Source organism: Streptomyces sp. NPDC001816 (assembly GCF_042892235.1).
GTDB lineage: Bacteria > Actinomycetota > Actinomycetes > Streptomycetales > Streptomycetaceae > Streptomyces.
On the sequence record NZ_JBIATY010000002.1, the window covers coordinates 898,147 to 1,009,102 of the forward strand.

General features: G+C 67.8%; 103 protein-coding genes and 31 pseudogenes (1 of these 134 cut by a window edge). 69 read left to right on the forward strand and 65 right to left on the reverse strand.

The genetic code is table 11. The features are described from left to right. Positions 1–476: 476 nt before the first annotated feature. From ACFYZZ_RS09985 to ACFYZZ_RS09995, 3 genes and pseudogenes are all read right to left on the reverse strand, one after another. Positions 477–1,013, reverse strand: coding sequence for a hypothetical protein (locus ACFYZZ_RS09985; RefSeq protein WP_389173377.1), 537 nt, complete (start codon positions 1,011–1,013; stop codon positions 477–479). 206 nt (positions 1,014–1,219) lie between these two features. Then, positions 1,220–1,405 (reverse strand): annotated as a pseudogene (locus ACFYZZ_RS09990) (transposase); the annotation flags it as partial. Between the two features lie 160 nt (positions 1,406–1,565). Beyond that, a complete protein-coding gene (locus ACFYZZ_RS09995) occupies positions 1,566–1,961 on the reverse strand; it encodes a hypothetical protein (protein ID WP_389173379.1) in 396 nt (131 codons plus the stop codon). A gap of 107 nt (positions 1,962–2,068) precedes the next feature. Here ACFYZZ_RS09995 and ACFYZZ_RS10000 point away from each other — a divergent pair, with 107 nt between their 5' ends. Further along, the gene (locus ACFYZZ_RS10000; RefSeq protein ID WP_389173381.1) at positions 2,069–2,362 is read left to right on the forward strand and encodes a hypothetical protein; all 294 of its coding nucleotides are present in this window, start codon (positions 2,069–2,071) and stop codon (positions 2,360–2,362) included. A gap of 462 nt (positions 2,363–2,824) precedes the next feature. Here ACFYZZ_RS10000 and ligA read toward each other — a convergent pair whose 3' ends face one another. Then, complete coding sequence (ligA, locus tag ACFYZZ_RS10005; RefSeq protein ID WP_389173383.1) at positions 2,825–4,909, reverse strand: NAD-dependent DNA ligase LigA; 2,085 nt, start codon at positions 4,907–4,909, stop codon at positions 2,825–2,827. Between the two features lie 381 nt (positions 4,910–5,290). On the opposite strand from ligA, the gene ACFYZZ_RS10010 reads away from it, so the two are divergent. The 3 genes from ACFYZZ_RS10010 (at position 5,291) to ACFYZZ_RS10020 (ending at position 7,210) form a co-directional block, all read left to right on the forward strand. Then, positions 5,291–5,608 carry a hypothetical protein gene (locus ACFYZZ_RS10010; RefSeq protein WP_389173385.1) on the forward strand — a complete coding sequence of 106 codons (318 nt, stop codon included), beginning with the start codon at positions 5,291–5,293 and terminating at the stop codon, positions 5,606–5,608. 23 nt (positions 5,609–5,631) lie between these two features. Then, entirely contained in the window at positions 5,632–6,339 is a 708-nt protein-coding gene (locus ACFYZZ_RS10015; protein WP_389173387.1) for a hypothetical protein, read from the forward strand. Between the two features lie 277 nt (positions 6,340–6,616). Further along, on the forward strand, positions 6,617–7,210 hold the full coding sequence (locus ACFYZZ_RS10020; protein ID WP_389173389.1) for a GNAT family N-acetyltransferase: 594 nt from the start codon (positions 6,617–6,619) through the stop codon (positions 7,208–7,210). 126 nt (positions 7,211–7,336) lie between these two features. On the opposite strand, the pseudogene ACFYZZ_RS10025 reads toward ACFYZZ_RS10020, so the two are convergent. Next, a pseudogene (locus tag ACFYZZ_RS10025) lies at positions 7,337–7,987 on the reverse strand (transposase). Between the two features lie 531 nt (positions 7,988–8,518). On the opposite strand from ACFYZZ_RS10025, the gene ACFYZZ_RS10030 reads away from it, so the two are divergent. From ACFYZZ_RS10030 to ACFYZZ_RS10040, 3 genes are all read left to right on the forward strand, one after another. After that, positions 8,519–8,956: an Rrf2 family transcriptional regulator gene (locus ACFYZZ_RS10030; protein WP_389173391.1), complete on the forward strand. Its 438-nt coding sequence runs from the start codon at positions 8,519–8,521 to the stop codon at positions 8,954–8,956. 123 nt (positions 8,957–9,079) lie between these two features. Further along, positions 9,080–10,078 (forward strand): zinc-binding alcohol dehydrogenase family protein, encoded by a 999-nt coding sequence (locus tag ACFYZZ_RS10035; RefSeq protein WP_389173393.1) that lies wholly within the window; start codon positions 9,080–9,082, stop codon positions 10,076–10,078. A gap of 32 nt (positions 10,079–10,110) precedes the next feature. Beyond that, positions 10,111–10,593 carry a GNAT family N-acetyltransferase gene (locus tag ACFYZZ_RS10040; RefSeq protein WP_389173395.1) on the forward strand — a complete coding sequence of 161 codons (483 nt, stop codon included), beginning with the start codon at positions 10,111–10,113 and terminating at the stop codon, positions 10,591–10,593. 243 nt (positions 10,594–10,836) lie between these two features. Here the strand turns inward: ACFYZZ_RS10040 and ACFYZZ_RS10045 are convergent, their stop codons facing one another. Beyond that, on the reverse strand, positions 10,837–11,676 hold the full coding sequence (locus ACFYZZ_RS10045) for an SDR family oxidoreductase (protein WP_389173397.1): 840 nt from the start codon (positions 11,674–11,676) through the stop codon (positions 10,837–10,839). A 92-nt stretch (positions 11,677–11,768) separates the two neighbouring features. Here ACFYZZ_RS10045 and ACFYZZ_RS10050 point away from each other — a divergent pair, with 92 nt between their 5' ends. Then, positions 11,769–12,182 (forward strand): winged helix-turn-helix transcriptional regulator, encoded by a 414-nt coding sequence (locus ACFYZZ_RS10050; protein WP_389173399.1) that lies wholly within the window; start codon positions 11,769–11,771, stop codon positions 12,180–12,182. A gap of 46 nt (positions 12,183–12,228) precedes the next feature. On the opposite strand, the pseudogene ACFYZZ_RS10055 reads toward ACFYZZ_RS10050, so the two are convergent. The 5 genes and pseudogenes from ACFYZZ_RS10055 to ACFYZZ_RS10075 all read right to left on the reverse strand — a co-directional run. Further along, positions 12,229–12,414, reverse strand: a pseudogene (locus ACFYZZ_RS10055) (transposase); the annotation flags it as partial. Next, entirely contained in the window at positions 12,384–12,518 is a 135-nt protein-coding gene (locus ACFYZZ_RS10060) for a hypothetical protein (protein WP_389173737.1), read from the reverse strand. The pseudogene ACFYZZ_RS10055 and the gene ACFYZZ_RS10060, both read right to left, overlap by 31 nt. 198 nt (positions 12,519–12,716) lie before the next feature. Then, complete coding sequence (locus ACFYZZ_RS10065; RefSeq protein ID WP_389173401.1) at positions 12,717–13,724, reverse strand: RNA-binding protein; 1,008 nt, start codon at positions 13,722–13,724, stop codon at positions 12,717–12,719. A gap of 131 nt (positions 13,725–13,855) precedes the next feature. Then, positions 13,856–15,115: a cytochrome P450 gene (locus ACFYZZ_RS10070; RefSeq protein ID WP_389173403.1), complete on the reverse strand. Its 1,260-nt coding sequence runs from the start codon at positions 15,113–15,115 to the stop codon at positions 13,856–13,858. A 110-nt stretch (positions 15,116–15,225) separates the two neighbouring features. Continuing rightward, a pseudogene (locus ACFYZZ_RS10075) lies at positions 15,226–15,549 on the reverse strand (transposase family protein); the annotation flags it as partial. Positions 15,550–15,584: 35 nt separating this feature from the next. Here ACFYZZ_RS10075 and ACFYZZ_RS10080 point away from each other — a divergent pair. Beyond that, entirely contained in the window at positions 15,585–16,061 is a 477-nt protein-coding gene (locus ACFYZZ_RS10080; protein WP_389173405.1) for a hypothetical protein, read from the forward strand. Between the two features lie 72 nt (positions 16,062–16,133). Here the strand turns inward: ACFYZZ_RS10080 and ACFYZZ_RS10085 are convergent, their stop codons facing one another. Both ACFYZZ_RS10085 and ACFYZZ_RS10090 read right to left on the reverse strand, forming a co-directional pair. Next, on the reverse strand, positions 16,134–17,009 hold the full coding sequence (locus ACFYZZ_RS10085) for a phytoene/squalene synthase family protein (protein ID WP_389173407.1): 876 nt from the start codon (positions 17,007–17,009) through the stop codon (positions 16,134–16,136). Positions 17,010–17,317: 308 nt separating this feature from the next. Then, on the reverse strand, positions 17,318–17,479 hold the full coding sequence (locus ACFYZZ_RS10090) for a hypothetical protein (protein ID WP_389173409.1): 162 nt from the start codon (positions 17,477–17,479) through the stop codon (positions 17,318–17,320). Between the two features lie 365 nt (positions 17,480–17,844). Here ACFYZZ_RS10090 and ACFYZZ_RS10095 point away from each other — a divergent pair, with 365 nt between their 5' ends. Then, entirely contained in the window at positions 17,845–18,630 is a 786-nt protein-coding gene (locus ACFYZZ_RS10095; RefSeq protein WP_389173410.1) for a hypothetical protein, read from the forward strand. Positions 18,631–18,834: 204 nt separating this feature from the next. Here ACFYZZ_RS10095 and ACFYZZ_RS10100 read toward each other — a convergent pair whose 3' ends face one another. The 4 genes from ACFYZZ_RS10100 to ACFYZZ_RS10115 all read right to left on the reverse strand — a co-directional run bounded on the left by ACFYZZ_RS10100 (position 18,835) and on the right by ACFYZZ_RS10115 (position 21,584). Then, positions 18,835–19,086, reverse strand: coding sequence for a transposase (locus ACFYZZ_RS10100; RefSeq protein ID WP_389173710.1), 252 nt, complete (start codon positions 19,084–19,086; stop codon positions 18,835–18,837). Positions 19,087–19,408: 322 nt separating this feature from the next. Further along, positions 19,409–20,377: a TIGR01777 family oxidoreductase gene (locus ACFYZZ_RS10105; protein ID WP_389173412.1), complete on the reverse strand. Its 969-nt coding sequence runs from the start codon at positions 20,375–20,377 to the stop codon at positions 19,409–19,411. 309 nt (positions 20,378–20,686) lie between these two features. Continuing rightward, entirely contained in the window at positions 20,687–21,226 is a 540-nt protein-coding gene (locus tag ACFYZZ_RS10110) for an IS5 family transposase (RefSeq protein ID WP_389173413.1), read from the reverse strand. Positions 21,227–21,401: 175 nt separating this feature from the next. After that, the gene (locus ACFYZZ_RS10115; protein ID WP_389173415.1) at positions 21,402–21,584 is read right to left on the reverse strand and encodes a hypothetical protein; all 183 of its coding nucleotides are present in this window, start codon (positions 21,582–21,584) and stop codon (positions 21,402–21,404) included. A 135-nt stretch (positions 21,585–21,719) separates the two neighbouring features. On the opposite strand from ACFYZZ_RS10115, the gene ACFYZZ_RS10120 reads away from it, so the two are divergent. Next, positions 21,720–22,019 (forward strand): hypothetical protein, encoded by a 300-nt coding sequence (locus tag ACFYZZ_RS10120; protein ID WP_389173416.1) that lies wholly within the window; start codon positions 21,720–21,722, stop codon positions 22,017–22,019. A 606-nt stretch (positions 22,020–22,625) separates the two neighbouring features. Here ACFYZZ_RS10120 and ACFYZZ_RS10125 read toward each other — a convergent pair. Further along, the gene (locus tag ACFYZZ_RS10125) at positions 22,626–22,991 is read right to left on the reverse strand and encodes a hypothetical protein (protein WP_389173417.1); all 366 of its coding nucleotides are present in this window, start codon (positions 22,989–22,991) and stop codon (positions 22,626–22,628) included. 266 nt (positions 22,992–23,257) lie between these two features. On the opposite strand from ACFYZZ_RS10125, the gene ACFYZZ_RS10130 reads away from it, so the two are divergent. Then, positions 23,258–23,596, forward strand: a complete 339-nt coding sequence (locus ACFYZZ_RS10130; protein WP_389173419.1) for a hypothetical protein — start codon at positions 23,258–23,260, stop codon at positions 23,594–23,596. Here the strand turns inward: ACFYZZ_RS10130 and ACFYZZ_RS10135 are convergent. The 3 genes and pseudogenes from ACFYZZ_RS10135 to ACFYZZ_RS10145 all read right to left on the reverse strand — a co-directional run bounded on the left by ACFYZZ_RS10135 (position 23,593) and on the right by ACFYZZ_RS10145 (position 26,594). Further along, positions 23,593–24,126 carry a GNAT family N-acetyltransferase gene (locus ACFYZZ_RS10135; RefSeq protein WP_389173421.1) on the reverse strand — a complete coding sequence of 178 codons (534 nt, stop codon included), beginning with the start codon at positions 24,124–24,126 and terminating at the stop codon, positions 23,593–23,595. The genes ACFYZZ_RS10130 and ACFYZZ_RS10135 overlap by 4 nt on opposite strands. 548 nt (positions 24,127–24,674) lie before the next feature. Then, positions 24,675–25,745, reverse strand: coding sequence for a hypothetical protein (locus ACFYZZ_RS10140; RefSeq protein WP_389173423.1), 1,071 nt, complete (start codon positions 25,743–25,745; stop codon positions 24,675–24,677). A gap of 226 nt (positions 25,746–25,971) precedes the next feature. Further along, positions 25,972–26,594: pseudogene (locus ACFYZZ_RS10145) on the reverse strand (transposase). A 98-nt stretch (positions 26,595–26,692) separates the two neighbouring features. Between ACFYZZ_RS10145 and ACFYZZ_RS10150 the strand changes: the two are divergent. Then, positions 26,693–27,106, forward strand: a complete 414-nt coding sequence (locus tag ACFYZZ_RS10150) for a hypothetical protein (RefSeq protein ID WP_389173425.1) — start codon at positions 26,693–26,695, stop codon at positions 27,104–27,106. A 102-nt stretch (positions 27,107–27,208) separates the two neighbouring features. Further along, positions 27,209–27,745 carry a hypothetical protein gene (locus ACFYZZ_RS10155; RefSeq protein WP_389173427.1) on the forward strand — a complete coding sequence of 179 codons (537 nt, stop codon included), beginning with the start codon at positions 27,209–27,211 and terminating at the stop codon, positions 27,743–27,745. 276 nt (positions 27,746–28,021) lie between these two features. On the opposite strand, the gene ACFYZZ_RS10160 is transcribed toward ACFYZZ_RS10155, so the two are convergent. Then, on the reverse strand, positions 28,022–28,192 hold the full coding sequence (locus ACFYZZ_RS10160; RefSeq protein WP_386577207.1) for a hypothetical protein: 171 nt from the start codon (positions 28,190–28,192) through the stop codon (positions 28,022–28,024). A gap of 595 nt (positions 28,193–28,787) precedes the next feature. Here ACFYZZ_RS10160 and ACFYZZ_RS10165 point away from each other — a divergent pair. Further along, positions 28,788–28,922 carry a hypothetical protein gene (locus ACFYZZ_RS10165; protein WP_389173428.1) on the forward strand — a complete coding sequence of 45 codons (135 nt, stop codon included), beginning with the start codon at positions 28,788–28,790 and terminating at the stop codon, positions 28,920–28,922. 3 nt (positions 28,923–28,925) lie between these two features. On the opposite strand, the gene ACFYZZ_RS10170 is transcribed toward ACFYZZ_RS10165, so the two are convergent. Next, entirely contained in the window at positions 28,926–29,573 is a 648-nt protein-coding gene (locus ACFYZZ_RS10170; RefSeq protein ID WP_389173430.1) for a hypothetical protein, read from the reverse strand. Positions 29,574–29,703: 130 nt separating this feature from the next. Next, positions 29,704–30,072, reverse strand: a complete 369-nt coding sequence (locus ACFYZZ_RS10175) for a hypothetical protein (protein WP_389173712.1) — start codon at positions 30,070–30,072, stop codon at positions 29,704–29,706. 248 nt (positions 30,073–30,320) lie between these two features. Here ACFYZZ_RS10175 and ACFYZZ_RS10180 point away from each other — a divergent pair, with 248 nt between their 5' ends. Beyond that, on the forward strand, positions 30,321–30,722 hold the full coding sequence (locus tag ACFYZZ_RS10180; RefSeq protein ID WP_389173431.1) for a transposase: 402 nt from the start codon (positions 30,321–30,323) through the stop codon (positions 30,720–30,722). A gap of 919 nt (positions 30,723–31,641) precedes the next feature. Next, positions 31,642–33,285 (forward strand): serine/threonine-protein kinase, encoded by a 1,644-nt coding sequence (locus ACFYZZ_RS10185; RefSeq protein WP_389173433.1) that lies wholly within the window; start codon positions 31,642–31,644, stop codon positions 33,283–33,285. Positions 33,286–33,676: 391 nt separating this feature from the next. Here ACFYZZ_RS10185 and ACFYZZ_RS10190 read toward each other — a convergent pair whose 3' ends face one another. From ACFYZZ_RS10190 to ACFYZZ_RS10205, 4 genes and pseudogenes are all read right to left on the reverse strand, one after another. Continuing rightward, complete coding sequence (locus tag ACFYZZ_RS10190) at positions 33,677–34,219, reverse strand: GNAT family N-acetyltransferase (protein WP_389173435.1); 543 nt, start codon at positions 34,217–34,219, stop codon at positions 33,677–33,679. Between the two features lie 396 nt (positions 34,220–34,615). Beyond that, a pseudogene (locus ACFYZZ_RS10195) lies at positions 34,616–34,938 on the reverse strand (SMI1/KNR4 family protein); the annotation flags it as partial. A 179-nt stretch (positions 34,939–35,117) separates the two neighbouring features. Next, positions 35,118–36,218 (reverse strand): annotated as a pseudogene (locus ACFYZZ_RS10200) (IS481 family transposase). 49 nt (positions 36,219–36,267) lie between these two features. Then, entirely contained in the window at positions 36,268–36,666 is a 399-nt protein-coding gene (locus ACFYZZ_RS10205; RefSeq protein ID WP_389173437.1) for a VOC family protein, read from the reverse strand. A gap of 93 nt (positions 36,667–36,759) precedes the next feature. On the opposite strand from ACFYZZ_RS10205, the gene ACFYZZ_RS10210 reads away from it, so the two are divergent. From ACFYZZ_RS10210 to ACFYZZ_RS10230, 5 genes and pseudogenes are all read left to right on the forward strand, one after another. Further along, positions 36,760–37,749 (forward strand): helix-turn-helix transcriptional regulator, encoded by a 990-nt coding sequence (locus tag ACFYZZ_RS10210; protein ID WP_389173439.1) that lies wholly within the window; start codon positions 36,760–36,762, stop codon positions 37,747–37,749. 118 nt (positions 37,750–37,867) lie between these two features. After that, positions 37,868–38,275 (forward strand): annotated as a pseudogene (locus ACFYZZ_RS10215) (IS5/IS1182 family transposase); the annotation flags it as partial. A 248-nt stretch (positions 38,276–38,523) separates the two neighbouring features. Further along, positions 38,524–38,748: a hypothetical protein gene (locus ACFYZZ_RS10220; RefSeq protein ID WP_389173441.1), complete on the forward strand. Its 225-nt coding sequence runs from the start codon at positions 38,524–38,526 to the stop codon at positions 38,746–38,748. Positions 38,749–39,063: 315 nt separating this feature from the next. Beyond that, on the forward strand, positions 39,064–39,621 hold the full coding sequence (locus ACFYZZ_RS10225; RefSeq protein ID WP_389173443.1) for a DinB family protein: 558 nt from the start codon (positions 39,064–39,066) through the stop codon (positions 39,619–39,621). 598 nt (positions 39,622–40,219) lie between these two features. Continuing rightward, the gene (locus ACFYZZ_RS10230; protein WP_389173445.1) at positions 40,220–40,504 is read left to right on the forward strand and encodes a hypothetical protein; all 285 of its coding nucleotides are present in this window, start codon (positions 40,220–40,222) and stop codon (positions 40,502–40,504) included. Between the two features lie 272 nt (positions 40,505–40,776). Here the strand turns inward: ACFYZZ_RS10230 and ACFYZZ_RS10235 are convergent, their stop codons facing one another. The 4 genes from ACFYZZ_RS10235 to ACFYZZ_RS10250 all read right to left on the reverse strand — a co-directional run bounded on the left by ACFYZZ_RS10235 (position 40,777) and on the right by ACFYZZ_RS10250 (position 45,095). Continuing rightward, the gene (locus ACFYZZ_RS10235) at positions 40,777–41,493 is read right to left on the reverse strand and encodes a transposase (protein ID WP_389173446.1); all 717 of its coding nucleotides are present in this window, start codon (positions 41,491–41,493) and stop codon (positions 40,777–40,779) included. Between the two features lie 154 nt (positions 41,494–41,647). After that, the gene (locus ACFYZZ_RS10240) at positions 41,648–42,451 is read right to left on the reverse strand and encodes a phosphatidate cytidylyltransferase (protein ID WP_389173448.1); all 804 of its coding nucleotides are present in this window, start codon (positions 42,449–42,451) and stop codon (positions 41,648–41,650) included. Further along, the gene (locus ACFYZZ_RS10245) at positions 42,448–44,211 is read right to left on the reverse strand and encodes an aminotransferase class I/II-fold pyridoxal phosphate-dependent enzyme (RefSeq protein WP_389173450.1); all 1,764 of its coding nucleotides are present in this window, start codon (positions 44,209–44,211) and stop codon (positions 42,448–42,450) included. Before ACFYZZ_RS10245 ends, ACFYZZ_RS10240 begins: the two co-directional genes overlap by 4 nt. 419 nt (positions 44,212–44,630) lie before the next feature. After that, positions 44,631–45,095 (reverse strand): hypothetical protein, encoded by a 465-nt coding sequence (locus ACFYZZ_RS10250; protein WP_389173452.1) that lies wholly within the window; start codon positions 45,093–45,095, stop codon positions 44,631–44,633. A gap of 424 nt (positions 45,096–45,519) precedes the next feature. Between ACFYZZ_RS10250 and ACFYZZ_RS10255 the strand changes: the two genes are divergently transcribed. Together ACFYZZ_RS10255 and ACFYZZ_RS10260 are read left to right on the forward strand one after the other, a co-directional pair. After that, a complete protein-coding gene (locus tag ACFYZZ_RS10255; protein WP_389173454.1) occupies positions 45,520–46,194 on the forward strand; it encodes a Type 1 glutamine amidotransferase-like domain-containing protein in 675 nt (224 codons plus the stop codon). 550 nt (positions 46,195–46,744) lie between these two features. Beyond that, a pseudogene (locus ACFYZZ_RS10260) lies at positions 46,745–46,902 on the forward strand (IS5/IS1182 family transposase); the annotation flags it as partial. A 23-nt stretch (positions 46,903–46,925) separates the two neighbouring features. On the opposite strand, the gene ACFYZZ_RS10265 reads toward ACFYZZ_RS10260, so the two are convergent. The 3 genes from ACFYZZ_RS10265 to ACFYZZ_RS10275 form a co-directional block, all read right to left on the reverse strand. Continuing rightward, positions 46,926–48,458 carry a hypothetical protein gene (locus ACFYZZ_RS10265; RefSeq protein ID WP_389173456.1) on the reverse strand — a complete coding sequence of 511 codons (1,533 nt, stop codon included), beginning with the start codon at positions 48,456–48,458 and terminating at the stop codon, positions 46,926–46,928. A 136-nt stretch (positions 48,459–48,594) separates the two neighbouring features. Then, positions 48,595–49,440, reverse strand: a complete 846-nt coding sequence (locus ACFYZZ_RS10270) for an IS5 family transposase (RefSeq protein WP_389173458.1) — start codon at positions 49,438–49,440, stop codon at positions 48,595–48,597. Between the two features lie 315 nt (positions 49,441–49,755). Beyond that, positions 49,756–50,676: a septum formation family protein gene (locus ACFYZZ_RS10275; RefSeq protein WP_389173460.1), complete on the reverse strand. Its 921-nt coding sequence runs from the start codon at positions 50,674–50,676 to the stop codon at positions 49,756–49,758. Between the two features lie 181 nt (positions 50,677–50,857). Between ACFYZZ_RS10275 and ACFYZZ_RS10280 the strand changes: the two genes are divergently transcribed. Both ACFYZZ_RS10280 and ACFYZZ_RS10285 read left to right on the forward strand, forming a co-directional pair. After that, entirely contained in the window at positions 50,858–51,190 is a 333-nt protein-coding gene (locus ACFYZZ_RS10280) for a hypothetical protein (protein ID WP_389173462.1), read from the forward strand. 693 nt (positions 51,191–51,883) lie between these two features. Continuing rightward, on the forward strand, positions 51,884–52,297 hold the full coding sequence (locus ACFYZZ_RS10285; protein WP_389173464.1) for a hypothetical protein: 414 nt from the start codon (positions 51,884–51,886) through the stop codon (positions 52,295–52,297). Between the two features lie 44 nt (positions 52,298–52,341). On the opposite strand, the pseudogene ACFYZZ_RS10290 reads toward ACFYZZ_RS10285, so the two are convergent. Beyond that, positions 52,342–52,788: pseudogene (locus tag ACFYZZ_RS10290) on the reverse strand (IS5/IS1182 family transposase); the annotation flags it as partial. Between the two features lie 33 nt (positions 52,789–52,821). On the opposite strand from ACFYZZ_RS10290, the pseudogene ACFYZZ_RS10295 reads away from it, so the two are divergent. From ACFYZZ_RS10295 to ACFYZZ_RS10330, 8 genes and pseudogenes are all read left to right on the forward strand, one after another. Further along, positions 52,822–53,426, forward strand: a pseudogene (locus tag ACFYZZ_RS10295) (IS5 family transposase); the annotation flags it as partial. 80 nt (positions 53,427–53,506) lie between these two features. Then, positions 53,507–54,115: a cysteine hydrolase family protein gene (locus tag ACFYZZ_RS10300; RefSeq protein WP_389173466.1), complete on the forward strand. Its 609-nt coding sequence runs from the start codon at positions 53,507–53,509 to the stop codon at positions 54,113–54,115. 7 nt (positions 54,116–54,122) lie between these two features. Continuing rightward, a complete protein-coding gene (locus ACFYZZ_RS10305) occupies positions 54,123–55,028 on the forward strand; it encodes a GlxA family transcriptional regulator (protein ID WP_389173467.1) in 906 nt (301 codons plus the stop codon). Positions 55,029–55,503: 475 nt separating this feature from the next. After that, entirely contained in the window at positions 55,504–55,935 is a 432-nt protein-coding gene (locus ACFYZZ_RS10310) for a hypothetical protein (RefSeq protein WP_389173469.1), read from the forward strand. Further along, complete coding sequence (locus ACFYZZ_RS10315; RefSeq protein ID WP_389173471.1) at positions 55,929–56,180, forward strand: helix-turn-helix transcriptional regulator; 252 nt, start codon at positions 55,929–55,931, stop codon at positions 56,178–56,180. The genes ACFYZZ_RS10310 and ACFYZZ_RS10315 overlap by 7 nt, the downstream gene beginning before the upstream one ends. After that, positions 56,177–57,151, forward strand: coding sequence for an NAD(P)-dependent alcohol dehydrogenase (locus tag ACFYZZ_RS10320; RefSeq protein ID WP_389173473.1), 975 nt, complete (start codon positions 56,177–56,179; stop codon positions 57,149–57,151). The genes ACFYZZ_RS10315 and ACFYZZ_RS10320 overlap by 4 nt, the downstream gene beginning before the upstream one ends. A 59-nt stretch (positions 57,152–57,210) precedes the next feature. Continuing rightward, the gene (locus tag ACFYZZ_RS10325) at positions 57,211–57,711 is read left to right on the forward strand and encodes a GNAT family N-acetyltransferase (protein ID WP_389173474.1); all 501 of its coding nucleotides are present in this window, start codon (positions 57,211–57,213) and stop codon (positions 57,709–57,711) included. A 117-nt stretch (positions 57,712–57,828) separates the two neighbouring features. Beyond that, a pseudogene (locus tag ACFYZZ_RS10330) lies at positions 57,829–58,089 on the forward strand (transposase); the annotation flags it as partial. Between the two features lie 551 nt (positions 58,090–58,640). Here the strand turns inward: ACFYZZ_RS10330 and ACFYZZ_RS10335 are convergent. Continuing rightward, a pseudogene (locus ACFYZZ_RS10335) lies at positions 58,641–59,472 on the reverse strand (IS5 family transposase); the annotation flags it as partial. Between the two features lie 211 nt (positions 59,473–59,683). Here ACFYZZ_RS10335 and ACFYZZ_RS10340 point away from each other — a divergent pair. Then, a pseudogene (locus ACFYZZ_RS10340) lies at positions 59,684–59,838 on the forward strand (IS701 family transposase); the annotation flags it as partial. Between the two features lie 122 nt (positions 59,839–59,960). On the opposite strand, the gene ACFYZZ_RS10345 reads toward ACFYZZ_RS10340, so the two are convergent. After that, positions 59,961–60,260: an NIPSNAP family protein gene (locus ACFYZZ_RS10345; RefSeq protein WP_389173476.1), complete on the reverse strand. Its 300-nt coding sequence runs from the start codon at positions 60,258–60,260 to the stop codon at positions 59,961–59,963. A 542-nt stretch (positions 60,261–60,802) separates the two neighbouring features. Here ACFYZZ_RS10345 and ACFYZZ_RS10350 point away from each other — a divergent pair. The 6 genes and pseudogenes from ACFYZZ_RS10350 to ACFYZZ_RS10375 all read left to right on the forward strand — a co-directional run bounded on the left by ACFYZZ_RS10350 (position 60,803) and on the right by ACFYZZ_RS10375 (position 64,801). Then, positions 60,803–61,873: a GlxA family transcriptional regulator gene (locus ACFYZZ_RS10350; RefSeq protein WP_389173478.1), complete on the forward strand. Its 1,071-nt coding sequence runs from the start codon at positions 60,803–60,805 to the stop codon at positions 61,871–61,873. 112 nt (positions 61,874–61,985) lie between these two features. Further along, positions 61,986–62,792 (forward strand): MBL fold metallo-hydrolase, encoded by an 807-nt coding sequence (locus tag ACFYZZ_RS10355; protein WP_389173480.1) that lies wholly within the window; start codon positions 61,986–61,988, stop codon positions 62,790–62,792. 89 nt (positions 62,793–62,881) lie between these two features. Beyond that, positions 62,882–63,211: a DHCW motif cupin fold protein gene (locus ACFYZZ_RS10360; protein ID WP_389173481.1), complete on the forward strand. Its 330-nt coding sequence runs from the start codon at positions 62,882–62,884 to the stop codon at positions 63,209–63,211. A gap of 406 nt (positions 63,212–63,617) precedes the next feature. Continuing rightward, a pseudogene (locus ACFYZZ_RS10365) lies at positions 63,618–63,740 on the forward strand (IS701 family transposase); the annotation flags it as partial. A 321-nt stretch (positions 63,741–64,061) separates the two neighbouring features. Next, a pseudogene (locus ACFYZZ_RS10370) lies at positions 64,062–64,136 on the forward strand (IS5/IS1182 family transposase); the annotation flags it as partial. Positions 64,137–64,261: 125 nt separating this feature from the next. Beyond that, the gene (locus ACFYZZ_RS10375; RefSeq protein WP_389173483.1) at positions 64,262–64,801 is read left to right on the forward strand and encodes a DUF4232 domain-containing protein; all 540 of its coding nucleotides are present in this window, start codon (positions 64,262–64,264) and stop codon (positions 64,799–64,801) included. 262 nt (positions 64,802–65,063) lie between these two features. Here ACFYZZ_RS10375 and ACFYZZ_RS10380 read toward each other — a convergent pair whose 3' ends face one another. Next, on the reverse strand, positions 65,064–65,750 hold the full coding sequence (locus ACFYZZ_RS10380) for an ROK family protein (protein WP_389173485.1): 687 nt from the start codon (positions 65,748–65,750) through the stop codon (positions 65,064–65,066). 139 nt (positions 65,751–65,889) lie between these two features. On the opposite strand from ACFYZZ_RS10380, the gene ACFYZZ_RS10385 reads away from it, so the two are divergent. Continuing rightward, positions 65,890–66,465 carry a carboxymuconolactone decarboxylase family protein gene (locus ACFYZZ_RS10385; protein ID WP_389173486.1) on the forward strand — a complete coding sequence of 192 codons (576 nt, stop codon included), beginning with the start codon at positions 65,890–65,892 and terminating at the stop codon, positions 66,463–66,465. Between the two features lie 801 nt (positions 66,466–67,266). Here ACFYZZ_RS10385 and ACFYZZ_RS10390 read toward each other — a convergent pair. The 4 genes and pseudogenes from ACFYZZ_RS10390 to ACFYZZ_RS10405 all read right to left on the reverse strand — a co-directional run bounded on the left by ACFYZZ_RS10390 (position 67,267) and on the right by ACFYZZ_RS10405 (position 70,264). After that, a pseudogene (locus ACFYZZ_RS10390) lies at positions 67,267–69,265 on the reverse strand (acetoacetate--CoA ligase). After that, on the reverse strand, positions 69,262–69,594 hold the full coding sequence (locus ACFYZZ_RS10395) for a hypothetical protein (RefSeq protein WP_389173488.1): 333 nt from the start codon (positions 69,592–69,594) through the stop codon (positions 69,262–69,264). Before ACFYZZ_RS10395 ends, ACFYZZ_RS10390 begins: the two are co-directional and overlap by 4 nt. Positions 69,595–69,676: 82 nt before the next feature. Next, positions 69,677–69,811: pseudogene (locus ACFYZZ_RS10400) on the reverse strand (fumarylacetoacetase); the annotation flags it as partial. A 141-nt stretch (positions 69,812–69,952) separates the two neighbouring features. Then, positions 69,953–70,264, reverse strand: a complete 312-nt coding sequence (locus ACFYZZ_RS10405) for a hypothetical protein (protein WP_389173490.1) — start codon at positions 70,262–70,264, stop codon at positions 69,953–69,955. Positions 70,265–70,368: 104 nt separating this feature from the next. Here ACFYZZ_RS10405 and ACFYZZ_RS10410 point away from each other — a divergent pair. Beyond that, positions 70,369–71,226: pseudogene (locus ACFYZZ_RS10410) on the forward strand (IS5 family transposase). A gap of 15 nt (positions 71,227–71,241) precedes the next feature. Here the strand turns inward: ACFYZZ_RS10410 and ACFYZZ_RS10415 are convergent. From ACFYZZ_RS10415 to ACFYZZ_RS10435, 5 genes and pseudogenes are all read right to left on the reverse strand, one after another. After that, positions 71,242–71,673: a hypothetical protein gene (locus ACFYZZ_RS10415; RefSeq protein WP_389173492.1), complete on the reverse strand. Its 432-nt coding sequence runs from the start codon at positions 71,671–71,673 to the stop codon at positions 71,242–71,244. 142 nt (positions 71,674–71,815) lie between these two features. Further along, a pseudogene (locus tag ACFYZZ_RS10420) lies at positions 71,816–71,905 on the reverse strand (IS5/IS1182 family transposase); the annotation flags it as partial. Further along, a pseudogene (locus tag ACFYZZ_RS10425) lies at positions 71,899–72,051 on the reverse strand (IS5/IS1182 family transposase); the annotation flags it as partial. The pseudogenes ACFYZZ_RS10420 and ACFYZZ_RS10425, both read right to left, overlap by 7 nt. A 20-nt stretch (positions 72,052–72,071) precedes the next feature. Continuing rightward, a complete protein-coding gene (locus ACFYZZ_RS10430) occupies positions 72,072–72,566 on the reverse strand; it encodes an SDR family oxidoreductase (protein ID WP_389173494.1) in 495 nt (164 codons plus the stop codon). Then, positions 72,563–74,974 carry a CoA transferase gene (locus ACFYZZ_RS10435; protein WP_389173496.1) on the reverse strand — a complete coding sequence of 804 codons (2,412 nt, stop codon included), beginning with the start codon at positions 74,972–74,974 and terminating at the stop codon, positions 72,563–72,565. Before ACFYZZ_RS10435 ends, ACFYZZ_RS10430 begins: the two co-directional genes overlap by 4 nt. Before the next feature lie 470 nt (positions 74,975–75,444). On the opposite strand from ACFYZZ_RS10435, the gene ACFYZZ_RS10440 reads away from it, so the two are divergent. Continuing rightward, positions 75,445–75,756 carry a hypothetical protein gene (locus tag ACFYZZ_RS10440; protein WP_389173739.1) on the forward strand — a complete coding sequence of 104 codons (312 nt, stop codon included), beginning with the start codon at positions 75,445–75,447 and terminating at the stop codon, positions 75,754–75,756. Between the two features lie 166 nt (positions 75,757–75,922). On the opposite strand, the pseudogene ACFYZZ_RS10445 reads toward ACFYZZ_RS10440, so the two are convergent. Further along, positions 75,923–76,389, reverse strand: a pseudogene (locus ACFYZZ_RS10445) (IS4 family transposase); the annotation flags it as partial. Between the two features lie 312 nt (positions 76,390–76,701). On the opposite strand from ACFYZZ_RS10445, the gene ACFYZZ_RS10450 reads away from it, so the two are divergent. The 4 genes and pseudogenes from ACFYZZ_RS10450 (at position 76,702) to ACFYZZ_RS10465 (ending at position 80,031) form a co-directional block, all read left to right on the forward strand. Beyond that, positions 76,702–76,998, forward strand: coding sequence for a hypothetical protein (locus ACFYZZ_RS10450; protein ID WP_389173498.1), 297 nt, complete (start codon positions 76,702–76,704; stop codon positions 76,996–76,998). An 85-nt stretch (positions 76,999–77,083) separates the two neighbouring features. Beyond that, positions 77,084–78,339: pseudogene (locus tag ACFYZZ_RS10455) on the forward strand (IS256 family transposase). Between the two features lie 272 nt (positions 78,340–78,611). Then, positions 78,612–79,217 (forward strand): LysE family translocator, encoded by a 606-nt coding sequence (locus ACFYZZ_RS10460; protein ID WP_389173714.1) that lies wholly within the window; start codon positions 78,612–78,614, stop codon positions 79,215–79,217. 61 nt (positions 79,218–79,278) lie between these two features. Next, positions 79,279–80,031: an SDR family oxidoreductase gene (locus ACFYZZ_RS10465; RefSeq protein ID WP_389173500.1), complete on the forward strand. Its 753-nt coding sequence runs from the start codon at positions 79,279–79,281 to the stop codon at positions 80,029–80,031. 519 nt (positions 80,032–80,550) lie between these two features. Here the strand turns inward: ACFYZZ_RS10465 and ACFYZZ_RS10470 are convergent. Next, on the reverse strand, positions 80,551–80,889 hold the full coding sequence (locus ACFYZZ_RS10470; RefSeq protein ID WP_389173502.1) for a winged helix-turn-helix transcriptional regulator: 339 nt from the start codon (positions 80,887–80,889) through the stop codon (positions 80,551–80,553). Positions 80,890–81,292: 403 nt separating this feature from the next. Between ACFYZZ_RS10470 and ACFYZZ_RS10475 the strand changes: the two genes are divergently transcribed. Continuing rightward, the gene (locus ACFYZZ_RS10475; protein ID WP_389173504.1) at positions 81,293–81,505 is read left to right on the forward strand and encodes a hypothetical protein; all 213 of its coding nucleotides are present in this window, start codon (positions 81,293–81,295) and stop codon (positions 81,503–81,505) included. Between the two features lie 70 nt (positions 81,506–81,575). On the opposite strand, the gene ACFYZZ_RS10480 is transcribed toward ACFYZZ_RS10475, so the two are convergent. Beyond that, positions 81,576–81,953 carry a nuclear transport factor 2 family protein gene (locus ACFYZZ_RS10480; RefSeq protein WP_389173505.1) on the reverse strand — a complete coding sequence of 126 codons (378 nt, stop codon included), beginning with the start codon at positions 81,951–81,953 and terminating at the stop codon, positions 81,576–81,578. Positions 81,954–82,356: 403 nt separating this feature from the next. On the opposite strand from ACFYZZ_RS10480, the gene ACFYZZ_RS10485 reads away from it, so the two are divergent. Then, positions 82,357–82,497, forward strand: coding sequence for a hypothetical protein (locus ACFYZZ_RS10485; protein WP_389173507.1), 141 nt, complete (start codon positions 82,357–82,359; stop codon positions 82,495–82,497). Between the two features lie 81 nt (positions 82,498–82,578). On the opposite strand, the gene ACFYZZ_RS10490 is transcribed toward ACFYZZ_RS10485, so the two are convergent. Continuing rightward, on the reverse strand, positions 82,579–83,661 hold the full coding sequence (locus ACFYZZ_RS10490; RefSeq protein ID WP_389173509.1) for a GlxA family transcriptional regulator: 1,083 nt from the start codon (positions 83,659–83,661) through the stop codon (positions 82,579–82,581). A gap of 129 nt (positions 83,662–83,790) precedes the next feature. On the opposite strand from ACFYZZ_RS10490, the gene ACFYZZ_RS10495 reads away from it, so the two are divergent. From ACFYZZ_RS10495 to ACFYZZ_RS10515, 5 genes and pseudogenes are all read left to right on the forward strand, one after another. Further along, the gene (locus tag ACFYZZ_RS10495; RefSeq protein ID WP_389173511.1) at positions 83,791–84,576 is read left to right on the forward strand and encodes a dienelactone hydrolase family protein; all 786 of its coding nucleotides are present in this window, start codon (positions 83,791–83,793) and stop codon (positions 84,574–84,576) included. Positions 84,577–84,630: 54 nt separating this feature from the next. Then, positions 84,631–85,008, forward strand: a complete 378-nt coding sequence (locus tag ACFYZZ_RS10500; protein ID WP_389173513.1) for a hypothetical protein — start codon at positions 84,631–84,633, stop codon at positions 85,006–85,008. Continuing rightward, entirely contained in the window at positions 85,005–85,979 is a 975-nt protein-coding gene (locus ACFYZZ_RS10505) for an NAD(P)-dependent alcohol dehydrogenase (RefSeq protein ID WP_389173515.1), read from the forward strand. Before ACFYZZ_RS10500 ends, ACFYZZ_RS10505 begins: the two co-directional genes overlap by 4 nt. Positions 85,980–86,501: 522 nt before the next feature. Next, a complete protein-coding gene (locus tag ACFYZZ_RS10510; protein WP_389173517.1) occupies positions 86,502–87,698 on the forward strand; it encodes an NAD(P)/FAD-dependent oxidoreductase in 1,197 nt (398 codons plus the stop codon). Between the two features lie 71 nt (positions 87,699–87,769). Further along, a pseudogene (locus ACFYZZ_RS10515) lies at positions 87,770–87,889 on the forward strand (IS701 family transposase); the annotation flags it as partial. A gap of 246 nt (positions 87,890–88,135) precedes the next feature. Here the strand turns inward: ACFYZZ_RS10515 and ACFYZZ_RS10520 are convergent. Then, entirely contained in the window at positions 88,136–89,125 is a 990-nt protein-coding gene (locus tag ACFYZZ_RS10520; protein WP_389173519.1) for a hypothetical protein, read from the reverse strand. 30 nt (positions 89,126–89,155) lie between these two features. On the opposite strand from ACFYZZ_RS10520, the pseudogene ACFYZZ_RS10525 reads away from it, so the two are divergent. From ACFYZZ_RS10525 to ACFYZZ_RS10540, 4 genes and pseudogenes are all read left to right on the forward strand, one after another. Further along, a pseudogene (locus tag ACFYZZ_RS10525) lies at positions 89,156–89,296 on the forward strand (IS630 family transposase); the annotation flags it as partial. Positions 89,297–89,329: 33 nt separating this feature from the next. Then, complete coding sequence (locus ACFYZZ_RS10530) at positions 89,330–89,635, forward strand: SUMF1/EgtB/PvdO family nonheme iron enzyme (RefSeq protein ID WP_389173716.1); 306 nt, start codon at positions 89,330–89,332, stop codon at positions 89,633–89,635. Positions 89,636–89,904: 269 nt separating this feature from the next. Next, complete coding sequence (locus ACFYZZ_RS10535; protein WP_389173521.1) at positions 89,905–90,612, forward strand: calcium-binding protein; 708 nt, start codon at positions 89,905–89,907, stop codon at positions 90,610–90,612. Between the two features lie 635 nt (positions 90,613–91,247). Beyond that, on the forward strand, positions 91,248–91,556 hold the full coding sequence (locus ACFYZZ_RS10540; RefSeq protein WP_389173523.1) for a hypothetical protein: 309 nt from the start codon (positions 91,248–91,250) through the stop codon (positions 91,554–91,556). Between the two features lie 96 nt (positions 91,557–91,652). Here ACFYZZ_RS10540 and ACFYZZ_RS10545 read toward each other — a convergent pair. From ACFYZZ_RS10545 to ACFYZZ_RS10560, 4 genes and pseudogenes are all read right to left on the reverse strand, one after another. Then, positions 91,653–91,997, reverse strand: a pseudogene (locus ACFYZZ_RS10545) (transposase); the annotation flags it as partial. A 572-nt stretch (positions 91,998–92,569) separates the two neighbouring features. Beyond that, positions 92,570–93,883, reverse strand: a complete 1,314-nt coding sequence (locus ACFYZZ_RS10550; RefSeq protein WP_389173524.1) for a DUF6348 family protein — start codon at positions 93,881–93,883, stop codon at positions 92,570–92,572. A gap of 174 nt (positions 93,884–94,057) precedes the next feature. Beyond that, positions 94,058–94,300, reverse strand: coding sequence for a hypothetical protein (locus ACFYZZ_RS10555; protein WP_389173526.1), 243 nt, complete (start codon positions 94,298–94,300; stop codon positions 94,058–94,060). Between the two features lie 33 nt (positions 94,301–94,333). Beyond that, the gene (locus tag ACFYZZ_RS10560) at positions 94,334–95,236 is read right to left on the reverse strand and encodes a LysR family transcriptional regulator (RefSeq protein ID WP_389173528.1); all 903 of its coding nucleotides are present in this window, start codon (positions 95,234–95,236) and stop codon (positions 94,334–94,336) included. Between the two features lie 188 nt (positions 95,237–95,424). On the opposite strand from ACFYZZ_RS10560, the gene ACFYZZ_RS10565 reads away from it, so the two are divergent. Together ACFYZZ_RS10565 and ACFYZZ_RS10570 are read left to right on the forward strand one after the other, a co-directional pair. After that, positions 95,425–95,718 (forward strand): DUF1330 domain-containing protein, encoded by a 294-nt coding sequence (locus tag ACFYZZ_RS10565; protein ID WP_361619840.1) that lies wholly within the window; start codon positions 95,425–95,427, stop codon positions 95,716–95,718. Positions 95,719–96,248: 530 nt separating this feature from the next. Beyond that, on the forward strand, positions 96,249–96,821 hold the full coding sequence (locus tag ACFYZZ_RS10570; protein ID WP_389173718.1) for a recombinase family protein: 573 nt from the start codon (positions 96,249–96,251) through the stop codon (positions 96,819–96,821). Here ACFYZZ_RS10570 and ACFYZZ_RS10575 read toward each other — a convergent pair. Next, a pseudogene (locus ACFYZZ_RS10575) lies at positions 96,784–96,888 on the reverse strand (IS5/IS1182 family transposase); the annotation flags it as partial. The gene ACFYZZ_RS10570 and the pseudogene ACFYZZ_RS10575 overlap by 38 nt on opposite strands. A 205-nt stretch (positions 96,889–97,093) precedes the next feature. Here ACFYZZ_RS10575 and ACFYZZ_RS10580 point away from each other — a divergent pair. The 3 genes and pseudogenes from ACFYZZ_RS10580 (at position 97,094) to ACFYZZ_RS10590 (ending at position 99,615) form a co-directional block, all read left to right on the forward strand. Further along, positions 97,094–97,561 (forward strand): hypothetical protein, encoded by a 468-nt coding sequence (locus ACFYZZ_RS10580; RefSeq protein WP_389173530.1) that lies wholly within the window; start codon positions 97,094–97,096, stop codon positions 97,559–97,561. Between the two features lie 200 nt (positions 97,562–97,761). Continuing rightward, positions 97,762–98,151 (forward strand): VOC family protein, encoded by a 390-nt coding sequence (locus tag ACFYZZ_RS10585; protein ID WP_389173532.1) that lies wholly within the window; start codon positions 97,762–97,764, stop codon positions 98,149–98,151. Positions 98,152–98,391: 240 nt separating this feature from the next. Further along, positions 98,392–99,615: pseudogene (locus ACFYZZ_RS10590) on the forward strand (IS110 family transposase). A gap of 43 nt (positions 99,616–99,658) precedes the next feature. Here ACFYZZ_RS10590 and ACFYZZ_RS10595 read toward each other — a convergent pair. Next, positions 99,659–100,069, reverse strand: a complete 411-nt coding sequence (locus tag ACFYZZ_RS10595) for a hypothetical protein (protein ID WP_389173534.1) — start codon at positions 100,067–100,069, stop codon at positions 99,659–99,661. A gap of 356 nt (positions 100,070–100,425) precedes the next feature. Between ACFYZZ_RS10595 and ACFYZZ_RS10600 the strand changes: the two genes are divergently transcribed. Beyond that, positions 100,426–100,656 (forward strand): hypothetical protein, encoded by a 231-nt coding sequence (locus tag ACFYZZ_RS10600; RefSeq protein ID WP_389173536.1) that lies wholly within the window; start codon positions 100,426–100,428, stop codon positions 100,654–100,656. A gap of 123 nt (positions 100,657–100,779) precedes the next feature. Here ACFYZZ_RS10600 and ACFYZZ_RS10605 read toward each other — a convergent pair whose 3' ends face one another. From ACFYZZ_RS10605 to istA, 3 genes are all read right to left on the reverse strand, one after another. After that, positions 100,780–101,277, reverse strand: coding sequence for a DUF4265 domain-containing protein (locus ACFYZZ_RS10605; RefSeq protein ID WP_389173537.1), 498 nt, complete (start codon positions 101,275–101,277; stop codon positions 100,780–100,782). 80 nt (positions 101,278–101,357) lie between these two features. Beyond that, entirely contained in the window at positions 101,358–102,113 is a 756-nt protein-coding gene (gene istB, locus ACFYZZ_RS10610; RefSeq protein WP_389173720.1) for an IS21-like element helper ATPase IstB, read from the reverse strand. Between the two features lie 5 nt (positions 102,114–102,118). After that, entirely contained in the window at positions 102,119–103,714 is a 1,596-nt protein-coding gene (gene istA, locus ACFYZZ_RS10615; protein WP_389173539.1) for an IS21 family transposase, read from the reverse strand. A gap of 163 nt (positions 103,715–103,877) precedes the next feature. On the opposite strand from istA, the pseudogene ACFYZZ_RS10620 reads away from it, so the two are divergent. Then, positions 103,878–104,124, forward strand: a pseudogene (locus ACFYZZ_RS10620) (zinc ribbon domain-containing protein); the annotation flags it as partial. 419 nt (positions 104,125–104,543) lie between these two features. Here the strand turns inward: ACFYZZ_RS10620 and ACFYZZ_RS10625 are convergent. Next, on the reverse strand, positions 104,544–105,260 hold the full coding sequence (locus ACFYZZ_RS10625; RefSeq protein WP_389173541.1) for an ANTAR domain-containing protein: 717 nt from the start codon (positions 105,258–105,260) through the stop codon (positions 104,544–104,546). A gap of 119 nt (positions 105,261–105,379) precedes the next feature. Here ACFYZZ_RS10625 and ACFYZZ_RS10630 point away from each other — a divergent pair, with 119 nt between their 5' ends. Further along, positions 105,380–105,730: an ArsR family transcriptional regulator gene (locus ACFYZZ_RS10630; RefSeq protein WP_389173543.1), complete on the forward strand. Its 351-nt coding sequence runs from the start codon at positions 105,380–105,382 to the stop codon at positions 105,728–105,730. 706 nt (positions 105,731–106,436) lie between these two features. On the opposite strand, the pseudogene ACFYZZ_RS10635 reads toward ACFYZZ_RS10630, so the two are convergent. After that, positions 106,437–107,650 (reverse strand): annotated as a pseudogene (locus tag ACFYZZ_RS10635) (PP2C family protein-serine/threonine phosphatase). A gap of 367 nt (positions 107,651–108,017) precedes the next feature. On the opposite strand from ACFYZZ_RS10635, the gene ACFYZZ_RS10640 reads away from it, so the two are divergent. Next, on the forward strand, positions 108,018–108,659 hold the full coding sequence (locus ACFYZZ_RS10640) for a carbonic anhydrase (protein ID WP_389173545.1): 642 nt from the start codon (positions 108,018–108,020) through the stop codon (positions 108,657–108,659). A 67-nt stretch (positions 108,660–108,726) separates the two neighbouring features. Here the strand turns inward: ACFYZZ_RS10640 and ACFYZZ_RS10645 are convergent, their stop codons facing one another. Continuing rightward, entirely contained in the window at positions 108,727–109,701 is a 975-nt protein-coding gene (locus ACFYZZ_RS10645; protein WP_389173547.1) for an L-threonylcarbamoyladenylate synthase, read from the reverse strand. A 301-nt stretch (positions 109,702–110,002) separates the two neighbouring features. On the opposite strand from ACFYZZ_RS10645, the pseudogene ACFYZZ_RS10650 reads away from it, so the two are divergent. After that, positions 110,003–110,956 (forward strand): annotated as a pseudogene (locus ACFYZZ_RS10650) (cbb3-type cytochrome c oxidase subunit I) (it continues 593 nt past the right edge of the window).

Genomic DNA, 110,956 nt, shown 5'->3' on the forward strand with positions numbered 1-110,956 from the left:
GGTCCTGGCGCAGGCCGACGAGCGTGACGCTCTTGGGGAGGGTCCTGCGAAGCAAAGTTCTGCTGGCGCGAGGCGGCGTTGCGCGGGCTGCTGGGGTCGGAAGAGGCTGTGGCGGAGGCCGACGCCGGGCACGAGGCATGCCCGCGGCGCCCGGTAGCAGAACCGTTGAGGCCGCCGAGCAGGCCGCGAGCGCGGCGGGCCGCCGCGATGCCGGAATCCTGCTTGGCCAGCTCCTGGGCGAACTCCACGCTGTCCACAAGTACGTGGGAGCGACGACAGTCCGCCCGTCCGTCCGGCCGAGGCCCGGGCGTCGGTGAGAGTTGCGTAACCGAAGGCGTTGCCTCCCGCTGCACGGAGAGGACGATCAGCCACTGCTGCCGCACCTGAAGCCCTCAGCTCGCCCTCCGCTCATGCGGGGAGGACCTCATTCCGATAGGCAGCACAGGCATCCGCTCAATCTCAACCTCGCGTCGGCATCAAGCGGCAGCATTGCTGATGACCTTCGCCAACTCGTCAGCCGACTCGGCGGTCAGACGGTAGAACCCCTGGAGGCTGATCGAACGCTCGAGGCGGCCATCGACCACGTACTTCAGGCCACGCGTGTGGCCTCGACGGTTCTGCCAGGTGAGCTCCGGCAGAAGGTCCCCGGGTATCGGCACGTCAAGGCGTACGGGCGTTGCGTCGACGTGCACCGCAGCGGCGCCGCAGCCCCCGGCACCGAGCATCGACCAGTCGCCGTGCCCCGGAAACGCGGGATCCTGCCACGACACGGGAACGGCGCCGCAGCAGTCGCGCCGCTCCATGTCGATCACCCGCATCCGGCTCACCACAAACACGACGCGCCGGTTCACGTGCAGCGCGTACACCTCATCCCCGGCACGGGCACCCGACCAGGCAGGTAGGGAGGAATGGACACCGCTGAAAGCGACCGGCGGCCGCTTACCGACGCGACCCCCCTTGCGCAGGGCACGGCACGTGTCATGGGTCCACAAGACGGTGAAGGCATCAGGCATGCCGTGATCCTATGAGCGAGCACTGACAACACTTCGTACTGCGCTCCTGGCGTCCTCACCTCCGTTGATCAACGAGATGACACCGTCCCGGCTCACCTCCGCCGTGAGAACGGCCGATGGCGTGGTCGGCCGTCTCGCCTGCCGGGGCCCCTCTTCGCGGGCCCCGGCGGCATGCTGGTGGGCACGGACGATGGTGGAGTCGACTGCTACGACCCAGTCCAGGTCGCTTCGGTATCGGCCTGGACGAGCAGGGCGGTGAACACCCGCTCCCAGGTGCCGTCGATCGCCCCGTTCCGCAGCCGCGTGTAGACGCCCTTCCAGGTTCCGTACTCGCGCGGTAGTTGCACCCCCTGCGAGCCGGTCTGGAACTTCCACGCGATCGCGTCGATGACCTGCCGTTGATCCCGTCAGCGCCCACCCCACCTGGAGATCTGTCTGGTGGCAACGGCTCGATTCGCGCCCACTGCGCATCGTTAACGCCACGCCCGGACCAACGATCCGATCGCCGGCAGGGGAACAGTCGCACCGCTTCTTCCAGGTCGGCTCGCCAAGTCATGCCAAGAGCCGCCACCCGGGATCTGCCTCAGCGCGGGCCACCTCTGCGTCGTACTCGTTCGCGAAGAAGTCGAATTCCAGCAGCTGGCCCGCTTTGTGAGGAACCTGCCAGCCCGACCACTGGACGACATTCCCCGTTCGCTGCACAACCACGGAGAGAAAGCCGCAGCACCCCCCGGTGCACTCCGGCTCGCCCAACTGCACACGGCGCGGCTCAGACGTCGCCCGCAGCGAGCTGGGGAGCCCGATGGGCAACGCTTCCACTGCCAGAGGCCCACGGCCCCCAGGGCCCACCGCCTGCTCCACCACGTCCTGGCCGTTGACCCAGAAGCGCAGCTGGGCAGGGAAGCGTGGTCCCGGCGGCAGCACCGTGATCTCCAACCGATCGAACATCAGGCCACCCTATGGCCGCCCACTGAACACCCTGACAGTGATCCAAGAGAAACGCCCAAGGTGTCCTGGCCCCCAGCACGGTCGACTGGCGCCCCTGGAACGAGGCCATGGGTGTCATCAACCTCGTCGTCAGCAAAGGCATCGCGGAAGCCGCACACGCCATTGATGAGGAGACCTGGCGGTTTCACATTGCGGTTCGGCGGGGTCTGACTTGCAAGGAGAGTTGGCTGGATCTTCGAGGGCGAGCCGTTGCAGCACAAGGGAACTTCATCGCCGTCGCCCGTCGCCATCTCCCGCCAACCGGGATCCTGGGCGCGCAGGCTGAACTCGCCCAGAAGTGGTGCACCGCTCTCTCCGACTCAGCCGAGCGATGCTCAATGAAGCCGAACAGAGAGAAGTAGGCGGAAGCACCGGACGGAGCCGCGCCTGGCGAGAAGGTGCCGGGGGTCTTGGTGCAGGCGGCGGGCGTTCACGTCGCAGCCGCCGGGGTGCCGAACAGTGCGAGGCCATGGCGAGTACGGAAGCGGCGGGGGCAGATGGCGGTGGCCACAGCGGCAAGGGCGAGTAGGACAGCTTCATGAGGACGAACAGCGTCTTGGAGTGGCCACAGATTCAGACCGCCCTGCTGTTCCGGCCGAGGCCGGGGCAGCAGGGCGGTCTCACCCTCCACGGGAACATCACCGGCCACCGCCGGTGGCGGCGATGGCAACGCGCCGCCGTACGCGGCCTGTCCCCGGGATGCCGCGTGGACTCCGGACAACCTCACGTATCCGGGCCGCAGCGATGCAGCAGACTGGCAACGGCACCTACCTGCACGCTGGACGTGACCTCACTCCCAGTCACATCCACGCCTGCCTGAGGCCTCAGGGGAGGAGGCCGGCAACCAGGGTGGCGAACTCGTCCGGGGTGGCGAGGCGGATGCCGAGTTGCTCGGCCTTGGCGCGCTTGGAACCAGCTCCGTCGCCCGCGACGACGAGGGTGGTCTTCTTGGAGACGCTGGAGGAGGAGCGTCCTCCGGCTCGTTCGATGAGTTCGTTCATTTCGTTGCGGGAGAGTTGTTCCAGGGGGCCTGTCATCGCGCCGGTGACCACCACGGTCATTCCCGCGAGGGGGCCTGGCTCTGTTGGGGCGGCGGCCGAGCCGTCGGGGACGGTGGTGCCGGCTGGGGGAGGGGTGGCGCCGGGCTCGGTCATGTTGACTCCGGCGTTGGCGAGCTTGTCTATGAGCGGTCCCAGTTCCGCAAGCTCTGTGACGATCGAGGGGGCTTTCTCAGTTCCGATGCCGTCGACCTGCTGCATCGCTTCAGGGGTGGCGGTGCGGATGTTGTCCATGGTGGCGAAGTGGCGTGCGATGCGCCGGGACATGGACCGGCCTGTGCCACTGACGCCGAGCGCGCACAGCACCCGTGCCAGCGGCTGCTGCTTGGCCTTTGCGATCGCGGTGAGGAGGTTGTCGGTGCTGGTTTCGCCCATCCTCTCGAGGTCGAGCAGCTGTTCGCGCTTCAGGGTGAACAGGTCGGCGAGATCGGTCACCAGACCCGCGTCGACGAGCTGGACGATGCGGGTGGTGCCCAGTCCCTCGATGTCGAGCTGGTCGCGGCCGGCGGCGTAGGCGAGGGAGGCAACCAGGTGGCAGTTGCGGCCCTGTACGCACCGCCAGCGTTCCTTGCTCTTGTCGATGTCGGACCCGCAGCGTGGACACTGCTCAGGGAACGCGATGGGCTTTTCGCCGCCTGTGCGCAGGTGGGTGACTGGGGCCTCGATGCGGGGGATGACGTCTCCGGCGCGGTGGACCATGACGTGGTCGCCCAGGAGCAGGCCGCGGCGGGTGATGTCGGCGGGGTTGTGCAGGGTGGCGTAGGTGATGGTGGAACCGTCGATCACGACCGGTTCGAGGACCGCGCGCGGCGCGACGATACCGGTGCGGCCGACGTTCCACTCCACCTCCAGCAGGCGGGTGATCTTCTCCACGGCCGGCAGCTTGTAGGCGATCGCCCACCGTGGTGCGCGCGAGCCGGATCCGGCTGCCTGCTGATCGGCGGCGAGGTCGGCCTTGATGACGATGCCGTCGATGCCGAATGGCAGCTCGGCACGCGCAGTGGCGATCTCCTGGATGTGGACCAGGACCTGCTCGGGGGACTCGGCCACGACGTCGGGGACCGCGGTCCGGGCGCTGGTGTGCACGCCGAACTCGGCGGCCAGATGCATCAGGTCGCTGTGTGCGGAGGCATTCAGTCGCTCGGCAAGGGCTGGGTCTGTGTCGGGCAGCGGCAGCAGGCCATAGCCGAAGAACGTCATCGGGACCGTGTAGGCGCGGTCTTTGGCTCGCAGCGTGCCGGCGGCCGCGTTGCGGGGATTGGCGAACGGCTGTCCGCCTTGTGTCGTGCGCACCTCGTTGGCGTGCTCGAACTGGGCATTAGTCATGAGAACTTCGCCGCGCACCTCCACGGTCACCGGCTCGGCCAATGTCTCAGGCAGCCCCTCTATGGTGCCGATCGCGTGCGAGACGTCTTCTCCGGCCGTTCCGTCCCCGCGGGTGATCAGCTGGGTGAGGCGACCGCCGCGGTAACGCGCGGCGATCGCCAGCCCGTCCAGCTTCGGTCCCACGCTGAACCGAGTGACATCACGCCCGATGCGGCGGGCCAAAGACGCCGTCCAAGCGGTGAATTCCTCCGCAGAGAACACGTTGTCGAGGCTGAGCATCGGGACCGTGTGCGGCACATCGCCCTCGACGGCGCCGCCGGCGACCTTCCCTGTGGGGGACTCGGGCAGCACCAGATCCGGATGCTCGGCCTCCCATGCGGCGATCCCCCGGACCAGCCGGTCGTAGGCGTCGTCGTCCAGCGGCGAGGTCCCGCCTGCGTAGTAGGCGGCCGACGCACCCACCGCATCCTCGACGGCCTGTGCGTAGGCGGCGGCGTCCACGATCACTGCTGCAGAAGTTGTCATGTCCGGCATCTTGCCGCCCACCACTGACAATGGGCCCGGCTGCGCCGGGTCACCCGCCTGAGGTCTTGTTCGAGTTGGGCGTGATCTCGCACGCTACGAGGCCGCAGCTCCCGCGTCGAGGCGGACCTCGGGTCCGTTGAAGCCGAAGTTTCACGTTGACGGACAGCAGGCTCCGGTCGCCCGCACGCCCAAGGACACCGTGTACAGCAGCTCGAGCGAATATCGCGTGTGCATTGGCGCCCCGGGCTCGACCGACTTGCCCGCTGTGTAACCAACTTCGGCGTCAGGTCGGCCGACCGCCTACCGCTCGGAAGGGTCGGCACGCATGGGTGGGCGCTGCGTGACGGCGAGTGGACCGTCATTCAGGACGGACTGGGCGAGTTGACCGGCGAGTCGGTCGGTGTCGGTACCAAGCTGCGCCGCGACTCCAGACTGGGAAACCGCTTCGCGGTGCCGGCGAGCGAGTTCGCCTTCACCACCCGCCTCGACTTCCGGTCACCGGAATCCGCCGGGTTCGAACTGACACGTCTCCGTGGAGTCCGTGCACGATGCACCGCCACAATCCACGATGACCGTGTCAACAGGCTGCTCATCCTGGCCTGCGTCGTGAACTTCGCCGAGCACCACACCCAGGAAAAGGCCTCTTGGAACCACTACGAAATGACTTCAAAACCGCGTTGGGGCTTGGACGGTGGGTAGCGGCCGCATGCGAGGATGCAGCTGTGCTGGATGAGATCGACGCGGTGGACTGGGCTTCCATACCGGGCCATCCCGACTGGTATGAACCTGATCGTGCCGCCCGTGGTCTGCGTGCCCTGGCCGAGGCAGCGAACCTGGTACAGGCGGCGAAGGCCGGCTCGCGGCTCGGCGGCGGTGGAATTGTTCATGGCCACAGTGCCGCTGTGTTCCCAGCGGCTGTGGTTGCGGCCCCGCTTCTTCTGGACATCGCCCAGCAGGGTCACCCGGCGGCAAAGGACGCCGCGTTGGGGCTGCTTGATGAGGCTCTGTCGTGCTATCCGCATGCCGGGTACACGCGGGTGGTGGCTCCTGACGGCACTGCGGTTCCCATCTGCTGTGCCATCGCCCACCATCTGCGAGCCCGCGCCGATTTCCTTGTCGGGCTGGGCCAGAAGGGCAAGTCATTGCTGGCCGACGCGGCCGCGCACTGGCGCTTCGAGATCCGTGAGTGCGTCGCCGACAGCAGTGACACGGCAGCCTTCGGCACCTTGGTCGGCTGTCTCCCCGACGGCGTGCATGCTGCGGAAATGCATCGCGAGGGTGTCATCACCGTGCTGAGTGAACTCACCCTCGAATACCCGCCCGCGGAGGGCTCTCTCGAAGCATGCCTGCGGGTGATCGCCCGGCATCCGGGCGAACTGCCCCCAGGCGCCCTGCTGTTTCCGGCGGAGTGCGGGGATCGCGTGCATTGACTGGCTCCAGTGCATTAAGAGGATGTTAAGTCCGTTTCTCATAGTGGACTGGTCCGGGTTGGGCGAGGAGGCCTCGGCGCCCGAGACGGCTGCGGGTGACGTTCATGTCTGGGCCATCGGTGGGCAGGCCGAGTAGTCGTGTCGTTCGCAGACCCTGAATGCCTGGTCGGGGTGCTGGTTGAAGGCATGCACGATCTGCTGGTAGGCGGTGCCTTGGTCATGGGGGCCGGACCGGGATCGGATATCCGGTGTTCTGGCCGCCCCGTGAGGACACAAGATGATGCGCGTGACTTTGGCCACCCCCGTACTGCACACCGCTCGCCTGCGACTGCGCCCCTTCACCGACGCCGACGCGGACCCCCTCTTCGCGCTGCACAGCAGTGCCTACGTGCTGCGCTATTGGGATTCCCCGCCGTGGACCGAACGGGCTCGCGCCGAGCGGTTCATCACGATGTGCCGGAAGATGGCGGACGAAGGCACCGGGGCGCGGGTGGCCATCGACCGTGCCTCTGACGGGGCCTTCGTCGGCTGGTGCGGTCTGACCGGATGGAACCCGGACTACCGCAGCGCGTCGTTGGGCTACTGCCTCGGCGATGCGATGTGGGGCCACGGCTTCGCGACGGAGGCCGCGCACGCTTTGCTGCGATGGGCGTTCGACACATTGGACCTGAATCGCGTGCAGGCCGAGACCGATACGCGCAACGTGGCATCTGCCCGGGTCCTCGAGAAGATCGGATTCGTGCGTGAAGGGACGTTGCGGGAGGACTGCGTCGTGAACGGCGAGGTTTCCGACTCTTGGGTGTTCGGGTTGATCAAGCGAGAGTGGCGGCCGTCGGTTGTGCCGATTCCAGCCCGCGAAGAGCGGCGTTAAGTCTGTTTCTGGTAGAGGCCGCGCCCGGGTTGAGTGAGGAAGCCTTGACGGGTGAGGCGTCCGAGACGGCTACGGGTGACGTTCATGGCCGGGGCATGGGTGGGCATGCCGAGGAGTTCGTGTAGATCACTGCGGTCGTGGCGCGGCAAGACGCCTCCAGCAGGTCAGGGCCCAACCGAGGGTGAGGAAGCTTCATGGTTGTCGTCGCGGAACTCCGAGCGGGTCCGCAGGCGGCGGAACCAGTGGAGGTGGGCGAAGGCGCGCTCGACGACCCAGCGTTGGGTGCCCAGCCCGGAGCCATGCTCGATGCCGCGTCGTGCGATCACGGGCTTCACACCGAGGTCCCAGACAAGGCGGCGGTACCTGTCGTGGTCGTAGCCGCTGTCGGCGAGAACGAAGTCCGGGCGGCGCCGGGGGCGCCCGCGCTTACCGTGTACCGAGGGCACCGCTTCGAGCGCTGCCCTACCTGCTCCGATCGACAGGGCTTCGTCACGCCTTGGATCTCCCCTCTAGCGCCCGGAAGTGCGAGCCGTCGACCGCCGCCCGGGAGAAGTCCAGAGCGTTCGCGCTGCGGAGCCTCGCGAGGAGGGGCTCGTGGAGCCGGGGCCACTCGCCAGCCCGGAACAGGCTCGGAGACCCAGCCGTACTGCGCCCCACGGGGGTCGGCGTCCAGGCGGATGATGTCGTTGTCAGCGAGCAGGCTTGTTCTGCACCGCAGGAGGGCCGACGGTCTGGTCTGTGCATCGAGGATCGATCCGGCGTTGGCCCTCGGGGCATGATGCGTCCTGGGAATCCTCGTGAGATTGAACGGAGTTCTGGACACGGTCATGGTCGGAACCTGGGACACTCTCGGGGGAGACTCATGGCCGTCATCACCGGCATCCTGCACGCCATCGACGCCATCGACGCCGTCCGCCGCGACGACGGCACCATCGTCCCGTCCCGCGGAGCCTGGGCGCCGCAGCAACACGTCGACCAAGCCCGTAAGGACGGAACTCGGATCACCATGAAGGGCCTGGCCTGGCTGCTGCGGCCGGTATCTCCACCGACTTCATCTACCCACACCCGACGTACGCCACCAGGTGGAGGCTCTGCCTCGCGCGCGAAGGTGCGGGGCGGGAGTGGCGACCAGCAGTGTCCCGGACGCCGATGCAGCCTCCGGCACGCTGGTCCGACGACTGAGCCAGGAACTGGCTGACGCCGAATGCTGCTCTGAGGGCGCTTCGTTGTTCTTTCGATGAGCACCACCCGAACCCCCGGCCGAAGCTCTGCTGTAACTGTTATGGTTACAGCGAGGGGGTGAAGGACGTGAGCGCGAACAGCAGGATGACGGTTGCCGTCCATGTGCTGACCTGGATGGCCCTGGTGCACGGCCGCGGGCGCGATGTGGTCACCTCGGACCAGATCGCCACGAGCGTGGCCACCAACCCCGTCGTGATCCGGCGCAGCCTCGCCGATCTACGGAAGGCGGGCCTGGTGACGGTCCGTCACGGCGCGGGGGCTGGCTGGACGTTGGGTCGCGACCCGGAGTCCATTGCGCTTCTCGACGTCTACGGCGCGGTGCACGACGAGCCCCTGTTCGCGCTGCATCGCGGCGAACCGAACCAGGCATGCCCCGTCGGCCGCGGCATCCAGCCCGCGCTGCGCCGCGTCTACGTCGACGCGGAGGAGGCCGTCCGGCGGGAACTCGCGGGGGTCTCGATCGCGGACGTCCTGCGGGACACGCTGGCCACCCGCTCCGGCTGAACCGCCGAGCGGTGCCGGGCGGGGCTCGCCCTTGCGTGAAGTTGTAACAGAACCTGTTTCATTGACTTGGATCATCAAGGGTCGCCGGACGGCCCGTGATCCGACATACGGAGGTGGAACGCCATGCGGGCGATCGAGTACCGGCGCCACGGCGGCTACGACGAACTGCGGCTCGTGGACCGTCCCGCCGAACCGGCCACGGGCGGCCGGGCGTCGATCCGGCTCTCCTACGCCGAAGTGAGTCCGGCCGACAACACCATCAGGGCAGGCCGGATGGACCCCTCCCTGCACCAGACGCCGCCCCATATACCCGGCGGCGGCGCGGTGGGGCGGATCACCGACCCCGGCGCGACCGGCCTGCCCAAGGGCGCGCGCGTCGTGGTCGGCGGCGGCGGGCTCGGCTGGCGCACCGACGGCACCTGGCGCGAGCAACTGACCGCGGACGCCAACCAGTTGATACCAATCCCCGCTGGGGTGAGCGACGAGGCCGCCTGCGCGCTGTTCGCCGGTGCCGGATACAGCACCGCCTACCTCGTCCTGACCCGACTTGCCGGGCTGAAGGCCGGCGGTACCGTCCTGGCGCCAGGCATCGGTGGCTCCGTCGGCATGGGCACCGTGGAGGTGGCCCGCGAACTCGGCGCATCCCTGGCCGTCTCCACCGCAAGCCGCACCGACAAAGCCGAAGCCGCCCGTGCCGCCGGCCACGAGCACGTCATCGACCTGTCCCGCGAATCCCTGACCGACGGCGTCGCGCGCATCACCGACGGCAGGGGCGTGGACGTCGTGGTCGACGGCGTCGCCGGTCCGCTCCTCGGTCCCTGTATCGCCTCTCTCGCTCACGGCGGCGTCTACGTCGGCGTCGGATACGCAGGCGGCGTCGAAGGCACGGTGAACATCACCGATCTGATGTGGAAGAACGCCACCGCCTACGGCTACACGTTCACGATGACCCCGCCGGACGTGGCACGCGCCGCCCGCGTGACCCTGCTGGAATGGCTGCGCGCGGGCCGCATCACCCCCGCCATCGCCCGCGTGTTCCCACTGGAACAGGCGGCCGAAGCGCAGCGTCATCTGATCGAGGACCGGCCCTTCGGCCGCGTCCTGCTCACCATGGCCCGCTGAACCGGGCCGAAACAGCAAGGGGGAGCTACGACATGCAGCCTCGCAAGGCCTCCACAGCAGATATACCGGAACTGATCCGGCTGCGCGCCGTCGCGCTGGAGAGCCTGAGCACCGATCCCGGACCGGCCGACGCACCGTGGCGGCAGATCGCCCGCGACTGGTTCGACGAGCGCATCAACCGCCGCGACGACTGCGTCTGCCTCGTCGTCGGCGGCGACCCCGGCGAGCCTCTCCTCGCCTGCGGCATGGCCTGGGTCACCTACCATCTGCCCGGTTCGCGCTGGCCGGACGGGCGCCGCGGCTACCTCGACGGCATCGTGACCGACGCCCCGGCCCGCGGCCGCGGCCACGCACGCCGCATCGTCGACGAACTGGTCGGCTGGCTCCACGAGGCGGACCTCCACTACATCCAACTGCACGCCAGCAAGGCCGGGAAGCCGGTCTACGAAGCCGCAGGCTTCGTCACCGGCCACTACCCGGGCATGGACCTGATCACGGCACCGCCGGCCAGCTGACCCCTGATGGGCCGCGCAAGGCGCACGCGGAAGCCAGTCGGTCTTCGAGCCTGCCCTCGGTGTGCCTGGCGGCGTCTTGCCGCTGACGCTGTCACCAGTGCAATTAGCTCCGTTCACCATCGCGACGCCAGACCTGCGCGGCCCAGCACCTCGCGCGCCGACGACAGCGGCAGTACGGAGGTGGGCAGCCTCATGCGGCCGCAGCCGCACGAGGCTGCCCGGGTGCTTCAGCTGAGTTGTGCCTCAGCGGAAAACGGCGATGTTGCGGGCGACCCAGTCGTTGAAGGGGCGCGGGGCGCGGCCGAGGACTCGTTCCACGTCCGGACTGATCCGCAGTTCGGCCGGGTTCGGGGCGGAGATGATGTCCAGGGTGTCGTCGGCGAGTTCCACCGGCACGAACTTGGTCATCGTGGCCTTGGCCTCGTCGCGGGTGAGTTCGTGGAACCGTACAGGCGAGCCGAGCGCGGCGGCGATCGCCTCCGCCTGCTGACGCGGCGTGATCACCTCCGGCCCGGTCAGCTCGTACACCCCGCCGGTGTGCCGGTCGTCCAGCAGGCAGGCCGCCGCGACCTCGGCGATGTCCGCAGGGTCGATGACCGGCACCCCTACGTCGCCGAAGGGTGCGGCGACCGTCCCTTGCGTGCGGACGGACTCCGCCCAGGCCAAGGCGTTGGAGGCGAAACCGCCGGGTCGCAGGACGGTCCAGTCCAGGCCGGACTCCCGCAACGCGTCCTCCACCGCCCGCATCGCGACCCGCGACGGGCCGAGCGGCCTGGTCGCCACGCCCTGCGAAGACAGCAGGACGATCCGGCGGACCCCACTGGCTGCGGCCAGGCCGATGATGTCGGCCGGCCTGGCTTCGGGGGCGTGCAGGTCGCCGGACAGCAGGAGGAACAGCGCCTTCGCCCCGTCCAACGCGGGTGTGAGGCTTGTCAGCTCGGCCAGGTCGGCCGCCACATGCCGGACTCCGTCCGGCATCGCCACCGCGTGCCGCGACACCGCCGTCACCTGCTCGCCCGCGTCGGCCAGGGCCTGCGTCAAAGGCCGGCCCACATTCCCGGTAGCCCCGGTCACCACGATCATGTTCAGCTCCTAGTTCGTTGTGCACTGCGGCAATTGACGCTAGGAGGCGGGCTTACTTTTCGTAAGAACATACCCAGAGGTAAGCTCCGGACATGAGGGAAGGCACGCAGCTGACGCAGGCCGAGGCGGGCCATCGATATGAGGTGTTTCACACCGACTGCCCCGCGCGTGACGTGGTCGATCACGTGACCAGCAGGTGGGGTATCTGGGTGCTGATCTCCTTGCGGAACAACGATCTTCGGTTCTACGAGTTGCGCGACAGCATCCAGGGCATCAGCGAGAAGATGCTCGCTCAGACCCTGCGCGCGCTGGTCCAGGACGGCTTGGTCTGGCGGGAGGTAGAGCCTACGTCGCCGCCCCAGGTCACCTACGGGCTGTCCGACTTCGGTCAGGACGTCAGCGAGCCGCTGACGGACTTGTTCAACCGGATCACACAGCGGCTACCGTCGCGTGGCCCGGATAGTGCGGTAGTGGTGGGCCTCGAAGGCGAATCCAGCGTGGTCTAGTGACCTACGTTGGCGCGTGGCAGTAACCGGCGAGGCTGTCGAGGACCTGCTTGAGCTTCTCGCAGGTCAGCTCCACGAACCACCGCTCGACCAAGTTCAGCCAGGACGAGCCGGTCGGGGTGAAATGCAGGTGGAACCTCGGGTGGGCTGGCAGCCACTTGCGGATCGGCTCGGTCTTGTGGGTGCCGTAGTTGTCCACGATCAGGTGCACATCCAGGCCGACCGGGATCTCCCGGCGTCGACCTTGTCCACGAAGAACGGGTCGGTGGACGGCTTGAACGACTCGGCGCGGTGGGGCTTGAGACCGAAGAAAGCCCGGGCCCATGTCACAGGCATGGAACGGCCCTGAAGGAGCCCACTTCGCTCGCAATCAGGACCGTGCACGAGGGCTTCAACAAGGCGCGCAACGACGCCACTGGAATCACCGGAGACGACCGGCCCCCTCGGCCTCGGTCGTGGCACCCGGCAGATGCCCTGGCCAAAGGGACGGTATCCGACGCTCGGCGCGGGGCCCCATCGACCTGGTCGGAGGGCTCACCCTTTGGGTTGACGGAGTGCCCAGTCTCGGTCGCTTGGCGTCGGCTCGGTTCGCCAACGAGCTCGTAGGACGCCGTCGTTGTCGGGCATGACAGCGGTGCACAGAGGCACACGTTCACCGGCATATACAGGCAGGAGTGCGGCAGCGCGGGCACTGGATATCCGGGCGGTCAGTTCCGGGAACTCCTCCTCGTCGGCGATGGCGCTGTGGATGAGGCCGTCGTCGTACTGCCACAGAGCTTCGACGAGGCCATCGGCGGGGAAGGCTCTCAGGACGGCGTCGATGTCGGTGGACAGGGGTGGCCAGACAGCGAGACGGGCCCGGGGAGCCAGTCCAACGCGAACCAGGCCGATGGCGTCGCTGGTGAGGTGGTGCCATCGTGAGACGCCTTCGAGATACATCTCTTCCAGGATTCCTGCGCGGCCGGTGGCGACTGCCCTGTGCAGATCTGCCCAGAAGTCATCATCTCCGGGCCGCTGGATGTCTTGCTCTTCCTCCTCGGAACTGAATGCGTACGGGGAGGCGTCCAGGCGTTCTGGGAACAGCCCGAGTTCGCGGGTGCGGGCCAGCGCTTCCTCGCAAGGCCGGCTACTGCTGACGTAGAGGTACTGGTCCCACCCCACGTGGACCGCGAACGTGTCCTCCGCCTCCAGTCGGCACCAGGCACCGCTGTCGCGCAGCATGACCCGCACCAGCTCCAGCGCGATATCGAGCAGCACCTGTGCCCCGTCGTGGAAACCGGCCTGGCCGGCTCGGAAGAGCCCGTCCAGTCCGAAACCGTCTGCCGGAGGCTCGACACCGAAGAACGCGAGGGAGGGAACCTGCGGTTCGCGTACGACCAGGTGATCGATGCCGGTGTCCGCGGCGAATGCCGCGACCGCCTGAAGATAGGCCGCCTCGATCTCGCCGTGGTCGCTGACAGTGTCCTCAGGACCGGTGTAGTGGCCATGTTCGTCGCGGTCAGCGGGGTCGTACTTGGTGACGCGGTACACGTAGGTCAGCACGGCCCCATACTTCCGCACACGCTCGACACCACACCGAGTCCCTCAGCGGTGGAGTGGGGTGTCGTCATGCCCTTCAGCGTGGGGCCTGGTGAGCCGAGGTCAGATCCGGGAATCCGGCGCTACGCCGCGCCTCAGCGTCGGACCGGGCGGACCGGGAGCGCTTCGACGCTGTTGCCGATGAAGCTGCGCTGGCGGGGCAGTTCGGCCTCGGGGACAGCGAGGTCGAGGTCCGGGAAGCGGGCGAAGAGCCGTTCCAGGGCGATCGTGGCCTCGAGGCGGGCGAGCGGGGCACCCACGCAATAGTGCACACCCTGGCCGAAGGAGAGGTGCCGGGCCGCGCCGGGCCGGGTGACGTCGAAGCGGTCGGCGTCCGGGCCGTGGACGGCCTCGTCGCGCCCGGCGGCGGTGTAGCCGGCGAGGACCGGGGTGCCCTGCGGGATCACGGTGCCGCCGAGGGCCAGGTCGCGGGTGGGGTAACGGAAGGGGAACCAGCTGACTGGTCCGTCCCAGCGCAGCGTCTCGTCCACCACGTCCGACCAGGTGGCCTTGCCATCCAGGACCAGCGCCAGCTGGTCGCGGTGGGTGCACAGTGCCCGTACGGCATTGCTGATCAGGTTGAGGGTGGTCTCGTGGCCGGCGGCCAGCATCAGGCGCATCGTGCCGATGAGTTCGGCCTCGCTGAGCCGGTCGCCGCCGTCCTCGCGGGCGGCTATCAGGGCGCTGGTCAGGTCGTCGCCGGGGGCGGCCCGGCGGTCGGCCGCGATCGTGCCGAGCAGCTCGACGAGCTCGCGTACGGCGGCCATCACCTCTGCCGGGGTGGTGTCGGTGGCGATGATCACCGTGTAGGTGAGGTCGTGGAGCCTGCCGTGGTGCTCGGGGTCCACGCCGAGCAGCTCGCAGATGACGCTCAGCGGGAGCGGGAGCGCGAAGTGGGTGCGGAGGTCCGCGATGCCGTCCGGGTCCTCGGCGGCGGCTCGGCCCAGATCGTCGAGGAGGCCGGCAGTCAGCTCCTCGATGCGCGGCCGCAGCCGCTCCACCTGGCGGGCGGTGAAGGCGCTGCCTACGAGGGAGCGCAGCCGGCGGTGGTCGGCGCCGTCGGCGGTGTGCATGCCCTGGGCGTTGGCGAAGACCCGTAGCGGCCAGTCCGCGGGGATCGTGCCGTCGTTCAGGGCCGGGCAGTGGTGGGCGTCCTTGGCCACGTCGGGGTGGGAGAGGAACTCCTTGAGCGCGTCGTGCCCCAGGACGACCGCTGCGGGCACCCCGCCGGGCAGAACGATGTCCGCAACGGGCCCCAGGGCCCGCAGGTCGGCATTCAGGGCGTGCGGGCAGCCGCCGGCGGGGTCGACGACGTGGACGGGCGCGGGAGCGGGGGTGGGGTTGGGGGAGGACAAGCTGGGACTCCTGACCGTATGGACGAATACCGGGCCAACAGTGCGGTGTCGAGGGCCGGTTGTACAAGTCCGTCCCGCCGACGCCGCGGCCGGGGGCCCGCTCTCGGGGCGTCCACGATGAGCACGGCCTCCTTTGCGAACCGCTTGCGAGGCCGGAGCGCGAGCTTGGGGCCGAGATAGTTGATGATCCGGTCGGCCGCAGACTTGGAGATGCCCAACAGCGGGGCGAGCTGGCGCATCGTCAAGTTCGTGCGCCAGTAGGCCGCGACGAGCAGCACCCGGTCCTGCAGCGGCAGGAGCCATGGACGCCCGCGCCGTGTCTCGTTCGCGCTCTCGCGACGCACCACTGTCACCAACTTGCCGAAAAAGCGCGGGCTCAGCCCGGTGAACGGGGCTATCCAGGACGGCTCGGACGCCGTGATCACACCAGCCACAGCGTGATCGTCCCAAAGATCGACCACATGGCACGATGACCACCATGTCAGGTCAGGTCTGGGTGTCACTCATATCGTTGGGCGGCGTTGTCCTCGGCGGCATGCTGTCCTACCTCGTCCAGCACAGGACTCAACTGTCAGCGGAACGCGCCGAACAGCAACGGCAGCAGAACACCCTGTCGGAGGCTCGGCGCGCGGAACGACTGGCGCTGCTGGAGCGGTTCATCGAGGTGGCGGCCGAGGCCGAACGCTCCGCGTTCAGCCGGCCTTCCGAGTTCGACGACACCCACCCCTGGTACCTCAAGACCCAGGATGCCATGAACAGGCTATGGGTTGCCGAGCGGCTCATCCGCATCCAGTTCCCTCTGGCGGTGCATGACGCGGCACGTGCGTACTTCCTCGACCTCAACCGGACGGTATGGCAAGGCCTACCCGACGGCGAGAGCGTACGGGACTACCTGGAGGACAACCGGCTGGCGTTCCTCGACACGGCCCGAGCAGTCATGGGGTAGCCCACCGCCGAGCCCTGAAGATCTTTACGGGACAGTCCTTCGTGCGCAGAGCAACGCACAGCTTCCAAGCCTTCAGCGCTGATGCTTCCTGAACGCCCGGTATTCCTGCCAGAGGATCTCCAGAGTCGTTGAAGTGGCTGGGCTCGCCCCGTTCTTGAGGACAGAGCCGCCGACGGCCTTCACTGCCTGAAGGCGCAATGTCTGGACGGCGATCAGGGCGCGCAGGAACGGGCGATACTGCGGCTCCACGAGTGAGGGCAGCTCCCGTGCCTGCGAGAACACGTGATCAGCAAGAGCCGCTTGGGCGTTCACCACCCTCTCCATCGCAGGTACGCACGCCTCGGGGTGTTCGCGAAGATCTTCAACGTCCAGACCATGACGCATTAGCTCGTCCCGGGGAACGCCGATGTGCCCTTCCTGCAGGTCCTCGGGCAAGTCGGCCAGGAAGTCGGTGCGCTGCATCGCCTCGATGAGTTGGCGGCACCCCCTCTCGAACGCCTCGTACTGTTCAGCCCCTGGGAGCGGGCCGATGAGGCAGGCCGTGAGCATCAGGGCCGGCATCGAGTAGCAGTCCACGTATGTCTGCAACTCGGCCTCGCTCTCGAAACCGCGCCAGGCGGCCTCGACGGGAGTTCCGTCCAAGAAGTCGCGCACGCGCTCGGCCATCTGCGGATGGCGCCGCACTGTGTCTTCCAAGGCCCGGAGCGTGTCCTGCTCGGTTATCGCGCCGTCCAGGACTGCCTTCACCTCACCGTTCCAGGAGCGAAGGGCCTCGTGGCGAGCACTGAGGTCTCCGAGGTCGATTCGGCGGTCCGTTTCGTGCATGAAGGCGACTGCGGCCAGGACGTATGGGCGGAGTTCGGCGGGAAGCAGTAGGCGAGTCGCAAGGTACTCCTCGCGGCGGTACCTCCGTACGAGCTTGCGCTGGACGTCGTAGGCCCGCCGCATGCGCTGATCGCTGACGCCGGCCTGGGTCAGGGCGGCGGACCATCGGGACACAGAACGATCTCCTCGCGTCATGGCTAGTTCCTGGCTCATGCGGCGGCGGTCAGTGGTCAGGCGCAGGGGTCGTGCGCATCAGGCGCGGGGAGGTCCGCGTTGCCTCGCTGACCGGGGCTGATTCCTTGAGGCCCAGGATGTTCTGGATCTCGGGCCGGCGGTGAGCCCAGGCAGGTTGCCTTCTCTGGGCGGTGCCCTGCCAGTGCCAGCGGGTACGACAGGGAGGCGTTCTTGCACTTCGCCGTTTCGTACTTGTCCTACGGCCTTTGATGGTGTGTCCAGCCGCACACCCCGGTGGTGTGGTGGATGCAGTGGTGGGCCGTGTTGGTGGACAGGAGTGTCGCCGAAGCGGTCGCTGCGCTGAAGAAGACGTCGGCCAGGGCGACAGCGAGGGCCGGGACAGCAAGACGTGCGCGCATGGGAATCCCCCCTCTGATGTGGAGCAAGTGCAGCGGGAGTTTATAGCTGTTTGAGCCAAGAGCGATGCCAGATCGATTGGTGCCTGGGGCGAGGCCTGTGTGTGAGCCAAGGTGCACGCCGTGATGGTCACGCGACCGCGGATTTGTCGGCCGGGGACCGGAGTTTGGGTATCAGGTCGGGGTGGTCCCGGCGGGGGCGAGCCGGACGGCGATGGCTGGCGACAGTCTGGCCGTCGAGCCGAGGGACTGCTCCAGTGCGGGCACGAAGTCGCCGGTCGAGCCGGGTTCAATTTCCTGCGAATGGCGTCGTGCTCATGCATGACGCCGCACACGAGGCTGACTCCAGGACGCTATAGCCTCCACCTGTGCCCAACAGCCGCAGCCAGAGCGACGAACCTCACCTCGCAGAAATCCCCCACCATCAAGAGCTTTTGGACGGTACGGATTGGTCTTCCCTCGAGACCCCGTCTGGGACGGGCGAACGCCTGCCGGCGGCGCTGGCACGCCTCCTGGACACCGACCCGGTCGTCAGGGCGGCCGCCATGGTTGACGCGCTCCGGGCGGTGATCCACCAGAACACCATCTACGAAGCCACCGTGCCCGTTGCCCTGTACGTTGCGGCCATCCTCAACCACCCGGCCACCGAAAGGGGCGACTTCGGCCAGGACACCGCCCCGGCATTGCATTACCCCACCCGCGCGGCACTGCTGGAGTGGCTCAGCAACACCGCTTACGACGCCAACGACGAGTGCGTCGCCATCGGCGAACGCATCTGGGGCGACGGCTATCTCGACGAATACCCGGAGATGTGCTCGTTTCGGGACCTGCGCCCGGCGATCTACTCTGCCGTCCACCCGCTCCTCGGTCACGTCACCGCGAATGTACGCGAGGCGGCCCTCGTCGCCGCCATCCCCCTGGTAGAGCATCCTGTCCTTGCTCCACAGCGAGGTGAACTGGCCGACCATGCCCGCTCTCTGCTGACCACCAGCACCGACCGCCGCAAACGCGACCGAGTCCTGGGGGCAATGGAGGCGTGGGGCCACGACATAAGCGGCCTGGAAAACGCCGACGACGTTGCTGCCCGCGAATTCCATGGGCGGCGGATCGCCGAGCACTGGACGGGCGGCTACGTCGAAGACCCGCCGTTTTGACTCGGGTCCCGCAGTGTATCCGGGCGTCACCGCGTCACCCGGAGTGCGCGTACCACAGAGACTGAGCCAGAACCAACTCGGTCCCGCAGTGGTGATGACCTTGAACGGGGTGCCCTTGCCGTCGCAGATCAGACGATGCTCACTGCCCGTCTTCCCGCGGTCGACCGGCGAGCGACGGTCCAGCCCCGGCACCCCGCACTTTCTTCACGCGGATGTGAGAGCTTCCACGCAGGCCCGCGACCAGTCCAACTCGCTGGCAGAGTGCAGTTCAATAAGCAGGATCTGGTGCAGACGCTCGAACACACCCACTTCGTGCCACCGGCCCAGCCGATGCCAACAGGTCTGCCCTGAGCCGAACCCCAGCTCCAGAGGCAGCAGTTGCCAGCTGACGTCGTTGTAGAGCACGTACAAGATGCCCTGCAGGCACAGTTGGTTCTCCAGCGGTATCCGCGCCAGGTGCCTTCTCCGGCCTCGGCGGCAGCAGCGGCTCGATCAGCGCCCACAACCGTCGTCCACGATTCACGGTCGATGACTCACACCCTCCAGAACGGCCGAATCATCAAGCCGGTCACGCCCCGGGGCGGCGTCGTTCAGTGGGTCTGTCCGGCTTGATGACGTGATGGCGAGGGTGGTCAGGGGGCGGGTGGCGTTGCGCGCGTGGTGGGGGAGGGGGCGGCGATACTCCGGTGTCCTGCTATGCGGAGGGCTCCGATGGCGAGGTTTGCGCAGCTGGCCACGGCCCGAGGGGGCCGTCAGATCGGCCGGCGTCCCGGATCGTTCACCGGCGTGCCGGAGAACCGCCCCCGACCCGTTTGCGCACCCGACGCACCAGGTCGTCGGCGGCCTGCGGCCACTGAGGATACTGGAAGTCGAAGCCTGCCTGGGTCAGTCGGCCCGGGACGACGCGGCGGCTCTTCAGCAGCAGTTCGGTGTCGGAACGCAGAGCGAACGCGCCGACCTCGGCCATCCACTTGGTCGCAGGGAGGCCTACCGGCATACCCCACGCGGAGCGCAGAGTGCGCATGAATGCGCGCTGCGGCAAGGGATGGGGAGCCGCCAGGTTCACCGGCCCGGTAATGTCCTCCCGGTCCATCAGGAACTCCACCGCGCGCACGAAGTCGTGTTCGTGGATCCACGACACGTACTGCGCTCCGCCGGCGACCGGGCCGCCGAGACCCAAGCGGGCCAGTCCCAGCAGGACGGCGAAGACCCCGCCGGGGTCCGGGCTCATCATCATGGCCGAGCGCAGGGCGACCTTGCGGGTGGCCGGCGTTTCGGCCTGCTGCTGAGCCTCCTCCCAGGCCTTGGCGATATCGACGCTGTACGCCCAATAGTCCGGCACGCCCGCTTCGGTGCCGCCGATCACGCCGGTGGCCTCGTCGTTGGGGGCGTCGAAGCGGTGCGCGTACACCGTGCCGGTGCTCATCTGCAGCCAGACCCGGGGCGGTCGGGCAGCGCCCGCGATCGCGGCGCCCACGACCCGGGTGGAGTCGACCCGGGAGCCCATCATGTCCTGCAGATTGGCCGCCGTGTATCGGCAACTCACAGTGCGTCCGGCCAGATTGATCACGACATCGCTGCCGTCGACCGCCGCCGCCCACGGCCCCAGGGTCCTACCGTCCCATAGGACCTCGTCCTCGCGCTTGGGATGTCTGGAGAGAATCACGACCTCGTGGCCGGCGGCGTCGAGTGCGCGCTTCAAGACCGCGCCGACCTGTCCGGTCCCCCCAGGAATCACGATCTTCATCGGCTACCCCTCCTTCGTCTCGGGGCGAGCCTAGCCCAAAGAGTTGAACGCGTTCAAAATTGAGAGGTGTGATCCGTGATACCCAGCCGGCCACGCCGGGTGGCGCATGACGCTGGACGTCAGCCGACCTGTCTGATCAGGGCGCGTCGTCCGGGAATCGGCGTGCGGGGCCCTGGGCGGCCCGTTCAGTGGGTGTGTCTGGTTTGATCGCGTGATGGCGAGGGTGGTCAGGTGGCGGGTGGCGTTGCGCGCGTGGTGGCGGAGGGCGGCGGCGATACTCCGGTGTTCTGCCAGGACCTGTCCGGGCGATCACGTGCGGAGCCAGATGACGATGGCTGCGACGGTGACAGCGCCGAGCAAGACGAAGCCGCGCCTGTCGTAGCGGGTGGAGACTGCTCGTGTGTGCTTGAGTGGGTTGACCGCTCGCTCGACGGTGTTGCGCTTCTTGTGCCGCTCTTCGTCGAAGCCGGGTGGTCGTCCGCAGCCTGAGCTTTTGCGTAGGCGGGCGCCCTGGCTATCTGTCTTCTCCGGAACGGCGTGCCGAATTCCTCGCTGTCGCAGGTACTGGCGGCAGAGTCCGTTGCTGTACGCCTCGTCGGCCACGACGCTCTGCGGCTTCTTGCGCGGCCTGCGGCGCCCGTGTCGTGGGACACGGATCTTCTCCAGCACCGGTGTGAACTGCGTGCTGTCGGCCCGCTGCCCCGGCGTGACGACCACGGACAGCAGGCGGTAGCGTCCGTCCGCGCTCAGATGGACAGTGGTGGCGAAGCCACCGCGCGAGCGGCCCAGCCCCTCACCCGATGCACCACTTCCGTACGGGACGGCGCCCCGTCGTACGCCGCATAACATCCGTCAGAAACACGACCGGCACCCCGGACCTCCAGACAGTCAGTGATCAACACGACTGTCGAAGGCTTCCGCTCCCGCCGAACCCCAGGTCAAAGCGCTCTCAAGCCTCCGGGGGCTCAGCGCCGGTTTTCGTTCCGATGTTCCTCGCCCCCCAACTCCGGATCGCCGACGTTGATCAGGCCACCGTTCTGAGCGAGGTGGGACAGCAGGCGGCGCCCCTCGGCGAGCCGAGCCGGGCGGGGGAGGCGGTCCGCCAGGTGCCGTCCGCGGAGTACGCGGCCCTGCGCTCGATGTCCTGCCGCACGCTGTCGCGCCACTTGAAGTGATGCACCGCGTAGTCGTCGTTAGGGGCGCGCACGGCGAGCCTGCACGCGCCTCAGCTCCCGGCGCTCTGACGAGCCGCCCCCGTGCGCCGTTGCCGTCGCCGTCGCGGCTGGGAGATCGTGGGGCCGCATCCGTCGAATCCAGCGGGTAAGGGACAGGAGTGCCTGACATGGCCATCATCGTCACCTTCGACCTCGAGAACACGCCTGCCGCTCAAGAGCTGTACGACACCTGCATCGATCGCGTCACCAACGGCCAGGGCTTCACCTCGGCGGCCGACCTGCCCGTACCAGGACTGCTCGCCCACGTCGCGGGGCCCGTCGGCGGCTGTTGGCGGGTCACCGACGTGTGGGAGTCTCCCGAGTCGTTCGAGGCCTTCGCCAAGATCCTCGGCCCTGTCATGGCAGACCTGGGCTACGGACATCTCCAGCCGGACGTCTCGCCCGCCCATAACGTCGTCCTCCGCTGAGCCGAACGGCCGGGGGAGGGGCGGTCTGCACGCCGCTCCCCCGGCCCGTGCTTCCGGAGCGTCCTCGGTTCGGGTGAGGTGGCGGCCGGTGCCCGTGCCCGGCGGGGAGCCTCGGCTACGGTTGCCCAGCCGGGTGGGCCGTGGGGCCTGGGGGCGGGCGTGGAACTGAAGCGATGGCTGGACCGCCTAATCGGTGCGTTCGAGGCGTGGGCCTAGCTGTACGAGGATTACGCGGCCCACTCAGCCATGGCGGTCGACGCGGAAGCCTGTGCCGCCGCGTTCGACGAACTGACCGGCCGACTGCACGGCACCTACCTGTTCTTCCGCCCCTGCTACGCGGGGCAGACAACCAAGCATCCGCATCGGGCGCCGTCGCCGGAGAACACCGCCGTCTCCTTCGCCGATGGCATCAGCGGACCACCACACCCACGACGCAACCGCGGCCCAGCGTCGTCGTCCGCAACGGCGACAAGCCGCAGCCGGTCGAACACTGTCCCTGCCCATGCGACCACCGTAGGAAACGAAGAGAGCCGCCGGGAATTCCCCATCGCACTGGCGATCAACTGTCCCCAGTGTCATGTACGGAGAGTGGCCTCGCCATCCTGGTCAGGCGAGATCTGTCAGGTCCTCCGCGAACACCTGCGAGAGAGGCTGCGGCCCCACATACTGCTGGCAGTTGCACTGACCGGACTCGTAACGCAGCGGCTTCTTGTTTTCATCCCAGGCCACTGGCACCTCGACGCGCTCGTGGCACTGGCCCTGCTTGTCGTGTTTGGCGAGATGGTGCGTGCATCCGCACACTGGCTCCGGAGACTTGCTCGCTGCTTCGACGGCCAAACGTTCCTGTCTCGCGGCCTCCAGCAACTCCAACTTGCGCTCATGCCGATTACGCAGTGCGGTGCGGACGTTGTCCGCTGCCCACGCGAAGCCACCCGTCCAAAAGACGATGAGAACCCACCAGAACCAGTCCATCCGCTGTCCCCTCCCCCTGTGCTGCTGCGGACCAGCATAGATGGCTCATCGGAAGCGCGTTCGCATTGTCATGGGGGACTCAGACACAGCTTCTGAGACCACGGCCGACGTGCACGTGCCGCAGAGCCGCGCGGGCGCATGCTGTCGGTGGTGCTGGCGCGTGCGTTTGTCACCGGAGCCGAGGTCAGCGGCAGCGAACGTGACGTCACTGCCGGGGGTGTCCCGTCCACCCCCGGCGTCGGATTTCGCCGGGGGAGGGAGGAGCGGTGGCCTACTCGGGTGAGCGGGCGCAGTACGGTGGCGGTGCGGTCGTCGGGTTGAAGGCGTGGAAAGCGCGAGGTCAGGTGATCTGGGGCGTTCAGGCCGTGGTGCAGAACGGTGCGGGGTCTGGGCGGGGGAAAAGCGTCGATGATGCGGCCGAGCGCACTGGTACGGATGTCCTGGGCGCACATGGCGGCGTACTGATATGGGTTCAGGGGATCGACTGCGACGTCCAGGAGAGGTCTGGTCAGCTGCTCCCGCAGGGAAGCGCAGCGTGCGTGCTGTGGCAGTTGCCCCGCGCCGCCACCGAAGACCCCGCCCTGACCACCGCCGGCTGTAGTTAGGCCTCGTACTCTGTGAGGTCGATTCCGTACACGCGCAGGTCGTGGCCCGTGTCCGGGTCTTGCGCAGTGCCCGTCGCACGCATGCCGAGCTTGTCCAGCACGTTCGCGGACGCGGTGTCGCTGGTGCGGCACACGGCGACGACCCGGTCCAGACCGCGGTCCTGGAGTGCGAACTCGAGCGTGGCCTGGGCCGCCTCCGACGCGTAGCCCTGCCCCCAGTACTGGCGCCCGAGCCGCCAGCAGATCGCCACCTGGTCCGCGACGGCGGGCGGGGAGTCGGCGAGGTACAGACCGACCGCTCCAGCCAGCTCCCCGGATGCGAGGAGTTCGACGGCGAAGATCCCGAAACCCTCCTCGTCCCACTCCTCCTCCCAGGCCTCGATGTCCTGGGAGGTCTCCTCAAAGGAGCGCGGCGCACCGTCGCCGACCCACCGCATCACGTCCGGGTCGGCGTGGATCTCGGACATGGGGACGACGTCGTCATCCAGCCAGCGGCGCAGGAGAAGACGGGGAGTGTGGATCTCGGTCATGGTCCCATCTTGCCCTTTACTTCCCTAGGGCTCTCACCACGAGTTCCGGCAGCATGGGGCCGTCCCCGAAGGCCGATGAGGTCCCATCGCTCAAGTCGGGTCAGGCAGGCGCACCGGCCAGGACTTCCACCTGAGACCGTACCCTTCACCTGGGCCGACCGCATTGCCGACCAGTCGGCCGTGGCGGCGGCAGAAGCCGCCAGGCACATCCACTGGTCAGTACAACACCACCGCCGTGAACACGGCCCGCTCGTCGCACGGCGCGGTCCCACCACGTGCGGACGAGCAGCGAACGACGGCAACAGCGGGACGACCAATTCCCAGAGTTCATCAGGAACCAGACGCTTCGACAGGTCAGCGCCCACGACCAGCATCATGCCGCTGTGCCGAGGCTCAGTAATTGTCACCAGCGTAGCCGGATGACGTGGTGAGTGGGATCGGTCGAAGCTGTCTGGTTGGCACAAGCGAGGCAAGCAGCTTGTCACAGACCCTCACGCGGCAGCATTTATGTCACCGGCTACGGGAGTGTGTGTGACAGGCCCGACAGCTCATTGGATCAGGTCGGTGTGCGGATGCTCAGGAGAGGTCGGGCAGACGTAGAGCTGCATATTGTCGGTGCTACCCACTTCCACCTTCGTCGGCTGCGCGGGGTCCTGGCCGGCGCGATGACTGGCGGCGTAGGCGGCGTCCTGGTCTTCGTACGGCGCCCAGCCGCGCCGCAAACCACCGTCCCATTCGAAGGAGGCGATGGTCAGCAACGGGATCATCTGGGCGTCGCAGACAGCGCAGTATCGGCGGTAGGGGTCGGTGCGGCCCCACGGCGGCCAGCCCCCGACCTTCCAGCCCGGAGCGTCAGCGAGATGGCCGTCATAGAACTCCGCCGGATAGTCTGCGTACGAGCTGTCCACGCCCACGCCGGCTGCCTGCCATCGGCTCCAGTCCTCTACCGCCAGCCGCATCTGCGGGCTCAGATCGAGGCTGTTGGGGTATTCGGTGATTTCTTCCGGGGCCAGCAGACACGGCTCCGGCACATAGCCCGGGTAGTTCGCCTCATACGGTTCCGGTGGTGCGGCGAGGATGTCGACGACCGTGGCGGCGGACCGCCAGAACAGTGCGGTCGCGGGCTTGTAATCCGGATCGTGGTCGTAGGGGCACCAGAGAACCTGGAGCAGATCGGCCTGGCCGGGCGGCCGCAACAAGGGTATGTCGCGCAGATACAGCTGGGCCACGGGCAACATCGGCACCGGGCACTCCGCGGGCCACGGAGGGCCGGCGTCGAGTCGCTCCCTCAGTATCGCGGCGTTGCGGTCCTTGATCGCCTCCTCCTCGGGCGTGAACGCGGGACCGTGGGGATCATGGTGCAGCCGGGCCAGCCTGCGCCTATCGAGCCGCACTTGTGCCGGCGACCGGCGGAACCCACTGTCCAGGTGCGCGCCTTCGCAGTGCGGCCACGGCTCCGCAGCTGGCCACAGCAACGGCCCCCCGACCGAACTCTCCCCTGTCGAAGGCGACCCGGGACGAGGATGCAGCCGCATCGCAGGACGCGCCAACGAAGCCAGCTCAGGAAAGACCGCGGTCACGTCCACAGGCCGCGGCGGAGTCGTACGTACGAAAACCATGCGGTGATCCTGCCACCAGCCACCGACAGTCCCCTGCCGCCTCAATCGGCGTCGTTGGCGCCGGTGCTCAGCTGGTCAAGTCCGACGCACGCAGACTGGGCCCCGGTGACAGCAAGCCTGCCTGTGTGACACCTGTCGTGCTTCGGCTCAGCCGCACGAGCATCACACCACATGAGACAACCTCTAAATGATCTTTGACATGCTGGATGACCTGCTTGCTTCGCCGTCACCCGGTGAGGGTGAGGTTGTGCAGGCGGGCGATGCCGAGCGCTGCGTAGTGGACGCCGTCGCGTTTGAGGCGGCAGTCGCGGAGGATCGCCAGCTCTTCATGTGGGCGAAGGCGTGCTCGACGCGTGCGCGGACCTTGCGGTGGGAGGCGTTGTGGTCCTCTTTCCAGGCCGGCAGCCTGGTCTGGCCGCGTGCGCGTCGGTGCGGGATGACCAGGCAGGTGCCGCGGTAGCCGCCGTCCGCGATGACCGTGGTCCCGCAGACTGCGTCCTTCGTGCCGGAAAGCTCCCATGCCTTGCAGCCGTTGCGATTCCCGGGCAGGGGCCGGCCGACGGCGACGACGAATCGGGTGTCGGCGTCATGACGACCTGGTGGTTGGTCGAGTAGCGGTAGTTCTTTGCCTGCTCGGCGATGGTGTGATCGCGAGTGGGGGCCAGGGTGCCGTTTAGTCGGCGACCAGCAGGACCCGGTCCTCCAGTGGCAGGCTCCATGGCCGTCCTTTGCGTACGGGCTCTGCGCCCTGGCGTAGTAACGCGGCGATCAGCCTGCCGGACTGTCGCGGGCTCAGTCCGCTGAACGGGGCCATCCAGGAGGTTCTGACGCCGTGATCACACCAGCCACGGCTGGATCGTCTCAGCCTGATCATGCTCCGGGCCCGCAGCCTCTGGCGGGACATATCTCGGTCGCCCGGACAGATTCGGCATGAGAGCCTCACGCCCGTGGCTACTGAAACCGAGGTGGGAGAGCTGTTGCACCAGCGCGGCTGGCGGACGGCATTCACAGTCGCTGAAAGGGTGAACGCATGGGCTGCTCTGGTGAGCGTCATCGAGCGCGGCTATGGCGACGACATCTACGAGTACACCAACGACCTCTACTGCCGAAACTGGCTGCACGAGGCGTGGCTCCTGCTGGACGACCACGTCGTCCAGCTCTGGACCCCGCAGATCAAAGCTGTGGACGACCGGTACAAGGCCGCGACCATCGACGACGACGGCCGAGCACTCGACCAGTTTCACAGGCTGCCCGACCCCGACCTCTGGTGGTGGCGGCGACACCCCCGCATCCTCACCGGAGGCCTCGGGCGTTCGCTTCGCTCGGCCGGCGCCATCGGCGCCGCCCCAGACACAGCATGACCCTCAGTCTCGCGAGGTTACGGGACCACTTGGCCCGCGCAACAGCGGCGGGCTACTGTACGGACACGCCGCGTTACTCACGGTTCAGATGAGGAGAAGCCTGTGTCATCGCCCTGCGACCCTCAGCACGCTCCCGCCGGCGATGTGGGCGCAGCACTCATGATGATCGACTCTCGGCTCAAAGCCATCTACGACGGCAAGGCCCAGACCGACGCCGAACAACAAGCGCTGACCGACCAGTTCGCCGCGTCCTTGGGTCCCGGCGGCGTCGATGACATGCTGGACGGCGCGTGCACGCTCATCTACATGTTCATGCAGTGGCTGCGGATGGCCTACGAGGATCACGGCAAGGACGTCATCGAGTACGTGGTGCCTAACCTTGTGGCCTCGATGCGCATGATGCCCAGGAGTGTCCGTCCCGAGGCCATCCCCATGATGGCCGGCCTGCTCGTCGCTGCAGGCACCGGCCTGAGCCCCAGCCTGTGGCGCAAGCAGTACGGATACTGGTCAGAGGACGAGATGAATCCCCTGGAAGCCACTGCATTTCTGCTCGCGGAGCACGTCAACCGGCTTACCGACGACCGCGACTTCGCCACTCGCATGATCACCGAAGCCCTGTCCGGTGTGGAGGAAGGATGAGGTGCAGCCTCCCCAGGTGATCAAGGTTCCGTGACGCGGAACATGCGCACTCCGGTTGGCGGCTGCGGTGGCGAGGACTGGGCCAACGATTCAAATGCATGAACGACTCCGCCAGAGGGATCGATCCCTCGGCTGACCCTGCGACGGCAGCGATCGTGCTCGGCTGCGAACCGAACCAGATCGGCCCCTGTGTACGGTGTCGGGGACTCGCAGTGCGGTACGGCAGCAACGCTCAGACGCTCGCCCGGCCTGCCGTGCCAAGGATCAGGCGCCCACCTAGTGGACGATGCGCGTGGCCGCCCCGTCCTCGGGGTTCCCGTACTCCGAGATCAACTGGGCATCGCTCATGCGGTCGACTTCTTCGCTTCGCTCGACGGGGAAGAGTACGTGGGTGTCCTTGTCCGTCCAGTACTCGATGATGCGAAGTGTGTCGGTGGCTCGGCTCATGCTGTGCTCCCTCGCTGCGCGTGGGGTTCACCTTGCATCTGTGCAGGCTGAGGGTCAATGGGAGTAGGGGCTTCCGATTCGGCAATCGGAAGAGTAGGTTCCGCTTACCCCGCGTCGGCGTCCTTGGAGACGCCGGCCCGCCGATCCCGGGGCGGCGGGCCACGCGGGGGCTAGGCTCTGCCCGTCGTGCAGAACACCAGCACGAGCGTCCGTGGCGGGGCCGCCTGGCGGGGGTGGTGGGAGGCGAGGGACTCGGCCGTTCCCGCGGTGGCGTCACCACGAAGGCCCACCTGAGCGCGGGTGGTCTCTGCCGGCCGTTGTTGTTGGTGGTCACGGCCGGGCGGCGTGCGGACACCACCCAGGTCGTCCCGGTGCCCGAAAAGATCCGCGTGCCCCGGCTGGGATCGGGGCGTCCGCGTAAGCGGCCGGACAGCGGCGCCGCGGACAAGGCGTACAGCAACAGTCCCTGCCGCGACTACCTGCGAAGGCGCGGCATCGCGCACACCATTCCCGAGAGGTCAGACTCCCTGGCGGCCCGCTCACGAAGGGGCAGAGGCGGCGGCCGGCCACAGGCTTTGACCTGGAGCGATACAAGATGCGCAACACGGTGGACCGGGCCATCAGCAAACTCAAGCAGTCGCGGGCGGTGGCCACCCGGTACGACAAGCGCAGCTATGCCTTCCTTGGCACCGTCACAGCTGCCGCGCTCGTCGTCTGGCTCAGGATGTGATCGCTAGGATCCGGTCGTCCGGAGCCACCGCAACGTTGCGACGATCTCTTCGCCGAAGCCCTTGCACAACACAAGCAACTCGCGACCGGCGTCGGAGTCGAATAGTCCTCCATGGGGGAGCGAGCGGAGGGCGTCGTGGCAGGCAGACTCGATGGCAGAGTTCCGAGCGGCTAGATAGCCCTGGCCACTGACCTTGTCCGCCAGGTCGGCAAGGTACTGGTGGTGGGATTGCTCCCACGGGTGGGAGTAGAGCGAGCCCTCGACGAGACCGTCGAGGTGGTTCGCCAGGCCGGATGTGGTTTCGACTACGCGCTCGACCTCGACTGAGCGAGGGCTGTCGAGCCACGCACCGAAGGTCAGCAGGCTGTCGATGGTCTCCAACTGGACGAGTTCGATCGTGTCCGGGTCTACTTCGGATGCGAACAGTTGGGCCGTGCGCAGCTCGGCGACGGCCTGCAGGTATGCCCGATCCGCCGCTTCACTGGGAGCCTTCGCTGCCAGGCGAAACAGAGACTCCAGTACGGATGGGTCGATACCCCACGCTTCGTCCAGTTCGAACGCGAGCAGCGGCGCACGCCATGGCCACAGGGCCAATGCAGCGGCCTGACGCCGCTGGTCTGGCGACAGGGCCGCCAACCGCTCGTTTCGCACGCCCTGCGTCTGCCCTTCCGATCCGCCTTCTCTGCCTACCCGCTCCCTCATCAGGCAGTGTAGGAGCCTCCGACGGATTGCATGATCGGCAGGGCAGTGCCTGGTACTCCAGTGCGACTTCGTGATCTGGCTAGGCGTCGAGGTAGTGGTAATTCCCATCCGGGAGGCCGATCACCAGGCCGCCGTTGTGGACCCTCCACTCGCTCATGCCGTCGACGTCGTGGCTGACCAGAAACAGCCCCCGGGGCCTCTCGTCGTACTCGTCATCCTGGTAGGAGGCCGGGATCTGGGCGATCTGACGCAACCTCTCCTCGAACCAGTCGAGGGACACCGCGCGGATGTCGCCCCCGTAGAAGGCCCACCTGACGTCGTTGTACTGCCGAGCGGGGAAGGCCCAGCCCCCGCTGTAGGTGCGCTCCGGATCGTCTGCTTCCACGATCTCCTTGATCCGGGCCAGCTGTCCGTCGTCACACTGCAGCCAGCCCCTGACCGAGACCATGGTTCCCACGGCGGATGCTCCTCATTCGTGTGGCGCCCGCTGTCCTGGCGCACGGTTCCAATGCGCTTGCACGCTAGGGGTGATCTGCTCGGTCGCGCAAAGGGATTGACAGGTGGATCAGCCGCCTCGGGCGAGAGCGCGCCATCCCCATCCGATCGGCCCTCGCGATTTTGCGCTGGGCCCGGGTGAGTATGAGAACGGCCGACGCGTGATCATCAGAGGTTGTGTGGACTCCTGAAGATCGTGCGATGGCCCCGGGCCACAGCATGGACGCGGCCGGCTGGCAGGCGATGTTCGACCAGGCCATAGCCTGCATCGTGGGCCGGTTTCGCCGAGTGGCACCGCGGGCGACGGCACGGACGTTCATCCTCGGACTATTGCCCGGCGTCGAAGGCAAGAACTGCTGGCAGCTGGCCGAAGTGGCTGGCCATGCCCGCCCCGGCGCGATGCAGAGGCCGCTGCGAAGCGCACGCTGGGACGCCGACAGGGTGCGCGACGAGGTCGGCTCCTACTTACTGGACCACCTCGGCGGGGACGGCGTGTTGATCGTGGACGAGACGGGGTTCATGAAGAAGGGCCTGCGTTCGGCTGGCGTGCAACTGCAGTACACCGCCACCGCCGGTCGAATCGAAAATGCCCAGGTCGGGTAGGTCGGAGAGGTGTTCGTCGGGGCGGGGGTTGTAGATGGTGCGGGCCAGGAACAGTCCGAGCGGGGTGCTCAGCGCCTGAGAGACCGGGGTGTCGGTGTCCAGTGAAGCGGTGACCCGTCTCCAGCGGGTTGCAGCCTGGGCGCCAGGACCTCCGGCGTCGCGCTCCGGACAGGCGGCCGCTTCCATGGGATCCAGCGGGAGGAGACGGATGCCCGCAGCTCGGTTGAGGAGCATGGTCACCCCTGCTGGTGTGGTCAGGGCGCTTCGGTACTCGGCGGTGCGGCTGGAGAGCACCAGTGGGCTGCCAGTCCGGCAGCGCCAGGTTGATGGCGTGCAGGGTCCCGGCCCGCAGGTCTTCGGGGAGTTCGTCCGGGCCGTCGAGGGTGGGCAGGACCAGCCGCTGCGCCAGCAGGAGCACGCGCTTGGGTGTCGGCGCCGGCCTGTGCGGGATCGTCGAGGGCGGGAGCCCTCAGGGCGGGGTGGTCTTGGGCGAACTCGTCTGCCATCCCCGTGTACAGGTCCTGCCGGGCCGGGTCCCAGGAGGCCAAGGCGAAGAGGACCGGGACGGCGCCGCCGGGCGGGCGGTGTTCGAGCACGTCCAGCAGCAGCGCCCGGTCAGCGTAAGGCCCGTCTCGATTCTGTCGGCAACCTCGGTGCCCTGTGCCCCCGTCGGCCGGAGCACGAACGTCAGAGCGATCTGCCCGTGGACGAACACGATCCACAGAGTCCGCCACCGGCGGTCCACCGGCCGCCAAAGAGACCGCCGCGCTCCGCAGTGCCTCCGCCAGGAGTGGTCAACCCGTGACGTCCACGGCGCCGCCCCGCAACCGCAGTGGCCGAAAATATGTCTCTCAACGCGTGCCGAAAGCGCCGAAACGAGTGGGATCTCGGTCGGCACAGCGGATCTGGGGGGAACGAAATGAACGCATGGGCGGTGCCCGGATACACCGAGTCGCTGGAGCTCGGATCCGGGGCGAGCGGACGGGTCGTACTGGCCGTGCACGAGGAGACCGGCCTTCCGGTCGCGGTGAAGTACCTCAGCGAGTCACTGCGCACCCGGCCGGGATTCGTACACGAGTTCAGAGCCGAGGCGCGGCTGCTCGGCGGGCTGGAAAGCCCGTACGTCGCCGGGCTGTACGAGTACGTCGAGAGCCCGGACGGCGCCGCCATCGTGATGGAGTTGGTGGACGGTGTCTCCCTGCGGGCCGTGCTGGCCGGGCGGGGTCCGCTGGATCCCGAGGCCGCGCTCGTGATCCTCAAGGGTTCGCTGCTCGGCCTGGCCGACGCGCACCGCATTGGCGTCGTCCACCGCGACTACAAGCCGGAAAACGTCCTGGTCGTGCCGGACGGTTCGTCCAAGCTCGTCGACTTCGGGATCGCGGTCGATACCGGCACCAGCGTCGGCGTCGCGGGAACCCCCTCCTACATGGCCCCGGAACAGTGGACCGGCGCGCCCGCCTCTCCCACCGCCGACGTGTACGCGGCCACGGCCACGTTCTTCGAGTGCCTGACGGGCCACAAACCGTACTCGGGTGACAACATCGCCGAACTCGCGCTGCGGCACGTCGACGCGCCCGTCCCCGCCGACGAGGTCCCCGAGCCGGTGCGCGCACTGGTGCGGCGCGGCTTGGCCAAGGACCCGGATGAGCGGCCCACGCACGCCGAGGCGTTCGTCTCGGAACTGGAGGCGGCCGCCGGCGCCGCCTATGGGCCCGACTGGGAGGAACGCGGCCGGGGACGGCTCGCAGCGCTGGTCGCACTGCTGCCGCTGCTGCTGCCGTCAGCGCGCAAAGCCCCGCAGAGCACGACGGATACCGCACGCACGGTCCTGGCCCAGGCAGCGGGCCACGGCCCGGCTCGGTCGTGGCTCCCGGGCCGGGCGGGGATGCTGGTGTCGGCGGCCGCCGTGCTCCTGGGCATCCTCCTGACCTACGCCGCCCAGCACGCCCAGGCAGCGGATCCGCAGCCGACGGCGGAGGCCCTCGCCACCACCAGCGCCCAGCCCGGCGCGACGTCACAGGGGCCCACCGCATCGACCTCGCCGGCCCACGTGTCTCCGTCCCCGACCGCCACCGTGTCCCCGAGCCTGTCCCCTTCGGGCCCACCGTCTCCGGACACCACCGGCACCAGCGACCCTTCGACGTCCACCACCATGACGGCATCCGGGGACACGACGTCCGGCGGGGCAACCACCGACGCGACACCGACAACCGCATCCCCCACCGCGCCGGCAGCTCCCGCCGTCAAGGACGTCGCCGTATCGGCGTTCCGGCAAACGGGTCCGTCCACCGCCTCGGCAACCGTCGACATCACCACGGACGGCACCGGGCCGATCTCCATCACCGTCTCGTGGTTCACCAGTGATTCCGCAGGAGTGCTCAGCATCCCGGACGGTGCGCCCCAGACCTTCGAACGCAGCGGCGCCACCCAGTACTCGCTCGCCGTCGACCACACCTTCCAGAACAAGGGGTGCTACTGGGCGGTGCAGGCCACGACGACCCCGGCCGCCGCCAACGGCGGCGCCTCGCAGCAGCTTCTGACCAGGCAGTGTGACCTCCGATGACCGCTCAGAACGACCGCACCCCGGCACCTGCCGACGACTGCGAGTCCACCCGCGTGCTGGACCCCGTTGACGAGTCCACCCGCGTGCTGGACCCCGCCGACGAGCCCACCCGCCTGCTGGACCCCGCCGACGAGCCCACCCACGTGCTGGACCCCAGCGACGAACACGCCCCCATAACCCGCCCAGCCCCCACCACCGAACACCCCCCGGCCCACGAAAACGGCACGAACGGCGCCGAGTACAGCGCCACCGTGCTGGCCAGCCACTGGATCCAGCAAGGCCCGGCACGCGGTCGAGTGCGGCATCAATCGCCTCAAGAGACATCGAGCCGTGGCCACCAGGTACGACTGACTCGCGGTCCGCTACAAGGCCACCGTCCTCGTTGCCGCCATCAACGAGTGGTTGTGACGTACTGGTCCGACGACAACTCGAACACCCGGACTCGCCGACCGCCGGTGGGATTGACGGTCTCACGGACCGGATGCATCCCCAGTTTGGTCATGATCCGTTCGGAGGCGCCGTTGCCCACTTGAGTGATGCTGACGATCCGCTGCAGCCCTCGCTCTTCGAACCCGAACCGTACAGCGGCCGCAGCGGCCTCGGTGGCCAAGCCCTGCCCCCAGTGGGAACGTCCCAGGCGCCAGCCGACCTCAACCGCCGGCAGTACCTCCGGCAAGAAGTCGGGCACGGAAAGGCCGGTGAACCCGGCCAGCTCGCCAGTGGACCGGATCTCCACGGCGAACAGGCCGAAGCCCTGTGACTCCCACTCGCTCTCCCATGCCTGGATCCCGCCGCGAGTCTGCTGTTCGTCACGGACGCTGCCGTCACGGATCCACCGCATGACCTCGGGGTCGGCATTGATGGCAGCCATGGGCGCAACGTCTTCCTCGCGCCAGCGACGCAGGATCAAACGGGGAGTCTCAAGCGTGACCATCCAATCATTCTGGATCACAAAGCGGGCTCTCCGCCATCGTCACCAGGCACTTTCGATACACGCCCTAGTTCGGAAATGCTTGCGTTCGTTGCTCGCTCCTCCGGCCAGATACAGCCCAGCTCGGCCGGATGGAGGAGATCCGCGACAACCTCATTGCCCGCATCGCCGAGGCCGAGCGCGAGAACTGGCTGGGAGAGGTTGAAGGGCTCCGTGTCAGCCTGGCCGGAGCGGAAGGCAAACTCGCGCAGATCACCAGACGCGCAGCCATTGCGATGGTCGCCCCCCGATGCCGACACTCCGCAAGGGGCCGTGAGCATGCCCGGCATGACGGCGCCAGCACCAACGGGACGAAGCGTTCCCGTTTCGCTATGCGCAGGACGACAGCCGGCGTGCGGCCTACTCCCATGGCTGAGGCTCGACCTGGTCGTCCCTGTCGAAGGCGTCCTCCTCGAACCAGCCCGTCCCTGCGAGCCATGTCTCCAGCCACGCTGCGAGGCTGGCGGAGTCGACGAACCAACACTGCTCCCACGATCCGCCGCTACACGGGTTCGGCTCGAAGAGCAGGACCTGACCGTCCTCACTGAGACAATCAACGCCTGCATACATGGCACAGCCCCAGGTCAGCATCGGTACGACGCCTTTGGCCACTCCGGGTGCTCCACTCCAATGGACGCCTCGCGTCGCGTCAGGTATTCGCTGACGAGGCTGGAGCCCGGACCAGCCGCGTGACCCGAGGTCGCAGGACCTCTTGACCGGTTGCGGAGTCTGATTGCGCGGCGCCCCCCTTGAGCTTGCGCAGTCGGGCTGTGCGACCGGTGCGCACAGGGGTGAAGCTGGTGTGATCGGCCCGACCATGACCCCGACCACGCCGGTTAGGTGTGGTGTCTCGGGACCTTGGTTACACGAAGTCCTCGAAGGTGAGCTGCTGCGGGATGTCCGCGAGTGGTTCGGGCGGCTGGTCGAGGACGATCCGGTAGTCGCTCCCGGCGGTCCGGCCGATGGGCGGTTGGCCGCCGAGCGCTGCGTGCGGCCGTTCGTGGTTGTAGTAGTTCACGAACTCTGCGAGTGCGACGCGGCGTTCATGCTCGGTTGTGCAGTCGCGGACGTACGCCCACTCGCGGGTGAGCGTCCCGGCATACCTCTCCACCTTCCCGTTCGTGCGCGGCGTGTACGGCCTGGTCCGCTTGTACTTCGTACCGGTCGCGGCGAGGACGTCAGCTCAGGTCGTAGACCGGTAGCAGGCCCCGTTGTCGGTGAGGCAGCGGCGGATCGGTGTGATGCCGTGGACGGCGGAGAAGGAAACGGCCCGGTGCCAGAAGGCGGCCGCGGTGACGGCCTTCTCATCGTCTAGGGCCTCGGTGTAGGCGAGTCGGGAGTGGTCGTCGAGCGCCGAATGCAGGTATCGTATCCGACCTTGTTGGTGCCGGGACCGGTGCGTTCGGAGCCGCGGGCGGACTCGGTGCCGACGCCGTGCATCCGCCAGCCGCCGCCGGTCGGGATGCGTCCGAGCTTCTTGATGTCGACGTGGACCAGGTCGCCGACCGGTCGTGCTCGTAGCGGATGACCTCGCGCAGTTGTTTCGCCGGTCGGTGGATCGAGGTCCCGGAGCCGGCCCACGTCCTCGCCTCACCAGGATGCGGTGGACGGTCGCCGGCGCGTGTGACGCCGTGCAGCCGCCGTAGGTCGGCGGCGACCCGGGCTGGTCCGTGCTTGGTCTGCCGCCGCAGCACCTCCACCAGGTCAGCGGTGTCCTCGGGGGTGCGGGCGGGGTTGGTGGCGGGGCGGGAGGGTGGTCGAGCAGGCCGGTCTCGCCGTGCGCGCGCCAGCGGGCGTACCCCTTGGCCAGGCAGCGGCGTGAGATTCCCGCTTCCGCAGCGACGTGTGCGATCGGACGTCCGGCATCGACCCGCAGGCACAAGCGCAGACGTCCTTCGGGGGTCAGCGGTGCGTTCCGATGTCCCCTGTTGGTGGCGCTCCTGAACGCGGCGGCCGCGTTCACCGGGAGCCCTGGGATCTCGGGGCTCCCGCGTGAGCGGCTGTGCGTGGCGTCAGCGTGCGAACTTTTCGATGGCCTTCGGGGCGACGGGGGTGAAGAAGTTGACGAGGTTGCCGTCGGGGTCGCGGAACAACAGCGACCGGTTGCCCCAGGGCATCGTGGTGGGCTCGTTGACGAAGTCGGTGACGAAGCCGGTCAGGTTCTGGTGAACGCGGTCCACGTCGTCGACGAGGAACTCGGTGATCACACTGTGGTTGTCCGCCGGGCGGGCAGAGCCCGGGGCGAACAGCGGGACGGTGCGGGTGCTGGCGATCGCGAGGGTTGCGCCCGCGGTCCTGAGTTCGGCGAAGTCCTCGGTGGCCCGTATCGCCTGCATCCCTGTGGCTCGCTCGTAGAACTCGACAAGGCGTGCGACGTCGCTGGTGATGATGCGGATCGAGACGAAGTCCATGGGAATCTCCTTGGCTGTGCTGGAGGCGTGCACGTCGCAGGCTAGGAGAAATAGTGGACAGAATCGGTCCTGTATTCGCGTTAGGCTGCGAACATGCCTCGACCCACCGGCCGCGTGCTGACACTCCTGGAGCTACTGCAGTCGGGCGGCACCCGGACTGTGGCCGAGCTCGCCGACCGTCTCGGCGTCGAAGGGCGCACTGTGCGGCGGTATGTGGACCAGCTGATCGACCTGGATGTGCCCGTGGAGTCGGTGCGCGGCCGCTACGGCGGGTACCGGCTGGCTCCCGGGTACCGCTTGCCTCCGCTCATGCTCAGCGACGACGAGGCGCTGGCCGTGCTGCTCGGCCTGGCCGCCGGCCGCCGGGCAGGGTTGACGACGACGGAGCGCACGGCAAGCGAGACGGCATCGGCGAAGATCCGGCGGGTGCTGCCCAAGCACATCGCCCGCCGGCTCGACACACTCCTGGCAGCTGTCGCCTTCACGGATCAGCCCGGCGAGTTCGACACTCCGGACGCTGGGGTCCTGCTCACGATCGCCGATGCGGTGCGCCACCACCGACCGGTCTCGATCCGCTACACCGACCGCGACGGACGGCGCAGCGAACGCACACTGCACGCGTACGGGATCGTCGCCCATGCGGGCCGGTGGTACGTCACGGGCAAGGACGCCCAGATCGGCGAGGACCGAACCTTCCGGCTCGATCGCATCGCAGACGCACGGACCCTGCCCGGCTCATTCGAAGCTCCAGTGGGTCCCGCTCCGGCACAGCGCGTGTTGTCAGGGTTCGCCACGGCCGAGTACCGGCATGAGGTGACGTTGCGGATCCACGGGACAGTTGAGCAGATCCGCGCCCACCTTCCGGCCAGCGTCGCGAGCCTGGAGCAGCACAAGTCCGTGGCCGACGAGGGCCGGGCGACCGAGCGCTGGCTTCGCGTCGAGGTGCGGGCGGAGAGGCTCGAGTGGTTGCCTCCGGTACTCGCCGCACTCGACCGGCCGTTCGTCATCGAGCGCCCCGATGAACTGCGCGACCTCGTCATCGCGCTCGCCGATCGCCTCACGTCCTATGCCCGCCGAGCCTGACAGTGAGGAGCCAGTGTCATGAGACGGCACAGTCAAGGCGTGCCGTTTGGGCCATCTGATCGTGGGTTGGGGTGTGGCCTTGACTGACGTGTAGGGGGTGTAGTTGGGGGCGGGGGGTGCTGCCTCCTCAGGCCACTGCTGGTTCTCGGTGAATGTGCAGGTCGTCATCGACGTCGGCGCCCGCCTGGTGGTGGCGTCAGCCCGGCCGGCCCCCGGGAACAGGGCAGAGGCACGTGTCTGGCGCGGGTACCTGCCTGCTATGGCGGCGGGCGCGGCGGTGGTCGCGGACGGCACTTGCATCGGCACCGGACTGGTCGTCGGGTATCGCAGAGGAGTCGGACGTCGCCTCCTGCGCGGCCAGGAGGAGGACGATGCCGAACACCGGTGCGTGCGGGCCCGCGTCGAGCACAGCTTCGCCGGGATGAAGATCTGGAAGGCTCTCCGTGGCTGCTGTCAAAGGGGCGATGGCCTCCACCACGCCGTCCAGGCTGTCGCCAGCATGCACAGCCTTGCTCTGGCAGGGTGAGCCAGCAGGCTGGTGGCCCCCAGGCATGCCCGCCGCCAAGTGTTCTGCAGCATCCTTTGCAGGCTGCCCGGTGAGCCTTGTGGGCTTGGGCAGGGTTCCTCGTTCCGTGCGCCGGGTGTGAGGTCGGCGATGCATCCTGGGCGGGCTGGGATTAGATTCTTGGCGTGTCTTCACATCTCAGTCGCGGTGCTTCGGGAGCCATCCGGCGTTTCGCTGGATGGGTTGCCCGTGGCTCAGTGGGCTACCCGATGCTGGAGGGGATCGACTACTGGGAGGTGTTGCGTGAGTTGCCTTCCCAGATGGAAATCTGCTTCGCCGTCTTCGCTAACGTCCTTGAACTGGACGAGCGGGGAGAGCCGGTCAACGAGAAGCACGCCGAGCGCCGGGCTGCAGCGTGGCTCTACGGATACTGCACCGGGAAGTTGCCCCCAGGGGAGCCGGACATCGAGCCGTGGAGATGCGAACTTCATTGAGTCTTCGCCATCTTCGAACGTGCAGGTCGTAGGCTCTGGCGTGGCGCTTGCTCCGGATACTCATGCTGATTTCGGGCGGAAGTCTGCGGCCTTGATCATCCGTCATGTCATCGGTCGAGACTGTCACATTTAGTCATTGAACCCAGCCCAGCCAGCCGGGTTGTTAATGTCAAACAGCCGCTCGCGGCGGCGCGGCCCGAAAGGCACATCAGCCCCCAGCGTCATCTCCCGGTCCGGTACGCTCTCGCGGCCCACGGCCGGCGACGGCGTCCGCGAGGGTCGCAGCCAGGTCTCCGTTGTATGTAGCGTGCGGACATGACAAGAAGCGAGCGGCTCGCAGAGCAGTTGGACTGGCACTGGCGCACGAACCTGCGGCCGCGGCTGGACGGCCTTACCGATGAGGAGTACTTCTGGGAGCCGGTGCGCGGCTGCTGGAGCATCCGCCCACGTGGCACGTCGGCCGCACCGATGTCGGCAGGTTCGGGGGAATGGACGATGGACTCCGCGTCCCCTGCCCCGGTGCCGGCGCCAGTGACCACGATTGCCTGGCGGCTGGCACACATCATCGTCTCGTGCCTGGGCTATCGGGCCGGATGGTACTTCGGCGGCCAGGACGTCGACTCCGAGACATTCGCCTACGCGGGAACCGCTAACGAGGCGCTGAAACAGCTCGATGAGATGTACGGGAGATGGAACGCGGGGGTCCGCGAACTCTCGGACGCTGACCTGGACAATCCGCCCACGGTGGGTCCCGAGCGGTTTCCCATGGAGAACAGGGTCCTGCACGTCAACAGGGAGCTGATCCATCACGGCGCCGAGATTTCCCTGCTGCGCGACCTCTACCGCTGGCAGGACGGAACCGTACCGCACTGAATCTGACTTTCCGGTAATCGGCGATCGAGCTTCGGAAACCTACGTGGACTCCGTGACGCTCCGTGGCTGCGAGCTTCAGTGAAGCTGCGCCCTCTTGAAGTAGCTGGTCAGGGTGGTGGCGTGAGGGTCGTTCCGGATGGTCATGCCGGTGTTGGGCGGAGGTCTCGGGTGTAGATCATCTGTTGTCAACGGGCTCCTTCGAGGTTCGTCAGGACGAACAGGGCGCGCAGCAGGCCGGTCGCGTGGGCGGGATCGGTGCGGAGCTTGGTGAGGATCCGCCAGTTCTCAGGACGTACGCCACGCTCATAGTGGGGCCCCTGGACGGATTGCTGCTGGACATAACGGACCTGTCCACTGGCCCGACCAGCCGTAAACGCCAGGCCGCTGTCATCGCCGTCGATGGCGCCAGTGCTGATGGACTTTCAGATCTACTTCCCGATGCGCTGGAGCATGGCTGAGGATGCTTCCGCCTTCGCGGCTAACCTTGCGCAGTCCGTGGGACTGGTCTGCTTCGACCCTCAGCTGAACAAGCTCAGGCCTTGACGGTCTTGGTCAGTCCGCCACCAGCACCGAAGGTCACGACGTATAAGCTCCATGGATGGCAGCCGCACAACTACCCCCGGGGTGGACTCTTCAGCAGATCCGCGACGTATCTGGGGACCGAGAAGCTGTCGCCCTGAATCCGAACCGGGCGGTGAAGTGGGTCGCCTTCGTGGGAGCCCACGAGGTGCTGCATCCAGAAATCGTTCTCGGGTTCCACAGTCTGTGCCTCGTGAAGCCTGTCGATGACGACGACTGGTACATGGGCAGCCTCTACGACGACGGCAGCATCGACTGTTGGGCAGCCTACGACGATCTGTACGAGGCGCTACGTGGTCTGTAGCGGCATGCGAGCGTAGAACGTCAGACGGCGACGGCTTCCTGAATCCCGCATACCTCGCAAGTTACTGGCCGAACTGCAGAATCTGCCAGTAAGCCGGAGAAGTTGACACGCACGGGTGTCAAGCAGTGAGAAGGCGCTCACCTGCTCACTTGCACTGTTCCCCGCGCGGAGGGCCTCGCCGAACCCGAGTGAACTCCAATTGGCAACGTCGCTGCGCCGCACCTGCTTCACCTCGCGGCGGCGCCTCTTCCTCGGGCGCGGCATCACCCGCTTCAGACGCCGGGCAGCCGGTCGGGGCGATGCGGGTAGCGGGGGCCGGGACGCTGCGGGCGGAAGAACGGCGCCCGGTCGCGGCAGACGACCTCAACGCCCGGCCGGTCGGCGAGCCAGGCCGCCAGGCTGGACGCCTCCCGGTCAGGCAGCGGGTCGACGGGGCGGCGGCTCTCGATGTCGACGAGGACGGTGCCGTAGTGACGGCCCTTGCGGGTGGCGTACTCGTCGACGCCGACCACCCGCGGCGCGGAGACCTCGGGATCGGGGAGTGCGTCGACCAGCCGGAGCACCGTGCTGCGGCTGACCGGTACCCCGAGAACGCGGGCGATGCGGGCTCCGGCCCGGCCCGCGAGGGCCAGACCGACCGCGGCCAGGGTGGAGCGCAACCGCTCGGTCCGCTGACCGTGCCGGCGTGTCAGACCAGGTATCTGCTCGACGAAGGAACGACGCGCACACCCAGAGTTCCCGCAGATGAACCGACGGACCCTCAGCTGGAGAGCAATGCTTCGGCCACCGCTCGGCACATCAGCGGGAAACCGCAGGCAGGAACCATGAACCAGGTTCGACCAGACTCCGCAGACCGGGCGCACGGCGCCGTCCGCGATGCATTGCGCATCAACGCGCGCTATCTCGATGTCCACGTCCACCGACAGCACCGCGATGTCCGCGATCGACGGGAACAACAACTTGTTCAGCCGGAGCACGACCTCTTCCACAGCCCCGCACTGTCAGCCCGACCGTCTTGCCCACGGACCATTTTCGGGCGACTTCACGTACGACTCGAAGAAGGCTTGGCTGTTACTCAGAGTGGCCGCGCCACAGAAGTTGAGCCAACGCCGCCTGCCGCGTATGAAGCCACCGCCCCGTGGCTCACCCCAGCACCAACAGCACCGCCAGAGCGACGAGGAGGGAGTCGATCCGGTCGAGGATGCCGCCGGAGCCGGGCAGCCACCGGCCGGCGTCCTTGGCGTGGGCGCCCCGCTTGACCATCGACTCCAGCAGGTCCCCGAGCGGGCCGCCGACCGCCACAGCCACCGCCGTCTGCCACGTCAGGGAGGACAGGACGGCCAGCGTGAGGAGACCGGCCACGGCCCCGGCCAGCGTGCCGCTCCACCGCTTGGCAGGCGACAGCGGGGAGAGCCGGGGGCCGCCGAGACGGCGACCCGCCGCGTACGCGACGATGTCGGCGATCGACACGGCCACGAACAGGACGAGGCCGAGGGCACCGGACGATACGAGGCCGGCCAGGGCGCCCAGCCACACGAGCCCCAGTAGGCCCGCCCCCAGGCGGCGGAGCCCGTGCTCCACATCGCCCGAGAGCAACGGCACCCCGGCAATCGCAAGCGCCCCGGCTGCCGCCGCCCGGAGCACCTCCCCGGGGGCCAGCCAGGCGGTGAGGACGAGTCCGACAATCGCCGCGCCCAGCACCGCCCGGTCCACCGGACCCAGGAGGAGCAGCCCGCCGAACTCCGCCACCGCGACCACACCGACCACGGCCGCGAGCACCGCGATCCCCGGTGGACCGAGCCAGAACGCGGCGGTCACCAGGGGCACTCCGAGCGCCCACACGCACCAGCGGACCATCAGCTCACGGCGGCGGGTCGCCGCCACCGCGACGCCTCCGACCGCCAGTGCCCCGCCGAGGTACGGCACGAGAGCGGCGACCGTCGTCACCGGGAGACCCGTCCCGGCGCGCCCGACACCACTGCGGCCGGCGTGCGCAGCGCGTCCAGGGCGCTCTGGCACGCCGCCACGATCCGTGCGTTCTCCGCCGTGTCGCGGACGGCGATCCGGACGGTCCGCCCCTCGTACGCCGGGGACATCGGCGACAGGTCACGCAGGAACACGTCGTGCCGCCGGCATTCGCGCACCAGCCGCGCCGCGCTCGGTCCGTCCGGCGGCAGGGTCACCGTGAGGAAGTTCGCCACCCCCTCGTCGACCGAGGAGAACCCGTCCAACTCCTCGAGGTCGTACGCCAGTTGCCGACGCAGCACAGGGGTGCGGGCCCAGCGCTCCGCGTAGTAGGCAGGGTCGCGCAGCGCCGTCACGGCAGCCAGCTGGGCCGGCAGGCTCACGGGCCACGGCGGCGTCCAGCGCCGCAGCTCCCCGGCCGTCTCCGGACCGGCCACCAGGTACGCGGCCCGCATCCCCGACAACGCGTACATCTTCGACAGCGAGGTGCAGACCACGACCCGGGCGTCGACCGAGGCGAGCCCGGCAAGCGAGTCCGCCGGATCGACATACCCCAGGTACGCCTCGTCGATCCACCACCGGGTCCGCACGGGCGAGGCCTCGATCACCGCGCGCAGCGCGTGGGCCGGGGCGTGGCGGCCGGTCGGGTTGTTCGGGTTGACCACGACCACGAGGTCGTACCGTCCGTCACCGGTCGTGGCGGCGAGCCGGACCGGGTCGAGCAGCCAGCCGTCCTCCCGGCGCAGCTGGAGCCGGTCGACCCGGCAGCCGATCACACGCTCGGTGACATGAGCGTACTCCCCATAGCCCGGATCGAGCAGGAGCACCCGGCTCCCCGGCGTCAGCCACCGGCCGAACGCACGGAAGATGAGATCGGACGAGCCCGCCCCGACGACCAGCGACTCCACCGGCAACCCGCGGACCCGGGCGATCTCCGCGAGCAGTCCCTCCGCGCCCGTCGGCGGCGAGGTCCGGGCCGCCCACCCCGGATCCTCCGAGAGGACCGCGCGGACCCCTGGGGACGGCGGGAACCAGGCGTCCAGCACATCCGCCGCGACCACCTCGTGACGGCGAGTCAGGGTCCGGAAGTCGGTGCCGATCGCCGAGAAGAACGCCCCGCCGTGCTCACAGCCGTCCGCACGCGGCGCGAAGGGCACGTCGAGCTGCCAGTCGAGGCCCGTCCGCAGCCGCTCCAGGATCCGGCCGTGGCGCTCCGCGACCGTCCTCGTCAGCTCGGCCACGGAGCCGCTGAGGACCTCGAACGAGACCGCGCCCGAGCGGACCGTGCGCCCCACCGGCCGCAGGCCGGCGGCGAGGTACATGTCGAGCAGCTCCGTGCGTCCCATCGCCACCACCCGGCGGCCGCCCCGCGCCGCGACCCAGCGCAGCGCCGCGTACATGAGGAGTGGCGCCGCCGCGGTGGACCGCCAGTGCTCCTCGACGGTCAGCACGCGGATCTCGAACGGCGCCTCCTCGGTCAGGACCGGCAGCTCCTCGCGCGTCAGGTACTTGTCGAGGGAGTAGCGGCCGACCCACGGCGGGGTGAGGCTGACGAAGCCGATCCGCGTCTCGCCGCGCGCGGCCACGAGATAGACGTTGTCGCCGTCGAGTCCGTCACTCAGCCTTCCCGACGGATCCACCGGATGCTGGCCGAGCTCCTCCGCGTACACGCGGTGGCGCAGTTCGTGGATCCAGTCGTGATCCCGAGGCGTGGCAGTGCGCAGCTGCAGGGCGTGGTCCATGCGTATGTCCCTCTGAGACGGTCCGGCGTTCGCGCCCCAGCATGGAGGAGTCCGGCAGACGGCACCTGAGTACGCGTACTCAGCCGGACAGCGGAGGAGTTGGAATCGGTCCAGGCCAGGGCCGAGTCCATGGGCAGATGCCGAACCACCGGCGCTGGCCGTGCCCCGGCACAGATGTTCGGCCGCGCTGGCTTCCAACTCCTCCGGAAGCGAGTCCTGTTGTCGTGACGGACGGTGATGGCGTCACAGAAGTTGTGCCAGAGCCGGTTCTCGTGAACAAAGCCAGACGGGGAAGCGCACCCTACGGTCCGCTCTCGCTCACTACTTTCATCCCTCGGCAGAGGCGATCGCTGAAGTCACCAGCCTGCTCGCGCCCGATGGCAGTAGGTGCTTGTGTCGGCGCTGGCGGCTCGGGTCGCTCAGAGACCGCTCGGATGGCTGGAAAGCCAGATGGCGTGTCGGTCGCGCATCCGGTCCCGCTCCTGGGGCGTGGTGAGGAAGATATCGGCGCCGCCGTCGTAGGGATGGTGGATGCGCCGCATCAGGATGTCGGTGATGAGGATGCCGGCCACCTTGTCATCGGCGATGTCACGTAGCGTCTCGTTGATACAGCCGTGCTGCCACGGCCGACGTGAGGCGAGGAGATGGCAGTAGGTGCGGAACTCCGGGTCGGGATCATCTCTCACCAGCAGGCTCTGCCAGTAGCCGGCGTCCGGCTGGTGCGGCGGCAGGCTGGGATCGGTCGTCCATACGGGAGTGATCACGTACACGTCCATGCCGGCGAACAGTTCATCGAGGACGGTGTTGTACCGCTCCAGGACGACGGCGTACTCGCCCTCGTCCTCTGCATAGCGCTTTGACTCCGGGAGACTGTGGAAACGCACCCAGACATCCTGATAAGGATCGCGGAGCTTGTACCCGACGGGAGGACACAGGGGCCATCGCTGTTGCCACAGCTCCGTCAACGCTGGCTGTCCGTCTCCGGCCACCCGCAGTGCCCGTCCTCTCGTATACGCCCCTGACTGGTGACCATGATGCATGCGCAACCGGGCGGTGGCGATTCGGTTCGTGAGAGCAGGTGAACGGAGCTGCGAGTCAGCAGGGTGGTGGGAGATCGTTCCGGTGCCTGTCTACCCGTCGCTGACCCGTGCTCTGGTCGTTGTTCTCTGGTTCGTTGAGGGATGCGATGACGAGCAGATGGATCCAGATGACGCGGTCAAGGTCTTGGAGGGCTTCCCCGAAGGTTTTGGACTCGTTGAGAATGACTCCTGACTTGGGATCTATTCATAATTCCTCGGGAAGGACATGATGAAGCTTCTCCTCACCGACTCCGGTATCAAGAACACGAGCATCCAGGACGCGCTGGTCGACCTCCTGGGGAAGCCGATCGCCGAGTCCAGCGCCCTCTGCATCCCCACCGCGGGGTACGGGGCCCCCGACGCGGATCCGGGCGGGCCGTGGCGATTCATCAGCGGACGATCTCCCAGCCCCATGACCGAGCTGGGGTGGAAGTCGGTGGGCGTGCTGGAACTCACCGCGTTGCCCAGCATCGACGAAGCACGCTGGGTCTCCTGGGTCCGGGACGCCGACGTCCTGCTGGTCAATGGCGGTGACGCGCTGTACCTGAGCCACTGGATGCGGCAGTCCGGGCTGGCGGAACTCCTGCCGTCGCTGCCCGACACGGTCTACGTGGGACTCAGCGCCGGGAGCATGGTGATGACCCCTCGCATCGGGCAGGACTTCGTGGGCTGGAAGCCGCCCACCGGCGGCGACAGCACGCTGGGCCTGGTTGATTTTTCGATCTTCCCGCACCTGGATCATCCGGCTTGCCCGGAAAACACCATGGCCGTGGCAGAACGATGGGCGGCCGGGATCGCGGGTCCGGCCTACGCGATTGACGAGCAGACCGCTATCAAGGTGGCCGACGGCGCCCTCGAAGTGATCTCCGAGGGCCACTGGAAGTTGTTCAACCCGACCCCATGAAGCGTTCTTCCATGGCGTGTTCGTGGTGCAGTGCTGGGGGGCGGGGGACAGGGGCCGCGCACGTGGATCGCAGCCGCTCGATCCGTCGGCCGAACCGGCGGGTGAACCCCGGAACCTGCTCGGCAAAGGTCTTGCGAGGACAGGTGCTCTCCGCACAGACGAACCGACGGACCCGTAACGACACCACGACGAGCTTGCCCGCCGTCGGCAGATCACGAGAAAACCGCAGATAGGAGCCATGTATTCGCCCGACCAGCGCCCGCAGCTCGGACAGTCCGCCTGCCTGCCCGTGCTCCGGGCCTCCACCTGGACAACCGCGTCGGCCACATCCACCGACTTCACGGACACGCCTTCCACCGAGGAGAACAGCAACTCATCCAGCTGCGGCTGTACTTCGTTCACGGCGCAGCACTGTCGACCACGCAGCAATCATGCCGGGCGATTTTCGGGCGACCTCAACCTCCGCCACACAAGATCGACAGCCACGCCGCGTCCGCGACCACAAGAAGTGGACCAGAGCCCCTAGAAATCAACGAAGCCAGCTCAGTAGGCGTGCACCTCGTACGCCGTCAGAACCCACCTGCGCGGACGGGGCATTCGTGCGGTCATCCCGCAGTCGACTGACCAGATCGCCGAACGTAAGCGCCGGGGCCCTTCGACCGCGACACCTACAAGCAGCGAAACGCCGTCGAGCGCCGCATCAACAAACCCGACACACATGCTGCAACCCCCTATGTGATCGAGCAATCCAGAAGTCGCCCGTCGCTGGTGCCGATGAGCAACCGACCATGCTGGGCCAGGGTCAGTGCCGTCGGTACGGCGGGCACTGCGGCTACGGTGAGGTGCCGACGCCAGCGCACGGTGCCGTCATGAAGATTCAGCCCGACGATCTCGCCATCGTCGTAGGTGACATAGATGGTCTCCGCGTCGCAATCAAGGCCGGTGGCCTTCCGATTCGTCCGGAAGACCCAGGCCGGCTGCCCATTCGTTGGTTTGCGCCGTATGACGAACGAGCCGTCGGGCTGCAACCCGTGGCCGTGGTAGACGGTGCCGGCATGAACGAGGCCACCATCTGCGGTCTCTACGCCAGGGCCGGCGAAGTGTGTCTCACCCGGCATCCAGGAGTAGGGGAACAGCCGTATGACTTCCGCCTTCGTCGGTTCGCGCGGGCGTTCGGCAACCGGCATCGCCTCCAGGTCGGCTGCGACGAGCCACGTTTCCTTCGGGCCGGGGTTCCGCTCGCCCTCCGCGCGCACGGTCTCCCGGGAGTAGATACGGCTGCCACGCCGGATGCGGAGCCTGCTCCGTTCTCCGGCTGATCCTGCAGGCGCGAGGGCCGGTGTGCCGTCAGCGCCGCGCACCAGGGACACCGGGGCGGAGGGAGTGAGGTGGTCGAGCTGTGCCCCGTCCGCTAGCGAGAGCCGGACCACGGCCTGGGGATGCTTTCCCCACTCGGGCCGGACCAGAGCGACCCAGGCAGATTGCTCATCTGCCGCGATGACAAGGTCCCGGCCGCCTTCGTCGTCCGGAACAGCCCACTGCCGCTGTCCCGACGGCAGCCAGGACTCCAGTTGGATCCCGTCAAGGGTTGCCAGGATCCTGCCGTCGGACAGCTCCTCGACTGCGCGGACGTTGCACCGGGGATCCCAGTCCGCGCTCAGAGAGGAGACCGTCCGGCGGGCGTCCTCCCGGCCGTCGGGGCGCGGAGCCGTCACGCGTGGCCCGGCCAGGTCGTATGCGGTGATCGACCGGGGTGATACGGCCCTCCAGTCGGGCCGACGCACCACCGCGACGTGCCCCTCGCCCCATGCATCTTTGTCCTGCCAGTCGTCAGGCGGTGCCATCAGCACACGTAGGTCCTCTTCGTTGAGCCATTCCAGGCCCAGGACCTGGCGGCCGAGATCGTGCTCGATGAGCGACGTGGGCATGCCCGTCTCCAAATCCAGCAGGAGAAGTTCCCCTTCAAAGAAGTAGCCCCCGTCGTAGCTGCCCGTGCCGACAGCCAGGAGGGGCAGCGCGGGGTGGAAGGCCATTGCGTGCACGGGGTAGCGCGCACGGAGAAGGGCTCGGCAGGCCAGATCGTCGGTGCCGTAGACACCAACCGGCGCAGTGCTGCCGAACTCCTGTATGCCCGCCACCGCCGTGTGTGTGCCCGCCACTGCCAGCAGACGGCGACGCTCGTCGTCGACCGCGAGAGTGGGTTCACCAACCTCGGCGAAGGGACGGTCACCGAGGATTCGGTCGATGCGGAACGGGATGGTCATGGCAATGATCTTCGCAATGGTCGAAGACGGCCGGAAGTCACGAACGTCAAGAAGCTGAAGACCCCGTACGCCGTCGAGGCCGTCTCTGGCGAACCTCGCGCTTGCGTCTGGAGCTAGAGGGCGTCTGAAAAGCCTGTCAGCGGGCCCATCTTGCGAGGCGACGCACCAGGAGCATGGCCATAGCGAGGTAGATGGCATTCTCCGAGCAGACGCGCAGGTACTCGTAGTCCTTCGACAAGCGGCGGCACCGTCCCAGCCAGGCGAACGTCCGCTGTACCAGCCAACGGCACAGAACCACCGCGAACTGGGGCACTTCCGGCGTCGGTGCCCCCACTCGGGCCCAGGTCGAGCGGAAACCACCGTCGCGGCGCTGCACGATCTCCACGGCGATGCCTGTGGCCTCCAGAGCCCAGGCGTGGAAGTCGGCGCCGCGATAGCCCTGGTCCGCCCACACGTGCTGCAGGCGCGGGAAAGCGTCGGCAGCCCGGGAGAACAGCACCACGGCGCCATCGCGGTCACCCACACTGGCCGGGCTCACGCAGGTGACCAGGACAGTGCCGCGGGTGTCGACGAGCAGGTGGCGCTTGATGCCGCTGACCTTCTTGCCGCCGTCGTAGCCGTGCAGACCACCGCTTTCACTGGCCCGAACACTCTGACTGTCCACGATGGCGGCACTGGGACTGGGATCCCGGCCCAGCTGCACCCGCTCGCGTTCCCGCAGCGCCGTCAGCATCCGCTCCCACACGCCATCCTTCTGCCAGCGCCGCCAGTAGTGGTAAACCGTCTGCCACGGCGGTAAGTCATGCAGCAAGAGTCGCCAGGCACAACCGGCCCGCAGCCAGTACACCAGCGCGTTGAGGATCTCTCGCCGCGCGTGCTTCGCCGGCCGTCCACCAGGCTTGACCGCCGGAACCAGCGGACAGAGCATCACCCACTCCGGATCAGACAGCTCCGTCGAGTAACGGGTACGCAGCCCGCACACCCCAGCCCCCGAACGTGCGTCACCGCCCCGCTATCAGGCGACTTGCCCGCTGACAGGCATTTCAGACGCCCTCTGGGGCGGTGCCGCGGTCGGGGCCGGTGCGGAGCTTGGTGAGGATCCGCCAGGCCTTGAGGTCGCGGCATCCAGCGGGAGGGATCGGCGAGCAGCCACCCACGCCGGGTAGCTGCCCAACAGGATGGGGCCAGCCACCGCTTCCACCGTGCGCCCGAACGCACCGAATTGTGCTGACGGCGCTTCGGTTCGACAGGCGGCCCAATCAGGCAGGCCCGATCAGCAACCCGAGGCGTGTCGAACCTAGAACGGAGGCCCGAAAGAGGTGGCGGGGACATCCGAGGCCAGCCGCAGAGCCTTTCGGACGTCCTGCTGGTACTTGTAGGAAGGGTGGTCCCAGGCGTCGTCAGTACGGTCCGAGTAACTGTTGTCCGAACGTGCCGCCACGGCCTTGCGCCACAGCTCGGCGCTCTTTCGAAGCTCCCCGACGTAGGCGGTGACCTTGGGCCTGGCACCGGCAGACCAGTTGGCGACTTCGAGGCCATCTGCCTCATGGTCCAGCGCGTCCGCCAGCTTCGCAGCCCAGGCACGACTGGCGGCCACGCTGCCCAGGTGCGGACAGGTCTTGAAGACGCGCGCTGAGGCCAGCTCCAGCTTGAGGAAGGCAAGCTGGTCTGCTGCCAGGCTGGTCTCCTGCTCGCGTACGCTGCCAGTGGTCTGACCGTCCGTGTCGGCCGTAAAGCAGGTGGCGGTCCTGTTACCCGACTGCTGGACCTCACGGGTCGGGTAGTAGTAGTTGATGCCCATCGTGTGGGGCAAGGACCAGTCGTCCATGACGTAGTCGGTCAGCCGATCGCTGCACTGGTGGTATGACTGTTTTGCGAGGAAGTCGTCGGCGCCGTTGGACCCGGTGAGAGCGACCGTGGCGAACACTTCGCCCTCGTGTGGCCGGGAGCACGGCACGGGTACCGCGGAGTAGACCTCTCCGTGCTGCGAGCTGGTGAAGCAGTCGCCCACCGCGAGGCTTACGGCCGACCGGTCGCCTGCGCCGGACATCCGCTTGTCCGGATTTTCGTCGGCGTCACCGGAGATGGCCCCGATTATCCGACTCATCGCCAGCACGACCCCACCGAGCGCTAGCGCACCCGCGATTGCTAGTCCGCGGCCCTTCTGGTTGCGCTTGGAGCCGGACTCAGACGGCGTGGGCAGCGGTATGGCTGGCATGGGTCTCCGGTCGACCTGGGCAAACACGTATGCGGAGCCGGAATCCTCGCACACGACCAGGCATATCTGTCACCCCAGTGCGCCATTCGACTCGCGCCTGATCTGGCCAACGGCGAGCCTTCGGCACGCTGGGGGCTAAAGGGTGTTGCGTTCCTGCCGGACCGCGCTGGTCCTCCTTGCCATGGCTCTCGCGCTCACGGCCTGCGGCAGGATCTGGAACCGGCCGCCGCCCGAGGGCGAATCCGTCGTGCTGAAGCCAGCCGAACTCACGACCACATGGACCGACGCCAACGGCGGCACCCTGACGCTGAAGCCAGATGGAACTTTCACCGCCAACAACGTATGCGGCGACTGGATGGGCGCCTCGGACTGGAACTGGACAGGACCCCGGTCAGGATCGGGCACCTGGAAAGACGACTCCGGCAAGACAGGGACCGCCGTCTGGCGGTCGTTCGACGCCAAAGGCCCCAAGGGGGATGACGTGGGAGACGTCCTTAGTCAGGCAGTCACATGATCACCCGGACAAGGTCCTAGAGGGTGCCGTATGCGCGGGGCTCCTCCGGCGGGTGCGGTGCGTTCTTGGCAGTGCGACGCACCTCTGCCAGCCGGGCCGGCCTGCTGCTGGGCAGTGAACCGATCTGGGCCGCGTCGACCGTGAGCCCCGAGCCCTGACTAGGTGTTTTTTCAACCCCCGATGGAGCACGCTGAGCGCTCGCCATGCCGAACACGTGGAAGGAGGGCGGCGACCGTCCGAGACGACCCTTGCGGTGCCTTGCATGGTGCCATCGTCTGACAGGATGGTGTGATGACGGCTAGTTTCGGACCCCTGCCTGTACCCCCGGTTCATGAGCCCGACTTCGAGGAAGATTTCACCGCTCCGCAGCTCAGGGAAGATCGCTGGGTCGATCACTATCTTCCGCACTGGACGTCACCCGAGCGGTCTCAGGCACGCTATGACATGGACGATTCCGGGCTGCGGCTCCGTATCGACGCTGACCAGCTGGATTGGCGAGAGGAAGACGCTCCGCTTCGCGTGTCCAATCTGCAAACCGGGGTCTTTTCCGGTCCAGCGGGCTCTCGGCGAGGAACACACCGGCATCGTTCGGATGGACTCGTTGTCCGCACGGAGACACCAGAGCGTTTGCTGTGGGCGCCCACCGCTGGACGTGTGGATGTGACCGTGAGTGCGAGTGTGAATGAGGGGTGCATGCTCGCGGCGTGGCTTGTGGGGACGGAGCATCTGTCCGAGAAGGACAGCGGCGAGATCTGCATCTTCGAGATCGACGCCGAGGCTGTCGGCGAGGGGAAGACTCACGCCCGGTGCGGAGTGAAAGCGCATTCAGACGCGCGGCTGGCAACCGACATGACGGAAGTCGTCCTTCCCTTGGACGCGTCGAAGCCCCACACCTGGACAGCCATCTGGGGACCATCAGGAACGCTTATCGGCTGCGAGGGCGTTGTCGTGAAACGGATGTCTCAGTCTCCCGGCTACCCGCTCTTCTTGATGATCGACCTCTTCGAGATCGGCCCTCGCTCGGGGTCCGACACCTCCTATCCGAAGAGTGCTCACATCCACCGCGTGCTTGGGTGGGATGCCGTTTCAACGTCTGACAGGAAGTAGCTTGGCGAAGAGGATGGCCCGGATCTGCCCTCGTAACCGGCTCAGGCTGTCGAGGCCGGCTTCTTCGACCAGCCCGGGGTGGGCATCTTCCGGATGAGCCGCTGGGTCATGAGGGTGATGAGTGCCCGGTTCAAATGGGCTTCGCTGTGCTGCGGGAGGCGCTCGTAGTCCCTCGCGTTGCGGCGGGCGTTCATGATCCACCCCAGGGTACGTTCGACTCGCGAGCATCGCGGGAGGACGACGAACCCTTTGACTCCCTTGGGGCGGGAGACGGTTTTGAGAGTGATGTGGAGGCAGCCATCGGCCCAGACCACGAGCTGGCCAGCGTAGACGGAGTCGGCCCAGGCCTGGGTGATCTCCGGGTGAGGATCGAAGCCACGCGTCGCCTTGCCTACGGTGGACGTGCCCTTGCCTGACTGCGAGTCGACGATCAGCACGACCGGATGGGGACATCGTCCCAGGCCAGTGCGGAGACGACGGCGGAGCTGGTCAGGGATGTAGAACCGTAAACGGTCTCCCACGGAGGCTACTTCGCCAAGTGGCAGAAGGACGGTGTGTTCAGCCAGCTCACCGGCGTGCTGCGTAGGCTGTTAAGGCAGCAGGAGGGCAAAAACGCGCGGAGCCGTCCGCGTGCGCGATCGACGCCCGCCACCAGCGTCCGGCCGCCGACCAGGGCAGGAGGCGGCGAAGAAGACCGTGGGCCGCAAGCGGAGCATCGTTACCGACCCCCTTGGACTGCTGCTCGCGGTGCTGGTCACGCCCGCGAGCGTGCAGGACTCCGTCGCCGGCACCCACCTGGTCGACCGGGTCGCCGCCGCCCATCCCTCGATCCGCAAGGTCTGGGTGGACGGCGGCTACCGCCAGCATCTCGTAGAGCACGCCACCCGGCTCGGCATGGACATGGAAATCGCCCAACGCACCCCCGGGAACAGGGTTCACTCCGCTACCCAAGCGCTGGACTGTTGAGCGGACCTACGGGCGGCTGATGTTCCGCCGCCGCATGGCGCGCGACTACGAAACCCTCCCGGCCCGGTCTGAAGCCATGATCCCCCTCGCCATGACCGACCTGATGGCCCGTCGCCTCAGCGGCGAAGCCACCATCTCCTGGCGCGACCCGACGCCCCTCTGAACCTTTTGTGACCGGATCGGTCCGCATCGGGGCATGATGGTGTCTTCTGCGTGAGCCATGGCGACGGCCAGGATCGGGGCATGAACAGAGCACTGATCGTCATTGATGTCCAGGAGTCGTTCCGGCAGCTGCCGAACTGGGCGGCCGTGTCCAACCCCGATGTCGCGGCACAGGTGGACCGCCTGGTCGAAGCCGCCCGGTCCAAGGGCGACCTGGTGGTATGGGTTCTGCACTCCCAGCCGGGCAGCGGAACCGCCTTCGACCCGGCCCTCGGCCACGTCCGCCTGATCGACGGCCTCGTCCCGTCCGATGGTGAGCCGGTGGTCACCAAGACCTCGCACAACGTCTTCACCACGACCAACCTGCAGCAGCTGCTGACCGAGCGCGGCATCCGCGAGGTGGTCATATGCGGCATCCGCACCGAGCAGTGCTGCGAGACGACCGCCCGGCTGGCCTCCGACTTCGGTTACGAGGTCACGTTCGTAACGGACGCGACGGCGACCCATCCGATCGAGCATTGGAACGCCCCCGCCGGGCGCTCCCTCGCGGAGATCCTCGCCGACCCGCTCAGCCTCTCCACGGACCAGATCATCGCACGCACCGAGTACGCGCTGGCGGGCCGCTTCGCGACCATCGCCAGCGTCGCCGAACTGACCGGCAAGGCAGCCACGAGCGGCGTAAGGGGCTGACCGGATCGTGACCCGTGTCGTCTTCCTGCTCGTCCCGCAGCTGCATCTCCTGGATCTCGCCGGGCCCGCCCAGGTCTTCACCACAGCGGCCGACTTCGGCTACGGGTACGAGGTGGGCTATGTGGCGGAGCGGGAGGACGTTCCCACCGCGCAGGGCGTGACGCTGCGGGTGGAGGTGAGCCTGCCGGAGGCCGCGCCCGACGATCTGCTGATCGTCCCCGGCTGGCGGGAGATGCGGCTCCGAGGCGGTGGGCCGATCGGCCCGGCCGCGCTGCGGTGGCTCGCGGATCACCACGCGTCCGGCGGCACCGTCGCCAGTGTCTGCGTGGGGGCGGACGCCCTCGGCCGGGCGGGACTTCTCGACGGTCGGCGCTGCACCACCCACCACGATGTGCAGGACGAACTCGCCCGGCGCTATCCCCGGGCGAGCGTTGTACGGGACGTCCTGTACGTGGTTGACGATCGCGTGGTGACCTCTGCGGGCATCGCCAGCGGCATCGACCTGGCCCTCCACCTGATCGCCGTCCGCCACGGCCCGGCAGCCGCCGCGCGCGTCGCCCGCCAAATGGTCGTCTACACCCGCCGAAACGGCGACGACCAGCAGGTGAGCGCGATGCTGCGGCACCGCGCGCACCTCAACGACGTGGTCCACCGTGTCCAGGACCTGATCGACACCCGCTTCACCGAGCACCTGGGCCTGGCCGATCTCGCCTCTGCCGTCGGCGTCAGCGAACGCACACTGACACGCCACTTCACGGAGTCCACGAGCCTGACCCCGTTGCGCTACCAGCAACTCCTCCGCGTCGAGCGCGCCGAACACCTCATCGGCCAGGGCGCGACGGTCGAATCGGCGGCCCGCTCGGTCGGCTTCCAGGACGCGCGAATGCTCCGCCGGCTCAGATCCCGTGGCTGAGCCCCCGGGGTGGGTGCGGTGGTGTGCGCCGGGGCCGGCGGGCGGGTTCCAGGTCTCTCGGTTCGGCAGGCTGCCGAGGGCTTCGACGAAGGATGTCAGAGGGCGGGCGAACAGGGCGCGGTCGGGCGCGGGCCACGCCGCTGTGAACGCCGAGCGGCGGCGGTGCACCTGGTCGGTCAGGACGCGTCCCGCCTCCATGCGGACCAGCAGGGCCCGGCGTCCGTCCGCCTGACCGGTCTCCCGCCGCCCGGCTGCGACGGGCGTTGCGCGGGGTCGGCGGTGCGGCAGCGGCCATCGACGATTCCGGCCTCCAGCCCGGCTCGAAGGCACCCTCAGTGGCGATGGGTGGAGGCCGGGTTGGTCAGCGCTTGCCGGCCCAACCGCTGCCGCCCTCTGTGATGTATAGAAAACTTGACATCATGTCGCTGCTGTTTGACACTGCCCATGTCAAGCTTTCTTTACATCGGGAGCGGCAGTGGCATTCGAAGAGAAACGTGCCTGGATCATGGTCCTGGTCACGGTCGCGTCATACGCGGCGTACCTGGGCGTCGTCCTCGGGCGGCACGAAGGAGCGGCGCCGCTGGCGCAGACGTCCTATGCGTCCCCGCTGCTGTGGACCGTCGGTGCGGCGATCGTCACGCAGATCGCGCTGAACATCACGGTGGCGATCGCGTCTCCCGAGGGCGCGAACACCAAGGACCAGCGCGACCGGGAGATCCACCGCTTCGGCATGTACATCGGGCAGTCGTTCATCGTGATCGGCGGCGTGGCCGGACTCGTCCTCGCGATGGTCCGCGCCGATCAGTTCTGGATCGCCAACGCCATCTACCTGGCGTTCGTACTGTCGGCGATCCTGTCATCCACGGCGAAGATCGTCGCCTACCGGCTGGGCTTCCACCCGTGGTGAGGCCGACCAGGGTCACCAACGCGATCCGCGCGCTGCGCTTCGCCCACGGCGAGATGACCCAGGCCGAACTCGCCCGCCGCATCGGCGTGACCCGCCAGACCGTCATCGCCATCGAACAGGGCCGCTACTCGCCCACCCTGGAGATGGCCTTCCAGATCGCCCGAGTGTTCGGCGTCCCGCTCGAAGAGGCTTTCCAGTACCCCGGAACCGATGAAACCGGCGAAATCGAGGGAGAGAGCAAGTGAAGGCCATCGTCCAAGACGCCTACGGACCGCCCGAGGACCTGCGTGTCCAAGAGATCGCACAGCCGGAGCCCGGTAGCGGCGAGGTGCTCATCCAGGTCCGGGCGGCATCCGTAGACCCGGGCGTCTGGCACCTCACCACGGGCCGGCCGTATCTGCTGCGCGCCCTCGGTTTCGGGCTGCGGGCGCCCAAGGCACGCGTCCGGGGCATGGATGTCGCCGGACGGGTCAAGGCCGTCGGCCCGGACGTCACCCGCTTCCAGCCGGGCGACGAGGTGTACGGCACCTGCGACGGATCGTTCGCCGAGTACGCCCGCGCCAAGCAGGACAGGCTCGCCCGCAAGCCCGGCAACGCCGGCTTCGAGCAGGCGGCCGTCGTCCCGGTTTCCGGCTGCACAGCCCTCCAGGCGCTGCGCGATGTCGGGCGACTGCGGTCCGGGCAGAGTGTCCTCGTCATCGGCGCCGGGGGCGGCGTGGGCACCTTCGCGGTGCAACTGGCCAAGGCCCTCGGGGCCGGCCATGTCACCGGTGTCTGCAGCGACGCCACAGCGGAGCTGGTCCGCTCCCTCGGCGCCGACGAGGTGATCGACTACTCGCGTCAGGACCCCACCGGCGGCACCCGCCGCTACGATCTCGTTCTCGACATTGCCGGCAACCGCCCCGTGGCCCGGCTGCGCCGCGTCCTCAGCCCCGGCGGGACGCTGGTCCTGGTCGGCGGTGAGGACGGCGGGAAGTGGTTCGGCGGCATGGGCCGGCTCCTGCGAGCGCTGCTGCTGTCTCCGTTCACCGGCCAGCGCCTCCGCGGCTTCTTCTCCACGCAGAGCCACGACGACCTGCGGCTCCTCGCGGAGCTCATCGAGGCTGGCGCGATGACCCCCGTCATCGACCGGACCTACCCGCTGGCCGACGTCCCCGAGGCCATCGGCTACCTGAGGAGCGGCCGCGCACGCGGGAAAATAGCCGTCAGCGTCTGACGGTGAGTTTCGCTCAAAGTGGGTGCCCGGCCAACGCCATGACTCCGAGAGGGAACGACATGCCAGTGTTGCGACAGGCCCGCGTCTCCGACCACGGCACGATCGTCGCATGTGTGCAGCAGTGGTGGGGGGACTCACGTGCCCCCGCGCAGGCCCGCGAGCTATCACTGCTGCTCCCCAAGTTGTTCTTGCAGTTTTTCTCCGGCACCAGCCTGGTCCTGGAGGACGAAGCCGGCATCAGGGCGTTCCTCATTGGTTTTCACGCCGCCGACAACGACGAAGAGGCGTACATCCACTTCGTAGGAGTGGATCCCAAGCTTCGCGGGCAGGGGGCTGCTCGGCATCTGTACACGACCTTCTTCCAGCAAGCCGCCGAAGTCGGCCGCACAGAGGTGCGCGCGATTACCTCGCCGGGAAACACAGGATCCATCGCCTTTCACCGCGCTATGGGATTCACCCTCGAAAGTGGGGACCGAGAGGTCGATGGTCTGCCCCTCCACAGTGACTACGACGGTCCTGGGCAGGACCGGGTCTGCTTCTACAAGAAGTTGGCCCTCTGATCCGCAATCACCACTTCGCCACACGAAGCACCGACGCGTAGATAGGGGTCAGCTGATGGGACTTCCCACAACGGCGCACACGTCCCGCCCCTGGCGGATCCACGAGATCGCCGGTGACACCTTGCCGTCGAGCAGGGGCACAAGCCACTGTCGGTGCTGATCACGACCGGACAGCGAGGCGACTCGCCGCAGTTCGAGCCGGTCCTCGAGGCGATCCGGGTGCCCCGGATTGGTCCTTAGGCATACGACTCCCGCGGCAACCGGGCCTACCTGCGAAGACGCGGTATCAAGGCGACCATTCCGGTCCCTGCCGACCGGGTCCGCAACCGCCAGAAACTCGGCTCCCGAGGCGGTCGGCCGCCGAAGTTCGACAAGAGCGATGGTTGTCACATAGGCGGGCTTGTTGTCATCTGCGAGGTTGGGCGCCGGACTCGGGGGTGTCGGCCGAGTCCATGGTGGTGGGTCGGCGTCCGCCGCAGCAGGCCACCACTGCTGTCGCCGTGGAGTTCAGGAGGATCGTGAACCACGATGACCTGTCCACCGCGTCGATGGATCCGGTACGAAGCGGCTCTTCCCCGGCTCGCCGAAGGATGTCGACGCTGTCGGCCAGGCCATCGATCGTGTGGCCACGCTTCAAGGAATGGTGCATTCGACGCCGGAAGACGCCCGCGTGCCGGTTGGCCGGGACCAGGCCGTCCCAGACGACGAAGTCAGCCCCGGCGATCAAGGCGTCACGTGCAGGCCCGCATGCCGGAGTCTGTTCGCGGAGCATGGCGATGAGGTCGTCGCGAGTCACACCGAGCCCCGGCGACAGGAAGACCAGTGATCGGCTATGTGTGACAACTCCAGCGCCTCCCTGGTGACAGTCCAGCTGCTTCGAACTGGTTTCTGTGCAGCCTATGTGGTGCCGTCGGTGACAACGGCCGAGCCTCGGCACACTTGGCCAGGTCCTTGATCCAGATCATCGCACCGCGAAGTGGAGGCCGGCGAGGTAGCTCGCGGGGGTCTTGTCGTAGCGAGTGGCGATGCCTCGCCAGGCTTTCAGCTTGTTGATCAGGCGCTCGACGGTGTTCCGCTCCTTGTAGAGCTCCACGGGTGGCTGACGGGCCAGCCACCCGTGGAGCCTCTCTTCTTCGGGTTGGCGGCCTGGTCCTTCCTTTCCGGGATGACTGCCTTGATGCCACGTGTGCGCAGGTGAGCGCGGTTGCCGCGGGACGAGTAAGCCCTGTCCCCGGCGACCGCGGCGGGGCGAGTACGCGGCCTTCAGACGGAGCTTGCGCCTGCGCCTGACACGTCGTCGCTCATCCCTTTCCGAGTCGGGTGCGGCGTCCTGCGTGTTTTGTTCCTCCGAGCCGCCCCCCTTTGCCGGGCCTTCTCCGCCTCCTCGGCGGCCGTCTCCCGATCGGCAAGCGTGTCGCAGTCGAGGTGCATCCCAGCGGCGTCGTGGTGGGCCCGGACGGTGGTGGAATCCACGCTGACCAGCGACAAGTCCACCTCACCCCGCTTCGCGGCTTCCGTAATCACGCCCTCCAGCAGGGCCTCGAAAACCCCGGCATCCCTCCACTGCCGGAAGCGGTTGTGGACAGTCGACCAGGCGCCGAACTCCTGCGGCATCTCCCGCCACTGGCCGCCCGTCCGAAACCGCCAGATCACGCCCTCGAACTGCCGGCGCAGCCGCTCGGGGTACGGGCCGTACTCACCGATCGGCAGGTACGGCTCAATGAACTCCCACTCGGCGTCTGTCAGTTGTACTCGCGTCACACACCAAGATCTGCCGGATCAGGCACGACCGCGAGGGCAAAACCCGCAAGCTGATCACAACCCGATACCCGTCCTAACCCGAGCCCAGGACGCCTGAATCAACCTCGGACTCACCCACACTGGCGGCAGCTGGCGACTCGCCCCGGCCCCATAGCGAACAGGGGCTGCCCGACCTACGGCCGGACAGCCCCGCACCAAGATCTTCATGAGCCTTCTAGCGCGACGCAGCGTGCACAAGCCGGACGAGATCGCCTACTACCTCGGCTACGCGCCCCTGGATGCCGGCTGGACGACCTGGTGCACGTCACCGGCACCCGGTGGGCGATCGAGGAGTGCTTCCAGGCGGCGAAGAACGAGTGCGGCCTGTGCTCCCTTCTGACCCGGAGACGACATCCAAAGGGGCATCAAGCTCGCGGTCCGCTACTAGGCGACCCGTCCTCGTGGCGGCCATCAACGAGCGGTTGTGACCAACAAGGCCATCGCAGAACCTAGAGCGGCCGCAGGAAGCGACGCTCATACCGGCGGATACATCCGGTCCGCCGAGCCAGCTCGATCGTGTCCTGACACTCGGGATCACGCGCGCTGTCAGTGCGGTACTGCTCATATGCCGCAAGGCTGGGGAAGGAGAAGAGAGCGTACGCGATGTCGCTGTCGCCCTCGCTGGGCAAGAAGTAGCCGTGATGTGTGCCCCCGAACCGGTTGACGAGGGCGACCCACCGACGACCGTATTCCTCGAAGTCCTCGATGCGGTCGGGATCAATCTCGTACTTGACGTGAACGGTGATCATGCGACGACATGATGCCTGAGTGGCGCCACACGACGGGAGGGGGCTTGGCGCCGAGGGCGCCGGAAAGGGGCATCGAGATCCACTTTCGATACCCGCCCTAAGCTCCGGTGCCAGCTGGCACGCCGTTCGCCCCCGCAAGCGGGTGTCGTCTCCTCCCAGGCGGCAGCGGTAGCGACCGCAGTGACGGCTATCAAGCTGACTGCGGCGCCGAACCCAGCCAGGCGGGTTCTCGACCCACGGCGCTTGGGGTCCGACCATGCTGCATTTGCGGCTCCTAAAGGCCAGGACACGTCCCGGGCGCACCGTTACTGACGCTGTGGTGCGCCCGGTGTGGCGTAGCCGAAGGCAAAAGACCAGGGGCGCCCATGCCAGCAGTCTGCACAAGGCCGAGAGCGAGCAGCGCCGAATCGACACCGGTGCTCAGGCGGGCACTGTCACGGCTGCTCCGATGGGCCACTGCGTCCCACCGCTCTCCTTTCGATGGCCGAAACTGCCAGAACCCCGTCCTTGCAGACACGCGCTCCAGTGCCGACGATGGCGTCATGGACGCGCCCCGCAGGATCGTGGTGACCCTCTTCGCCGGCGTCGAGTTGCTCGACGTGACCGGACCGATTGAGGTCTTCTCCGTTGCGTCCCAACTCGTCAAGAGATCCGGTGCACGCGGCTACGAGATGCAGCTCGCGGCGGAGCGGCCGGGGCCGGTGCGTACCGCCAGTGGTGTACAGCTGGTCGCCGACGTTGACCTCGCCCAGGCCGGGCGGGGAGCGGACACACTGATGGTGCCGGGCGCCATCGAGTTCGGGACCGCAGGACTGGAACCGGTGGTCGACCCTGCCCTGGTCGACTGGGTCGCCGAGACGGCACCCCGGGTGCGGCGAATCGCGTCCGTATGCGCAGGCGCCCACATCCTCGCTGCCGCGGGGCTGCTGGACGGACTCACCGTGGCCACCCACTGGTACACGGCGCCCCGGCTCGCCGCCGATCACCCGCGCATTGATGTCGACCCCGATCCGATCTTCGTCAGGGAAGGCCGGGTGTGGACGTGCGCCGGAGGCTGCGCCGGGATGGATCTGGCACTCGCATTGGTCGCCGAGGACCACGGTGACAAGGTCGCGCTGCAGGTCGCGCGGTTGCTCGTGATGTACCTCAAGCGGCCCGGTGGGCAGAGCCAGTTCAGCGTACCGCTGTCGCTGCAGGAACCCTCACGCGACAAGATCGGGGAGCTGCGCACCTGGATCGCCGACAACATTCGCGAGGACTTGTCCCTGGACGTCCTTGCCGACCGGGTCAACCTCAGCGTCCGGCACTTCTCCCGCGTATTCCGGGCCGAGTACGGTCGCACCCCTACCGCCTACGTGGAGGCCGCCCGAATCGAATTCGCCCGCCGGTTGCTTGAGGAGACGGACCGAGCCCTCGACGACGTCGCCGCCGCCTGCGGTATCGGCTCGGTGGAGACACTACACAGAGCCTTCCGCCGCCAGCTGGGGACCACACCGGCCGAGTACCGGTGTCGTTTCCGCACACGCGCTGCGGGACTCACACCCTCCTCAGTCCCAATCGCCGACGAAGCGGCCAAGCACGCCAGGACAACCGGCCGCGGTCCGCACCCCTGACAACTGCGACACAGACCCCCCAAAGACCACTCGACCACCCGTAGGTCAGCGTCGCCATGCCCGCAACCGACGGGCCAACCCACACCGCAAACACACTCGGGAGCACCACACCATGGAGATCACCACTACCTATGTCGGAACAGCGACCGTCTTGCTCACTATCGGGGAGCTGACAATCCTGACCGACCCCGTGCTCGACCCTGCCGGCAGCGAGTACATCGGCGAGGTGCCCGTGCTCGGTGGTACGTACAAGCTGCGCAGCACCACAGGTCCAGCACTCACAGCCGACCAGCTGCCCGCGATCGATCTCATCCTGCTCAGCCACGACGAGCACGAGGACAACCTCGATCTTGCCGGCCGCGCCTTGCTCCCCACCGCTACCACGGTGATCACCACGGTCTCTGGTGCATCCCGACTGGGCGGCAACGCGGTTGGGCTGGCGCCGTGGCAGAGCCACGAAGTCACGCACGGTGCCACCCGACTCAAGGTCACCGCCACTCCTTCACGGCACGGACCGGAAGGCATCGAGCCGATCATGGGAGACACCGTGGGGTTCGTACTGGAAGCCCCCGATGCGCAGGCCGCGATCTACATTTCCGGCGATACCGTCTACCACGACGCCCTCGACGAGATCGGCCGACGGTTCAAGATCGGCACGGCCTTCCTCCATCTCGGCGACGCCCACTTTGAAGTGGGTGGCGACACACGATTCTCGATGAACAGCGAGGAGGCGGTGGCTTTGGCCCGCTCCCTCGATGCGCAGAGCGTCGTTCCGATCCACTACGACTCCTGGGAGCACTTCGCCGAGCGGCCCGAGGCGATATCAACCGCCTTCGCGGACGCCGGCCTCGACGAGCGGCTGCAATGGCTCGTCCCAGGCAAGCCGCATCCGCTGACCTGGCCCACGCTGACCGCTTAAGCCATTCCGCTACTGGGGGTCTATCCGGCGCTGATTCGAGAGATCGGACATGAATGGCAGGCGAGTACCGGCGAAAGGAGCGCGGGATAATGGATTTGGCTGACACACCCTTCGGAATCACTGACTGGTCAGACGTTACCCCTTCCGTGCATGCGGGCGACTCGGGGAACGCGACCTGGCGCACACGTGAATTCGGTGGCGTGCGCGTTCGGATGGTGGAATACAGCCCCGGCTACGTGGCCGATCACTGGTGCAGTCGGGGCCACATCCTGTTGGTCCTTGAAGGAACACTCACCACGGAACTGGCAAACTGTGAAATCGTCACCATCAAGGCCGGCGGCAGCTATCAGGTCGGAAACGACACGCAGCCACACCGCTCAAGCACGCAAGAAGGCGCCCGTCTGTTCGTTGTTGACTGATGTGGCGATTAGGGTATCTACGCTATGAGCAGGAACGACCGGCCCGCGTTCCCCACCGCCCCACGGAGCACCGGCTGTGCCAACACGCTGAAGCACAAAAGCTCCCCCATCGGCTGTCCGCGGATGCGGTCCTCGGGCCGCGCCCGCTGACGGTGCTGCAGCTCGGGCTGTGCGATGGGGGCGCCGGTGGTGTTGGTCGCGAAGCAGGTCAGCCGCAGGCCGTCGGCGTCGGTTATCCCCCTTGGGCCAGTCCTTGAGGACGTCACCGCCGAGCTCGGTCACCCAGGCGCCATCGCGGATCTCCCCGCCCGGCTCGACTGCCGCTGTCCAGGCTGGCGCGGGAACATATACAGCGGCGTGGTGGATGGCGCCGGTGATGGTCATGCCGACCGAGTAGACAGCCACCGGCCGCGCCCTGGTCGACCGGGAGCTGTACCTGCCCAGGTCCTGGACCGACGACCGCGACCGGTGCCCCGCCACCCAAGTGCCCGACAAGCGCGACTTCGCCACCAAGGGCGCTCTCGTCCTCGCCCGCCTCGGTGGTCGGGTAGGCGCCGTCGACGCCGAAGAGCGAGGGCAGGTACACGCAGAAGCCGGCGTCGCGTATCCAGCGTGCCAACCGCGCAGCATCGGGGCTGATGCCGGGCATCTCGGGCATCAGAGTCACACTCGGTCCCCTTCCCGGCAACGGTGGGCCGCTTTGATGATGGCCGAATCTTCAGCAGAACCAGCCCAGCTTTTCACGAATAAGAACCCGCGCCGATAGGGGCGTTGGGGATCCCTGGTGGCCGGTTCGCTTCGGTCTCGGTGATCATGATGTTCCGACACTGTGTGATCATCGAGGAGGCCTGTGCCCGTCCTGCCATCATGGCTGGTCGAACCACTGTGGGAACAGTTCGCGGCATTACTGCCCGAGCGGTCGGTCCCTGGGCGCCGGTGAGTCACCTCACCTCGGTAAGGCACGCGGCGGGGGAACCGGGGGCGTGCGCCAGGGATGCATAATTCACGTAATTTCACCGGCCTTTGGCCCGAACTCGGGGACATCCACTCATGCGCTTTAGCACTGCCACCGTCATTGCCGCCGCACTCGTTCTGGGCCTCGGCCTTACCGCGTGCGGCGACTGGACCGACCCCGCAGACATCGGTGCCGTCGACGCGTGTACCACCGAGATGACAACTGTACGGTTCACCGCCTCGGCAAGCCACGCCAGCGAGTCCGAGCCTGCCGTCGCCACCATCAAGATCACCAACACCTCGGGCGGCACCTGTGTCATCGCCGATGGAGGCACCCTGACCGCCAAGGACGACCAGGGCAAGTCCGACCCCGTCGAGAGCGTCAACCACCCAACCGGCACCCACGATGTGACACTCGCGCCCGGCGTCTCGGCCACCGCCGATGTGCTCTACACCGACGTCAACTTCGAGGGCAGCGCGTCCGCCCGCGAAGTGTGCGGCGTCCAGGCCTCCCGTGTGCAGATCACGCTTCCCAAGAACTTCGCCCGCACGGTCAAGGTCACCAAGGCCGACGGCTCTGCCGGAGCCTTCAACGTCTGCACCCCGGACGGGAAGTTCGAGGACTTCCACGGCTGAGGGAGTTTCGGGAGGTTACTGCTCCTCGTCATCCAGGCGGGCCAGCCAAACGGTCAGCCGCTCCACCGCGCCCTAACGAGCTCGTGCACGGTAGCTGGTGAGACGCCGAGGACCTCGGCGGGGCTCGGTGTTCATGTCTGCGGTGTCGGGATCAAGGCTGTGGTCCGCTGATGGGAGAGCAGGCCGGCGACGGCACTACCGATGGGTAACTTGATGGTCGTATCGGCAGGCTGCATGTCCAGGGCATGGTCCTCGACGTAGTTCAGAGCGTGCCGGACGGCTCCGACCGAGACGATAGCGTCGCCAGTCGCGAGACGGCGACCAGTGGCGGAGTAGATGTGTACGTCGACAGCCGGGCTGTGAGGTCTGGGGTGATCGCGTCGGCGGACTCGGCGACCGCGCCGCCGATGACCACCAGTGCCGGGTTGAGCAGGATGCTCAGGGATGCGATCACCCGGGCCATGGACGTGGTCAGCCGGTCCAGGATCTTCAGAGCCACGTGATCCCCGTCGGCTGCGGCGGCGAACACCATCTCTGCCGTGAGGTCGTCGGGGGAGTTGTGGCACATCTCGCTCAGTGAAGTCGGCGCGGCGGACCGGACAGCTTCCCCGCCCCATGCGCGCGCGAGGGCGGCCAGACCCGAAAGCCCTTGACCCCCTCGAGCAGGCCCCACGTAGCCCAGCTCACCAAAGCCGCCCCGGCTGCCGTGCAGAAGCCGCCCCGACTCGAAGACTCCCGCGCCGATCCGGTCGCCCGCGAGTAGGACGGCGAGATCGTCAACGCCCTGGGCTGCTCCCCGCCACCGCTCGCCCAGCGCCGCCAGGTCGGCGACGGTGGACGACATCCGGTTGCATACCCCCTGCAGCGCCCGGAAGCCGAGCGGCTCCGCACGCAACTCCCACAGCACGAGCAGCATCCAGCGGCGCCCGAGCAGGTCCAGCAGCGTCATGATCGGCCGTCCGGTGCGCGATGACCACTCTGGTCGGCCGGGCAACGGCGCGGGCATGGGCAACCTCCACGATTACACTTCGATTTTCGAAGCGCTATGGTCGCTTCGTTTTCCGAAGCACACGTCAGGAGTGTAGTTCATGGCTCACACCCCCACTGGCCCTCGGATCCCACCCCTGGAGCCTCCCTACGACCCGACCACGAAGACCATGCTCGACAAGTGGATGCCGCCCAACAGCGGAATGGAGCCGCTGGCGCTCTTCCGCACCTTCGGGGTGCACGACGACCTCGCCTCCCGCATGCGACCGCTCGGCGCCGGCATCCTGGGACACGGCCGGGTCGAGCCGCGGCTGCGCGAGGTGATGATCCACCGCACCTGCGCTCTCTGCGGCGCGGAGTACGAGTGGGGGGTACACGCCGTCGGTTTCGCCAAGCCGCTCGGCTTCACCGATGCCCAGCTCTTCTCCACCGTCCACGGCAGCGCCGAGGATCCCGTGTGGTCGCAGGACGAGGCGCTGGTCTTCCGCCTCGCCGACGAGCTTTACGCGACGAACGGTGTCGGCGATGAGCTGTTCGCCGCCCTGAGCGCGCTGTTCTCGCCCGACCAGATCCTCGAGCTCGTGATCACCGCAGGGTGGTACCGGACGATCTCCTACGTCATCAACACCGCCCGGGTCGAGCTGGAGGAATGGGCACCGCGATTCCCTCTGGGATAGGTCGCACCCGGTGTGGCCGGGCCGGATACTCGCAGGTGACGGTACTGGCCGCCGGAGGCGGGTAGGGGTATCCGGGCAGGCTGCTGGGCGGACAGCACAAGGCAATGGGCTGATGGCCGCCCGGCTGGATGAGGGCGGCAAACCGGCAAGGACGGAACGCCTTGTGACCTCCGGCCCGGTCCTCGCACCACATGCTGGCCCGCCTGGCGCGGAAGATTCGGCGCCACCCCTCGGCAGTGTGATCGTCGGCGGCACCGGGTTCCTCGGGAACGGGGCCGCCTCGGCGAGCGTGTTCCCGGGGGTTTCGCACCTGTGCGAGGATCTCGACCCCGCTCTGCCTGCGCTGCGGCGGGGCCGGGCAGCCCTCCGTGTCCAGCCTCCCTGCTCGCGCGGATACCGCCACAGCTTCGCGCGCAGTAGTGCGGCCTTATCCAGGCATGGACCGGGCCGCCCACTCGGCTGCTTCACATGGCCCTCTCGATCCCGCCGAGGATCAGGTCGAGCCCGAACTCGTCGCTGTAGTCGTAGCCGGGGCGCAGCACCTGCTCCGGGCACGGCGCGCCGCCCACGGCGACCGTGACCGCCGACCGCGGCCCCCGGCCGAGCTGGTTGTTAGCTCGGCCAGGTGTAGGTACCGGTCGGTCGCCTCCTGCGTGAGGATGGCCTGCGCCAGCTCCGCAGTCTCCTCGGGGGTGTCGAAGGGCAGGCTGCGTTCCTGCAGGGCGAACCCGTAGACGTAGCTGCCGAGGGCCGAGTAGAAGACCTGAGCCAGAACGATGGTGAGGGCGATCTGTGCTGTTCTCATGCGTCGGCGGTCCTGCGGCGGCGGCGTTCGGCTCCCAGGCGGGCGTAATAGTCGACGATTTCGGGGGCGTCCACGGCGGCGGGGTTGGCGACCTGCTCGGGGGGAGTGCCCTGGAGAAGGCGCTTGACGGGGACTTCGAGTTTCTTGCCGGTGCGTGTGTGCGGGATGGCCGGGACTTCGAGGATCTCGTCGGGGACGTGACGAGGGGAGGCGCCGGTGCGGATCGCTTCCTTGATCTTCTTGCGGAGGGCGTCATCCAGGGTCACTCCTGCGGCGGGGACCACGAACAGGGGCATCCAGTAGCCGCCGTCAGGTTCCTCCGCGCCGATGACGAGGGCTTCGGTGATTTCGGGAAGGCGTTCAACGACGTCGTAAATGTCGGCGCTGCCCAGGCGTACGCCCTTGCGGTTCAGCGTGCTGTCGGATCGGCCGTGGACGATCACCGAGCCGTGACCCGTGATCGTGATCCAGTCGCCGTGCCGCCACACGCCGGGGTAGGAGGAGAAGTAGGCGTCGCGGTAGCGGGTGCCGTGAGGGTCGTTCCAGAAGTACAGCGGCATCGACGGCATGGGGCGGGTGACGACCAGCTCGCCGACCTCGTCGGTGACTGGGAGGCCGTCGGCGTCGTAGGCGGCCAGAGCCACGCCGAGGTGGGGCGCGGACAACTCCCCGGCCCAGACGGGCGTGTTGGGCGCGCTGCCGGCGAAGCCGGACACCACGTCCGTGCCGCCGCTGGTGGACGCGAGCAGGACATGGTCGCCCACGTGGTCGCGGACCCAGGGGTAGGCGGAGGCCGGCAGGGCGGAGCCGGTGCAGCCGACCACGCGGACGGAAGACAGGTCGTGGCCGGACGGGTCGATGCCGAACTTGGCCATGCTCAGCAGGTACTGGGGGCTTGTGCCGAAAACGGTCACCCGGTGGCGCGCGGCCAGCTCCCACAGGATGTCGAGCTTGGCGAAGGGCGCAGGGCTACCGTCGTACGTGCACGTCGTGGCACCGGTCAGCAGTGTGGAGACGACCAGGTTCCACATCATCCAGTGGGTGGTGGTGTACCAGAGCAGGCGGTCGCCGGGGCTCAGGTCAGAGTGCAGGCCCAGTGTCTTCAGGTGCTCAAGCAGAACCCCTCCGTGGCCGTGGACGATGCCCTTGGGCAGGCCGGTGGTGCCGGAGGAGAACACGACCCACAGCGGGTGGTCGAACGGCACCGGCGTGCAGGCCAGCTCCTCAGTGCGGGTGGACGCGTCCTCCCACGGCACCACCAGGGACGGGTAGGTGGCTTCGAGCCATGGCAGGCCCACGTGGTCCACCAGCAGCGTCGCCTTCAATGTCGGCAGGGCGCTGGCCAGTTCGAGGGCAGCTTCCCGGCGGTCGTGGGTGGTGCCGTTGAAGAGGTAGCCGTCGGCGGCGATCAGGACGGTGGGTTTGAGCTGTGCGAACCGGTCGGCAGCGGCCTTGGGGGCGTAGTCCTGCCCGCACACCGACCACACGGCGCCGAGACTTGCGGCGGCGAGGAAGGAGACGATCGCGTGTGGGGTGTTGGGCAGGTAGCCCACCACTCGGTCGCCCCGCCCCACACCCAGGTCGCGCAGGGTTGCTGCCACCGAGGCGACCTGGGAGCGTAGCCGCTTTCCGGTCATCTCGTACCCGAAGCCGGTCTCGTGGAGGGCGATGATCGCCACGTCGTCGTCCGTGAGGTTGCGCAGGGCGTGGTGGGCGTAGTTGAGGGTGGCACCGGCGAACCAGCGGGCGCCCGGCATGGTCTCCTCGGCCAGGACCCGCTCGTACGGGGTGTCCGCCTCGACGTCGAAGTACTCCCATACCGCGCCCCAGAAGCCCTCCAGGTCGGTGACCGACCAGCGGTGCAGGGCGGCGTAGTCGGCGCCGCCCTCCCGGGCCCCTGTGCCGAGCCGCCCAGCGCGCGAAGTCCACGATGCGGCTGGCCGCTGCGGCCTCCGCATCGGGTGTGAAGAACGGGTTCGGGTACGGCGTGTTCATCGCCGCATGCTCCTCAACAGGCTTTTCCGGACCGATCCGTTGAGCAGGGACAAGGGATTCGTGCGGTATGCAGCAGGGAAGCAGCGCGGCGTCCGCCCGTGCCTTGCGCAGCCAGGCGGTGAGCCGACCGTTGTCGCCGTGGACGGTCCGGGCACCGAGGCCGTCGGCGATCGCCTGCAGCGCGGGGACGGCGGTGCAGCCGTCACCAGGGCGAGGGAGTCGCCGAGCAGGTCGTCGAATCGGGCGCGGCGTTGGAGGACGACGATATGCATTCCGCGCTGGGCCAGGAGGGCGGCGGTCACGCCCACGGGTCCGGCTCCGACGATCACGACGGGTACGTCAGCCGAGTTGGCTCGACCGTCATGTGCGGCTCACTTCGGGTATCGGTTCGCGTCGGTCAGTTCGCGTCGGTCAGTTCGCGTCGGTCACGTGCGTTCGCTGCTCGCCGAGCTCGATGCGTCCGTCCGGGGTGGCGATGGTCGCGGTCACCACATCGCCCTGCCGCAGGTAGTGGGGGTTCTTCGCCTGGCTCTTGAAGAACGCCTTTCGTTGCAATTCATCGCGGACAGTCAGGCTCCAGGGCGGCAGAACCATCGCAGAAAGCCGTCAGCCGGGCGCCCATGTAGATGCTGAAGGGCTGGGAGACAAACGCCTCCCGGGCGAGTATCAGATTCGGGGTATATGCGTTCACCTCAGCCTCACTTCATTGGTGACTGAATCGATCTCACGCGTCAGGCGGGAGATGAGCCTCTGCGACGCGGCTGGCATCAGCCGCTGGTAGAGGCGCGGCGCGTGGCGCTTGGCCGACCACAGAATGCGGGCCTGCCGCGGGGTCACCACGTAGAAGTGTCCTGACCCAGCGGCGTGAAGCATCTCTTTTGCAACAGTGCGAGCGTCCACGCCCGAGCGCTCCGGCAGTTGCGCGGTGAGGGCACGTGCCTCCTCGCTCCCGATGGTCAGTTCTGGCAGCCGGGAGCGGTAGAAGGTCGACAACTTCACTGTGACGCCGATGCCGCTGCCTGCGAGGTCGGACGCCAGCGTCTCCGAGAGGGCGAGGACCGCCGCTTTACAACGGCTAACAAAATGAGGTGGATCGGCGTTGGTTGCCGTGTCCGAGGCGGGAGTTGAACGTTCGGCTCGGCGTGGACATCGCCGTGGATCGTGTCGGATGAGCTGTGGGACCGCTTGGAGCCGCTGCTGCCGCAGCGTGAGCGCCGCTTCCGGTATCCCGGCCGCAAGGCGTTACCGGACCGGGAGGTGCTGTGCGGGATCCTGTACGTGCTGCACACCGGCATCCAGTGGGAGTACCTCCCGAAGGAGCTGGGCTTCGGCTCGGGCATGACCTGCTGGCGACGGCTGCGGGACTGGAACGAGGCCGGCGTGTGGCAACGGCTCCACGAGGTCCTGCTGGCCGAACTGAACGCAGCCTCGCGGCTGGACTGGTCCCGCTGGGTGGTCGACTCTTCCCATGTCAGGGCGCTAAAAGGGGGAGCCACACGGGCCCCTCGCCGGTCGACCGGGGCCGGGCAGGATCGAAACACCACCTCATCACCGACGGACACGGCACCCCGCTCGCCGTCCTGCTGACCGGCGGCAACCGCAACGACGTCACCCAGCTCCTGCCCTTGCTCGATGCGATCCCGCCGGTCCGCGGCCGGGTCGGACGACCGCGCCGCAAACCCGACTCGCTCTTCGCCGACCGTGGCTACGACCACGACATCTACCGAGACCAGGTCCGCGCTCGCGGCATCGTGCCGGCCATTGCCCGCCGCGGAACACGGCACGGCACCGGACTGGGTACCTACCGCTGGGTGATCGAGAGAAGCTTCGCGTGGCTGCATGGCTTCCGACGTCTGCGGATCCGATGGGAACGCAGAGCCGACATCCACGAAGCGTTCCTCAAACTCGCCTGCTGCCTGATCACACACCGACAACTCAGCTCATTGCGTCAGCCGTTGTAAAGGAGAAGGGAGCGGCTACCCCGGAGGCAGCGCGCGCTCCCTGCGGTTGCGCTTCTCCATAGCCGCGCCCACCCAGATGCACCAGGCGACGCAGCTGGCCAGGAGGAGGAAATAGGTCATGAATCCGTTGGTGTCGCCGAAGAGCCACAGCACCAGTGCGGGGGGCCCGAAAACGATCAGCGGGCCGATGACCCACCAGGTCAGATATGTGCGCAGTATCTCCCCGCCGACGAGCGGCGTCTCCTCGTGCACCGCGTAGTGGGTGACCGAGGTACTGCCGTTCCCGTACTGTGTGTAGGACGAGTCGCCGACGGTCAGGCGATGCCGACGCAAGGGGATCACCGGTAGAAAAAGCAGCACGGCCCACTGGGTGGCGTGGTGCCTGCCGTCACGATTCGGGTAGCTGAAGCCCCGATACGTGGTGCCGAATCCGTTCCACGTCGACATTCTTCGCATCCTCCTCGTCGCCTCCGGCCTGAACTGTCTCACGTCTGGTGGGATTGGGGGTCGGATCAGCCGTGATCCGTACGTCGTAGGGCCTGTCCAAGCAGCCGAACCCTCTGGAGACTCAGCGCAAGGCCAAGTACGCCGGCGGGATCGCGTCGAGCAGGGGCAGCAGTTGGGTGCCGTCGTTGCAGTTGCCGCCGGTCAGCAAGATCGCGAACGGGGTGCGTCCGGCAACGGCTTACGGCCCGGACAACGGAAGCGGCGCTCACACTGCCGCAGCAGCGGCTCCAGGCGGTCCCACAGCTCATCCGACACGATCCACGGTGACGCCCCCACGCCAGACCGAACGCCCAACTCTCGCCCGCCCACGGGCGTCAGGAGCGATCCACCTCATTTTGTTAGCCGTTGTTAGCGGCGTTGTACGCACTTACCCGCGGCAGAGCGTGGAAGGCGGCCGCGCTGGCAACATTGACGATGTGTCCTGCCTTTTGCTGACGCATCACCGGTAGTACGGCGCTGCAGCCGTGCACCGTTCCCAGCACGTTCACATCCAGGACTTCCTTCCATACGTCGACCGGAAGCTCCTCGAAGCGCCCGCCCGCGCCGATTCCCGCGCTGTTGACAACAAGATCGACTCCGCCGAATGCGACCACGGTTTCGTCGACGACAGCTTGGACGGCATCGGCGACCTTGACATCGACACCGCTGTGCAGAGCGCGGCCCAGTGAGGAGTCTGCTTTCAGGCGGGCGGTGTCGATATCCGCGGCCATGACTCTCCACCCGGCGTCGAGCAGAAGGAGCGTGGTCTCGCGGCCGAGGCCGCTCGCCGCACCGAAGACGAGGGCCCGCTTTCCCGGGAACCGGCGGGTGAGCTGCGAGGCACTGTGGGTCATGACGGCAGGTACTCCGAGGTGATGTGATCGGCTGCCACTCCGTCTTGAACCATCCGGCGCACGGCGTCGGACTCCGCCCAGTCGGAGAGCGTGGTGAAGGTGTCGCTTCCGGGTTTGGCGGCCGGAGCGCCAGGTCGCAGCGGGCCGCGGCGGCTGAACCGCAGATAGGTCGGTGCCACCGCAGTGACCGATGTTCCGGCGGGGTGGTTGGGCTCACGGAGTAGGCCCAGCGTGCGGGTGGGGTCGTATGACGCTTCCTGCTCGCGTATTTCGTCGAGACTGCGTACAGGGATCGCTCCGGCTCCGGCGGCGCGCAGTGCCGCGACTGCATCGCGGACCGTGCGCCGTCGCAGTGCCGCAGCAATCTTCTCGGCCACCGCGCCCTCGCAGGTCAGGTCCAAGGACTCGGAGCAGGGCGCTATCGCGAGCGCGTGAAGGACGTCAGTGAGCTGGTCGTCGCGGGCACCAAGTGCGAGATGGCCGTCGCGGGCCTGGTAGAGGCGCTGGAGCGCGCCGACTCCGACTGCATTGGGCCCGGAGGGTTCTCCCTCGAATGCCGCATGGCCGTTGGTGAAGAGCGTGAAAGGTAGTTGGGCGAGGCCAGCGGCGGCCGCCAGTGAGGTGCGGGCAGGAGGCGGTGTTCCCCCTCGGGCTCGGACCAACAGGCCCGCAGCGGTTGCCAGCGCGGCGAGATAGCCGGTCAGTGCGTCAACGCAGGAGGCGATGGCGTGCAGTTCGGGGGCACTTCCGCCGTAGCGAAGCATGATGCCCGTCGCGGCCTGCAGGACGGGGTCGTAACCGCGTCGTTCCGCCCACGGTCCCGCAGAGGGTCCCTCAAAGGCGGAAATTGTGGTCCAGGCCACATGCGGGGCGGCAGCGCGCAGCTCGCGTGGGTCGAGCCCCAGGCGGGCCAATGTCTGGCCGGAGAAGTTCTCGACCACTACATCGGTGTGACTCAGCGCGCGACGCAGCGTCTCCGCGCCTTCGGGCCGAGCGATGTCGAGGAGGACGGAGCGCTTGCCGCGATTGACCTCCAATCCGTACCAGCAGACCATTCGCGGACCGTGATGAGGCCGCGGGGCATCGATCTTGATGACGTCGGCGCCCAGTTCGGCCAGGGTGCGTGCCGCTATCGGCCCCGCGACCATGCAGGACAGGTCGATGACGCGGCAGCCGTGCAGAGGCAGACTCTTGGGTGGCGGCACGGGGAACGGTACGCCCTTTGCCTCAGGTTCGGCGTCGTACCACACGGCCGGCCCCGGAGCGTGGATACCGTTGCGGTCGGTGAACAACCCCGCCAGTGCCGTCTCGGGTAGCGCCGCCCACTCCGCAGACGTCCGCTGCACAGCGCAGGGCAGACCCGCGTCGCCGAGCAGCCGTTCCCAGTCATGGGCGGGTCGAGTCGCGAATGCGTCGGCCAGAGCCTTGCGCACCTTGCGGCGTGCGGCCGGCGCAAGTGCGCTGCCGTCAAGAACGTTGTCGCGACGCGGCGGTCCGTAGAGGCTGTGGGTCCCCAGGCCCGTGGAGCGAAGACCGTCAAGGACACCGACCTTGTCCAGCAGCATGGTGGGGAGGCGGTCATGGTCCATGGCGAAGACGTAGAGGAGCCGACCGTCCGCGCAGGCGTAGGAGTCCATGAGCGGCGGGACCAAGCCGCTGGCCAGCCCTCCCACGCGTTCCCGAAGTCTCAGGGGCGCGTGCGCAAGGACGGCTCGCGCCGCCCCGACCAGCGGCTTGACCAGGGCAGGGAGAGGCGGCGTGTCGTAGCGGCTGGGCTGGCGTTCGAGGTGCAGCAGCACCGGCCCCATAGCAGCCAGCAGCGACGCCGCGAGTGGGACTTCCACATGATCCCCACAGCCGTCGCGCTCACGGCCGACCAGCGCTGCCACTGCTGCCAACGCTCCGTGTACCCCACCGTAAACGGACGCTAGCGGCAGCGCGGTGAATACCGGTGGCAGACCCACGAGCCCACGGATCAGGCTCGTGTCGGTGTACAGCCCACAGGCCGCGCCAAGCACGACCTCCCAAGCCGGCAGATTGGACAGTTCGGTGTCGGTGCTCGCGAAGCCCGGCTGGCTCACCCAGATCAGTCGGTCGTCGCGCGCGCGACAGTCGGCGGCGTTCAGGCCCGCCCGCTCAAGTGCGCCCGGGCGTGCGTTTTCGAGCACTACATCGCACCCTGCAATCAGCACCTCGGCCTCCGCGCGGTCCCGTGGCTGACGCAAGTCGAGCGATACCTCCTCCTTGCCGGCCGCCAACGCGCGGTTGAGTGGCTCGGGAAGCTTCGCCGACCCGGCAGGCACGACGCGGATCACGTCCGCGCCCAAGTCGGACAGGAGACGTCCAGCCAGGGCTCCGGCGAGCCAGCCTCCCAGCTCCAGAACGCGGATACCCTGCAGCGGTTTCACGCGGCCCTGCCTTTTTGGGTTCGTCCTGAAAGTTCCCGACCGCGGGGCTCCTGTTCGGCCTCCAGCAGTTGAATGATCGGGTTGGCCAGGTCGGGCGGAAGGGCGCCCGGCAGGAACCCAAGGGCCGGGGCTTCGGCGTGTGCGGCAGCGCTGCACGGGAGTTCGTCGAAGGCCGCCGCGGCCAGGACACCTTCGAGAGCCGCACCGGGGTGCGCGGTGGTGCTTTTCATCATCATCGTTCTCACAGGGGCAGGCGGGAAAGATGTCGCGACAGGTGGCGCGTCGCGGTCGCGAAGTAGGCGGGCGGCGGTGCCACACAGAAGCCGCTTCGATTTTGAAAGTACCGTAACGGTTCGAAAATCGAAGCACAAGTCGCCGGGAAGGCGGCACCAGCTGCGCGACGGAGCTTCACTCGCGCCCACCCCCGCTACCGGCGGGACCCTCCAGCTCTGACGGAAAGGTCGGCGCCCATGATCGAGGCGGTCACCACGCTCCCGCCCATCGTCGTCGCCGACCTCTTCGGTCTCCACCCGGAGGCGGCAACCTCCGCCGCGCAGTGGCACCCGTGTCCCCGCTCTCTGAAAGGAGGTGACGCAACCATGGAACTCGACCTCGAGGCTCTGGCGATGCCGCCCGCCGAGGAGGAGGCCGGCTACCTGTGTGAGTGGACCTGCACCGGAGTCGATGTCGACCGGAGGAGTATGCCTGCCTCTGATGCGGCACGGCTGTCCATGGGACCTTCTCGATTGCCGAACCGACGCCGCCTCGATGGGATTTCCTGAATTCGGCTCCGCCCGCAGTTTCGTTTGCGCCGTGAGGCGCTGCTGGTTCAAGTGGACGTGCAAAGACCGTGCGCCACGAGGGGCTGGCACTGATCCGCGTGCGGGTGTAAGACCTGCACCGTCGTCCCGACAGTCGGTCGATGCGATGAATCGGCAATGGACAGGGGTCCTGCGAGCGCATGCCGAGGCCGTCCAGGAGGCTGTGGCGCGGGGAGTGCAATGCCGATTGGATCTCCCGGCGCTCGTGGTCGAGCGCCGGGAGATCGGCGGCCGGGGCGCGCCGCGAGTCCTGCAGCGTGGTGGCCAGGCGGTAGTGGCCGACGACACGAACCCCGGCGCTCGTCGTGACCGAGACGTGCATGTCGATGACACGCAACCGCACACGGCGGACCCGCGTGGGGTAGGAGCCCGTCGGACAGGCTTGCCCGCCGGGCTCGCGTGCGCTGGCCCTGCAGGCGGACCAGCAGCTGCGCGCCCGTGGTCGCGCTTCTGGCCAGGAACTCGTCGCTGTCGAAGCCCAGGCCCCCAGCAGCAGCATGCTGTCGTCCAGCAGCGGCAGGAGTTGCTCGGGGGGACGGTCTCGGCCGAAGCGACCGGCCCGAAGACCGCGCCGAGCGGGGCCCGCGTCCCGGTCCCGTAGATGCGCTCTTGCGCTTCGCGGGATGCCGGCAGATTCCCAGCCGTACGCCAACTCGACATGGGAATCGGGTCAGGCGCCCCTGTAGGCGGGTTCCGGGAAGCGGGCGCCTGGCCCAGGCGTGCGGTGGATGGCTTCCGAGGGCAGGTGGGTGTGCCCTGCGGCGCATTCGAGCACGACCTGGACGGGCTGCTCGCAGGCTTATTCACTGCGACCCGGGCGGTTTCGTGGGCGTTCGTTCACCGGCCGGCCGCTGTCTACGTCCGGGGAGCACCCACGGACGCGCCCCGCTACAAGGCGTCCCGTCCGTGCCGGAAGGGCAGCTCGATGAGCACGGACGGGCGGGTGTCATCGCCAAGGTCACGAGGCGATCCTCGGACGCCGAGAATGGTCCGTGGCCACGCGATCCCAGTCGGATCTGGGTGATCCCCACCGAGGCCCCCGAGAGCCACTGGGGCGGACGCGGCCAGATCACCCCGCTCGCGGCCATTCTGGCCCGGCTCACCGGCTACGACACCGAGCAGGCCGGTGAGCTCGCGGCTCAACGCATCGCAGCCAGCTGGGCCGAACGCGAGCAATGCTCAATACCTGTTGGTCAGTCCTGACGGAAGAGGGCGTACCTTCCCGATGGATCGATCGGTAGGTCATCGAGCAAGGCCGACGTTGCAGCGTCGGTCGGAAGGCACGCTCGTGCTTACGGTAGGCAACGAGGACGACACCACGCCAAGCGGCCAGTCGGTGCTGGATGAGATCGTTCGGGAGGGCGCGCGGCGGATGCTGGCCACCGCACTCGAACCCGAAGTCAACGCCTATAAAGCGGAGTTGGGCAACGAACGCGACGAGAACGCCGTCGTCTGGTGGTCCGTAACGGCTATCAACAGCCCAGGAAGGTCACCACCGTGGCCGGAGCCGTCGAGGTCAAGGCACCGCGGGTCAACGACAAGCGGGTGGACGAGGCGCCCGTGGAGCGCAAGAGGTTCTCCTCGGCGATCCTGCCGCCCTGGTGTCGGAAGTCACCGAAGATCATTGAGGTGTTGTCGCTGTTGTATCTCCACGGCCTGTCGGCGGGGGACTTCGTGCCCGCGCTGGAGCAGTTCCTCGGCTCCTCGGCCGGCCTGTCGCCCGCGACGGTGACGCGGCTGACCGCGCAGTGGCAGGCCGACCACAGGGCGTTCCAGGACCGTGATCTGTCCGCCAGGGACTATGTGTATGTCTGGGCGGACGGCGTCCACCTGCGCATCCGTCTGGAAGAGGCGAAGGCCGCGGTCCTGGTTCTGATGGGCGTGCGCGGGGACGGCACGAAGGAACTGATCGCGATGACGGACGGCTACCGCGAATCCTCCGAAGCGTGGGCGGGCCTGCTGCGGGACTGCGCTCGCCGTGGCATGCGTGCTCCGGTCCTGGCCGTCGGCGACGGCGCGCTCGGCTTCTGGAACGCGCTGAACGAGGTGTTTTCCGACACCCGTCATCAGAGGTGCTGGGTTCACAAAACGGCCAACATGGTCGACGCGCTCCCGAAATCCGCCCAGCCCGCTGCCAAGCGCGTCATCCAGGAGATCTACAACGCAGAGGACAAGGAGCACGCGACCAGGGCCGTCCGCGACTTCCAGCGGGCCTACGGGGCGAGGAACCCCAAGGTCGTCAAGCGGATCACGGACGACGAGGACGAGCTGCTGGCGTTCTTCGACTTCCCCGCCGAGCACTGGATTCACCTGCGGACCACCAACCCGATCGAGTCGACCTTCGCCACCGTGCGGCAGCGGACCAAGGTCACCAAGGGGGCCGGCAGCCGAGCCGCCGGGCTGGCAATGGTCTTCAAGCTCGTCGAATCCGCCCAGGCCCGCTGGCGTGCGGTGAATGCACCCCACCTCGTCGCACTCGTCCGCGCCGGAGCCCGCTTCGAACGCGGCGTGCTGGTAGAGAGTCCTGAGACGATCGCAGCGTGACGAGCCATAGCGGTGCCGGCGCAACCTTGCGCCAACAGCTGAGCGAGCCCCACCGGCTGGACCGGGGCGTCTCTTTCGGATCATGGTGTGTGTCCGGGCCGGAGGATCGCGCAGTCTGCTTGATCACGAGGGTGGGATGACGGGTGGGAGGGGGCGCATCACAAGGACTTGGGGGCCGGAAGTCCTAGGCCGAAGGTCTCATTCCCCTTCCGTGATCGGCTTGTGACGATGTCGACGTGCCTGGTCTTCACCAACTGATCGCGTTCTGCGCGATGTCCTCGCTGCTCGCTGCCCTTCCCGGACCGAACGTGCTGTTCGTGATTGGACGCGCTCTGGCCCACGGGCGGCGGGCCGCGCTGGCCTCGGTCCTCGGCAACGCGGTCGGCGGCTATGTCCTCGTCATCGTGGTGGCGCTTGGACTGGGGACCGTGGTGGAGCGCTCGGTGCTGGTGTACACCGTCATCAAGCTCGGTGGTGCGGCCTATCTGGTGTTCCTGGGTGTCAAGGCCCTCCGGGCCGGTCGGACCGTGCGGCTGGTGACCAGCAGCACGCTCAGCGTGCCGAAGAGGGCGGGACGCACGGTGTGGGAAGGCACGATCGTCGGGGCGACGAACCCCAAGAGCATCGTGTTCCTCACGGCCGTGCTGCCCCAGTTCGTGGACCGGGACCTCGGCCATGTCGTGGGCCAGATGCTGCTACTTGGGCTGACCGGCACCCTGCTGGCCCTGTCGTGCGACTGCGTGTGGGGGCTAACGGCCTCGGCCACACGGAACTGGTTCGGCAGGTCCCCACGGCGGCTGGCGCTCGCCGACCGCGCGGGCGGCCTGGCCATGATCGGTCTCGGCCTGAAGGTCGCGGTAATGGACCGCACCAACTGACCGCCCCGTCAGTAATTAACCGCGCTACAGCAATAAAACTCCAGAGGCAGCAGGCATTTACATGAGCTTCGAACAGCAACGTGTCGTCATCACTGGTGCGTCCCGCGACTTCGGCCGCACCCTCGCCATCCGTTTCGCCCAGCAGGGTGCCGAGGTCTTTGTGTCCTCCCGCAGCCTGAAGGCGTCACGACGCGTGGCGGGCGAGATACGTGACCTCGGCCACGAACACGTGCACGCCTTCGCATGCGACCTGGCTGAGGCCGCCTCGATCCGGCAGTTCGCCGCCGAAGTGGCACGGTGCACCGACCGGGTGGATGTGCTGGTCAACAACGGCGCCCGCTGGCTGGAGGGGCCAGATCTCCTCTCCGCCAGTGACGAGGACGTGACCGACACCATCGCCGCCGGAGCCACCGGCACGGTCTTGATCGTGAAGCACCTTTTGCCGCTGCTGCTCGCATCCGACAGACCAGACGTGGTCAACATGATCTCCGCCGCCGGGCTTCCGGCTCACCAGCGCTCCAACGCACATGACGCTTTCTACGCCGCAAAGAGTGCACAAGCTGGCTTCGCTGACATCCTCTCCAAGCGGCTACGACCCCAAGGCGTGCGGGTCATCTCGCTGTACCCGCCGGACTTCTGCAACCCAGACCCGCTGTCCCCGCAGTGGGAGAGCACGCCACGCGGCTCCAGCGACATGCTCACGGCCCACTCCGTGGCGGAGTGCGTGTTCTTCGCTCTCAAACAGCCCCGGGACTGCTTCATCAAGTCGTTCCACTTCGAGCAGGCCCCTGACGGGCCGACAGAACATCGATAAAGGAAGCCGAGCCGTGGCGTTTGGATTGATTGCACGAGCGACGCCAGGGTCAGCCCAGCCTGCGGTTCTCACCCAGCATCCCAGAATGCCACTCATACCGGGTCTCTTGGCCGATGCCCGAGCACCCGAGAGTGGCACCGTGATCAGAAACAAGGGGCCTGAACAGTTTGGTTGGGATCTTCGCGCGGGCCAGGGGAACATGCCTGGGAGGTGGGGTCCGGCGAGGTGGACGGTAGCGGTCTTGTCGTAGCAGGTGGCGAGGACACCGCCACTGCTTCAGGCGGGTTGATGCATCGCCCGACGGACCGCCAATCCACAAGTCTTGACAATTACTCCGACCGGTGAGCGGCCCGGGTCAATCACATGGGAGTGGCAGTCGGCGCCCGGCACCTGCGGCACCCGTGCCGCCGAGGACAGGGCCGCGCCCGCACTCAGGACAGTGCCTGCACCCCCCAACCCGAAGCCGCGAAAAGTTAATGTCCAACCGTTGGCTACCCACTCACCCTGAGAGTCGCGCCGTCACCCTGCCCCAGGTCGGCGCCGAACGCCTTCGGGGCGGTCTCCATCGCGTGGCGCCGGGCGGGTGTCGGCAATGTCTTGAGCCCACGCCTTGCTCCAGGCGTCCAGGGGCTCAAGCGCGTCAAGCAGTTGCCGCCCTCGCCTGGTCAGCGCATATCCGGCGCCGGGATCGGCGGTCACCAGCCCCGCCTCGTCGAGCTCGGCGAGGCGGTCGCTCAGCACGCTGGACGACATCCGATCACACGCGTCCTGCAGTGCCCGGAAGCCGAGCGGCTTCGTGCGCAGTTCCCAGAGCACGCGCAGCATCCAGCGGCGCCCTAGCAGGTCCAGCAGCGCCATGATCGGCCGTCCTGTGCGCGATGACCGCACTGGCCGGCCGGGCAATGGTGTCGTCATGGGCAACCTCCGCGATCCGCTTCTATTTTCGAAGCGCTCGTATAGTCACTTCGTTTTTCAAAGCAGATATGGAGTGTAGTTCATAACTCAGTTTCCACGCTGGCTCGCAGATACCGCCGTTGGAGCCTCCCTGTGACCCGGCCGCCAAGAGGATGCTTGACGAGTGATTGCCGCCCAACAGCGGGACGGAGCCGCTGGCACTGTTCCGCACCCTTGACGTGCACGACGAGCTCCCCTCCCGTATGCGACCGCTCGGCTCCGGCATCCTCGGGTACGGCCGGGTCGAGCCGCGACTTCGCGAGGTGATGATCCACCGGACCTGTGCACTCTGCGGCGCGGAGTATGAGTGGGGGTACACGCCGTCGGTTTCGCCAAGCCACTCGGCTTCACCGACGCCCAGCTCTTCTCGACTGTCCACGGCAGCGCCGAAGATCCGGTGTGGTCGCAGGACAAGGCGCCGATCTCCCGCCTTGCCGACGAGCTCTACGCGACAAATCACAGCGGGGGAGCAACGGCACGGCGCGCCATCACGGCCACCTGGACTCGCCTCTATGCCTGACCAGCGAAGACGAAACCATCCTCACGTCCGGAATGCCGACAGCCGCCCATTTCATGACCTTGGAGCAAGTTCAGCGGGCTCCGGCCGGATTGGTGTCCTCGCCAAGGTAGGTGCCGTATCCCTCGATGACCAGCGGGCCGTCGAAGATGAGCACTTCGTTGACCAGGCCGCCCCTCTGGTTGCGGTAGTTGATGACGAGGCAGTTCACGCCGACGTAGCTGCCAAGTACCTCGAATCGCAGGTCGGGGATACGCCGTAGGCCCTCTGCCCAGTAGGCGCGCAGTGCGTCCTTGCCTCGGATGACCCCGTCACCACCGAGCAGTTGCGCGGCCACTGGCGACCGGAACGAAACGTCCTCGGCGTAGTGCGTCAGCACAGCCTCCAGTTCGTGCGCGTTCCACGCCGTTACCCAGGAGTCGACGAACTGCTGCGCGGTCGCATGATCCATGGGCGCATTGTGCCAGGCCGCCCCAGGACCGGGTCGGTCCACTCGGCGGGCGCCAGTTCCGTCGGAGCGGTGGGCAAGCCCGTCGCCGTCGAACTGTTCTGCGATCACGCCCTGATGCGTGGAAAGCCGCAGTCAACAGGATGCAGGGCCGACCATCGCGAGCTCCTCATGCAGTGCGGGCAAACGCCGATCTCCCGGCAACTCCGTGATCTACAGACTCTGTGCACGGACATCGTCCGGCTCACTACGGAGGACATCAATCTCACGAAACGAGCCCGCCAGCCAGCCTCGGAGTGCAAGTCCCTGAACAAAAACTCGCCGCCGCCCGCGACAACGTCTGCTTTGCCAACAAGCGCATCGCCGACCTCGAAGTCCAGCTCGCCCAGCAGAGTCACGACACACCATGTCCGAGGCTGCCCTCCCCAAGACGATCACACTCGGCGGCCACCACGCGGCAGACCTCGCCCGGCTACTTCGCGAGGTGGAGCGATTCCTCGCCCCCAGCACCTACACCGGCACAACACCGTTCCGAGCGCTCTACTAACCGGTCCTCCTCGCCCGAATCTGGGGGTCCAGCGCCGAGCTGGACCCCTTCCCGCGCCTCGCACCACCGTACTCGCGGTAATCAAGAGGGGCGGGCTGCACGATGGGAGTGGGAGCTGGAGGACATGAACCGGGTCTGTCCGGGTTCTGGGAGATCAGGGCCGCGTGCGGCGTTGCGGTCTGCTTCGCGGACAGGCCGGCGGAACGTGGCGCGGTAGTCCCGTGGCCGCTGGCCGGTGTGCCGGGCGAAGATGGTGCTGAAGGTGCTTGTGTCCGTGTACCCGAGGTCGGCGGCGATGTGTGCGATGGTCCGGTCGGTGGTCTCCAGCAGATGACGGGCCCGGCGGACCCGAGCGGATTGCAGGTAGGCGAGCGGGGTCTGACCTGCTTCCTCGCCGAAGCGGCGGAGCATGGTGCGGGTGCTGACGTGGAACGTTTCGGCGAGGGCGGACAGGTCGTAGCGAGTCCCGAGGTTCTGGTCGAGCCACCGTTTCACGCCGAGTGAGAACTCGCGGCCGACGGCGGGCATGAGCTCCGGGTCGACGTAGGGAGTCTGGGTGGAGCGTGCGTCGTCGACGAGTGCGATGCGTGCGGTGCTGCGGGCGACGCGGGGGCCGTCGTGCTCACGGATCAAGTGGAGTGCGAAGTCGTACATGGCGCTGAAGGCGGCCGTGGTCGTCACACCGTGGTCGGTGACCACCAGGTGCTCGGGGCGCACCTTGACGTTGGCGTATCGACGGGCGAACCGGTCCGCGAACAGCCAGGACGTCGTCGCCTCGCGCCCGTCGAGCAGGCCGGCCTCGGCGACGAGGAAGGCGCCGACACAGATCGACACGACAGCGATACCGGAGGCGGCCTGCGACCGAATCGACGCCACTTCGGGTCTCAGGTTCGCGAGCGTCGCGTCGAGATCGAGGCTGGGCGACAGCTCGAAACCCGGCACGATCAGGACGTCGACGGGGCGCAGCGCCGAGACCTCGATGGCCGAGCCGCCGGAGGCAACCACCCGTCGCCGGGGCGAGACGACGGACACCTCGTAGGGCGGTCGGTCCGACCCTTGCGCCGCGGCGATGTGATCGGCCATGGCCAGCAGATCGGGGATCCCGAACACCTCCGAGGCGAAGCAGCCGGGATACGCCAGCACACCCAGGCGCAGCGGGTTCATGATTCCTCCGACTCCCCGCAGGGTTGGCGATATCGCCGCACTTTGTGGCGATGTCGCCGCTTCTCGTGGGAGCAGTGTCTCACCACACTCTCGATCATGACAACGATGCGAGCACGGCGCGACGACCCCTTGGACGACTTCTACCGGAGAGTCGTCAGCGTCGATGACGTCAGCAAGACCGTGTACGTTGCCGGGACGGGACCCGGCGTCATCCTGATGCCCGAGATGCCGGGCATCAGCCCCGACGTCGCGCGGTTGGCACGCTGGATACGCGACGCCGGCTTCTGCGTCTACCTGCCCTCGCTCTTCGGCGTCGACGGCGCCTACCCGACCACCGAGGCAGGCGAGGCTGTCGTGCGGCGGGCATGCGTCAGCGCCGAGTTCCGTGCGTTCGCCGGGGGCGGCACCAGTCCCGTCGTGGCGTGGCTGCGTGGCCTCGCGCGGATCGCGCACGCGGAGTGCGGTGGGCCGGGCGTCGGCGCGGTCGGGCTGTGCTTCACCGGCAACTTCGCGCTGACCATGGCACTCGAGCCGGCCGTCATCGCCCCAATCGTCAATCATCCCTCGCTGCCGCTCGACGACCCCGGAGGGCTGGAGATCGCAGACGAGGACGCTGTTGCCCTGGCCCAACGCATCGAACGAGACGGATTGACGGTACTCGGCTACCGCTTCGACAACGACAGGTGGTGCACGGGCCAGCGGTTCGCGGCCTACCAAGCACTCCTCGGCGACGCGTTCGACGGCCGCGTTCTTCCCGGAGATGCAGCGAACACGAACCCTCCGCCCTTCTTCCGCGACGTCGTCGGGAGCGCCCACAGCGTCGTCACGGCACATCTCGTGGACGAGCAGGGTCACCCGACGGTGCGTGCCCGCGATGAGATCATCGACTTCCTCACGGAACGGCTCAGAGGGTGACGCGCGGGGCTCTTCCGCCGAAGCAAGCCCCTGGTCCATTCGCCCTATGCGTCCGTGCTGCTGTGGGCCGTCGTCACGCAGATCGCGCTGAACATCCTCGTGGCGATCCCGTCTCCCAAGAGCGCCCATACCAACGACCTGCCGACGGGAGATCCGATCCACCGCTTCGGCACCCGCACCAGCCAGTCGTTCCTCGTGATCGGCGCCGGAGCCGGAGTCGTCCTCGCGATGGCCCGCGCCGACCAGTTCCGGATCGCCCACGCGATCATCCTGGCACTTGCCCTCTCGGCGATCTTGTCGTCCACGGCGAAGCCGCTACTCGTCCACCAGGGGAGGGGCTTCCAGATCGCCCCTGTGCTCGCTGTCCCGCTCGACGAACTGCCCCAATACCCCAAACCGACGAACCCGCGGAACGAGGAAGGGACCAAGTGAAGGCCATCGTCCACGACACCTACGGATCGCCCGAGGCCCTGCGTCTCGAAGAGACCGCACAGCCGGAGCCCGGTAGCGGTGAGGTGCTCATACAGGTCCAGGCGGCCTCCGTCGATCCTGGCGTCTGGCACCTCACCACGGGCCGGCCGTACCTGATCCGCGCCGTGGGCTTCGGGCTGCGGGCGCCCAGGACGCGCGGTTTGGGCATGGATGTTGCAGGACGTGTGGAGGCCGTCGGCCCGAGCGTCACCCGCTTCCAGCCAGGCGAGGAGGTGTACGGCACTTGCAACGGGTCATTCGCCGAGTACGCCTGCGCCAAGCAGGACAGGCTCGCCCGCAAGCCCGGCAACGTCGGCTTCGAGCAGGCGGCCGTCGTCCCGATTTCCGCCTGCACCGCCCTCCAGGCGCTGCGCGATGTCGGGCGACTGCGGTCCGGGCAAAGTGTCCTCGTCATCGGCGCAGGCGGCGGCGTGGGCACGTTCGCGGTGCAACTGGCCAAGGCCCTCGGGGCCGCCCACGTCACCGGCGTCTGCAGCAGCGCCCAGGCGGACCTCGTCCACTCCCTCGGCGCCGACAAGGTGATCGACTACACGCGACAGGACCCCATCGACGGCACTCACCGCTACGACCTCATCCTCGACATCGCCGGCAACCGCCCGCTGACCCGGCTGCGCCGCGCTCTTGGCCCCCGCGGGACTCTGGTCATCGTCGGCGGTGAGGACGGCGGGAAGTGGTTCGGCGGCACAGGCCGGTTCCTGCGGGCGCTGCTGCTGTCTACCTTCACCGGGCAGCGCCTCCGCGGCTTTTTCTCCACACAGAGCCACGACGACCTCCGGCTCCTCGCGGAGCTCATCGAGGCGGGCGCGATGACCCCGGTCATCGACCGGACCTACCCGCTGGCCGACGTCCCCGAAGCCGTCAGCTACCTCAGGAGCGGCCATGCACGCGGGAAGATAGCCGTCAGGGTCTGACCAACAGCTTCGCACACACTGGGCGCCCGGCCCGCAACTCCTGGCATCGCCTCACGGCGTAGCCGCCTCGGGAGTCCAACGGAGCTCCCGCATAGTGATCTTGATCGACGCCGGTCTGCCAAGGACTCCGTTGCTTTTCCCAACCGGCTTCACGACGCACCTTGCCGGCTTCTTCAGCAAGCCCTCACTCCTCCGACCGAGCCAGGTCCAACGAGCCCGGCTCGAAGACAACCTCACGGCACGCATCGCCGAGGCCGAATGTGGGGGCCGGCGTGGCGAGGTCGAAGGATCGAAGGTCGGCTTCGCCGGAGCCGAGGCGCCAGCCCAGACCCGGGCCTGTCGCTTGCCCACTCGCCCCTCCTCGTTCCGCACGGCGTGCCGTCGGCTCAAGGAACACCCCGCCGTTCTCCGCAAACAGCGACCGCGGAGAGCCGGACGGCCACTCGTTCCGAGCCACATCAGGCAAGCCACCATCAGCCACATCCGGCCCTCCCAGGCCGCGTGACAACTTACGGAGACACCATGACTGAGAGCACCAATGTGGTCGTGATCGGCGGCGGATACGCCGGCGTCATGGCGGCCAATCGCTTGACGCAGCGCGACGACGTGACAGTGACTCTGATCAACCCGCGCCCGGTCTTCGTCGAGCGGATCCGTCTGCACCAACTGGTGGCCGGATCCCACGACGCGCTGGTCGACTACACACAAGTCCTGGGCAGCGGCGTCCGGCTGGTGGTCGACACAGTGACACGGATCGACGCGTCCGAGCGCAGCGTGGCGTTGGCGACCGGGGGCACGGTCGGCTACGACTACCTGGTCTACGCAGTGGGCAGTGGCAGCGCCGACCCGCGCGTGCGGGGAGCAGCCGAGTTCGCCTACCCAATTGCCAGCCTGGAGGAGGCGGAGCGGCTGCGGCCAGTCGTCGATGCAGCGCCAGCAGCGGCCGCGATGACGGTTGTCGGAGCCGGTCCGACCGGCATCGAGACCGCCGCCGAACTGGCCGAGGAGGGCCACGCCGTGACCCTGGTCTGCGGCGAGATGCTCGGCCCCTACCTTCACCCTAGAGGTCGGCGCTCGGTTGCCAAGCGGCTGGGCAAACTCGGTGTGACCGTGCTCGAAGGCCCCGACGCGAAGGTGACAGCTGTGACTCGCGATGTCGTGCAGCTCAGTGGCGGCCGCGAGCTGCCGAGCAAGGTGACCATCTGGACCGCCGGATTCGGCGTGCCGGATCTGGCCGGCCGCAGCGGGCTGAGCACCGACGCCTTGGGCCGTCTGCTCACGGACGAGACGCTGACGAGCGTGGACGACGTGCGCATCGTCGCGGCCGGTGATTCGGCCGCACCGTCGGACCTGCCGTTTCGGATGAGCTGCCAGGCCGCGCTTCCTCTGGGCGCACATGCCGCCGACACGGTGCTCAGCCGGATCGCGGGTGAGCAACCTGCGCCCATCAACCTGGGATTCATCGGCCAGTGCATCAGCCTGGGTCGTCGCGCTGGCATCTTCCAGTTCGCCTACAAGGACGACACCGCGAAGGGATTCTACCTTGGCGGCCGCCCTGGCGCGCAGCTCAAGGAGGCAGTTTGCAAGCACACCGTCAAGCAACTCGTGGACGAGACACGCAAGCCCGGTTCGCACAACTGGGCCAAGGATGACAAGCGCCGGCAGTTGCTGCAGGCCAAGCGTGGCGAGGTGCCGGCCTCCGCTGAACGATCGGCCTAGCTGTGCGGCTGGCGGACGCCTATGACAGTGCGTCTTCGGCTTTCTGTCATAGGCGTTCGTAGGGGGCGCCCTGGTCACCGCAGCTGGAGCAGGCCGACGTCTTCCACGTCAGGGCCACCACCCGACACGACACCGTCGTCACCCGCTGGGCGATCGACCACCCCGTCCAGGACCTGCTTGACGGTCTGCCCCCGCCTGCACCTCAACTCATCCGCGATGGCGGGCACTCGCTGACCGGACCAGCTCAGTTCGACCATCCGTGCCCGCAACACCAGATCACGCGGCGCCTTGCGCGCCCGCGCCAGCCGACGCACGACTTGTTCCTCGTTCTCGTCACGGCTCGGCCGTGCCCGTAACACCACCGTCCAGCACCCACACCCGAGCACCGGACCCACCCCGCCATCAGGACATATACCCGGCGAAAGAGGAATCCGGCATCAGGAGCGCGGAGCGATCCCCTTCACGGTGAGGGACAGCTTGTCCCGGGATGTCGTGCCGTCGGTGATCCACCAGTGCGTGGGGTCCTCGCCGTACCCGCAGAACAACCCGTCGGACGCCCAGTTGAGGATCAGTTCGTCCTTGCCGTCGGCGTCGAAGTCGTCGGCTCCGGCCGGGCGGGCGTGCCGGCATTCCGCGGATCCCTTGTCACCTTCGCGCAGGACACGGGTGCGCTTGACGCCGTCCATGAGGGTGGCGTCTTCGTATGTGGCGACCAGGATGCCGTCGCGGCCGTCGCCGTCTGGGTCGGCGGCGCTGAAACCGCCGGGCCCGTAGTCGGTGCCCTTCCCCTCGGGTACCTTGGGCAGCCGGTACTTGACGGGTTTGCCGCCGCTGCCGGGGTACACGTCGAGCGATCCGTCGACTTCGGGCGGCTCCGTCCCCGCGTCGGGCTCGTCGTTGCGGCTGCCGTCGTCCCCGTCGGCCACATCGCGCAGTCCGTCGCCGTCGAAGTCGCCGAACGCGTGCGCGTTGCCGGGGCGCAGCCGCTTGCCGCTGGCGGACAGGCCGTTGCCGGTCCGTGCCGGGTAGAGGGTGTTGCCGGACTGTTCGCCGTCGCTCAGGTCGTGGACCAGCAGGGAGGTCGCGTGCGGCTTGCCGGACGGGGCGACGTCATCCACGACGAGGTCGCTCTCTTGCGGCACCGACAGGCTGGTATCGGTGCGGGTCGGCGCACCGGACCGTGTGAACGGGCCGTACAGCACCACCAGGGGCGACTTGCCCTCGGACAACTCGGTCCTCGCGTGGGCCGCGAGGTCTTGGTGCCCGTCCCCGTCAAAGTCGCCGCGCACCACCTGATCAAGGCCCAGCTTTGACGCGCTCTGCGGCAGCCGAACCGGCGTCGCCGTGCCGCCTGCCTTGGGCCCGCTGGGCCCGCCCCAGGCCACGTACGGGGCGGTGCGGTGGTCGTCCGCCCCCTTGTTCGGCACCTTTTTGTCCCTGACGGTCGTGGAGGGGCGGTGGCCGAGCCTGTCCGTGTGCGCAGACTGACCGACCAGGAGGGGCAGAAGCTGCAGCAGATCGTGCGCCGTGGCAGTACCAGCACGGTGCGCTACCGGCGCCTTGGCGCCGCGGGCCGCCTTCTCCCACTGCTGGCTCGTGGGCAGGCGAAGTGCAACGTCCAGGACCCCGGGATAGAGCGCACCACCCCGGTCTCCCGCTACCAGTCGGGGGTGAGCCCGTACGGCGTGTTCGACCTGTGCGGGAACACCTGGGAATGGTGCGGCACCGAAACCGAGCCCGGCCGGCACGAGTTGAAGGGCAGCGCGTTCACGTCCCCCTTCACGCGCGCGGCGCCGACGCCACCATGTCCGACAACGACACCGGTTTCCGCTGCGTCAGCGCGGGCCCGGGGGACAAGCGCCCCGCTGAGCCCGCACCGCGTAGCAGCTAGCCCTCAGTGCCCTCCGCACTCGCCTGCCTCGTGCGGGCTTGAGTGACCGCGGAGGCGGGCCGGTGTTGGGGAGGGGACGCGCGCGCGAGTCTCCGGGGAGGGAACGAGGGATCCCGGCATGTCGTCGTGGCACGAAAGAATCTGTACGATGCGTGCGCCCATGGGCTCTTGTCGGGAAACGTCCCGCGGGGGCCCTTCTTCTCACCGCGGGGGATGCATATGCGCATACGCACTTCGGTCGCCGCTCTGTCCGGCGCCCTGGTTCTCTCTTCGGCTCTGGTGTTTCCCGCCGCCGCGCATGCGCACGCGGGGCCTATGACCAGTGAAGACGACACGACGATCACGAAGGTCGTCGTCAACGGGGGCAAGGACATCGTCCTCGGCACCTCCGCCAAGAAGTCGTTCACCGCCACGGTGACCGCGGCCGACCCGGACGGCGTCACCGGCGGCTGGGTCGCCCTGTGGCACGGCACCTCCTTCGACGACCAGGGCAGGGACGGCGCTTTGTTTCCCGCCGAGGAGGGATCGGGCTCATGCGTGGCAGCCGATGCCCAGACGTCGACGTGCACGGTCCACTTCACCGTGGATCCGAAGATTGACATGACCACGAACTCCTATGCGGGCACCTGGCACGCGTACGCCATCGCGTACGGCCGCCCGAGCGGTTCCGTCAGCGACGGATACGCCGGCTCCGTGCACATCAAGCGCAACACCACGCTGACCGCGGATGCCTCGCCCGAGCCGGTGGTCCATGGCCGGACCATCACGGTCAAGGGCACGCTCACCCGCGCCAACTGGGAGACCCATGCGTACGCGGGCCTGAGCAACGTGTCGGTGAAGCTCCAGTACCGCAAGTCGGGCACCCGCACGTACACGACCCTCAAGACCGTCACCAGCGGCTCCGGTGGAGCGGTGACGGCCACCACGACCGCGACGAGCGACGGGTACTACCGCTTCTCCTACGCGGGTACCACTGCCACCGACGCCGCGACGTCTGCCAGCGACTTCGTCGACGTCCAGTAGGAACCCGGGACCCGCTTCCGGGACCAGGGACAGGGGAGCGGGGAACCCCGCCGTCGAGATCAGTCTCGGTCTCCCGGATGCGGGGTTCCCGTCGCGTACGAGTTCTCCCCGCCCTCCTTGAGGATGCCCACCGGTCGTCCCCTGGGGCAGATCGCGTTGACCCGCAATGGCGTCTGAGAATCGCGATCGATCCGCGTGCGATTCGTCGACGATTCGCGTTCGTTTCGCGCGCGATTCTCGTGCAGAACTGCGTCAAGGGCGGTCGCCTGCCTCGGACATGCAGGCGCAGCGGCCGGGGCGCTGCTCGGTGGCGGTGGTGGTGTCAGCGACGGTCACGACGAGCTGCTGCAGCTTCCCGCCGAATGACAGTCGGCCCGTGGGGATGTCACCGCTGCTGTAGATAGGTCTGCTGATGCTCGTCGCTGCTGGCCAGCGGCGTGAAGGGGGTGGGTGGGGCGCGGGGAAAGCCGCCTCGATCATGACGTGATGTGACTCAACATCAGATAGAGACGGCCGCTGCGGCAACGGTAGACCACGAAGGCCACGACTTTGCGTTCGGGGGCCTGTTGGTCTCGTTGTCCGGCTGCTTCGCCCGTTCCGAGACCCAGGAGGCGTTCGCGCGGATGACCCGGGGCATGCGACCTGCCACGCCCGAAGGCGGGCACCGGCGCGAAGGCCGTTCGAGCCGGTTCGGCCCGCACGGCGTCGCGGTGACGGACATGATCCTCGTCTGCGGCGGCCGGGACCATCTGACCGACTGGCAGGTGGAGGTGAACCACGCCATCAAGGAGATCGGCTTGAGCTTCAACACCGACGCCGTACTCGCCGACGGACCCGGACCGGCGACCGCCGGCGCCACCCCGAACCCCCGGGCCACTGAGGCAGACCTGCCGGAGACGACGACGCTCCCTCACGCAACAGCCGTGGGGGAGCGTCGTCGTTGACCGCGCCGCGTAGGTCAGGCCGGGGCGGGCTGCAGAGCGGCGAGCGGTGGCCTCTCTCCACCGCGCTCACCTTAGAGGTCGTTTTCTCCCAGTGTTTCATCCCGGAATTAACTGTTTCATCACGGTCTTCGGGTCGCGCCGGGAGATGGTGTTCTCGCCGGTGAGGCGGCGGGCCATGAGGTCGGTCATGACGAGGTGGATCATGGCTTCGGAGCGGGCGGGGAGGGCCTCGTAGTCGCGGGCCAGCCGGCGGTGGAGCATGAGCCAGCCGTAGGTCCGCTCGACCGCCCAGCGTTTCGGGATCGGGGTGAATCCTCTGGTTCCGGGGGTGCGAGTGGTGATCTCCATGTCGATGCCGAGGGTGGCTGCGTACTCGACGAGGTGCTGGCGGTAGCCGCCGTCCACCCACACCTTCCGGGTGCCCGGATGCCCGGCGGCGACTGCCCTGGCGGAGTGCCGGTTGTATCTGGGACAATCCGGGCGCGTTCTGTCAGATCCAGTGATCGGCTGCGACTGCTGTGACCCTGTGGTGGCGCGAGACCGTCTGGAGGACGTGCTGCTGTGGCTTCCCCGTGGTGCTCGGGCTGACCTCGGCAGGCTCGTTGCAAGGTTGGACGCCGAGTTCGACCGCAATGCCGTCTCCCTCAGCTCTCACCTCGTGCTGGCAACTCCGTTCAGTGCTTGCGGATATTGGCGCCGGCGATTCATGGAGAACTGAGGGTCTGGCGGTTCCTCGCCGCTCAGGCTCGGCCTCGACGCGATGCCGGGAGAAGCCCAGCACCTGGGCGACTGCGGCCCTAAGGTTGTCGTAGCGGACCTTCCAATCGGTACCCCGCCCAGCACGCTGAGAGCGTGGACGTGGCCCTCGAAGAACGCCTCCTGACCCGCCGAGGCGAAGATGCTTCTCTGCACTTCAATCGGCCGGGGGGTCCTTGCCGTGTCGGCGGAGCGCCCAACGCCTTCCCTGCTGGGTCGAGCTTCGCGCCCTCGGGTTCGCTTCCCCTGCCGGCACCTCAGCTTGACGGCGAGCGGGGAAAGCGGTCGCCGAGGACGAAGGCGGCGGGCCAGGTCTCGCTCAGTACCTTGCTGAGCAGGGGGTGGCTGGACTCCAGAACCTCGCTGCGGCGGACCGAGCCGTCCTCGTTGATCCGTTGGCTGCCGAGGACGACGGGGGCGCGCAGGACGTCCTCGCCCCAGGGGCCGATGGCGTTGCACAGCAGGCCTTCGAAGCGGTGGCCGGCCAGGTTGTCGTTGTGGACGCGCTGCACGAAGTCGTCGATCACAGCCGCCTGGAGGTAGACCCAGGCGAGGTAGACCACCGTGCGTCCGTCGTGCAGACGGATCGGAAGGCGGACCTTGAGGAAGTTGCCGACGCCCTCCGCGATGATGATCGCGCCCGTATCGGACTTCACGCAGCGCCTGCGCTCCTCCTCCGAGAGCTCGGCGACCAGGTGGGGCAGGGCCAGGTCGAAGCCGGGGTGCTCCGGGTCGAGGTGGCCCCCGCAGTCGCAGGCGCAGGCCGTGCCGTGGCTGTGGGCGTTGGTTTGCACGGAGTCGGGAGCGAGACCGAGCCGGACGGTCTGGTAGCTCGTCTCGCCCCCGCCCGCCGGTAGCGGAAGCAGCAGCGCATAGAGCCGCACTGCCGTGAACGTCGTGGGCTCGGGCAGTCCGAGCGCCGCCATCGCTGCCGATGCGGCCTCGTGGCGCTCACCGTTGACGCGGATCTCGGCCTGCATCGCGCCGGGGCTGCCGCCGTAGAAGACCTTGATGCCGTTGAAGAAAGGCGATTCCAGGTCCGTAGTGAACGAGTCCGCGATCCGGTGCAGCACGTTCGCTTCCAGCAGCGCGCCCTGCAGCCGCCGGTTCTCGTCGACGTCGCGTCCGAGGCCGACCGCGCCGGACGTGATCATGTGCCAGCCGGGCACGCCGCGCTCGTCGTCCGGGCCCGCGTGGTCCGCGAAGTGCTCGCGGCGGTCGAGGAGTTCCAGCAGGCAGACGCCTGCCGTCTGCACCCACGTGTTCGCTGCATCCTGTGGATCGGCGGACATCGACACGACGCAGTCCATGAAGCACGGCACGTCCGGATGGAGACCGACGTCTGGTAGCGCGACGAGGTCGTAGTGATGGCCACCTCCGTGGTGCGGCGGGGCTACGGCCACGGCCCAACCATGTGGGCTGATCAACGAGTTCCCCTTGAGCTGGGCGCCCTGCGTCACGCCGGGCGCGAACTCTTCGAGCCCGGCCCTCACCAGGGCGAGGAACTCCAGGTCGGGCAGCCGGTTCGCCGGCGGTTCCTCTTTGCGCGTACGACGTCGTATCCAGGACACCCGCGGATGGTACTGAGCCCGGCCGACCGGGCAGCGCTCGGGCTTGGGGCTCCGGAGGTTCCGGGCGCTTGGACCGGACCTCGAAGTGGAGGATGCTCGGCTGACCCTGGCGCCCCAGGAGTGGCGGCTAGCGGGTGTGGCTGAAGGCCCATATCATCGCGGAGGCATGATCGCCTAGCCAAGCGCGGTGACTCCGTCTTCCCCTCGGTCGGTTTGGGCTCGCAGGCGTTTGGCCTGCTGTTCCTTGTCGGCGATGTGCCGCAGGCTCTCCTGTAGGCCGGCGACCTCACCGAGCCACTGCATCCGTTGGGCCTCTCCCTGATCCGCCGGCGTAGCGAAGTCGTGTCGGACATTCAGCAAGACCGCCGTCGTCATCACCGCGAGGTCCGCCGGGCACAGGGTCTTGGGCCTCGCCACCGCAGGCGTCCGTCTCGCTTGACCTCTTGCGCGTCAGTCCGGCAGCCAGTGCAGCTCGTGCGCCAGGGTTTTGGCGACGGCACGGATGCGGCGGTGTAGTGGCGACTGCTCGCGTGGGAGGACCAGGTGGAACGTCAGGCTGGGCGCGCCCCGCAGCGGTCGCCAGGTGAGACCGGCCGGTTGCGCCGTGGCCGCGGCTTCTCCGGCCGGGGCGAGGGTGACCCCGTCGCGCAGGTCGCGCTGAGACATGTCGAAAGAGACTGCGGGCGTGTGAACTCGGGGGTGTGGTCGGGTGTCTCGGAACAGTGCGGACAGCTGATCGTGGATCACGGGGTTGGCCGCACGGTCCGGGAGTCGCAGCGGATACGCGGCCGCGTCGGCGATCTCGATCTCCGGGTGTTCGGCCAGCGGATGGTGCTGCGCCAGCTGGACCCCGATGCGCGCACGCCGCAGCAGGAACCGGCGCACGCCACGGCCCGGTTGTTCACCGCGGGTGATCCCGGCATCGATGCGGCCGTCGGCGACCGCGGGGGAGATTTCCGGTGTCGCCATCGGGACCGCGCCGACCTCGAGTCCGCTGTTGCCGCGAATCAGCCTGTCCGCCAGGGCCGGTGCCGTCTCGGCCCCGGCGCTGAGGCTGTATCCGATGCGCAGCGTGCCCAGTTCACCGGCCGCCGCGCTCCGGGCGGTGTCCCACGCCCGGTCCAGCGCCGCCAGCGCGGGCGGCGCGGACTCCGCCAACGCCGCACCGGCCGTGGTCAATACGACGCTACGCGTGTTGCGGACCAGCAGGGCCGTACCGAGTTCCGCCTCCAATCGGCGCATCCGGGCGCTGAGTGCGGGCTGTGCGATACCGATCCGTGCGGCCGCGCGGGTGAAGTTCAACTCCTGCGCCAGCACCAGGAAGTACCGCAGGCTCACCGTATCCGGCGCCACGTGCCCTCCCTGCCGATTGATAACGATCCGTTCTGAGTCTATCCCGTACCGGTCTTTCCCTCGACCGCACATCAAGCCCTAACCTGCACATATGACGATTGCACTGACCGCAGTACCCATCGCCGGAATCGATCGATCTGAGTGTCAATTCGGAGTCGGACCTGTCCGGCCGAACACAGGAGGTTTCCATGGCTAAGGGCTACTGGGTCAGTGTCTACCCCGCCATTTCCGACCCTGAGAGGCTGACTGCCTACGGCAAGCTGGCCCGTCCGGCAGTCCAGGCTGGGGGCGGGCGCACCCTGTCCCGTGGCGGTCGAGTCGTCGCCCACGAGGCCGGAATCACGCAACGCGTCGTTCTGATCGAGTTCGACAGCTTTGAACAGGCCGTCGCGGCATACGAGAGCGAGGCATACCAGAAGGCGCTGGTGGCCCTCCCCGACGGCGTCGAGCGCGACTTCCGCATCATCGAAGGCATCGACTGACCGGCCGGCCCAGCCATCGCTGAGCATCCGTCACCTGAAACGCACACGGTGCTGAACGACGACTCAGGAGACGAGTTCGAAGCGATGCCCCGCGTCCCAGTTCGTCATCGACGTCCTCGACGTCCTCGACGGCCTGATCCCTGTCGGCGGCTCGCCGCGCTACCCAACGTCGAGCAACTTGCCTGACTTGCCTGATACGGCGATCAAGATCTGACCTGCCACAACGGCGATTTCGGTGCGGGGTTCGCGCTGCTGGCAGCCTACCTGCTTGTGCAGTCCACCTGCGTGCTGGTGGCCGGCTTCCGCCCGCACCACTCCCCGCTGGGCATCGCCTGGACCGCCGTCACCGCGGCGCCCTCGCCGCCGACACGGCTGGACCGGCCGAGCGCAAGGCGTACCGGGTCTATGCCGTCCGCATCACAGCCGCCGAGACTCCCGAGCCATGATCAATCTCACCGATAACCACGGTTCCATTCATCCCCGAGGCCGAGATCGACGCGCTCCGCCGCCACGGCGTCGACCGCCACAACATCTACGTCGACGTCGCCAGCGGCGCGAAAGCATCCCGCCCGAAGCTCGACCTCGTCATGCAGCTGCTGCGTGAGGGCGACACGCTGAAGGTCACCCGCCTCGACCGGCTCTCCCGCTCCGTGCTGCACCTGGTGACCCTCGGCGTCGAGCTGCGCGAGCGTGGCATCGGGCTGCACGTCATCGAGCAGGGCATCGACACCGCGACCATGGAGGGCCGGGCGATGTTCGGGATGCTGTCCGTGCTCGCCGAGCTCCAGCGCGAGTTGATCGTGGCGAACACCAACGACGGGCTCGCCTCCGCGCGGGCCCGTGGCCGGGTCGGTCGGCGGGCGCCGGCCCAAGCTCACCCCCGACCAGGCCGCGCTCGGGCGTCGCTGCTGGCGAGGCCTTCGCGGGCAGCATCACCAGCTGCCCGTGACGTGAGCACATCTGCGGGCCGGTCCGATCGGGGACCGGCCCGCAGCGCTGATGGCGCCCTCGTCGTCGCTGCGCTAAAGAGTGTTTTTGTCCCGGCGGGGTTGTTTGGTTCGAGGTTCAGGTGTTGCGCCAGGTCGCGGTGGTTTCGCGGGTGAGTCTGCGGCTTATGAGGTCGATCATCGCGACGTGGATTATGGCTTCGGAGCGGTGGGGGTGGGTCTCGGCCGCCGACCTGGGTCAGATCACCCGAACCGTGAGGCGCAAGCTCAAGATGCTGCAGTATCGGCCCCAGCTGCTCGACGGCTGTCTCACCGGCACCGGCCTGGCCTTCGAGGCGTGACCCGCCTGGGGAACCTGCCACCCGAATTCGCGTTCGGTAACATCGCGTCGCCCGGGTGAGGTTTCGCCTGACGAATCGAGTGAGCCCGTGAGTGACGATGTCCTCTCTGTCATTCCGACCGACCCGCACTGGCAGCCTGAGCCAGCCGCGGCTGAGCGTGCTGCGTCGCTCGTGGAGGACCTGGCCCCCGGGCTCCCCGACGGCGTCGACGTCGAGATTGACGTCACCTGGCACGACGCACTCACCGTTGTCGACTGTGGTCAGAATCTGCAGAAGATCGGTTGTCCCCAATGTGGCGCGTCGATCGACACCGAGTGGTGGGCTGACCTCCTCGAAGCTCACTGCGACGACGGCTTCGCGACCCTCGCCGTGGTGGTCCCCTGCTGCGGCGCCGCGACCTCGCTGGACGCGCTGGAGTACGACTGGCCCTGTGGCTTTGCCCGATTCGAGATCGCCATCTGGAACCCAGAGCGCGCCTGGTTCAGCGACGAGGAACTGACCGCCATCGGGGACGCACTCGGACATCCGGTGCAGCAAGTCAGAGCCCACATCTGACGCACGTCAGCCCGCGAGGAACCCGACATCACGAGTTCAAGTTCTGTAGTACTCCAGCCGTAGATCGCGATCTTGCTGTCCTGTGCCATCGCGCCTTGAGCGGATGCCGCCGAAGTCTGACTGGAGGGCGGCTCGTGTCTTCGAAGTTGATTTCCGCTGGTCACAGCCGCTGTTGAGCGCCCGTTTGAGAGGATCGGGGCATGACGGACTCATCTATGCAGATCAATGCCCTCATCGTCGATGCCACAGACCCCGAGCGGCTCGCTGCGTTCTGGTCCGAACTGCTCGGCAGGCCGGTCGTGGGACGTATGGGCCCATACGTCTGGCTGCGGCGGGAGAACGGCCTGGGCCTGGGCTTTCAGCGAACTGCCGAACCCAAGTCGAGCAAGAACCGGATGCACTTCGACATCACCTCTCCCGATCCCGCCGCCGAGCAGCAACGGATCGAGATGCTCGGCGGGCACAGGCTGGAGCAGTACGCCGACGGCGGGTTCCTGGTGATGGCGGACCCCGAGGGCAATGAGTTCTGCATCATCCCTGAGGGCCCCTTCGAGCTCGACGACGAGGGGCGCGCGAACTACCTCGGCTGATGGTCAATCTTCCCTACGTTCCTCTCCGGGACAGGGCGAGCCCTTCGTATGGTTGGCCCACCCAGGGGCGTCGGGTGTGGCTTTCAATCTTCTGCCGCTTGTGGCTTCCATCGATTGGCCGCTCGACGCCCCACGACGACTCGGCTGCCAATTGGGAATTGCGAATGATCGCTCCGTAGGGAATCGACAGCGAGGTCGTCCGTCGGGAGGCACCAGCACCACACCGCACGGAGGCACCACATGGCCGCGATCTGGACCGGCATCGACGCAGGCAAGACCCATCACCACTGCGTCGCGATCGACGACAGCGGCCACCGGCTGCTGTCCCGACGCGTCACCAACGACGAGACCGAACTCCTCGAACTCCTGGCCGACGTCCTGGCCTTGAGCCACGAGGTGACCTGGGGCATCGACCTGGCCGACGGCAGCGCCGCCCCGGCCATCGCGATCCTCCTGAACCACGACCAGCCGGTCCACTACCTCTCCGGCCGGGCCATCCACCGCGCCTCCGAGAGCTACCGCGGCGAACAAGACCGACGCCAAAGACGCCGCAGTCATCGCCGACCAGGTCCGGATCCGGCGTGACCTGCGCCCCTTACGCGCCGGCGACGAGACCGTGACCGACCTCAAGATCCTCACAGGCCGCCGCATGGACCTGGTTGCCGACCGCACCCTAACCGTCAACCGGCTCCGGGCTCAGCTCACCGGTATTTTTCCTGGCCTGGAACGGGCCCTGGACCTCACCAACACCGGCCCGCTCACCCTGCTGACCGGATACCAGACCCCGGCCGCACTGCGTCGCCTCGGCACCAAGCGCCTGACGACCTGGCTCCGTAACCGCAACGTCCGGGGCGCCGACCAGCTCGCCGAGACAGCCCTCCAGGCCGCCGAACGCCAGCACACCAGCCCGCCCGGGGAGAAGCTGACCGCGCAGATGGTGCACACCCTGGCGAAAGAGGTGGTGGCCCTCAACCAGCACATCGCCGAGCTCGACAAGCTCATCGAGGCCCGGTTTCGCGACCACCACTGCTTCGATGTGATCACCAGCATGCCCGGCCCGGCATGATTCTCGGCGCCGAGTTCCTGGCCGCCACCGGCGGCGACATGGCCGTGTTCGGAACCCCGGACCGCCTCGCCGGCTTCGGTGGCGTCGCACCGGTCCCGCGCGACTCCGGCAAGATCAGCGGAAATCTGCGACGCCCCCAACGCTACAACCGCCGCCTCCAGCGTGTCTTCTACACCTCCGCGCTCTTCAGCATCCGCCGATGCGAGGAATCTCGCCGGTTCTACGACCGCAAACGCGCCGAGGGCAAACGACACACCCAAGCCGTCCTCGCTCTCGCGCGTCGCCGCGTCGACGTCCTGTGGGCACTACTGCGGGACGGACGATACTACGAACCCAAGCCGCCCGCAGCCTGCGCGGGCGTGGGGCCGCGGCGAACAGTGGCCGTCCTCACCGTCTGAAGCCCCGCCGCATACACCCGGACTCTCAGCTCGTTGCGGACTCTCAGGTGCCAGTGGTCAGAACCTCCACCAGGGCCTCAACAGCGACCACGGCCTTCGGGGTGGCCAGCACGAGCACCGGATCAGGGGTCTGCAACAGGAATCCGCTCCAGACCCGGAAGACGGCGCTGCCGTCCGCCCCCTCCTTTGCGAAGGAGATGCAGCCCGGCAGATATCTCGCGTCGTTGCGCCCTCTGGGCACCCAGGGCGGAGAACCGTCCGAGAACCGGAGGTAGTTGTGACTGGTGAATGGATACCACTGGCTCAACGCACTTGCCCGGGCGGCCAGCACCAGCTCCTCCTCCACAGGAGGCACCCACGAGTCCGTGCCGCGCAGCGACGCATCATAGGCTCGTGCGCATTGCATCTGCCAATCCCAGTCATCGTCCAGCGACCATTGGGCATCCTCTCCCATGTGCTGAGTCTGACCGAACTCCTGAGCGCAGGTAACCCCCAGCGAGCTCGGATTTGGCACCCTCCAACCGCTCTCGCCGCTTGACAAACCGCATTAGGAATCGATGGCACAGGACACTTGCTGGTCGGGGCCAGTCTGTGAACGGGTACGGCCGTCCGTTGATCATCGGTGTGTGAAGACAGAAGATCAGACGGCGGCCGCGGGCCACAGCATGGATCCCGGCCGCTGGCAGGAGACGTTCGAGGTCCTGATGGGCCGTATCGCGGGACGGTTCGTCCGGGTGGAACCACGGCGCCGGGCACGGGCGTTCGTGCGCGGATTGCTGTCTGACCTGCCACGCGGCTGGTTTGGCGGGGGTGACGGAGCGGACGGTGTGGCGGTGGCTGGCCGAGGGACGCGAGGGGCGGGTGGAGGCGCGGCCTCGGCAGGGCGGGTTTGTGGTGGGCGCCGCCTTGTGGGAGGTGCTCACCCAGGCCGGCGGGAACTTCGCCGAGCTGCGCCGAAGGATGCTCCGGGCGCAGGACGAGGGCGTGCTGGAACACTGGGGGGAGTTTGTGCCGTCGTTGGCGACGCTGTCCGTGCGGTGAAGGACGAGCTGCGGGCGGCCGGGTGCTTCAGGTGTCGACGGTCAGCCAATTCCCCATGTCAAACGCCAGACAATTCCCCACCCTCTCGCGTCCGGTTGCTGACGCGAGCAGTCAAGGCGGCGCTCAATCGTCCTCAGTGCCTGCACTGGCTCTCCAGGCGGCAGTGACACATCCCTCTTCCCAGTGCCACCAACCCTTCTCGTCGCCGTGTTCCAGCAGCTTGCGGATCCGCTGGATGTCTGCTTCCGGCGGGATGTCCAGCGCGACCATCCGGAACTGCTCGATGCCTTCGCCCGTGGTGCCGAGCCGGTGGAAGGTCTCCAGCACGGTCTGTCGGGCGGCAGCGGAGCCTCCGTCCTTCAGCACGATCAATCGGATGGTGCAGTTCTCCGAAGCTTGAACGGTCTCCCCGGCCCAGCGCAGGCCGTCGTCATCGACGTCCACGCGGACGACATCGCCGCTCGCGACCCCACGCACGAACCACGGAGTGTTGTCGAGACGTACCGTTCCGTCGCCGAGGTCCAGTGCCCACAGGCTCTCGACGCTCGCCGGCGGCCAGCCGTCCGCGTCCACTTCCATCCGGAAGTGGACCTTCACGTGGGCGTCGCTGATGTTCGTCACCGCGCCATCATCCACGCGGACCAGCGGGGACGGAACGGCGGGGCTGCGGGAGCGATCACTTCAGCACCGCATGGCAGCGGTCAGGTGGTCGGAGGCTTCTCGGTGGGGTTCTTGGGGCGCTTGTTCGGCCGGTAGCTGGGGCCGTTCATGATGACCTGGTGGCTGGAGTTGATCAGCCGGTCCAGCAGTGACTCGGCGACGACCGGGTTGGGGAAGAGGGGATACCAGTCGCTGGGCGCCCTGTTGCTGGTGATGATCAAGGACCGGCCCTGCCGCTCGGAGACGAGTTCGTAGAGGTCGTCGGCCTGGGATGCGGACAGCTGGCGCATGGCGAAGTCGTCGAGGATGAGCAGGTCGGGGCGGATGAGTTCGCGCATCCGCTTGTCCCAGGTGCGGTCTGCGTGGCCGCCGGCGAGCTCGGCGAGGATGCGGCTGGTCTTTGCGAAGCGGACGTTGGCGCCCTGGCGGACGGCTTGGTGGCCGAGGGCCTGGGCGACGTGTGTCTTCCCGACACCGACGGGTCCGAATAGAATTACGGACTCGCCGGAGTGGAGCCAGCGCAGGGCCGCGAGGTCGCGGATCTGGGCGGCGGGCAGCTTCGGGGAGGCGTGGAAGTCGAAGCCCTCCAGGGTGGCCTGTTGCTCGAACTTGGCTTTGCGCAGTCGGCGTTCGAGCGCGACGGACTCGCGGCGGGTGATCTCGTCGTGGCGGAGGACCTGGAGAAAGTCGAGGTGTCCGAGCTCGCCTTTCTGGGCCTGGGTGAGGCGGGCGTCGAGGGTTTCGAGCATCCGGGACAGCCGCAGGGTCTTGAGGGAATCGCGCAGGGCGGTGGTCATCACGCTCACCGGGCGGCCTCCTCGGCGTCATCGCGGCCCTGGTCGTCGTGGACACTGCCGGGTGTCTGGGTGGGGACGGTGGCGGCGAACAGGCCCTCGGGGCCGTGCAGGAAGGCCGCGGCTCCGGCGTCGCCGGTCTCGGGTTCCGGGTCGGTCTCGGTGCCGGCGACCAGGATGCCCTTGACGGTGCGGTAGGAGGGGTCGCCGACCGCGATCGCCTTTCTGCAGGCGGCCTCCAGCCGGGTGTCGCCGTACTTCTTCCGCAAGCCCAGGACCCCTTGGGCGGCGCGGAGCCGGTAGAGGGCGTTGACCTCCAGGAGCTGGTCGATCACCTCCCGGCAGGCGTCCCCGACCTGGGATGCCTGGCTGCGGCACCAGATCGGCGTCCTCATCTGGAAAGCAATCTTCTCGGGCGGGTAGTCGCCTCTGTCGGTGCGTTTGCCCTGCTCCAGGGCGGCGTGGGTCTTGACCAGCTCGCCCTCGTGGAAGATCTGCACCGTGACGGCGGTGGATCGGACGTCGACGCGGCGTCCGATCAGTTTCCAGGGCACCGAGTAGAGGGTGCGACCTACCTTGATATGGATGTCCGGGCCGACCGTTGCCTTCGACCATCTGGCCAGCACGAACGGCTCGGACGGCAGCGGAAGCAGGGCCTCGGCCTCCACTGCCTCGAACACGGACAGCGGCTTCGCACCGTCCAGCGGCCGGCACTGCCGCTGACCGGCGACGTTCCTCGCCCAGAGCAGGGCCTCGGCCTGCATGTGCTCCAGCGAGGTGAAGGTCCGCCCGCTCCAGAACGAGTCGCGGACATAGGGCATGGGCCGCTCCACCCTGGGCTTGTCCTTCGGCTTCGCAGCACGGGCCGGGTCCACCAACGTGCCGTAGTAGGAGGCGAGTTCGGCGTACGACTTGTTGATCTGTGGGTCGTAGAGGTCCGGCTTGTCCACCCCAGTCTTCAGGTTGTCCGGCACCAGACGCCGCGGAACACCGCCGAAGAAGCCGAAGGCTTCCGCGTGCGCTTCCGTCCAGGCGTGCTGGTCCATGTGTGCCACCGGGCGGACGAACATGTGCCGCGAGGCGGGCAGCACCATCACGAACGCCCAGATCCGGTGCCGTTTCCCGGTCGCCGGGTTGATCCACTGCCCCAGGAAACCGTAGTCGATCTGGGCCTTCGAGCCCGGCTCGACGTTCTCCCGCAGCACCGTGACCTTCGAGCGGGCCGCCTCCTCAGGCAGGTTCTCGTGCACCCAGCGGCGGAACGTCGACAGCGACACCATCAACTTGCCCTCGTCCCTGAGCCGTTGGTGGATCGTGGTGACCGTCGTGGCCTCCAGCAGGCTCTTGACGTAGTCCCGGTGCGGCTCGATCTCTGCCCACCTCACCTGGTTCAGCCTCCGGCTGGCCAGCTCCGGGAACCAGCTCTTGAGCAGCTTGGCCCGGTCCACCTCGCTCATCGACGGCCCTCCCGGAGCGATCCCGGTCGTCTCCGCCGGCGCCAGGTACTTCCTGATCGTCTTGCGGTCCACCCCCAGCGAGGCGGACACCTGGCTCTTGGACCGGCCCGCGTACCAGTGCACGTAGATCTCGACGATGTCGACCACGGTGAAGTTTCTCCTTGCCATCCGGTGCGTCCGTCGGCCTCTCGGCTCGCAGATCGAGGGACCTCGACGGCTCCGAGAGGCCAGGACCCTCAACCCGGGCACCGGCATGCCCATGGAGAATCCGGCGGATTCGCAAGGAAGTTCTAAAAGCTTCCCAAGCCACAAGGTTCCCGCCCCGGACACCTCCCGACGCTGCTCAGCATGCCGGATTCACCGTCCCCGGCAGCAGGGAAGACCAGGCCACGTTCATATGCAAGAACCCCGACTGCGACTTCCAGTGCAACGCCGACTGGAACGCAGCCCGGGACATCTTGCACCTGTACCGGATCGGCCACGTCATAGTGGAGGTCCCGGCCGCCGGAAGGTGCGGTCGTAAGGCGGCCAGAAGCGTCAAGCCTGTCGCCGTAAGGCAGACGGGAATCCCCTTTCCTGAGTTTGCGAAGGGAGGGGAGAACTTCAAGCCACCGGACAGCTGTTCCCGTGTTCCTGGAGGAGTACTACACACTGGGGGTGATCGCTCGCACCGCGATCGGCACCCGTGTGACGCAGGCATCGTCGAAGAGGCGGTCCTGCGGTTCCTCGCCGAGCGCCCCACCAGCGGCCGGTGTTTACGGGACGAGGAACGGGGCAACTCGGTGAACGAACCGTACGCAGAAAGAAGTTGAAGAGCAGTGACAACGTGAACGGCTGAGAAGTCGTTCCGCGCAGTGGCACAAGCCGGCTGGGCGAAAGCGTCATCTCCGGGGCACGTGCGTGCGTACCTGTGTTGCCGCCGTTGCGGATGCGAGTCGCCCACCCGCCGTACAGACGGGCACGGAGCGGGACATTGTCAGGGGCGAGGACTGAGCAGCCCGGAGCGCGTGCGGGAACTCGCCTGCGGATGAGGGCCGGTCCTGCGGGCGCAGGCGATCGCTGCCGTGAGCCGGCGTTGAACGGGATCCGGAAGAGGTACTCCCTGCTCCGTGGTCATGACCACATCTCGTGCCAGGTGGTGCAGTTTGGTGTTGGTGTTCTGGGAAGCCGTGACCAGCACCTGCCACGCCTCGTCGGGGTTCAGGCCGAACGACGCCATGAGGATTCCGCGGGCCAGATCGATGTCTGGCCGCGTTCGCAGCGCACGCCGGAGCTGGACGACCTCGGTCCGCAGGAGCCCGTCATCGTCGTCGAAGTGTCGCGAAGGCTGCCCGGCGGACGCCGTGCTGCCGGCGCGCGTGGCAGAGAAGAGGGCATAGGTGTCCGTGACGGTCAGCAGGTGTTCCGCGGCGGGGCTGGCCGCGGTGACGGTGACCGTCTTCCCGGCCGCCACCGCCTGACCACGAAGGGACAACAGTATGTTGAGCGCGGAGCAGTCCGTGAAGGACAGGCCGCTGAGGTCCAGACTGACGCCCTCGGCCGACGTCGCGAGGGCGGTACGCAGCGCGCGCCGGAGGTCCTCGCTGTCGTCAAGGCGGAACTCCCCGCTCACGGTGACGGTCACCCGGCTGCCGGCCGGTTCCGTCCGTACCAGCAGGGCCGTGAACGGCTTGTCGTGACACGGGTCCGGCATGGTCGCCTCCTCTCACACGCTCCTCTCCAGGCTCATACGCTTTCCATGACACGTCAAGCGATACGTGAATTCGCTTTCGTGTTTTTGAAGTCCTGAATGAGGGGCCGTACGCTTTGGTCATGGTGGGAGTCGATCGAGTGCCCGAGCCGCATACCGGATGGACGTTCCTGACCAGTCACGCGCGCGTATTGGCCAGCGTCGCCGACAATCACAATGCGCGGATCCGCGACATCGCGGCGCGCTGCCGGCTCACCGAGCGTGCCGTTCAGAAGATCATCTCGGATCTCGAGAGCGACGGCTACCTCTCCCACACCCGCAATGGCCGTGTGAATCAGTACAGGGTCGATCCGAGCAAGGTCATGCGTCATCCGGCCGAGGCCGGCCTGACCGTGGCCGCCCTGCTGTCGATGCTGGTCAGGGACGAGGCCGAACGCCAGAGCAGCGGCGATCAGGCCGCTTCCGAAGCCTGAGCGGACACACATTTCCGGGAAGCGGCCGACCGTGGCGAATCCTCCACCGGGTCCGGCGGGTAGCCGCGCGCGCCATCCTCCGGGTTCGTCGCCGACCGGCGCGGGTACCCGGCAGCCACTGCTGACCGGCCGCGCCGGGGCGAACCCGCGCGCATTCGAGCGCAAGCAGGACGGCGCGATCAAGATCCTGATGCAGCCGTAGCCGGGCGGATCAGCGAAGCCCGGCGCTGTCGACGTCGAGGTTCCGCCGCCTCTTGGGGGCGATCCGGTCCGGACGGCCGTCCGTTACGGACGAGCACCACGGTCAGCATCGACCCGACGGCGGGGGGCGACCTTCCACAGTCCGGGATGGGACCACGCGGAGCACGAGGGCCGGAAGCACGGTCGTGGCGACCCCCTCACCCGCACCGATCAGGACGAGTGGCCGGCTGACGCGGGCTCACAAGGGCGTAGTGGACCTGCGGGTAGGGGAGAAGCGTGCCGAGCAGGGTACGCCCCAAAGCGGTGCCCAGCACGGACCGGGCCGGCCGCGCCGCCAGCTACAGCGGCACTTGTGCCGCCGGGGCCCCACATGCCTCGGCCCGCAGCGTCGTCGTAAGGGGAAACCACAGCGAATGGCCGAAAATCCTCGCCGACGACTCACCCGCCGACCTCGCGCCGAAGGACCGCGGCATCCCCGTACCGCGAGGCTTGGCGCGGTGCCGCGTCACAGGTACTGCGGGCGCCATTCGAAGAGCAGGATTGTCGCATCGTCCCGCAGTTGGTTGCGCTGGTAGTCGAGGATGGGTGGATGAGCAGCCGCAACACTTCGGCCGGGCGCTGTCCGGCGGCGTTGGAACGGATGATGAAATCCGTGAACCGGTCGAGGCCGAACTCCGCACCGGCCGCGTCGCGAGCCTCCACGACACCGTCGGTGTAGAGCAGGACGCAGTCACCCGGTTCCAGCGTCGTCTCGTGGACCTTCCGGGCTGCCGGGGCGAGTGGACCGGCCAGGCCGATCGGCGGCTGCGGCGGGCTGTCCAGCGCCCCGGCGAGCACCTGCTCGCCGCGGATCAGCAGCGGTGGGGGATGACCGCAATTGACCCAACGCAGCACCCCGGTCTCCCCGTCGAGCCGACACAGCACGCCGGTGCAGAACTGGTCGGGCAGCCACTCGGCGAGCGCCTGGTCGACGGAGCCCACGACGTCGGCCAGGTCGTGCCCGCCGCGGCGGGCGTTGCGAGCCGCCGCCATGGCGACCGACGTGGTCAGGCCGGCGGTCAGGTCGTGCCCCATGGCGTCGAGGATCATGGTGTGCAGCACGTTCTTGACCACCGAGTGGTCGAAGGCATCCCCTGCGATGTCGTACGCCGGTTCCAGGACCGCGGTCGAGACGCACCTGATGCTGCCGATCGTGCGCGGTGGCAGGAAGGCCCGCAGCATCTCGGCGGGCAGAGCCATGGTCGCGGTGCGGGTACGGGCGGCGAGCCAGTCGCTGTAGGCACGCTTGGAGGTGATCAGCATGGCGAACAGGTGGGCCAGTATCCGGCTGCGGCGCATCCGCACCCCGTCGAGCGAGGCGGTCCGCACCGCCAGGACGCCCAGCCGCTCCGCACCGTCGACCAAAGGCATCCAAACGATCAGGTCGTCGTCGGCCTCGGCCACCCGCGGCGACAATGTGCGGTACGCCCAGCCGGCCGACGAGCCCTCCACGGGCAGCGGCTCCAAGGCCTCGTCGAGGGGGATCAGCAGCCCTTGTTGCAGATCGGCGAGGTAGATCAGCGCGGTGCGCAGACCGAGGGCCGAGGCGCACCGGTTCGCCAGGCCGGGCAGTTCAACGGGTAGGGCCGTCTGCGCCTCGATGATCAGATCTTCCAGCCGATGTTCGTCGATGGCGGTGTCGGGACCAGAGGACGCGTGCGGTGGGTCCGACACTGGCATCACCCTTCCGGGCCCAGTCTCACAACGCTCCCGTGCTCTCTCATGTCAGGCACGATCGCGGCGAGGGCGAGACGGTGGCCAGGGCGGTCCCAACACACGGGTAGGCCACTCGGGGAAGGCGCTCCTCACCCCGCGATGGGGCGGCCACCGTGCTCTTGATCGCCCGGTGCACGCCCATAGCGTGTCGCTGCTCCTCTTCGGGATGGACGCCTGAGCCGGGGGGCGGCGGTGCGTGCTCGGCGGTCCCGCGTCGAGGCCGCCTTGGCCCAGCGCCTGGGGAAGCCCACGCCGCCAGCGTGGCCTTGCCCGGCGCGCCGCGGCGGAGCTGAGCGGTGCGACCGCCGGCGCCGGGTCCTAGGCTGCAGCCATGACCGAGATCCAGGCCCCGATGCCCCACGACGCCTTCGAGCTGCTGCTGGCCGGAAACCGACGCTTTGTGACGGGCTCCCCCGAACACCCGAACCAGGACGCCACCCGGCGCGCAGAGATCGCGCCTGCACAGCAGCCCTTCGCCGTGTTGTTCGGTTGTTCCGACTCCCGGCTGGCCGCCGAGATCATTTTCGATCGCGGCCTGGGCGACCTGTTCGTGGTGCGCACCGCGGGCCACGTCCTGGGTGCGGAGGTGCTGGGCAGCATCGAGTACGGCGTGGACGTGCTGGGCTGTCCGCTGGTCGTGGTGCTCGGTCATGACTCGTGCGGTGCGGTCGGTGCAGCGTGCGCCGCGTTGGAGGACGGCATGGCACCGGCCGGATACGTCCGGGATGTCGTCGAGCGGGTGACCCCCAGCGTGCTGGCGGCGCGGGCTGCCGGACACGTGGAGCCGGAGGAGATCCTCGCCGAGCACATAAGGCACACCGTCGACCTGCTGCTGGACCGCTCCCGGGTGCTGGCCGACAAGGTAGCCGCCGGCCAGGCCGCCGTGGTGGGCCTGTGCTATCGCCTGGCCGACGGCAGTGCACAGCTCGTCGCAGCCCGCGGTCTGGATGCGGCGGTCCCCGCCGTGTCCTGACCGTCCCGGCGGTGGCTGCTCAGCATGATGTGCCGGTCGGAGGGCCCAAGTACGGCGTCGGTGCTGGTCACTCGGTGGGCCGGGGCCCTGCGGCGCGGCGGAGCCGGTTGGCGATCGCAAGTCCCAGCCCCTCCTCCGCGGGCAAGGAGGCGACGATGAGGTCGCAGCCCCGCTGGTCGAGCTCGCGCAGGAACCTGTACAACCCGCGCGCGTAGGCGGCTGGCGAACCGGGGACCGGCACCACGGCGTGCGCCTTCACCGGGGCGTCGGTGAAGGACGGGGGAAGAAGAACGCCCACCTGGTGTCCCAGCTCCTGCGCGAGGTCCGCTTCGGCGACGACCTTCTCGGGCTCGACGAGGACGACCCGTGCACGCGGCGCGTAGTGGGACGGATGCTGGCCGGGCACTCGAACGCGGCTGGTCGAGGGGACCGCGAGCGGGTATCCCAGCACCGCTTCGAGGTCCTCGTGCGTCACCCCGCCGGGCCGCAGGATGCTCGGGATCTCGCCCGTGGCGTCGACGATGGTCGACTCGACGCCGACCTCGCAGGGACCGCCGTCCAGCACGAAGTCGACGGCATCACCGAGCTCGGCACGGACGTGGTTCGCGGTGGTGGGGCTGACCTGGCCGAAGCGGTTGGCGGACGGGGCCGTGACACCGCCGCCGAAGGCCGCGAGCAGCGCGAGTGCGACGGGGTGGTCGGGCACGCGCACGGCCACCGTCTGAAGGCGACCAGTGGCTTCGAGGGGCACCCGGCGACCGCGCCGCAGGACCAGTGTGAGGGGCCCTGGCCAGAAGCGTTCGGCCAACAGGCGCGCCGTCGCCGGCACGTCCTCGACCCAGTCGTCCAGGTGCTCCGCGCCGTCAAGGTGGACGATCAGCGGGTGGGAGGGCGGACGCCCCTTGACCTGAAAGATGCGCGAGACAGCGGCGGGATCCTCGGCGTTGGCACCCAAACCGTAGACGGTTTCGGTCGGGAAGGCCACGAGGCCTCCGGCGCGGAGCACACCTGCTGCCTTCTCGATGTCACTCGTCCTTGTCATCACGCTTCCCATCCTCTCGCTGTCCTGCCCCCACATCCCGTGGTCTCGTCGGCGCCTAACGACGGCACCAAGGCCGACGGCACGGCGTGAGCCCGGACACGCAAGCCGTCCCAGTGGCGCGAAGGACCACCACCGGGTCAGCTCCGCGCAGCGTAGAGGCCCTACAGCTCCACGGACTTGAGCATCTTCAGCAGCAAGTCGCTGTTGTCGATCGGTCGGCGCACCGCAGGCATCGCCGCTGGGCCGGACGCTGCTGAATTGGGCCGTGACGACCGATCACAAGGTGATCGGTCAGCTGTACATGGTGACGGCGTTCTGCTTCTTCCTCCTGGGCGGCCTGCTGGGCCTCATGATGCGCGCGGAACTCGCCCGGCCGGGACTGCAGTTCGTGAGTGAGAGCGGCTACAACCAACTCTTCACCATCCACGGCACGATCATGATGTTGCTGTTCGGGACGCCGATGTTCGCCGGCTTCACGAATGCCGTGATGCCATTGCAGATCGGTGCCCCGGACGTGGCCTTTCCGCGGCTGAACGCCTTGTCGTACTGGATGTACCTGTTCGGTGGCCTGATGGTCGTCTCCGGCTTCCTGGTGCCGGGCGGCGCGGCCGCCTTCGGCTGGTTCGCGTACGCGCCGCTGAACAGCGCGTACCACTCCCCGGGCGCGGGCGGTGATCTGTGGGTGATGGGGCTGGTGGTGACCGATCTGTCCACCACCCTCGGCGCGGTCAACTTCATCGCCACCACCCTGTGCCTGCGTGCCCCTGGCATGACGATGTTCCGGATGCCGATGTTCACCTGGAATGTGCTGTTCACCTCGATCCTGATCCTGCCGGCCTTCCCGGTGCTCACGGCCGCGCTGCTCGTACTGGAGGCGGACCGCAAGTTCGGCGCCCAGGTCTTCGACGCGGCGGACGGCGGGGCGATTCTGTGGCAGCACCTGTTCTGGTTCTTCGGGCACCCGGAGGTCTACATCGTCGCGTTGCCGTTCTTCGGCATCGTCTCGGAGATCATCCCGGTGTTCTCCCGCAAGCCGCTCTTCGGCTATCTGCCGATGATCGGCGCGACGATCACCATCACCATCCTGTCCGCCGTGGTGTGGGCGCACCACATGTTCGCCACCGGCGCCGTGCTGCTGTTCTTCTCCCTGATGTCGTGCCTCATCGCGGTGCCGACGGGAATCAAGTTCTTCGCCTGGATCGGCACCATGCACAACGGGTCCCTGTCGTTCGAGACCCGATGCTGTGGTCTCTGG

Coding starts and splice junctions, on each gene's coding strand:
- ACFYZZ_RS09985 (WP_389173377.1), bottom strand. CDS start 1,013: ATGCCTGATGCCTTCACCGTCTTGTGGACCCATGACACGTGCCGTGCC.
- ACFYZZ_RS09995 (WP_389173379.1), bottom strand. CDS start 1,961: ATGTTCGATCGGTTGGAGATCACGGTGCTGCCGCCGGGACCACGCTTC.
- ACFYZZ_RS10000 (WP_389173381.1), top strand. CDS start 2,069: ATGGGTGTCATCAACCTCGTCGTCAGCAAAGGCATCGCGGAAGCCGCA.
- ligA (WP_389173383.1), bottom strand. CDS start 4,909: ATGACAACTTCTGCAGCAGTGATCGTGGACGCCGCCGCCTACGCACAG.
- ACFYZZ_RS10020 (WP_389173389.1), top strand. CDS start 6,617: ATGATGCGCGTGACTTTGGCCACCCCCGTACTGCACACCGCTCGCCTG.
- ACFYZZ_RS10035 (WP_389173393.1), top strand. CDS start 9,080: ATGCGGGCGATCGAGTACCGGCGCCACGGCGGCTACGACGAACTGCGG.
- ACFYZZ_RS10040 (WP_389173395.1), top strand. CDS start 10,111: ATGCAGCCTCGCAAGGCCTCCACAGCAGATATACCGGAACTGATCCGG.
- ACFYZZ_RS10045 (WP_389173397.1), bottom strand. CDS start 11,676: ATGATCGTGGTGACCGGGGCTACCGGGAATGTGGGCCGGCCTTTGACG.
- ACFYZZ_RS10050 (WP_389173399.1), top strand. CDS start 11,769: ATGAGGGAAGGCACGCAGCTGACGCAGGCCGAGGCGGGCCATCGATAT.
- ACFYZZ_RS10060 (WP_389173737.1), bottom strand. CDS start 12,518: ATGCCTGTGACATGGGCCCGGGCTTTCTTCGGTCTCAAGCCCCACCGC.
- ACFYZZ_RS10080 (WP_389173405.1), top strand. CDS start 15,585: ATGACCACCATGTCAGGTCAGGTCTGGGTGTCACTCATATCGTTGGGC.
- ACFYZZ_RS10085 (WP_389173407.1), bottom strand. CDS start 17,009: ATGCGGCGGGCCTACGACGTCCAGCGCAAGCTCGTACGGAGGTACCGC.
- ACFYZZ_RS10090 (WP_389173409.1), bottom strand. CDS start 17,479: ATGCGCGCACGTCTTGCTGTCCCGGCCCTCGCTGTCGCCCTGGCCGAC.
- ACFYZZ_RS10105 (WP_389173412.1), bottom strand. CDS start 20,377: ATGAAGATCGTGATTCCTGGGGGGACCGGACAGGTCGGCGCGGTCTTG.
- ACFYZZ_RS10110 (WP_389173413.1), bottom strand. CDS start 21,226: ATGTTATGCGGCGTACGACGGGGCGCCGTCCCGTACGGAAGTGGTGCA.
- ACFYZZ_RS10120 (WP_389173416.1), top strand. CDS start 21,720: ATGGCCATCATCGTCACCTTCGACCTCGAGAACACGCCTGCCGCTCAA.
- ACFYZZ_RS10125 (WP_389173417.1), bottom strand. CDS start 22,991: ATGGACTGGTTCTGGTGGGTTCTCATCGTCTTTTGGACGGGTGGCTTC.
- ACFYZZ_RS10135 (WP_389173421.1), bottom strand. CDS start 24,126: ATGACCGAGATCCACACTCCCCGTCTTCTCCTGCGCCGCTGGCTGGAT.
- ACFYZZ_RS10140 (WP_389173423.1), bottom strand. CDS start 25,745: ATGGTTTTCGTACGTACGACTCCGCCGCGGCCTGTGGACGTGACCGCG.
- ACFYZZ_RS10160 (WP_386577207.1), bottom strand. CDS start 28,192: ATGAGCCGAGCCACCGACACACTTCGCATCATCGAGTACTGGACGGAC.
- ACFYZZ_RS10165 (WP_389173428.1), top strand. CDS start 28,788: ATGCGCAACACGGTGGACCGGGCCATCAGCAAACTCAAGCAGTCGCGG.
- ACFYZZ_RS10175 (WP_389173712.1), bottom strand. CDS start 30,072: ATGGTCTCGGTCAGGGGCTGGCTGCAGTGTGACGACGGACAGCTGGCC.
- ACFYZZ_RS10180 (WP_389173431.1), top strand. CDS start 30,321: ATGGCCCCGGGCCACAGCATGGACGCGGCCGGCTGGCAGGCGATGTTC.
- ACFYZZ_RS10185 (WP_389173433.1), top strand. CDS start 31,642: ATGAACGCATGGGCGGTGCCCGGATACACCGAGTCGCTGGAGCTCGGA.
- ACFYZZ_RS10190 (WP_389173435.1), bottom strand. CDS start 34,219: ATGGTCACGCTTGAGACTCCCCGTTTGATCCTGCGTCGCTGGCGCGAG.
- ACFYZZ_RS10205 (WP_389173437.1), bottom strand. CDS start 36,666: ATGGACTTCGTCTCGATCCGCATCATCACCAGCGACGTCGCACGCCTT.
- ACFYZZ_RS10210 (WP_389173439.1), top strand. CDS start 36,760: ATGCCTCGACCCACCGGCCGCGTGCTGACACTCCTGGAGCTACTGCAG.
- ACFYZZ_RS10220 (WP_389173441.1), top strand. CDS start 38,524: ATGCTGGAGGGGATCGACTACTGGGAGGTGTTGCGTGAGTTGCCTTCC.
- ACFYZZ_RS10225 (WP_389173443.1), top strand. CDS start 39,064: ATGACAAGAAGCGAGCGGCTCGCAGAGCAGTTGGACTGGCACTGGCGC.
- ACFYZZ_RS10230 (WP_389173445.1), top strand. CDS start 40,220: ATGGCAGCCGCACAACTACCCCCGGGGTGGACTCTTCAGCAGATCCGC.
- ACFYZZ_RS10245 (WP_389173450.1), bottom strand. CDS start 44,211: ATGGACCACGCCCTGCAGCTGCGCACTGCCACGCCTCGGGATCACGAC.
- ACFYZZ_RS10255 (WP_389173454.1), top strand. CDS start 45,520: ATGAAGCTTCTCCTCACCGACTCCGGTATCAAGAACACGAGCATCCAG.
- ACFYZZ_RS10265 (WP_389173456.1), bottom strand. CDS start 48,458: ATGACCATCCCGTTCCGCATCGACCGAATCCTCGGTGACCGTCCCTTC.
- ACFYZZ_RS10275 (WP_389173460.1), bottom strand. CDS start 50,676: ATGCCAGCCATACCGCTGCCCACGCCGTCTGAGTCCGGCTCCAAGCGC.
- ACFYZZ_RS10280 (WP_389173462.1), top strand. CDS start 50,858: ATGGCTCTCGCGCTCACGGCCTGCGGCAGGATCTGGAACCGGCCGCCG.
- ACFYZZ_RS10285 (WP_389173464.1), top strand. CDS start 51,884: ATGCTCGCGGCGTGGCTTGTGGGGACGGAGCATCTGTCCGAGAAGGAC.
- ACFYZZ_RS10300 (WP_389173466.1), top strand. CDS start 53,507: ATGAACAGAGCACTGATCGTCATTGATGTCCAGGAGTCGTTCCGGCAG.
- ACFYZZ_RS10325 (WP_389173474.1), top strand. CDS start 57,211: ATGCCAGTGTTGCGACAGGCCCGCGTCTCCGACCACGGCACGATCGTC.
- ACFYZZ_RS10345 (WP_389173476.1), bottom strand. CDS start 60,260: ATGATCACCGTTCACGTCAAGTACGAGATTGATCCCGACCGCATCGAG.
- ACFYZZ_RS10350 (WP_389173478.1), top strand. CDS start 60,803: ATGGACGCGCCCCGCAGGATCGTGGTGACCCTCTTCGCCGGCGTCGAG.
- ACFYZZ_RS10355 (WP_389173480.1), top strand. CDS start 61,986: ATGGAGATCACCACTACCTATGTCGGAACAGCGACCGTCTTGCTCACT.
- ACFYZZ_RS10360 (WP_389173481.1), top strand. CDS start 62,882: ATGGATTTGGCTGACACACCCTTCGGAATCACTGACTGGTCAGACGTT.
- ACFYZZ_RS10375 (WP_389173483.1), top strand. CDS start 64,262: ATGCGCTTTAGCACTGCCACCGTCATTGCCGCCGCACTCGTTCTGGGC.
- ACFYZZ_RS10380 (WP_389173485.1), bottom strand. CDS start 65,750: ATGACGCTGCTGGACCTGCTCGGGCGCCGCTGGATGCTGCTCGTGCTG.
- ACFYZZ_RS10385 (WP_389173486.1), top strand. CDS start 65,890: ATGGCTCACACCCCCACTGGCCCTCGGATCCCACCCCTGGAGCCTCCC.
- ACFYZZ_RS10415 (WP_389173492.1), bottom strand. CDS start 71,673: ATGTCGACGTGGAACGGATTCGGCACCACGTATCGGGGCTTCAGCTAC.
- ACFYZZ_RS10430 (WP_389173494.1), bottom strand. CDS start 72,566: ATGACCCACAGTGCCTCGCAGCTCACCCGCCGGTTCCCGGGAAAGCGG.
- ACFYZZ_RS10440 (WP_389173739.1), top strand. CDS start 75,445: ATGATCGAGGCGGTCACCACGCTCCCGCCCATCGTCGTCGCCGACCTC.
- ACFYZZ_RS10460 (WP_389173714.1), top strand. CDS start 78,612: ATGTCCTCGCTGCTCGCTGCCCTTCCCGGACCGAACGTGCTGTTCGTG.
- ACFYZZ_RS10465 (WP_389173500.1), top strand. CDS start 79,279: ATGAGCTTCGAACAGCAACGTGTCGTCATCACTGGTGCGTCCCGCGAC.
- ACFYZZ_RS10470 (WP_389173502.1), bottom strand. CDS start 80,889: ATGGCGCTGCTGGACCTGCTAGGGCGCCGCTGGATGCTGCGCGTGCTC.
- ACFYZZ_RS10480 (WP_389173505.1), bottom strand. CDS start 81,953: ATGGATCATGCGACCGCGCAGCAGTTCGTCGACTCCTGGGTAACGGCG.
- ACFYZZ_RS10485 (WP_389173507.1), top strand. CDS start 82,357: ATGTCCGAGGCTGCCCTCCCCAAGACGATCACACTCGGCGGCCACCAC.
- ACFYZZ_RS10490 (WP_389173509.1), bottom strand. CDS start 83,661: ATGAACCCGCTGCGCCTGGGTGTGCTGGCGTATCCCGGCTGCTTCGCC.
- ACFYZZ_RS10510 (WP_389173517.1), top strand. CDS start 86,502: ATGACTGAGAGCACCAATGTGGTCGTGATCGGCGGCGGATACGCCGGC.
- ACFYZZ_RS10535 (WP_389173521.1), top strand. CDS start 89,905: ATGACCAGTGAAGACGACACGACGATCACGAAGGTCGTCGTCAACGGG.
- ACFYZZ_RS10540 (WP_389173523.1), top strand. CDS start 91,248: ATGCGACCTGCCACGCCCGAAGGCGGGCACCGGCGCGAAGGCCGTTCG.
- ACFYZZ_RS10565 (WP_361619840.1), top strand. CDS start 95,425: ATGGCTAAGGGCTACTGGGTCAGTGTCTACCCCGCCATTTCCGACCCT.
- ACFYZZ_RS10585 (WP_389173532.1), top strand. CDS start 97,762: ATGACGGACTCATCTATGCAGATCAATGCCCTCATCGTCGATGCCACA.
- ACFYZZ_RS10595 (WP_389173534.1), bottom strand. CDS start 100,069: ATGGGAGAGGATGCCCAATGGTCGCTGGACGATGACTGGGATTGGCAG.
- istB (WP_389173720.1), bottom strand. CDS start 102,113: ATGACCACCGCCCTGCGCGATTCCCTCAAGACCCTGCGGCTGTCCCGG.
- ACFYZZ_RS10625 (WP_389173541.1), bottom strand. CDS start 105,260: ATGCCGGACCCGTGTCACGACAAGCCGTTCACGGCCCTGCTGGTACGG.
- ACFYZZ_RS10630 (WP_389173543.1), top strand. CDS start 105,380: ATGGTGGGAGTCGATCGAGTGCCCGAGCCGCATACCGGATGGACGTTC.
- ACFYZZ_RS10640 (WP_389173545.1), top strand. CDS start 108,018: ATGACCGAGATCCAGGCCCCGATGCCCCACGACGCCTTCGAGCTGCTG.
- ACFYZZ_RS10645 (WP_389173547.1), bottom strand. CDS start 109,701: ATGACAAGGACGAGTGACATCGAGAAGGCAGCAGGTGTGCTCCGCGCC.